Source organism: Saccharopolyspora karakumensis (genome assembly GCF_004349225.1).
Lineage (GTDB): Bacteria > Actinomycetota > Actinomycetes > Mycobacteriales > Pseudonocardiaceae > Saccharopolyspora > Saccharopolyspora endophytica.
The window spans coordinates 1-82,109 of sequence record NZ_SMLA01000025.1 but is presented as its reverse complement, the minus strand read 5'-3'; the positions used below and the strand labels follow the sequence as shown (position 1 = coordinate 82,109).

Here is an 82,109-nt window from a genome sequence, read left to right as displayed (position 1 = left end):
TCCTGGCTGCCGGGGTGGCTGTGCTGGTGGCGGATCTGTCCGGGTTGAGCAAGGCTGAGGTCGAACGGATCTGGTTGCCGTTCGGGGTGTGGTTCGCTGTGGGCGGCGCCCTGCTGCCCGCCGGTTCCCGGCGCTGGTGGCTGGGCGCGCAGGCGGTGACCGCGCTGGCGGTCAACCACGTGATCGCGACGAGCTGGTGATCGGGATGCGGGAACACTCCGGACGGGTGCTGGTCGTCGACGACGACCACGCGGTGCGCGACGTCGTCCGCCGCTACCTGGAGCGCGCCGGCTACCAGGTCGACCTCGCCGGCGACGGCGAAACCGCCCTGCGCAGCAACGCCGAACGCAGGCCGGATCTGATCGTGCTGGACCTGATGCTGCCGGGCATCGGGGGCCTGGAGGTGTGCCGCAGGGTGCGCGAGCGCGGGCCGGTCCCGGTGGTGATGCTGACCGCGCTCGGCGAGGAGTCCGACCGGGTCGCCGGTCTGGAGCTGGGCGCCGACGACTACGTGGTCAAACCCTTCAGCCCGCGGGAGCTGGTGCTGCGGGTCACGTCCGTGCTTCGCCGCGCCACCCACGCCCCGCCCGCCGCGCAGGAGTCCATCGTGGACGGCGCCCTGGTGCTCGACCCGGGTGCTCGCCGCTGCGCGCTCGACGGCGTCGAGCTGTCGCTGACCACGCGCGAGTTCGACCTGCTGGCCTACATGATGCGCAACCCGGGCCGGGCCTTCACCCGCGCCGAGTTGCTGGAATCGGTGTGGGGCTGGAACTTCGGCGATCAGTCCACCGTGACCGTCCACATGAGACGACTGCGGGAGAAGATCGAGCCGAGACCCGACCGCCCCCACCGGATCAGCACCGTGTGGGGCGTCGGCTACCGCTACGACCCCGAGGCGGGCTGATGGACCTGCTGACCGAGCTCACCCACGTCGCGCCGTACGCGATCGGCCTGTCCCTGCCGGTGGCGCTGATCGGCGCCGGGCTGCTCTCCCTGCTCCGGCACCGCTCGCTGGCGACCGCGCTCACCGTGCTCGTGCTGGTGCCGCTGCTGGCCACCATGGCCGGCGTCCTCGGCGTCACCGGGTTCATGTTCGGCCCGCTGCTGACCACCGTGGTCGTCATCTGCACCGCCGTCGGGGTCATCACCGTGCCGGCGGCGGTGGTGCTGGGACGCAACATCGCGCGCCGGAGCGTGTGGGAGCGCGAGGCCCGCGCCCGCGAACGCGCCGCCGAGGCCTCCCGCCGGGAGCTGGTGGCCTGGATCAGCCACGACCTGCGGACCCCGCTGGCGGGCATCCGCGCGATGGCCGAGGCGCTGGCCGACGGCGTGGTGGACGAGCCCGACGAGATCTGCTCCTACGCGAACCGGATCCAGGGCGAGACCGAGCGGCTGTCGCGGATGGTGGACGACCTGTTCGAGCTCTCCCGGATCACCGCGGGCGCGCTGCACCTGGAGTTCTCCGCCGTGCCGCTGCACGACGTGGTCAACGAGGCCGTCGCCGCCGAGCACCCGCGCGCGCAGCGGCGCGGCGTGCGGCTGGCCACCGAGACCGAGCAGTGGCCGGTGGTCTCCGGCAGCGACGCCGAACTGGCGCGCGTGGTGCGCAACCTGCTGTCCAACGCCATCCGGCACACCCCGCCGCGTGGTTCGGTGGTGCTCACCGCGGGCAGGGAGGGCCGTCAGGCGTGGTTGCGGGTCGACGACGGGTGCGGCGGCATCGACGCGGCGGAGCTGGAGCGGGTCTTCGAGGTGGCCTACCGGGGCGATCACGCGCGGGGGGACAACGAGCGGGAACCGGCCGGGGCGGGGCTGGGGCTGGCGATCGCGCGCGGCCTGGTGCAGGCCCACCACGGCGAGATCCACGCCCGCAACCACGGTCCCGGTTGCCGGTTCGAGGTGCGGCTACCGCTGGCCGACGGCGTCGCGTAGCGGGGCTTGGGCGAATTCCCGGACCCCGTCGGCGAATTCGACCGTCGCGCGGAATCCGAGCACCCGCCGGGCCTTGGCCGGGTCGGCGACGACGTGCCGGACGTCGTTGGGCCGCGCCCCGCCCACCACCTGCGGCTCCGGACCGCCGCAGGCCTGCGACAGGGTTTCCGCGAGTTCTCCGATGGTGTGCGGCTGCCCGGAGCAGATGTTGACCGCGTCCAGCTCCCCCGGCTGGCCGGGGGTCTCCAGCGCGGCGCGGTTGGCGGCGGCGACGTCGCGGACGTGCACGAAGTCGCGCCGCTGCCGGCCGTCCTCCAGCACCGTCGGGGCCAGGCCCCGGTGCAGCGCGGAGCGGAACAGCGAGGCCACCCCGGCGTACGGGGTGCCGCTGGGCATCCAGGGGCCGTAGACGTTGTGGTAGCGCAGAGCGCGCACCTCACCCCCAGTCTGGCGGGCCCAGGCCGCCGCCAAGTGCTCCTGCGCGAGCTTGGTGGCCGCGTAGGTGCTGCGCGGGTCGAGCGGGGCGTCCTCGGGCACCTGCTCGGGTTCCAGGGGTTCGGCGCACTGCGGGCACGGCGGCTCGAACCGACCGGCCTGGACGTCCTCGGCACGTCGCTGCCCGGGACGGACCGGACCGTGTTCGGCGCAGCGGTAGCGGCCTTCCCCGTAGACCACCATCGAGGAGGCCAGCACCAGCCGTCGCACGCCGGTCTCGTGCATCGCGGCCAGCAGCACCGCCGTGCCGAGGTCGTTGTGGGCGGCGTAATCGGGCATGTCGGAGGGGTCGACGCCGTGGCCGACCATCGCGGCCTGGTGGCAGACCGCGTCCACCCCGTTCAGCAGTTCGCGCAGCAGGTCGGCGTCGCGCACGTCCCCGCGCACCAGCGGGTGCCGGGTCTCGGGAGGGACGCCGTGGGCCTGCGGCAGCAGCGCGTCGAGCGCGACGATCTCGTGGCCGTGGGCGGTGAGGGTGCCGGCGATGGCGGAGCCGATGAACCCGGCGGCGCCGGTCAGCAGAATTCGCACGCCCGGACGCTAGGTCGGCGGCGGCCGCGACGTCCCCGCACGAGCGACGATGTCATCTTTTCACAAGAACTTTCAGCTCTCTTACGCACCAGCCCGAACTCTGGCCACGACCGGTGAACCGGGTTCGAATGGAGGCATGACTTCGCTCTCCCGTGGCCGTGCGGCCACGATCGGACTGCTCGCGGCGGGTTCCGCGCTGGCCGCCGGGCACCTGGTCGCCGGATTCGCCGATCCGCGCACCGCTCCCCCGGTGGCCGTCGGTGGCGCCTTCATCGACCTGGTGCCGCCGGGTGTGAAGGAGTTGGCGGTGGCGGTGTTCGGCACCGCCGACAAGCGAGCGCTGATCGTCGGCATGGCGCTGGTCATCGCCGCGCTCGCGGTGGTCGCGGGGCTGTCCTCGCGACGCTCGGCGCTGCCGGGCGCACTGCTGATCGGAGCGTTCGGGCTGGTCGGCGTGATGGCGGCGCTGAGCCGACCGGAGCGCGGGCCGCTGCCCTCGCTGGTCGCGGGGGCGGTGGGAGTGGCCGTGTTCGCCTGGCTGCACCGCGCAGGACGGGCTCCGGTGGCCACCGAGATCGACCGACGTCGGTTCCTGGCGACCTCCGGTCTGGTCGTGGTCGGGGCCGGGTTGGCCGGCATCGGAGGGAGTTCGCTGTCGAAGGGGGCCGGGGTGACGGCCTCGCGGGAGGCGGTGGCGGGCCGGTTGCCGAAGATCCCGCCGCCCCCGATCCCGGCGGGTGCGGACTTCGTCGCCGACGGCACGCCGACGTTCCTGACCGCCAACCGCGACTTCTACCGGATCGACACCGCTCTGGTCGTGCCGCAGCTGCGCGCCGAGAACTGGCGGTTGCGGCTGCACGGCATGGTCGACCGGGAGCTGGACCTGTCGTTCACCGACCTGATCAACCGGCGGCTGGAAGCGCGGACGATCACCCTCGCGTGCGTGTCCAACGAGGTCGGCGGGAACCTGATCTCCACGGCCCACTTCGTCGGGGTGCCGGTCCGCGACCTGCTGCTGGAGGCCGGGGTCCGGCCGGGAGCGCAGCAGCTGCTGACCACCAGCGCCGACGGCTACACCGCGGGAACCCCCGTGGACTTGCTGCTGGAACCCGACCGGGGTGCGCTGCTGGCGTTCGAGATGAACGGCGAGCCGCTGCCGGCCAAGCACGGGTTCCCGGTGCGCATGGTCGTTCCCGGCCTCTACGGCTACGTCTCGGCCACCAAGTGGCTGGTCGACGCCGAGGTCACCACCTTCGACCGGCGCGCCTACTGGCAGCAGCGCGGCTGGGCGCAGCACGGGCCGATCAAGACCCAGTCGCGCATCGACCGCCCGCAGCGGGCAGCGCAGGTCCCGGCCGGTGCGGTGACGGTCGCGGGGATCGCGTGGGCGCAGCACACCGGCATCGACGCCGTGCAGGTCCGCGTCGACGGCGGGCCGTGGCAGACCGCCGAGCTGGCCACCGAGGTCGGCCGCGACACGTGGCGCATGTGGCGGGCCAGGCTCGACCTCCCACCGGGAGAGCACGTGGTGCAGTGCCGCGCCATCGACCGCACCGGAACACCGCAGACCGAAGCGCGCCAGGGCGTCGTCCCCGACGGCGCGACGGGCTTGCACGACACCACTTTCCGCTGCACGTGACCGGCATCACTTCCGTTGGACACGAGCCCGCGCGCTGAGCAACCGTTCGGTATGGGATTCGGCGAGGGGAGCGTGCGGTGACCGACGGGCGAACGGGCATCTTCGAGTCGGTCGACGACGTCGTCGAGAAGCTGGCCGAAACCGGCTACCTGGCCTCCACCGCCGTGGCCACCACGGTGTTCCTCGCCGACAAGCTCGGCAAACCGCTTCTCGTCGAAGGCCCGGCCGGAGTCGGCAAGACCGAGCTGGCCAAGGCCGTCGCCGCCGTCGCCGAAGCGCGGCTGGTGCGGTTGCAGTGCTACGAGGGCATCGACGAGGCGCGAGCGCTCTACGAGTGGAACCACGCCAAGCAGCTGCTGCGCATCACCGCCGGCCGCGACGAGACCTGGGACGAGGCCCGCACCGACATCTTCAGCGAGGAGTTCCTGCTGTCCAGGCCGCTGCTGACGGCGATCAGCGGGGACGAGCCCACGGTGCTGCTCATCGACGAGACCGACAAGGCCGACGTCGAGGTCGAAGGACTGCTGCTGGAGGTGCTCAGCGACTTCCAGGTCACCGTTCCCGAGCTCGGCACGATCAGCGCGTCGCAGCGGCCGTTCGTGGTGCTGACCTCCAACGCCACCCGCGAGCTGTCCGAAGCGCTGCGCCGCCGCTGCCTGTTCCTGCACATCGACTTCCCCGACGCCGAGCTGGAGCAGCGGATCGTGCGGCTCAAGGTGCCGGGTCTCGACGAGGCGCTGACCGGATCGGTCGTGGAGGTGGTGGGAGCGCTGCGCGGGATGCAGCTGCGCAAGTCACCGTCGGTGGCCGAGACGATCGACTGGGCGCGCACGCTGCTCGCGCTCGGCGCGGACACCCTCGACGAGGAGGTGGTGCGCGACAGCCTCGGGGTGATCCTCAAGCACCAGGACGACGTCCGCCGCGCCACCGAGAAGCTGGTCGTGCCATGACGTTGCAGGCCCGCCTGGTCGGCTTCGCCGGCGCGCTGCGCGAGCAGGGCGTGCGCGTCGGCCCGGGCGAAACCGTCGACGCCGCAGCGGCTTTGGAAGTCCTCGGGATGGCCGACCGGGAACGCCTGCGGGAAGGACTGGCCGCGGCCCTGCTGCGCGCCGACGGGCAGCGCAAGGCCTTCGACGCCGCGTTCGACCTCTACTTCCCCGCCGGGGTGGGAGCGCCCGAGAGCGCCCGCAACGGCGACGAATCCGACCTCGAACAGCGGTTGGTGCAAGCCCTGGCAGGTGACGACTCGGGCGCGCTGGGACAGCTGGCCGGAGAGGCCGTGGACGCGCTCGGGCGGTTCGGCGGCGCGGACGGCCCGCAGGGCTGGTCGGCGCACCAGACGCTGGAACGCCTGCAGCCGCAGACGCTGCTGGCCCGAGTGCTCGCGGCGATGCGCGGTGACGCCGAGGAGGACTTCACCGATCGGCTCGACCGCGACGAGATCCGCCGCCGCATCGACACCTTCCGCGAACGCGTGCGCACCGAGGCGCGCCGCCGCTCCGCGGAACTGCGCGGCGCCGACCACGTCGCCAAGCACGCCATCGCGCCGAGCGCCGACCAGGTCGACTTCCTCAACGCCGGCCGCGAGCAGCTGGCCGACCTCCGCCGCGCCGTGCAGCCGCTGGCGCGCAAGCTCGCCACGCGCATGGCCGCCCGGCGACGTCGAGCCGCCAGGGGAACCATCGACCTGCGGCGCACGCTGCGCCGATCGCTGTCCACCGGCGGCGTCCCGCTGCGCCCGGCCTACGCCCACCACCGCCCGGCGCGCCCCGAGATCGTGCTGCTGTGCGACGTGTCGGGTTCGGTCGCCGGATTCGCCAACTTCACGATGCTGCTGGTCCAAGCCCTGCACGACCAGTTCCGCAAGATCCGGGTCTTCGCCTTCGTCAACCGCACCGACGAGGTCACCCGCATGATCGAGCCGGGCGCGGCCGATCCCGTCGAGCTCGGGCGCAACATCCTCACCGAGGCCGCGGTCACCGGCTGGCACGACAGCAGCGACTACGGCAACGCGCTGGCCGAGTTCACCGACAAGTACCTGGACGCGGTGGGGCCGCGCACGTCGGTCCTCGTCCTCGGCGATGCCAGGACGAACGGCTGGAACCCCAACCTCGACGCCCTGCACACCATCAAGCAGCGGGCCCGCCACGTCTTCTGGCTCAACCCCGAACCGGAACCGCGCTGGTCGACGGGCGATTCAGCGGCCCGCGACTACGCCCGGATCGCCGACATGCACGAGTGCCGCAACACCCGGCGCCTCACCCACCTGGTCTCCACCCTCCTGCCGGTCTGACCGGGGAGGTCCGCGGAATCGCTAGACGGTGCTGGTGGACAGGAAGCGTTCGAGGGTCGTGGCCAGGGCGATCGGGGTCTCGTCGATCGCGTAGTGGCCCGCGTTGGGGAAGACCTCGACATCGCAATGGGGGTACCACTGGGCGAAGGTGGCCTTCATGGTGTCTTCGCCGAGGGCCGGGTCGTGCTCCCCGGCGATCACCTTGACCGGCACCGGGTTCCCGTCGATCTCGGCGTGGAAGTCGGTCTTGGCCCAGGCGTGCAGGTAGTCGGCGACGGCGGCCGGGTCGGAGTGCTTCCGGGAGTGCTCGACCATCGCGTCGAGCCAGACCGCGGTGAGCCTGTTGCCGGTGGTCAGGTCGATGATGGCCCGGCGGTTGGCGAGATCGTCGGCGGCGCCGGAGAACAGCGCCCAACCCTGGTCGTCGAAGGGCACTCCCGACGCCGGGACCGGGGAGATGCCGACCAGCGCCCGGACCCGCTGCGGCGCGTCGGCCAGGACCCGTTGCGCCACCGCTCCGCCCATCGAGTGGCCGACCAGCGAGAACGTGTCCAGGCCGAGCCGGTCGGCCAGGGCGAGGACGTCCGCGGCGGCCTCGGCGAGGGTGTGCTCGCCCGCCTCGTCGATGCGCGCACCGTAACCGCGGTAGTCGGGGAAGACGTAGCGGAACCGGCTCGTGTCCAGGTGCGGGTGCAGCACCCGCCAGGAAGCTGCCGAGCCGAACCAGCCGTGCAGCGCGATGACCGGGTGCGCCCCGCCGCCGATCTCCTCGTGTCCGGTGCTCATCGGTCCCCTTTTCGTTCGATCGATCGGGCGTCGCGCGACCATCGCTGAGGTGCGCTTTCGGCGGGCGCATCGATGATCACCGGGCCGGTCGAGGGTAAGCGGCGTCACACGCGGTGGTCAATCGCCTGGTCAGGGCCTGTGTGCGGAGCGCACCCGGCTCGGCGCGTACATTTGGGCGAAGGCGTGCCTGGGCACGCGGCAACGTTGGCGGTCCCGGGCGGGGCCGAGAAAGCACCGAGAAGGTTGGTCGGGTGGTAGTCCCCACGGCTCCTGCGCAGGACGTCGCGCAGCCGGATCGCCGCACTCCCGGACGACGGGCCGCCTGGGCGCTGCGCCTGGTCGCGGTGATCGCCGCCGGATTCGCCCTCTACGCCGGTTCGCCGCCGCGCGAGGCGTGGTGGGTCGCTCCCCTGGCCTTGGCCGTGCTGGCCGCCGTGGTGCGCCACCGCAAGGCCCGCGCCGGCTTCGGCTACGGCGTGGTGTTCGGCTTCGCGTTCCTGCTGCCGCTGCTGGGTTGGCTCCAGGACTTCCTCGGCGCCGATTTCGGCCCCTGGCCCTGGTTGGGCGTGGCCGCGGTGGAGGCGCTGTTCATCGGACTCGCCGGTGCCGGGATGGCGCTGGTCAGCCGCCTGCCCGCGGCCCCGGTGTGGATGGCGGCGGTGTTCGTCGCGGCCGAGTCGGTGCGCTCCGCGTTCCCCTTCGGCGGGTTCCCCTGGGGTCGGTTGGCCTTCACCCAGGACACCGGCCCACTGCTGTCGCTGGCCGCCATCGGCGGCGCGACCCTCGTCTCCTTCGCCGTGGCTCTCGTCGGCGGTGGGCTGGCCGAGCTCGCGCGCTCCCCGCGCCGCTGGGCGGTGCCGGTGGCCGCGATCGCGGTTCCGGTCCTGGGCGGCCTGGCGTGGTGGCCGCTGGTGAGCACCGACGCCAACGCCGGGACCGCGCGGGTCGCCATCGTGCAGGGCAACGCCCCCAACCTCGGTCTGGGCCTGCTCTACGAGGACGACGTCCTGCACGACAACCACGTGCGCGCGGCGCAGAAGCTCGTCGACGACGTGCGCGCCGGACGGACCCCACGCCCCGATTTCGTGCTGTTCCCCGAGCAGGTCGGCAGCTGGGGTCCCGAACGCACCGACCCGGAGCTGTCGGCGATCGCCTCCCAGCTGGGCGTGCCGCTGATCGTCGGCGGACTCGGCCAGGACCGCGACGGCCAGTTGCACAACCAGGTCGTGCGCTGGGACCCGGGAACCGGGTTCGGCGACCGCTACGTCAAGAAGCACCTGGTCCCCTTCGCCGAGACGATCCCGATGCGGGAGGTCGCGCGGCTGGTCAGCCCGTTCGTGGACCGCTTCCAGTCGGACATGACCCCGGGCCAGGAGCCGGGCGTGATCGACGTCGCGGGCCTGAAGCTGGGCGTGGGCGTCTGCTACGACGTCGCCTACAACGACGTCTTCGGCCCGGCCGCGGCCCAGGGGGCGACGCTGCTGGCGGTGCCCACCAACAACGCCTGGTACGGGCATTCGGAGATGAGCTACCAGCAGCTGGCGATGTCGCGGCTGCGCGCGGTGGAGACCGGCCGGACGGTGCTGGTCGGGGCCACCAGCGGGGTGAGCGCGGTGGTGGCGCCGGACGGTTCGGTGACCGCGCAGACCGAGCTGTTCACCGAGCAGAACTTGACCGCCGAGGTTCCGCTGCGCGCGAACCGGACACCGGCCACCGAGCTCGGCTCGGTTCCGATGTGGACACTGGCGGTGCTGGGGGTGGGCGCGATCGCGGCCGCCGGGTGGCGGTCGAGGAAGTCCGACGCCTGAACGACGAACGAGTGCACGGCCGGTCGGCGGCGACCGGCTAGGAGGATGTGGATGGCGAGGCAAGCCCCGGCCGAGAAGGTGCTGGTGGTGATCCCCACCTATGACGAGCGGGAGAACCTGGAGCCGATCGTGCGGCGGCTGTTCAACGCGCTGCCCGCGGCGAACGTGCTGGTGGTCGACGACGGCAGCCCGGACGGCACCGGCGAGCTGGCCGACCGGCTGGCCGCTTCCGACGACCGGTTGCACGTCCTGCACCGCACCGAGAAGGCCGGTCTGGGGGCCGCGTACGTCGCCGGGTTCGAGTGGGCGCTGGCCCGCGACTACTCGGCGATCATGGAGATGGACGCCGACGGTTCGCACGCCCCGGAGGACCTGCCGCGGCTGGTGGGCATGCTCGGTGACAGCGGGACCGGCGCGGACGTGGTGCTGGGGTCGCGCTACGTGACCGGCGGCCGCACGGTGAACTGGCCCTGGTACCGGGAGTTCCTGTCGCGGGGCGCCAACGTCTACTCGAAGCTGGCGCTGGGCGTGCCGATCAACGACATCACCTCCGGCTACCGGGTGTACCGGCGGGAGGTGCTGGAGACGGTCCAGCTGCACAACATCGCTTCGCAGGGCTACTGCTTCCAGGTCGACCTGGCCTGGCGCTCGGTGGAGGCGGGCTTCACGGTCGTCGAGGTCCCGATCACCTTCGTGGAACGAGAGCTCGGCGCCTCCAAGATGGACGCGGAGGTCGTGCGAGAAGCCCTGCTCCGAGTCACCAAGTGGGGCCTGCGCCGCAGAGGCGGCCAAGCAGCAGGAGCACTCCGCTCCCTGCTGCCGTGATGCAGGAGCGACACTCGCCACTACCCGACGTCAGACAACCGGCGAAGCCGGTTTCTCACCACCCCACTGATCAACCGGCACCGCCGCGGGTTCTGACCCGTCTTCTGGGGAGGACAGCGACGTGCTGTGTATTGGCATACACAAGCCTCGGATCCCGGAGCCAGAAGGCGTGCCCGGTTCCGCCACCCGGCAGGGTGACCACGGAGTGTTCGATCAATGGAGACACACGTAAGCGCCCGAGCGCAGCAGTGCTCGGGCGCTTGCCATGCCTGTATGTGAGTTCTACCGGCCGCGACGGGCGCGCAGCAGCTCCAGTCGCTCGTTGAGCAGCTCTTCCAGCTCCGGGATCGTGCGCCGTTCGAGCAGCATGTCCCAGTGGGTGCGCGGCGGCTTGACCTTCTTCTGCTCCGGTTCGTTGCCGTCGATGATCTTGGACTCGGTGCCGTGCAGGCGGCATTCCCAAGTCGGCGGGACCTCGGCGTCGTCGGAGAAGGGCACCTCGAACTCGTGGCTCTTGGGGCAGGCGTAGCGCACCGTCCGGCGCGGTGCGAGGTCGTGGTTACGGTCGGTCTCGTAGCTGACAGCTCCGAGCCGGCTGCCACGCAGAACGCGGTCGGCCATGACGGTTCCTTTCCCTTCGGCCCGGGCTGAGAGCCCGAGCGGTTGTGCTCACCGTGTGCAACGACGGAGTACCCGTCATCTGTTCCCGGCGTCGTGTTGCTGGTCGCCGTCGGTGACATTGTTCACCCGTCAACAACGGCTGTCCTCCTAGAGACGCGGTCGAGCGGCGTTCGTGACGCGTTCTCCCGACAGCAATCTACAAGTGGGTTCGAACGGGTGATAGTGCCAGATGTCTAGTCACCATCGCCAAGCAGGACCCTGGATTGTTAGTCATTGTGGGATGCAGATCACGACCCGTACGGCCGATCCCTTCATCCACAACGTGACCGTTCGTAGTGCCATGATCCTCCTCGTGATCACAACGCAGCGTACTGGCATATTCCGTTTCTGCGGATTCCCCAGCACTCCTAGATCACCAGCATGGAGCAATGCCCGCTCGATCGCGAGACGAACACGCCTGATCACTCTGCGCACACGCGCTAGAGGAGTTCCGGGGCCCGGTTGCCCACCGCCTCGATGGCCCTGCGGACCGGCACCAGCGCGACCAGCACCAGGCCGACCGCGAAGAAGACGACCAGCGAGATGATGGCCAGCCGGAACGAACCGGTCGCCTGACCGACGCCGGCGAACACCAGCGGCCCCAGCCACGACGTCGAGCGTTCCCCCACCTCGTAGAGGGAGAAGTACTCGGCCTCGCGGCCCGGTGGAATCATCTGGCTGAACAACGAACGGGACAGCGCATTGGTGCCCCCGAGGACCATGCCGATTCCCACGGCCAGTCCGTAGAACTGCATCTCCTGCCCGGCCTGCACGAAGTAGGCGGCCACCAGCACCAGCAGCCAGGTCGCCAGGCTGATCAGGATGGTCTTCTTCGCGCCGATGCGGCGGGCCAGCACGCCGTGCAGCACGCCGCCGACGAAGGCGATGAACTGCACGATCAGCAACGTCACGATCAGCGAGTCCTGCGGCAGCTTGAGCTCCAGGCTGCCGTACTGCGCCGAGACCTGGGAGACCGTCGAGATGCCGTCGGTGTAGATCCAGTAGGAGCCCAGGAACGCCAGCGTGAGCGGGAAGTGCTTGGCCTCGCGCAGGGTGCCGATCAGCTGCTTGAAGCCCGCGGTGACCGCCGCGGTCCCCTTGTCGCCACCCTCGGCGGCCTGGTGCCGGCGCAGCGCGGTCAGCGGCAGCAGCGTGAACACCGCCCACCAGATGCCCGAGGAGAAGAAGATCAGGCGCACGGCCGCCGATTCGGACAGGCCGACGGCGTCGTGGCCGAGGTAGATGACCAGGTGCAGCGCCAGCGCGGTGCCGCCGCCGAGGTAGCCGATCGCCCAGCCGCGGGTGGAGACGTTGTCGCGCTCGTCGGCGTCGGCGATCTCCGGCAGGAACGAGTAGTAGACGACGATCGAGGCGCCGAAGCAGATGTTGCCGATGATGAACAGCACCACGCCCAGCTGCCAGTTCTGCCCGGCCACCAGCGCCAGCAGCCCCGTGGTGATCGCGCCGCCGAAGGCGAACAGCGCCAGCATCAGCCGCTTGTTCTGGGTGCGGTCGGCGATCGCGCCGGTGATCGGCAGCACCACCACCTGCACCACCGTGGCCACCGACAGCAGGTAGCCCCACAGCGAACCGGCGGGGAAAGCCAGCCCCAGGAACGAGATGTCGCAGTTGACCAGGGAGTTGTCGCCCGCGCAGGCGTTGAGCCCGTTGCGCGCGACGTCGGCCTTGGCCGCGGCGGTGGCCACCGAGGTCAGGTAGAGCGAGAGGAAGACCGTGGTCACCGATGTCGGGAAGACCGAGTTGGCCCAGTCGTACCAGCACCACCCGCGTTGTTCCCGGCGGCGCTGCGCGGCCCCCGGTGCCGCTTCGCTGTCCATCACGCTCATTCCGTTCGGTCCTCCGCGGAGTGGATCACTCGATTGGGGGCACCATACTGGCTACCGGTTCCCGCGTGAGACGCACTCGCGCACGTTCGGAGAGACTTCGTCCGCTCAGCTCCGGGCGGGGTCCGCGGCCCGCTCCCGCAGGAGCCGGTTCAGCAGGTCCGGGCGGTCGCTGACCAGCCCGTCCACGCCCAGGTCCAGCAACCGCAGCATCTCCGACGGCTCGTCGACCGTCCACACGTGCACCTCGACACCCCACCGATGAGCCAACCCGACGAACGGCTCATCGACGACCTCGAGCCCCTTGTGCCGCGCGGGAACCTGCACAGCCGCACCCCGGATCAACCCCCGCTCACCCCCCTCACCGGATTTCCACTGAAATCCGGTCGGGGAGGTGACCGCCGACGGTGGTGGGGTCCACGGCAGTCGGGACCAGGCCCAGAGGGCGGCGACGCCGCGCTGGCCGGTGGAGGTCAGCAGCCTCGGGCCGCCGACCTTGCGCAGCAGGGTCAGGCGCCGGTCGACGAAGGAGGCCAGGCACACCCGGTCCCAGGCGTTGTGCCTGCGCACGGTCCGCAGCACCGGACCAGCGGCGCTGTCGGCCTTGACGTCGATGTTCAACAGCAGGTCGGGGAACTCCTCCAGCGCCGCGTCGAGGCTCGCGACCGGTTCCCGCCCGGCGATCCTGGCCCGCGACACCTCCGAGAACGGCAGGCTCGCGATCTCGCCGTCGCGATCGGTGGTGCGATCGAGCGATGCGTCGTGGTGGATGACGGCGACACCGTCGCCGGTGGCGTGCACATCGGTCTCGATGTAGCGGTAGCCCTCGTTCGCGGCGGCGCGGAAGGCGCTCAGCGAGTTCTCCATCTCGGCCAGATCGCCGAGGTGCCAGCCGCGGTGGGCGAACGCGCGCGGCCACGGCCCGTCCAGGAAGGGATGCGTCACGCCCGCCACTCTGCCGCACGCAGGTGACCGGCCGGTGTCGGGCCGGTGGCGTCGGAGTCGGCGTGGCGACTCCACGGAGATCACCGGTGTTGACTAACGTGATCACCGTGGACAACTCCGTCGAGCCCACCCGACGAGCTCGCCAGGTGCGTCACTGCGCCTGGTGCGGCAGGCGCGTACCCGACTCCGGACGGCAGGGCCGGCCGCGTCTGTACTGCGCGCAGGCCTGCCGGCAGCGCGCCTACGAGCGCAGGACGGCGGTGCAGCGCGGCGGGCTCCCCGAGGACTCGGTGGTGCTCTCGGCCGCCGAGCTCGCCGATCTGCAGGACCGCCTGTTCCAGCTGCGCTGCGCGGCCGAGGACGTGGTGACCGCGGTCGACGACGACGCCGACCGGTCCGACCTGCGCAAGCTCGCGGCCCAGGTCGTGGACGTCGCCGCTGAGCTCGAGCGCCTGCGCTGAACTCCCGAACACCACCACGCGCTCCCGGCACGACCCACGATGCCCTGGGACGAACGGAGCATTGTGCCGGCATGCGCGGGTGGCAAGATGAACTGATCCCCGGTGGCGAGGAAACGACGGTGCCCGCACGTCCTGCGGTCCGCGGCTTGCGTCGCGTCGACCTGCTCAGTCGCGATCCGATGGCTGCTGCCCACTTCTACCGAGTCGTGCTCGACTGGTCACCGGTGCCCGTGGAGACCGGATTGGACTGCTGGGTCGGCAACCGCCGCTGCGCCTTCATCCGCAAACCTCGCGCCGACGAGGTCCCGGGCTTCCGCCTGGTGTTCGCCGGCGCTCCGATGGACTGCTCGCTGACCGGTCCGGACAACTCGCTCGCCCAGGTCACCAAGGGGCGGGCCCAGCACGGCCCGCAAGCACCGGAACCGCGCCCGGGAGAACCGTGCTGGGCCGAACTGGCCACCACCGAACCGGCCCGCGCCGACGCGTTCTGGGCCGACATCCTCGGCTGGACCGTCGAGGAGGGCACCTACGTCTCGGGAGGCCGGGCGATCGCCGGACGCAGCGAGACCACCGGTCATCCGGGCTGGCTGTGCTACTTCGCGGTCACCGATCTCGACGAGGTCGCCGGGTACGCCACCGAACGCGGCGGCGAGGTCGAACGCCTCGACCACCCCGTGCTGGGCAAGGCCATGCTGCTGACCGACGACGCCGGCGCCCGCATCGGCCTCGCCGAAACCTCCACCTGGGGCTAACCGAGCTCACCGAGAACCCGCAGGGTGCGGTTGGCCTTCACCGAGAGCCGTTGCTCGCGAGCCGTGACGTCGATGTAGGTCTGGCTGGAGTTCATCGACGAGTGACCGAGCAGCTTGGCGATCTCGGCGGCGCTGGCCCCGTCCTCGGCGAGCCGGGTGGCGAAGGTGTGCCGCAGGGCGTGCACCATCGCGCCGGGCTGCACCCGGTCGGACACCCCTGCGGCCTGCAACGACCGCCGCACCAGGTACTGCAGGCCACCGCGCTGGAGCTTCTCGCCCCGGTGGTCGACGAACAGCGGCTCGGCGCCGGGCAGGCGGTTGCCGAAGCGCTGCTTGCGGGTGCGCAGGTAGGTCTGGATGAGCCCGTCGAGGCTGTCCTCGATCGGGATCGACCGGCTCTTGCCGCCCTTGCCCTGCACGTGCAGCCGCCGATCACCGGCCCGGCCGGCCAGCGACGCCACGGTCAGCTCCAGCAGCTCGGCCGAGCGGACGCCCGTGCACAGCAGGGTCGCCAGGATCGCCAGATCGCGTTCAGGCCACGGGTTCCGGGCCTTGCGGACCCCGGCGGCCACCTGGCGCAGCAAGCGCTCCGGGGTCTCCTCCCCCTGCAGCGGCTTCGGCGTGGCGGGCGCGCTGCGCGGCTTGGGCACCACCTGCATCGGGTTGCCCGACACCGCACCTTCGATGACGCCGAAGCCGAAGAAGCCGTTCCACGTCGACCAGGCCCGCGTCACCGAGGCCGCCGAGCGCCGCGCGGCGAACCGCGCGAACGCCGAGCGCAGCATCGAGGGGTCGAGGTCGTCGACCGCGATCCGCTCGGGCGGTGTGCCGGTGAGCTCGGCGAGCTCACCGGCCACCGACTCCAGGTCGCGGCGGTAGGCGCGCAACGAGTTGGCCGCGAGCTTGCGAGCCTGCAAGTGCTCCAGGTAGCTCTCCACCAAGCGCGCCAAGTCCACGCCACACCTCCCGACACAATGATCAACTACGGGAGATGTAACCAGACGGCACCGACAGTCAGCTGTTGCGGATGAAGCGGTCCAGCACCCGCACGCCGAACTTGAGCGCGTCGACCGGCACCCGCTCGTCCACGCCGTGGAACAGCGCGGAGAAGTCCAGGTCGGCGGGCAGCTGCAACGGGGCGAAGCCGTAGCAGTTCATGCCCAGCCGGGCGAAGGACTTGGCGTCGGTGCCGCCGGACATCATGTACGGCAGCGCCTTCGCGCCGGGGTCCTCGGCCAGCAGCGAGGCCTGCATCTGCTCGACCAGCCGACCCTCGAACTTCGTCTCCACCGGCGGCAGCCCGACCCACTCGCGCTCGACGTCAGGCCCCAGCAGGTCGGCCAGCTCCCGATCGAACGCCTCTTCGCGGCCGGGGAGGATGCGGCAGTCCACGGCCGCCTCGGCGACCGAGGGGATGACGTTGTGCTTGTAACCGGCGGTGAGCATCGTCGGGTTGGCGGTGTCGCGCAGCGTCGCCCCGATGATGCGGGAGATGTTGCCGAGCTTGGCCACCGAACCTTCGAGGTCCTCCTCGGGGAAGTCCCAGCCGGTGATCTCGCTGACGCCGTCGAGGAACTCCTGGACGCTGTCGGTCATGACCAGCGGGAACCGGTGGTTGCCCAGCTTCGCCACGGCCTCGGACAGCTGCGTGACCGCGTTGTCCCGGTGCACCATCGACCCGTGGCCCGCACGCGCGCGCACGCGCAGCTTCAGCCAGCGGATGCCCTTCTCCGCGGTCTGCACCAGGTAGGCCCGCACGCCGTCCTTGAGCGTCAGGGAGTAGCCGCCGACCTCGCTGATCGCCTCGGTGCAGCCCTCGAAGAGCTCGGGCCGGTGATCCACCAGCCACTGCGCCCCCTGGAAACCGCCCGCCTCCTCGTCGGAGACGAACGCGAAGACGATGTCGCGCGGCGGCACGATGCCGTCCCGCTTGTAGCGGCGGGCGATGGCCAGGCTCATCGCCAGCATGTCCTTCATGTCCACGGCCCCGCGCCCCCACACGTAGCCGTCCTGCACCGCCCCGGAGAACGGGTGCACCGACCACTCGGCCGGATCCGCGGGCACGGCGTCGAGGTGCCCGTGCACCAGCAGACCGCCCCGCGAGGGGTCGGCCCCGGGCAGCCGCGCCACCACGTTCGCCCGGCCCACCTGGTCACCGGCCTCGACGTAGGTCACCTCGTACCCGACCTCGCCCAGCTTCTCGGCCACGTACTCGGCCGCGGCCCGCTCGGGCACGAGGGTGTCGGCGTCGCCCGTGTTCGTGCTGTCGATGCGGATCAGATCGCTGGCCAGCTGAACGACCTCGTCCTGCGCCAGCGCCAAACCCGCGTCCTGATCAGTACCGGAGATCCCGTTGTGCTCGCTCACCAGGCATTTCTATCACCCGCTGCGCCAACAGGGGGGTCCCTGCGAGGCCCAGATGACCATGAGCTAATCTATTAACACAACACAGCGGGAACGCCCCGGAAACGGCGGCAGACCCGAGATGTCCGAGTGGCGGAATGGCAGACGCGCTAGCTTGAGGTGCTAGTGCCCTACTAATGGGCGTGGGGGTTCAAGTCCCCCCTCGGACACGCACACTATTCACCCGGTTCGCCGGGTGAATTTTTATTTCGGCGGCTCTCTCACCGGGCTCGTAGCGAACTTGCAGGTCAACGGACTCGTAGAGGCTGGCCAACCGCTCGGGTTCGGCGCTCGACAGCGCCGACCGGACGTCGCCGAGAGAATCGACCATCGCGTAGATCTCGGCCTCGGAGATCGCTCCGCTCGTCGTCGGTGTGTTCTCCAGTTCGGCACGAGCGGCCGCGCGCTCTGCCTGGGCTGTGTTGATCACATCGGTCAGCGCCGCGGGGTCCACTCCGGCACCGATCGCGTCCTGGAACCGGCGCAGCCGGGCCTCGGCGTCAGCCAGTCGCGTTTTGGCCGCTTCGAGGGACACAGACGACTCTCCGGGCGACTCCTGTGACTCGACCAGCGCCGCCACCGTCTGATCGATCTGATCCGGTGCGAACAAACTACCGAGCCACCCGTTAACGGACTCCCTGAGAAGGTCCTCGCGCAGGTACACCGCTGGCGGGTGCTCGGCCAGCACCGGCGATCCCGGGGCGAGCGTCCGGGCCGGGCATCGGTAGTACATGCCGTGAGCACGAGGGCTGCCTTCCATCTTCCGACCGCACACCGCGCATCGGACCCGTCCTCGGAACAGGTACGTCCGCTTCGTCGCACGCCCGCTGCGTTCGAGCTTGCGGGCGGTCCGCAACTTGCCCGCGCCTTTCGAACGGCGGAGCAGCTGGGCTTGGGTGAAGTCCTCGACGCTGATGATCTGGGGGTGCGCGGGCTTGCGGGAGCGCACGACGGACTCGCTGCCTGCTCGGCGGAAGCGGATCACGTACCCGGCGGCCACGTCGTCCGAATCGATGAGCTGCTCCTGCCTGGTCCAGCGCCCGAAGAACGCGTAGCCGGTGTAGCGAGGGTTCTCGAGGATCGCCCGGACCGTGCTGCCCTGCCACCCGTCAGCCAGCCGGTGCCGGTTCTGCTCCGGCCGACGAGCCGAGGGACACGGGATGCCGTCGCGGTTCAGCCCGTTGGCGATCGCGCGGTCGCCCCTGCCGCTGAGGTACTCGGCAAAGATCCGGCGCACGACCTCGACGACCTCCTCGTCGATGGCGAGCACCTTCAGCCGGTACCCGTCCGCAGCCCGGGAGGGGTTCGGGTGCGGGCCGGCGTCCACGACCTTGTAGCCGTACGGTGCCCGACCGCCCTGGTGGCGACCTTCGTTGAGCACCTGAGCATCCATGGCCGCCCGCACCCGGGCCTGCACGTGCTGGCGCTCCGACTCACTCATGCCGCCGAGCACGTTCATCAACATCTTGTGCGACGGGTTGCGCTCGTCGAACTTCCCGCCGAGCTCCGGCACCCACAGCTCGACTCCGTGGGCGGCGAACTTCGGGGCGATCAGCGAGAACTGGTTGCCGAACCAGCACCGAGTCCCTTCACCCACCACAACGGCGTTCCACCCGCGGTTCGGGTCCTTCAACGCCGCCAGCAGCCGCTGCGCCTCGCGACGCCGCTCCCACGGCACCGACCGCGACTGCCCCACGTCGAAGTACTCGGCCGCGATCGTGCCGCCCAGCGGCTCGACGAACTTGCTCGCGTTGCCCAGCTGCCATCCCAGAGAGGTCTCGGGGTCTTGGTTGTCCTCGGTTGAGCAGCGTCCGTAGAACGCCACTGGCCCGATCCCTTCCTCGACCGGCTCGACCGCGTCGACACCGAGCAGCTCATCTAGCGTCGACCAGGGGTCTCCGCTGATTTCAACAGTCATGTGATCCCTCCACCCGGAGGCCCATCCGGAGCCTCGACCTCGGTCAGCTCGATCAGTATTGCTAGCAGTATGCGGCTCGTTTCCGGTGTTAGTTCAGGCAGATCGTCTGGAACCCGTACCGTGATGGCATCCGGATCTCGATCGTCGGCCGTCATTGCTGATCAGCCTCCGACTCGCGAGCCGAGCTGATTTCATCAGAGATGCGGTCCACGGCGGATCGGATGTCCGCGGTGAAGTAGCCGCGCACTCGTCGGAGCTCGCCCGTTTCGTCCGGGATCCGGTGTCTGGTCGGTCGGCACTCGAGCTGGCCCATCTGCTTGGCGAAGGTGCCGGGTTCGACTTCCAGGGCTTCGGTCAGTTCGGCGCTCGGCACGAACTCGCGCTGGTCGAGCTCGTCTCCGAGGTGGTCGACGACGGAGGCGAGTGGCTCAGGTAGCTCGACGACCGTGCGGTCGGGGCCACCTGGTCCGCTGCCCAGCGCCTTGACGACGGCCGCCCGGTCGATCGCGCGCGGTCTGTCATCGCCGGCCGCGTGGCCGCTCAGGGTGCCCGCAGCCTCTCGCAGTGCCCGGCCGCGATCGCAGATCGATCGCCACTCCGCGTTGTCCATGTAGAAGGTCCGAACCGTCACGGCGACCGTGTCGCCGCCGGACTCGGCTTCACCGTCGGGTCGGAGGATGCCGACTCCCTTGTGGCTGGGTAGCAGTGTCGAGGCGTCGAAGCCTCGGGTGTTCATCTGCTCGCCGAGGACGATGTTGGAGTCCCGCCAGTCCATGACCCGCAGCGCGAAGCGGGAGCCCAGCACAGCACGCAGCCGAGAGGGGATGGTGTTGGAGTCCGGTCGCTGCGTGGCCAGGATGACCACGATGCCGACTGCCGGTCCCTTCCGGGCGAGGTAGGTCAGCAGGTCGGCGATGTAGGCGCCGAGCGTGGTCTTCTTGCCTCCGATCTCCTCCTTGGTCGGGTTCTCCAGGTAGACCTGGACCTCGTCGATGATCACCGCGGTGATGGGCATGCCCAGTTCGCGGTCCCGCGAGATGGCCGGGGTGATCTTCGACTCCGGGCAGATCTCGTCGTCCAGCGCGGACATCCGCGAGAACCGCGCCTGCACCTCAGCGACCAGCTCGACCAGGTGATCGCGGACGGCTTCAGCTTGTTCTTGCTCGTCACCGCAGACATAGCGGTGTGCGACGGCTTCGGCTGCCTGCCAGTCCTTTCCGCCTTTGCCGTCGAAGACGTACAGCTGCGTGAACGGGTCGAGGATCAGGCCAGCGGCAGGCAGTCGGCTGGCGCAGGTCTTGCCCTGCCGAGGGATCGATCCGACGATCAGCGACGTCCAGACCAGCTGCAGATCGATCCGCCTACTGCGCGCGTCCCTCCCGAACGGGATGGCTCGCCAGGCATCCCAGTACTCCATGTCCAGCAGCGGGAACCGCAGCGCAGGCCCGGAGTACGGGTCCTCGTCAGCCACCCACAGGAACACCCGGCCGGCATGACCACCTCTCCCCCGTACTCGCTCAACGAACAGCTGCAGCTCATCCACCGCCAGAGCCGAAGCGAGGGCTTCGCGGTGCTTGATGACGTCGGCAGCTTTGCGCGTAGCGGGGAGGTCGACGGTGACGGCCCACCCGGAGCCGTCGTGGGCGGCGCGTTCGACGAGGCGAAGCGATTCGTCCTTCCCGATGAGCTTCGCGTCCCGGAACGCGTCGACCAGGATCTGCGGATCCATGGTCCAGGTCAGCGTCCGTGGCCCGGCGAGCACCGGCTTACGCCCGGGCGCCCCGTCCTTTCGCCGTCCGTACACGGCCAACGCGACCGCGCAGACTCCGGCGGCAGCCCACATCGCGTGTCCGCCGTACACCGCGTACCCGACCGCGAGCACGGCGCCGACGGCCAACGTGACCGCACCGGTCACCTTCCAGCGGAACAGGGTAAGTTCACGGATTTCCACGAACTTGTCCGCGAGCTTCTCGGACTGCTCTGCCGCCTCGCGGTAGTCGTGAACGCGGACCCACTGCCGCCAACCGCGGACCGCAGCCACCAGTCCACGGGCGACTGACCGGAGGAACCACCAAGGCGAGCGGATCAGGAACGACAGCCCGTCCATGAGCGCGTGCTTGGCGGCTTGGCGTGACTTCAGCGCCGCAGGTACGCGGGGTGAACGCAGCCACCAGTTCATGAACCGTTGCCAGCTGGTGAGCTGCGGTTCGGGCTCCGGGACGTCGTCGATCAGTTCGGCGTTGAAGATGTGGCGCTCCACCTCTCGGGACGCCGCCGGAGCAGGCGCCATCTTGTCGTTCATTGCTGCTCCACCTCCGCGGACAGCGCAGCCGCGAGCCGTGAGGACAAACCGCGGGAACAGCCTGTGACCTCGCGGATCCAGGCTGGGGTGACCGTGATGTCCGGACGCCATGCCTCGCGGGCTCGGCCGAGGTACTCGTCGAAGGAGATGCGTCGCTTGGGGTCCGGTGAACGAGGGACAACCGGCTCCGGCACCAGCTCGCTGTCGGCGTTCACGGATGCTGCGCGGACAGCCGCGGTGAGCTTGTCCCGGAGATCCGTGACCGCTTCGGCAGCGACGAAGACGACCAGTGGCGGCACGGAATGCAGGACCACCATGTCGGCTGCTCTGGCGGCGTAGGCGCCCCAGGTGTTCTGTGAGTGTGTTGGTCGGCGGTTTCGGTCTGGTCCGCCTGCAGGATCGGTGCCGGTGATCGGGAATGACCCACAAGTGTTTTGGTCGCCGCGACAGCGGGGCGTGCCTTGGTCATGACATGTCTTCTCGGTCGCTGGCGCCGTCCTGCTCCGCTGGTTGGCTTGATCAGAAGCTTGTCCGCGGACTTGTCCGCGTGACTCCTCACAGAAGTGCCGCTCGGCGGTCTCCTGCCAGGCCGGTGTCGAAACCCATGCCGATGCGGGAAGGAGCTCTGCCGCAGGATGGTCATGCTGGCCGATGTCATCGATGCCGTCGTGGGAGCCGATACCCACCGCGACACTCATACGCTGGAGATGACGACCGCGAGCGGTGTCACGCTGGCGACGATCACCGTCCCCAATACCGACGAGGGCGCAACGCGAGCACTGTCCTGGATCACCGAGCACGCACCCGGACCACGGGTCGCCGCCGCTGTCGAGGGCAGCCGCAGCTACGGCGTAGGTCTGGCCCGCGCGCTCAACACGGCCGGCGTGCGCGTGATCGAGGCCGAGCAACCCACTGCCCGGCAACGCCGGCGCGGCAAGTCGGACCCAATCGATGCGCACCTGGCCGCGCTGCAGGCACTGCGCTTGGATGCCGATCAGTTGCCCACTCCACGCGCCGATGGGGACCGCGAAGCACTCCGGATCCTGCTCGGCGCACGCCACGAGCTGACCATGACCCGCAGACGCGCCATCAACCAGCTGCGCGCACTGCTGCTGACCGGTGACGACCACGAGCGCCACCTGGCCCGCGCGAAGCAGTTCAGCAACGCGCGCCTGCACACCCTCATCCACCGTGAGGCGACCCCCAGCGAGACCCGGGAACAGGCCGTTCGCCGTGATGAAGCACGCCGCCTGGCGCTGCGAGTCCGCGACACCGCCACCGAACTGGCCACCAACCACCGGCGCATGACCGAGATCGTGCGCGAGCTCGCTCCCGACCTGCTGGCCAAACTCGGTATCGGACCGGTCTCGGCCGCCCAAGCCCTCATCTCGTGGTCGCACCACGGACGTTGCCGCAACGAAGCAGCCTTCGCCGCCCTGGCAGGAGCCAGCCCACTTCAAGCCAGCAGCGGACGCACCATCCGACACCGGCTCAACCGGGGTGGCGACCGCGCACTCAACTGCGCCCTGCACGCCATCGTGCTCACGCGATGGCGCAGCTGCCCACGCACCCACACCTACATCCACCGCCGCCGCGCCGGAGGCCGCTCCGACCGCGAAATCCGCCGCATGCTCAAGCGCTACGTCGCCCGCGAGGTCTTCCGCACCCTCAACGCCACAAACCCGCCCCGAAACACCCCGGATAGACGCGGTCGAGCGAAACCCACCGCTCCTTGACACACATAGAAGCGTCATGACGTACGTGGCCGCGAGCGTGAACCACTTCGCGCCACGAACCCAGCCACCGGTGCGGATCCCGTACCGGGCGGTGACCTGCTCGGCCCGCAGGATCGCCAGCAGCACCAGCGACACCATCGGATCGAGCAGCCACGCGGCCAACCACGGCAGCGACCAAGCCGCAGCACCATTGGCCGCGAAGCTCTGGACGTTGGTCATCGTGAACGCCAGGCCAAGCAAGATCCCGCTCCAGCACAACCGGTCGACCTGTCTGCGCACCTGTTCAACGGCTTCGGCGTCGGGGCGGGTGAGCGGCCGGCGCCGCTCACCCGCTGTCTGCGGCGCGCTCATCGACGCCGCCCCTTCTTCTGCTGCGGCATGTCGACGGCGGTCACGGTCAGCGCTCTGGTCAGCGTGTACGACGCGAACAGCGCAGGAACACCGAGCACCGCGAGCAGCAGTCCTTCGTTGCCGGGATGCTTGATCACGATCCACTGCACGCCGACGATCGCCGCAGCCGTGACCACCACGCGCCCGGTCAGGGACATGAACCGGACGCTCGTCCGAGCGGCTTCGCTAGCTCGCCGGGTGGCCTTCGCACTCGCCCGCCACACCATGACCAGCGCGAACAAGCCGCCAAGCACAGCCAGAACTTCCACGGGGGTCAGTTGGAGCATCATCGCGCAACACCCCTCTCGGCACGCTCGCCGCGGCGAAGCCAGTGCGGGTGCAGCTCCCGACGGTCGTCTGCCGACAGCCCACCCCAGACACCGACGGTGTCGGCACCGCCGGAGCGGAGCTCCGGTTCGAGGCATTCGTCGGCGACTGGGCAGCCCTGGCACATCGCTGCGGCGAGCTCGCGGTCGGTCAGCTGCTGGTCCAGCCAGGCGGGTTCGTCGGCTGGGAACTCCGTCATGCAGATACCGTGGCCGCGAACGCAGCCAGTGAGCAGCGCTGTCGGTGCCCAGCGCAGGCGGTCGAGCCGCCACGCGATACCGATGAGCCAGAGGTCGTTGTAGGAGGTCATCACTTCCGACCTCCGTCCTGCGCCACCGCGGCACCGGCCAGGAGGCGGGTCAGCTCGCTCGGTTGAGGATCCAGGCGGCTCGGCGGACCGAGTAGAAGTCGCGGCGCCCGTTTTTCGGCATGGACGTACCCATTGAAGAAAGCCCTTCGAAACATTAGGAAGCTGATTTCAACAGTCATTAGTTGATTTCAGCTCTCGATAAGCATGAGAATTCCGGGCCGCGCCCTTTCAGGCGCGGTCATGTCACGAAATGCGTCACGGAACGGCTACCCTCTGCGCGAAGGCGGAGCGCGGAGGAATAGGTGTCGGAAGACTGGGCGGCGGTCGCCAAGGCCATCAACGAGCGCGTGAACGAGCTCGGCTGGCGACAGCGAGAGCTCGCGGAGCGCTCGAACGTCTCGCAGGCGATCGTCCGCGAGATCCAGCACCACGTGGTGGAGCGCAGACGGAGCGCCCGCACGCTGGAGTCGCTGTCCATCGCGCTCGGCTGGCACCCCCAGCACCTGCTTTTCCTGCTGCAGGGCCGAAAGCCGTCCGAAGCCGACGAACCGATCTCGGACACCGCCGACACGGTCTGGTCCCGTTTGGACTCGCTCGAGCAGCGCATGGAAGAGATCACCGAGCGGCTCGACGACCTCAAGGGCGACCTCGCGACGGTCATCGAGCACGTCCGCAAGAACCGTTAGCGCCGGGTGGTTCCGCTTGCTGTTTGCTTCGTTTTCCATGCCTCCAATTCCAGGCCGAATCCGCCGGGAAACCGATGCACGAAAACCCCTCAGCCAGTGCTCAACCGATGCTCAACCAGTGCACAAACCCACCGCGAAGGGCCGAACGCGATGAATTTGGTGTCCAGCTGGACGGGGCGGACCGCCTGTGCGCTGCAAGGTGCGATGCGAATGAGCAACGACGAGTTCGCCGCCCACCTCGGAATCGGTTTGCGCACGGTTGCCGGCTGGCACGAGAAGCCGAACCGCCGGCCGCAGTCGGAGATGCAGCGCACCCTGGACACGGCTCTGGCGCAGGAAGACGACGCCATCAAGGCCCGGTTTGCGGAGCTGGTGAAGGACACCACCGATGCCCCAGCGGAGCCGGCGGTCGATGAGGCCGCAGCGGCCGACGCCGAGAAGCGGCTGAGCGCTGACCCCGACATCGGAGCGGCACTGGATTGGCTGGACGAGCACGCGGGATGGATGCCTGGGACCGCGCGCAAGGAAATTGCGTCGCGGCTCGCGCGCCTCGACGTGAGCGAACTGGGGGCCAGGGCAAGCCGTCGAGGGCGCGTTGATCAGCGCAGCGTCGCCGACGTGCTCGGCAAGTACTACGGCACGAAGGCCGGCGAGCATGGCCGGTATGCGGCCCGCTACGACGTTTCCCACGCTGAGACGAGCGTTCTGACCTGCCCTGATTGGCTCGATCTTGGGTGCCCGTTGTTCGCGAGGCACGACCGACTCAAGGTCACCAGCTCGGCGCGCGACGTGTTCGCCGAGCTGGACTCCGGCGCGGCGGGCCGCGCGGTGCAGCGATTGGCGGAAACCCTGGCCATGGGGACACGGCTGGTCGACAAGCCGCTCTACCGCCTGCTCGACATCTCGCCCTCGCCGGATGCGATCAACGGCTTGGTGGGCACGTCGCGGTTCGTCGAGTACGCGGTCACCATGGACCTGCTCGAGGGCGAGCTGGTCGACGCGATCTCAGCTGACGCCGCGACGGCCCACAAGTCCCTACCGCTGCGCGATAAGTACCTGCCCGACATCTCCTCCGTGACGGACGTGGCCAACCGACTTTGCGCCGGTGGTCCGCTCGCACTGTTCGCAATCGCCCGGCCTGCCAGTCCGTTCCGTGGCGAGGCCGACTACGTGCTCCTGGTGCAAGAGCGCTCGGGCAACGTGCTCAACGCAGCACGCCGACTGGCGGTCATCCCCAAGGGCTTCCACCAACCGATGACCGATCTGCGCGTCGACGCTCAGATCGGCGCGACCCTGCGGCGGGAGGTCGAGGAAGAGCTCTTCGGCCGAGACGAGATCGACAACACGACCAACGACCAGCGCTCCGCCGACCCGATGCACCCGAGCCGGGTGTCGGAGCCGATGCGGTGGCTCATGGAGGATCCGAGCCGACTCCGCATGGAGTGCACCGGGTTCGGCCTGAACCTCCTGAGCGGCAACTTCGAGTTCGCCAGCCTGATCGTCATCGACGACGAGGAGTTTTGGGAACGCTACGGCGGCCGGGTCGAAGCCAACTGGGAAGCGGCCGGCCTGCACCAGTACTCGAGCCGCGACGGCGACCTGATTTCCGAGCTCATCGCTGATGTAGCGTGGAGCAACGAAGGGCTCTTCGCCCTGCTGCAAGGACTTCGACGGCTCGCGCAGATCGGCGGCGACCGGGTGAGTCTGCCGTCGATCGAATGGGAGGTTCGGTAGTGAGCCGCAACTGGCACCACGGAAACGCTGCAGAAGACGGCAGCGAAACCCGCGGCTGGCTACTCGGCCACTTCATCGACCCCACCGAAGGCGGAGTCCGTTCCACTAAGGACCTCGAAGTCAAATGGGGCACCCACCCCGCCGGCGACAAGCGCCCCGAGTGGACCACCGACGACCAGCGCACCACCCTGCTCCTCCTCGTCGAAGGCCACTTCCGCCTGCACCTCACCGAAGGCACCGTCGACCTCGCCAAGCAGGGCGACTACGCGGTCTGGGGCCCTGGCATCGACCACTCCTGGGAAGCGATCACGGACGCCGTGGTCGTCACCGTGCGCTGGCCATCTGCCTCGAACTAGCCTTTGGCATAGCCACTTACCGCTCATATCTGACGGATTAACCTTCGGCCTCTTCGGAGGTTTGACAAGCTGTGTCGCTGCTCGTTATAACCAGGCTAGATCGCGAATGCAAATGGCCAATGAGGACAATTCTTCGCCGCCGTTCGACATCGCTTGGAACACGTAAAGCGCACGGATGATCCTGTCCTTGGATCCCGTTTCGCCGACCGTTGCGATGAAAAAAGCGGCGTGACGTAAGTCACACCGCGTGCACTGGCGCAGAGTCGATCAGGGAGCTACACTTCTCGGTTGACGAGTCGCAAGTGAGGTGTAGGCCAAAACCTTATGTCTTAACCGCAAGTACGACCTTAGGGTGAGCATCGCGAGATGGCAAGAGGTTGTAGTCAACTTCACTCTCCCGATTGGCCTACTACCTCTTGACGAGAGGTAGGAGCTCTGTGAGTCCGGTCCGGATCAGCGCCCCATCGTTCCTCGACTACATGCACAGCACGCCCCGCGGTTGCATCAACATCGTCAAGAGTCAGCGCAAGATGTACCTCGACCAGGAGAGCAAAGGCGACATCTTCTACGGCCCCTTCCGCACTGCTCTCCGGCAGTGCTTCAACTCGGTCACGCCTCCGCTCGTGATCGCTGAAGCGGTCAACCATGCAAACGAGGCGCAACAGCCTCACTTTGCAGAGCTCGAAGCAGGCTTCATCCGCTGGTGGCGCAGAACCAAGGCCACCGGAGTCAGGGTTGCCAACAGCACTTGGAGGAACGGCAGCCTTGAAGTGAAACTTCACCGCCTGATCGGCCTGCGGTACTCCGCTGAGAAGACCGAAGTCGTCTTCCCCTACGTCAAGGAACCTGAGCTGACGCCAGATGCCGCGAACCCCATGCTGCGTGTTCTCGAACAAGAGATGCCCAGCCTCCTGCCGGGTGCTCGGCCCATGCTCCTAGATGTACGCCGCGGCAAGCCCTTCCGATTGCGGCGCAACACCAATCGCAACGACCTCGACGCACTTCTAGCTGCTGAAGCCGCCAAATACACCACGCACTGGCAGTCCGCCGCATAACGACGCTCCACGTCGCGGACGAGAAGCCATCTCTCAGCCAGCGCGCTGCCGAGCCTTCGCCGCGCACCCGAAGGCTCGGCAGCGGCCTCGGTCACATGCAGAGGAGCAACGTGGTCTACGTCAGGCCGGTACACCAAGAAAGACGGAACTAGGGTCCGGGGACACATCAGGGGGCTTCCTTCCGCCGGCGGACAAAGCCCTTCCGGGCTTGGTCTCGCAGCACTAATCATCGGCGGGCTGTTCTTCTGGGGAGGCACACCAGATAGCACCAGCACCCCGACGGCAGCTACCTCCTGGGAAGTTGACCGGTCCACCGTCACACAGATCAATACGTCACACGATGGAGAATGCAGCAATCACGCCTACGGCCAAGTGCAACAGTTCTTCAAGCAAACCCCATGCGTCGAGCTTCATCGCACCTTGCTAAGAGCCTACGACCATCAAGGAAACACGATGCTGATCGCGGCCTCACGTACCGACATGTCCAGCTCGAACTACGCCGACGCACTCAAACGGCTCGCTGACCGCGGCGGATCAGGCAATGTCACCGACCTAGCCCGGGAAACGCCCGGCTACGACGCCACCAAGTTCACCGGTCAGAACTACGCATCACAAACGCACGGCCCCTCAGTCCACATCGCCGAAGCCGAGCCCCTCACAGGCAGCCCTAGCACCAGCACTATGCGTGACCTCGCAAGACAGGCGCTCGACCACCTCTAAGGTTCACATCCATCGCGGCCCCAGTCCACCAAACTGGGGCCGCGGCCAGCCTAATCCTTCACAAGCCGCAACCACTACTGGAAACCCGAATCCTCTGATGGCGTCTATGTCTCCCTCGATGGTGCTCGTCACTTGCGAATATGTCTCATACGCTGCAGAGGAGGGGCTTTAATCCGCACCGGCATGCCTCATCATTTCGGTCGTTCGAGCTCGGTTTTTGGCGATAAGTTGGCAGTCTGGCGGTGGCTATCGCGACGTCTCTCGATCGCCAGCAACCCTCGCTGAGGGGTCATCGCTGGCGTCAAACGTACCGGGACGATCGTAGGCTTCACTAGCGCATCGCAGCCCGTAGGCAATGGCACGCCCGAGTGGTGCGGTGTTGATCCCGCACGCCTCAGCGAACTCATACACATCGAAGTTCGGATCGGAGTGACGGAGCACCTGGGCGGCAACCCACATCACGTTCAACCGGACACACTCAGTTTCGCCCGGATCAAGGATCTTGTGGTTTGAGCGGCCGTGATCCCACCTCGCCTGGTGACCCGCCTTGTCGGCCCTGTAGGGAGCGTCGCTCCAGTCGTGGAGCGAGATTTCGGCTGCGAATTCCTGGGCGAGACGGCTGAGTGCCATGATCCCTCCGGATGTTGAGGAAGTTCCTCGTACGCGCGGTGAAGTAATGCACCCCCAATTCGGCCATACCTGGCTACCTCCAAAGGAGGGCCTTTGGTCCCTACCCCGCCGACCTGGCGAAGCCCTCATCAGGCCGCGTGGATGCCGATGGGGTGAGGACAGAGCAGCCACGACCGAACCGCAGCCGATATGCCTGTCGGTCTCACCCTGCGGCGGGGCCCGTTGCGCCGGCCTCGGACACAACAGGCAGGCGGGCCGCAGGGCCCGCCATTGACGAAGAATGAAACCCTGAGCACGAGCACAGCGCATCAATGTCATCGCGTTCCTGGCCGAAGCACCTTCGCTCTCATGGCGGTGTAAACCAGCTCGAATCTAGGTCACCGTGCTCGACGGCGGGATTTCGGTCAGTCTCGGGACGTGGCGGTCGAGGACGACGACTCGGGGCAGGACGGGCGGGTGCTCGCCCTGTCCGACGGCGTTTTCGCGATCGCGGCCACCCTGCTCGCCCTCGACATCCGCGTTCCGGAAGGGCTCAACACCAGCAGCCTGCACGACGCGCTGCGCGGGCTCGCCCCCGACCTGGCCGGTTATGCGATCGCGTTCCTGGTCATCGGCGTGCTGTGGCTCGGACACCGCGCGTTGTTCAGCGACATCCGGCGCATCGCCCCCTCCGTCGCAGCGGTGAACGTGGTGCTGCTGGGCTTCGTCGCACTGCTACCGTTCCCCTCGTCGCTGCTGGCCAACTACAGCGACGAATCGGTCGCGGTGATCAGCTACGCCGCCAACGTCGCAGCGATCTCAGCGTTGCAACTGGTCATCGTCACCATCGCGCGTCACACCGGGAGCTTCCGCGCCGGGACGCAGGCGCTCTCGGCCTACGCACCGTCCGCGGTGACGATCGTCGGCTTCGCCGCGTCCATGCCCGTGGCGCTGGTTTCTCCCACGTGGGCGCCTATGTGCTGGCTCATGCTGATTCCCGCCCACGCGACCATCGGCCGCATCGAGAACCGCAGAGCCCGCAACGCCCGGGAACCCTAACGACGGCCTACCTTTCTCCGAAAGCTCGGGTTTGGCCTCAGTCGCCTGGGTCGATCTGAATAGTGGGCAGTTTCGCTCGTTCGTCCCTGCTTTCACGTAGACGGCGGATCCCCTGCAAGAACGCGAAGATACCTTCATTGCTCCAGGACTCGTCTGTGACCAGTTCGTCGACGAGTTGAGGGTCCAGGCTGGAGTACAAGCGGAGTCCCGACGCTTCCCAGTTCGCCTCGATTTCTCCGCCGTAGCGGGTCCAGAAGTCGTCGTCCTCAATGACCAGGAGGCACGCGAACTCGTAGTTACCGCTTATGAGGTTCAGGCCGAAGCCGGTGCACTCCATGCGTACCCGGGACGGGTCCGCCATGAGCCAGCGCATCGGCTCAGACATGCGTCCTGGATGCAGTGGGGCCGCCGCGCGAGTGCCCTCCATGGTGTTATCGACGTCGGTCCGGCCGAAGAGCTCCTCTTCCATCTCCCGCAGGAGCGTCGCGGTCAAATGGGCATCCGCGTGCAGGTCCGTCATTGGCTGATGGAATCCCTTCGGGATCACCGAGAGCCTCTGCGCAGCGTTAAGTACGTAGCTTGACCGTTGTTGAACCACAATCGCGAAGTCACGCTCGCGGCGATACGGGTCTGGCGGCCGTGCGATAGCGCAGAGCGCTAGCACTCCCCCTGCGCACAGTCGCCCGGAGGGGTTGAGGACGGAGTCGAGGTTCGGCAGGTAGTAGTCCCGCAGCGGGAGTTGGTCTGGCGCGCCGGTGGCAAGAGCATCGATCAGCTCGTTCTCGAGAAGATCCATTGAGACCGCGTACTCGATGAACGGCACCGTCCCGACCTCGGCTGAGATTGCTCCTGGCCGAGCCTCCAGGTTAAGCAGCCGGTAGAGGGGCATGTTCGCCATCCGTATCCCCTGCACCGCAGCTTCGGCGAGCCGGTCAATCGCTCGGTCTGACGTGACAACATGTTGAGCGACCGATGTGTCGGTGCGGAGTGCGACGTTGTCATTCCCTCTGCTGAGCTGACATCCGAGGTCGAGCCAGGGGTCACAGGTCAGAACACTCGTGCGGATCTTCGAGTCGCCGCAGGTGGCACTGTAGAAGTGGTGCCCGGTCTCCGCTGTCCCGTAATAGTCAACTACTGCTGTGGCGATCTCGCTTCGGCTGACCTTGCGGCGCCGCGCGGGTCTCTCGAGCACTTCGTCGGCGGTCAAAGAGGCCAGGCGGGACGTCACCTTCCGGCGCGTCGTTTCAGGGCTCCACCCGCTTCGGGCGTCAAGCCACGCGAAGGACTGCGCCATGTCCACCCGCGCATCAGGGGTTTGAACTGCCGGTGTCGTTTCCCGCCGAGCACACGCCGGTGCTGCTCCGATGTTGAGGGAGGGCTGCCACGACGTGTAAGCGTCCTCCTGCTCGGTAGCAGATTCTGGCGGAGCAAACAGAACATCGACGCCCACGCCGAAGATGGCTTCGAGCAACCTCATCGTCGCCGGTCGAGGCCGTCCGACTGGCCTTCCGCTCGGCATCTGGCCAGCGACGAGGCGCTGAAGGTGACGGGCGCTCAACGTGCCTGGCTCGTCGTGTTCGCGCGCGAACGCCTCAGCCCACTCCGTGAACTCCTGCAGCGTCTGCCGCCGCTCCCAGATTTTCTGCTCAAGAACCGTGCGCGCCGTCTGCAATGCAACCCCTTTCCCACAGCCGCTCCCGCTATGTCACGGGTACGTCGCCTTCGCGTCGTTCCGCTGACCGAGAGCTGATGTCAGCATGATTTCAGTCTGACATGGGCCGCTCACAAACGGTCACGAAATCCCTCCGGCGGCGTTGCGCAACCGCTCCCCGACCGCCGCCGGATGCCGGCCGCGGCCAGACACACCTCCATGCCTGGCCGCGGCCACCCCTCGAACGGAGATCACGAGTGAACGCATCAGCAGAACAGGCCGTGTGGTTCCAGTACCGCCCCGGCGTAGTGGTCGAGTCCCTTCGCGTTGCGCACTGCGCCGCGCCGACCAGCACCAACACAGTGGTTGAGTCCTGGTGCCGGCTGAAGTTCGATCCTGCAAACCTCGAGCTCGCCGCAGGACCCGGAGAGCCCGTGACCTCCGAGAAGGCGCCCGCTTGCGCACCGTGCGCCGCGTGCCTTCTGCGGCTCACCGCGGCGATGGATACCGGCACCATCCCTACAGCGCACGACGCAGAAGCATCCGACGACAGCAAGCTCGCGGTCGTACTCCGGAAAGCCCAGTGGTTGCTCGACGACGCCGCGCGCTACCTCCCACAGGGAACCTATGACCAGCGGGAACGTGATGCCCTCGCCGCCACGCTCGACCAACTCGCCGGGTTGATCCGCGAGCAAGCTCCGGCACACACAGATGCCGCCGAGCAGCCACGAACCTGATCTCAACTGTGATCACCAAGACGAGCCGCGGCCAGTGCGGATACAAAACCGCATGGACAGGCGATCTCGCCCCGGACTTGCCAACACAACGCCTACCCCGCATAGACGCCCCAGACCACAGTGAAAACTGGGCATCAACCCAGCCTCCGCTCGGCGTCCTACGCGCCGTACTGGAAGGCCTCAAGCGGCTCTAGCCACTCCAACAGCACAACCGACGGAGCTGAAGAACATGCAGGCAACAACCTGCAAAGGCTGCGGCGAGCCACTGCCGCCGCCTTCGCCACGCGGCCGCCCCGGCTGCTACCACGGACCGGCCTGTCGGCAGAAAGCACGCCGAGCCCGACTACGCGCACAGGCCATCGACCAGGACTGGGCTGCGCTCGATGAGGTGGACGTGGCAATCGCCGACGTACGCCGACTCATGGCCACCGGCCAGGATCCGCGGCCGGCTTTGGCGCGCTTGCTCACCGCTGCACTCGGAATCGCCGACATCTACAGCGTGTTCCTGTCGATCGAACGGTCCGGGTGTTCGATCACTGATCGCTTCTAGCCGCATCGCGATCCGGTCGACATCGGCAGAACGCGCCTGTTCGCAGCAAAAACGATCGCTCGCCACCAGCAAAACTCGGCCTTGACCGAGTCCAGGTCTTCGTGCACGGCGCCGAGATGCTCGAGAGCGTCGGCTTGCCTGACGTTCCGCCCAGTTCCTCGCACAGCCCAGCCAGCTCCAAGTGCTCAACAGCCCCTTGGTACTCCGCGCTGCACCTGCGGGCACAAGCCGACTCCGCGGGGACCTCGTCGGAGCACGAAACTCATCGATCCCGGGCCAGGGGCCGTCGCACGCTAATGCACGCGGTGGCCGTACACGGCGATCATCTCTCGCCGACCGCGAAGCGCAGTTTCCGGTACAACTCCGGACGCTGCAGTTTCAATCCGGGAGGTTCTGGCGTTTCACGGGACTTAAGAACCAGCTCCCGGTCCAATTCGACGACGACTACCTCCTCTTCACTCGTATCCGCTATCGCCATCACCCCGTCATTGCGGCCGACCGCTTTGTCCACCGGTCCGGTGACGAGCGCAGAACCCGTCGTGTACAGCGGAGCGTCTTCTGGAAGACCGCTTGACCCGATCAATGGTGATATCGCCACGTACAGTTGGTTCTCGATCGCCCGTGCATGGCAGCCCGTACGCACGCGGAAAGCGCCTCGACGGTTCCATGTGAGGGACGGGCAGAGAATCAGATCGACCCCCTTGGCGACCAGGTACCGCGTCAGCTCCGGAAACTGGATGTCGGCACAGATCAAAACAGCGACTGTGAACGGCCCGACCCTCGTGATCAGCAGGTCGTCTCCCCCACGAGCGCCCATGCTGTGCTCCGGCGGTGTGAGGTGGAGCTTGTCCTGAGACTCCACTCGGCCGTCGGGATGCACGACAAAGGCCGTGTTTCGCAGCGATCCATCCGTGGCGATGCGGTTGTGGCTTCCGCCAACAACGACGATGCCGTGCTCGGACGCCATCCTCTTCATGCCCTCGGTGATCTCTCCAGTCATCGCCGAAAGCACGTTCCAGTAATCCGAGATCACGGTCTCCTTCGTGACCCGATGGTCAGTGATCGCGCCAAGCAGTCCGGTGCTGGCAAACTCAGGGAACAGCACCAGCTCCGCTCCGCGCACGGCAGAGTCGGCAACGAGACTCTCCATGTGTGCGAGGAAGGCCTCGACGCTGCGTTCGGCGCGAAGTTCCAACTGCGTGACGGCGATGGTCAGCGAGGACATCGTGGTGCGTCTCCTGTTCCCGTCAAGGCGTCGGCGACCCGGCGTCGGTCACCTGTCCGGTGGTGCGGATTTGACGAATTTGAGCGACGAATGGGTACGGGGTCGGGACCTTCTGCGATGCGCGGCTTCCGGCGCCGGATGCCTTCATTCGTGCTCTTCGACCGGAAGTGCCTAGGACACTTGTTCCACGGCGCGAAGCAGGAGTCCTCAGCCGCCAACGCGACGCTATGTCCCCCGCAGCCTGGCAGCTGCCAGGCTGCGGGGATTCCTCGACCGCCGCGCCGACCGTGATTCACGGTGCGGTGACCATCCCGGATGGCCGTGCTCACCCCGCACCGTCGGTGACGACCTGCTCCAACCGTGTGGTGAAATCCTAGGAAATCGCCACTAGTCCTCCGAATCCCAACCTGCCGCAGCGAGATCCTCCTTGAGTTCCCGCTGTGGAACGTCGTAGTGGACGGTCTCTGGTGGGATCAGCCGCTGCACCTTTCGCGAGGCGAACTCCTCAGAGATGTGCGCGATCACCCCCGGCAGAGTGCCCAGGATGGCCAGCGCTGTCGATTCCTCCGGGGTGAACCCCATCGCGACCGTGATCGCTGCCAGCACTGCCACATCGTTGATCGGGAAGTGCTCGCGTTTGGGGAGCTTGACGAACGCACGATGCACAGCCTCGTACAACTGGACCGGTTCGTCCCAAAGCCCCGCTTCGACGGCGATTTGCTTGAGGATCTGAGCTCGCGGGTCGGTGTACCGGAAGACCTGGTGACCGAAACCGGGAATCCGCTGCTTCTCTGCACTGGCCTTCGCGACAACCTTTTCCGCGAACGCATCCATGTCGGTCTCGCCCGAGTCCTTGAACTCGGCGTAGGTGTCTCGGATGAACCGCGCGGTGTTCTCCGTAGCCAACCCGTAATCACCGGCACTGAGCGCGGCGGCCGCAAGGCCGGCCTGCACATGCGGATTGCAGGAAACCACGTACCGCGCGGCGGCGGTGCCGGACTTCTCGAGACCGTAGTCCAGCACCCCCGTCAAAACCGCATCGAGCACCTTCGTCTCCTGCGGCGTCGGCAATCTGCCCTTGATCATCAGAAACGTGGTTGCGGTGAACGGCAGCCCGATAAGTTCGTCGAGCTTGTAGCCGCGGATGTACACCGTCTCCGGGGTAATGGCACTGACCTGCGTGTGCCAGTAGCGGTCGGATCCCGCAGCGGCCTCTGTCATGATCGCCTCCGTCCTTCTACGTGTTCTTCCGATCAATCCGACCAACAGTCGAACAGCTGCGAAAGCGTCGGGAACCACACGTCGTCGTGCTGCAGCACGTGCTCGATGAACCTTTCGAGCATGAGGATGTGGTGCGCCCGACCGATGGTCTGGGGGTGCAACGTGAAAGTCATGACCCCACCCGGGCAGCGCTCGTGTGCGAAGTCGAAAGTGTCGGTCCAACGTTTCAGCACGACATCATGAGATTGGATCAGCGCATTGCCCTTGAACGACTCCAATTCCGGAAAATCGTCCAGGTACCAGGTGACCGGAAATTCCAGCACCCCGCACGGCGGCCCGAATGTGTTGCCTGCTTCCAGATCAATGTCAGTCACAAGACGTGGGCGGTAGGGCTCAAAGTCCCTACCCTGCAAGGATGAGTCCCAGTCGAACCCGTACTCCTCAAGCAAGCCCAAGGTGTTGTCAGTTACGTCGATGGCCGGTGAACGATATCCCCGCGGCCGCATCCCGAGCAGCTTTTCGTGCTGGGCGAGCTGTAGTTCGAGGAGTCTGCGCTCCTCGTCAAGCTCCAACTTGGGAACATACTCGTGCCAGACACCGTGCGCGGCGACTTCGTGCCCCCTGTCGACGACCTGGTCGACCTGTGCACGGAACGTTTGGACCGTATGCGTCGGGATGCACCACGTCGTGGTGATGCCGTACCGGTCGAACAGGTCGAGCAGGCGCGGCGTACCCACCACGGCCCCGAACTCCCCGCGTGACAGATCGCTCTGAGATCTCGACCGGAACGTGCCAATCCAGACACTTTGCGCATCCAGATCGGGCCCCAGTGAGATCGCGAATCGCTTGCCCTCGGGCAGGTTGAGCGGCATCGTTCGTCCTCGTCGTCGTCACGTCGTGCCGGCGTGTCAGGAGGCAAATTCCAGCTCACGTCTCGCCATCTGCGCCGATGATGTTTACGCTCCGCTGCTTTGCCTTCTCCGCCCTGACCCCTGGTTGCCTCAAACGCCACCCTAAGGACGATGTCCGTGCCTGGTCAGTGGTGAAATGGCTGCATTTCAGGCCTGCGGCTGTGAAAATTCCGAGAGGCGGGGGCCGCCGATCAGTTCCACCATTGGCCGGACTTCGCCCAACTGCGCGATCTCTTGCTTACACCCGTTTGTCAAGCGCAAGCCGCAGCCCCGCAACCACGGCCGCTCACCAGACCTACCGAGGCTGAATCCCGGGGAGCCCTCAGTGCCCCACCGAACGGCGATGGGGTCGCTTGGAATGCCCACAACCGACACTGCCCGAACTTGGCGACGAACTGATGGCCACGCATGGTCACCGGCGCAACAGTGTTCGCAGAGCGCTCGCGGATTTGACTGTTTTGGTGAGCATCATCGGCCCTCTGAGAACGTCGATGGAATCGCACGGAGACCGGGCCGGGCCCGTCGCGCGATAGCGCGTCACCGGAGTCCGATCCCGTCTGCCAAACCAGTCAGCGAGATCGACGGGCGCAGGGAACTCGATACCCACCAGGTGTGTTCAGCCGCGGACTGAACACACCACCCCACCGAGGAGGTAGCCGATGGAGTTCGGCGTGTGCTATTTCCCCACGGACTACGGCATGGGTCCGGACGACCTGGCCGCCGCCGCAGAAGACCGCGGTTTCGATGCTCTGCTCTTCAGCGAGCACACTCACATTCCCGCCGGCAGGCAGTCGGCCTACCCCCTCGGCGGTGAGCTGCCAAGGATGTACGTGCACACCTACGACCCGTTCGTGGCTTGCACCGCGGCCGCAGCCGCTACGACCAGACTGAAGATCGGAACTGGGATTTGTCTGCTCGTCCAGCGGGACCCGATCACGACCGCCAAGGAAGTGGCCAGTGTGGACAGGCTCAGCGGCGGCCGGTTCCTGTTCGGGGTGGGAGCCGGGTGGAATCGCGAGGAGATGGTCAATCACGGCACGGATCCACGAACGCGGATGGCGCTCCTGTGCGAACGCGTCGCGGCCATGCGAGAGCTCTGGACGACCGAAGACAGCGAATACCACGGCAAGTTCGTCGATTTCGACCCGGTCTGGTCTTACCCGAAACCCCTGCAGTCACCGCTTCCAGTCCTCGTGGGTGGAATGGGACCGACCGTGGAGGACCGCGTCTTGGCCGTCGGCGACGGCTGGCTGGCCGAATGCGTCACCCCAGAAGAGGTGGACTCCTTCGCCGATCGCGTAGACAAGCTCCAGCAACGCGCGGCTGACGTAGGGCGGGCCCGTATCCCGATCAGCCTCTTCGACGCATCGACCGAGGAGGGCATGCCGGACCGATATGCCGCGGCCGGGGTTGATCGGTGCCTCTTCCAGCTGCCCGACGGGCACGCCTCGGAGGTCACCCGGGAACTCGACCGGCTAGCTCATTGGATCGAATCTGCGCGGTGAGACCACGACCGCGGAAGAGGCCAGGCTCTGAATGACGCCCTCGGCACTCCTTCTCCGGGGACCGACATGAACTTCCAAACATGCGCGTGTCTGGGCGTCGTGACCCGACGCCCAGACACGTGATGGAGCAACATCAACGACATGCGAGCCACTGCTCAACGGTCCCAGAAACCACGCTTCCAGCATTCCGCACAGTTCGTCGCTCCGGGAAACCTAGCTACTCACAGCCGAGATGCGCTGTTCTGCGGAACCGGGGATCTCACGTCCCTTGATCGACACTCCCTTGGTCTCGATCACGAAGTGCAGCGCGATCATGCCGATCAGACAGGAGCCCATCACGTAGTAGGCGGGAACCAGCTGGTTGCCGCTAACCTGGATCAGCCACTCGTTGATCAGTGGCGCGGTGCCGCCGAACCCCGACGCCGCCAGGTTGTACGCCACGGCCATACCTGCATACCTCACGTGCGCCGGGAACATCGCGGGGAACGTCGCCGAGATCGTGCCCAGCTGGAGCACGTAAATCAACCCCAGCACCGAGAATCCGACGATGGCCCAGACCAAGCCCTGAGCCATCAACAGATACATGGGGATGGCCAGCACGAAGACTCCGACCAGCGAGATCCACCAACAGGGCTTGCGCCCGATCCGGTCCGACAGTGAGCCGGCGAGTGGGATGAAGACCATCGCGACGACCTGGCCGACGATGGCGAGGGTGTTGGTGCTGGCTGAGTCCATGCCGATTGTGTTCTGCAGATAGGTCGGCATGTAGGTCATCACCGTGTAGTTGGTGACGTTGATCGGGATCGCAAGACCGAATAGCGCCAAACTTTGCTTCCAGTACTGGGTGATCACCTGCTTGAGAGCCCTGGTCGCGGCAGTCTCGGATTTCCCGGTCTGCGCGAGGTCGCGAAACACCGGGGTATCCTGGAGTTTCATCCTGATGTAGAAGCCAATCAGCGCCAGTGGCAGTGCCAGCATGAACGGAACGCGCCAGCCCCAGGCTTCCATCGCGGCTTCGCCGATCAAGGCTTCGAGACCGTAAACCGTCAGCACCGCGAACGTGATACCCGCCCACGTGCCGAACTCAAGGAAACTCCCCCAGAACCCGCGTTTGCGGTCCGGGGCGTACTCGGACATGAAGATGGCGGCGCCGCCGTACTCGCCGCCGGTAGAGAAACCCTGGACCACACGCAGAGCGATCAACAGCAGCGGGGCGAAGATTCCGATGCTGCCGAAAGCCGGCAGAACCCCGATGATAAAGGTGGCCAACCCCATCAGGACGATGGTCATCGCCAAGACCTTCTGCCTGCCGATGCGGTCACCCAGCGGGCCCCACACGATCCCGCCCAGCGGGCGCAGGACGAATGAAACCGCAAGCCCCAGCATGGTCCCGAGCGTGCCGAACTCTCCTGGGAAGAAGTTCGCCGTGATCTCAGTCGCGAGGTAGGCGTAGACTCCGTAATCGAACCATTCGGTGGCATTGCCGATCGCCGAGGCCGCGACGGCCCGACGTAGAGATGACTGCGGTACTTCCTCACCGTTACCTGCTTTTACCTGACCGACTGGGAACGATGTCATCCGACACCTCCTGTTACGGAGCGGTTTAGTTGGCCGAACAGCACGTCATTCAATGAGGCGAGTTCCGTGAATCACGGACTTTTCATCACTGAATTGCAAGCACTGTAGGCTCAATCACACAGAGGCTCACATCAGGAGATGGACAAGTGGCGGTCCTCATTTTGTGACAAATTCAGCCAGTGCGCCCACTCCGGTCTTCAGTCACAAAAATGAACCGCTGTTGCAAAACATTTCCAATCTGGTTACGAGAATGGAATCCCACAACGGTGTTGCCAAAGGCAACGTACGGCAGGCAGAAGGAGGCCGCGGATTTGGCGCGGCCGCAACCTCAGGGCCGCAGGACGATGCGACCGAGAGCGGTTCTTGCGGCGAGTCTGTGGTGCGCTGCCGCCGCCTGCCCGAGCGGCATGACGTCGTTGATCACCGGTGTGACGACGCCGCGCTCAATGAAGCGCAGGCAGTCCTCCAGCTCGAGCAGGCTGCACGCTTTCGAGCCGACGAGGCGGATCTCTCGGGTGATGAACGCGCCGGGCAGGATTTCGACCATTCCGCCATCCAGATTTCCGACGATCATCACCGCGCCGCCGCGTCGGACCGCCCGGAGGCTCTCAGGAAGGGTGTGCCGAGCGGATAGGTCGAGGACCACGTCGGGCTGGATGGTCTGATCCCGCACCTGCTGTGCGAATCGACCTTCCTCCAACACCAGTACCTCGTCGGCGTAGCCCGTGAGGAGATCGGCCTTCGCGGGCGTGGACGTGACGGCGACGACCTCGGCACCCATACCTCGAGCGAGTTGCGCGGCATGGATACCGACACCTCCGCCGGCGCCCGTGATCAACACCCGCTGACCGGCCTGGGTATTCGCGAGACGAAGCGCGTGGTAACCCGTACCGATAGCGCATGCCGCGATCGCCGCCGCATCGAATGTCACCGCGTCCGGGATTCGTGCCAGGCTCAGTTCATCGATGAGGCAGTACTCGGCGTACCCGCCGTCGAGTGCCTCGCCGTATAGGACACCGGTCTCGCAGAGAACCTCCTCGCCTCGAAGACAGGCCGGGCAGCTGCGACACGCACGGCGCTGCATGCACGCCACGCGATCCCCCGCTGCGAAACGCGTCACGTCGGCACCGACACGCACCACCGTCCCAGCGATCTCGTGCCCCATAACCGCGCCGAGCAATCGATCGACCTTGCCCGCGCGTCGCATAACGTCCTGGCCACACACGCCGCAAGCTGCGACCTGGACGAGAACTTCGTGCCGGTCGGGCGCCGGCACATCAACTGCTCTCTCAGCTAGCACGTCCGGTGCGCCGAACTTTTCGAGCGGCCACGCGCGCATCTTCTTGTCGGTCACGCCTTGCTCCTCTTCGTGAACGCCATCGTGATCAGTGCGAGCACGGCTGCCACTAAGATCAACGCGGACACACCCACGGTGCTTCCGGTTCGCTCGACGAGCGACGCCGCCAGCGACGGAACGACACCCCCACCAACGATGGCCGCCACCGTGTAACCGAATGAAACGCCGGTGTAGCGGACCTTGGTGTCGAACAGCTCCGCGAGCCACACACTCAGCGGGCCGTATACCAACCCGAGGAACACGTAGCACACCGAGAACGCGGCTCCCACCGACAGCGCGGTTCCCTGGTCGACCAACGGGTAGACCGCGAAGATCCACAGTCCGAAACCGACTGTTCCGACGGACATGGGAGCCTTGCGGCCAACCCGGTCCGAGAGGTACCCACCGATCATGATCGAGGCGAAGTAGACAACGGCGGCGATCATCATGAGCACCAGCAACAACGTCTCGTCAAGCCCCGATTCCGCCTTCGCGTAGGCCAAACCGTAGACGGCCACCACGTAGTACCCGGAGTGGCTGAAGAGCGACATGCCGACCGCGGAAAGGATGGCAGAGCGTGAGCTCTTCAGGAGTTCCAGGATGGGGAGAGTCTCTGTCCGCTCCGCGCTCTTGCCCTGAGCTTCCTTAAACAGCTCCGACTCCGACAACGACGCCCGGATGTACAGGCCGATCAGCACCATGACCGCGGTCACCAGGAAGGGAATTCGCCAGCCCCACGTGTCGAACTCCGCAGGCGGCACCAGGGCCGAAACCGAGGCCATCGTGGCGGTGACGAGGATGTAGGCGAGCGGCGAGGCACTGCTGAGCCAGGCCCCGTAGAAGCCACGCCGATCGGCGACATCGCTCCGCTCCACCACGAGCAGGACGGCGCCCCCGTACTCTCCTCCGACAGCGAACCCCTGCACCAGCCGAGCCACGACCAAGAGCACCGTGGCCAGCACACCGGCCGATTGGTACGTGGGCAACAAGCCGATCGAAAAGGTCGCGACGCCCATCAGCAACAGGCTCAGCGTGAGGGCTTTCTTCCGCCCATACCGGTCCCCGATGTGCCCGAAGACGATGCTGCCCAACGGCCGTACCAGGAAGCCGCTGCCGTAGGTCGCCAGCGCGGCTAACGTCCCCGCCGCTGGATCCTGGCTCGGGAAGAACAGGCGTCCAAATACCAGCGCGGCCATCGCTCCGAACAACACGAAGTCGAACCACTCGACAACGGTCCCCACGACTGCCGCCGTCGTCACCTTGCGAAGCGAATCCGGCGTCTTGTCGACGGCCGCCGCACCCTGGTGCTCTCCACTCTGAGGCATCCGAGTCCTTCCCGTTGGCCATGCGGACACAAGCACGTCTCATCCCACCGACCAGAGCCGGGAAGGGTCATTGCGCCGCTGGGGCCGGATTTCTGGAGCAATGCAGGTCGGAATTCAACGGCGTGCCATCGTGACCCTCACAAACCGCGGAGTCTGAAAATGGAAAAGTCCTGGCCGGTCGGAGCCCCTTGTACTGCACGGGTCGAGGGGCACACTCGTGTGGGGTCGGTTGGACCGGTGTCACCAACGATTGATGCCACCGTCGTCGATCGCCAGACCCGGCCGGTCGTAGGCGAGTTCCTTGATCGACAGCGAGGTATCTTCGCCGGAAACGAGCTCGGATACGAGTTTGCCGGTGATCGGCCCCGTGACGTTGCCGTAGGAATGACCCGTCGCCAGAATCAGGCCCGGAACCTGCGGAACGCGGTCCACGATCGGGAACGAGTCAGCAGTCCCCGGCAGAACTCCGGACCACACGCCTTCCACCGGCAAGTCCCGGTACTGCGGGAAGGCCTCGAGCAAGGCGCCAATGGTGAGGTGCAGTCCCATGGTGGAGATTCTGTGCTCGACCACGTCAACACGATCCATAGGGCACCCGACGAACAGGTTTCCGTCCTCAGTTCGGCAGATCGACTCCAGGTGCTCAATGCCGCCGTCGAGGTCTTCGTAGGAGGAGGTGAAGTACTCGTCCCGGTAGCTCGGCAACTCTCGAAAGCAAGCATAGTTCTTCGCAGTCAAAGGCCCGCTCAGGATCTTGTCGAGCCTCTCTTCGATCTTTCCGAACATCACCGCGCCGAGACGCTGCATGACAATCGGAACGTCCACGCCCTCAGCAGCCAGCATGGTCGCCCAAGATCCGGTGCACCACACGACCTGGCCCGAAGAGATGTCCCCGCCTGCGGTGCGCACGCCGACCGTCCGCGAACCGTCACGCAGCAGTCCGAATGCCGCGTTGTGCTCGTAGACGCGGAGGCCGGAACGCCTGCCGGCCTGGGCGACGGCACGGACGAACTTCGGCGTTCGGATTTGGCCATCATCAGGGCAGTAGACCGCTCCGAGAATGTTCGGCCCGAGCACGGGAGCAGCCTCGCGGGCGGCCTGCGCGTCGAGAAGTTCAACCTCCACACCGATCGCCCGACGCGCCTCCACGAACTCCGAGTACACCCGTCGCTGATCGTCGGTGACGAAGTAGGTCACCGCGCCGTTGCTCTGATACTCGAACGACGGCCCCAGCTCCGCGAAGAATTCATCGTACAGTGCACGACCTGCTCGGGAGAGTTCGAGCTGGTACCCGGCGTTGCGATTGTGCGTCAAGAGAAAACCCATGTTTCGTCCCGATGCACCGTGGGCGAGTTCGTTCTGTTCGACCAGCACGACGTCGTGGCCCTTGCTAGACAGGTAGTAGGCGGTCGTCACGCCCACGATCCCCCCGCCGACCACAACGACATCAGCCTTGTCCAGGATCATTCTTTGGCCTACCTCCGCAGAAGCGCCGGACTCGTGCCGGGTGGCGGCTCGCGCCATACCGGACCTGCCAGCGGCGACGATCATGTGCTCGGGGAAGGAGATCAATTCCGCGGCTCTCGCGACCCGGATGACGTCCTCCGGGTGATCGCCGTTCCCAACTCCGACGTTAGGCTCCCGTCACAGGCCAACGTCAGTGTGAATGTCTACAGCTCCACGACATCCCGTTGGGAACCATGCCAAGAAGGGCCCGGTCAGCAGGCCTGTCCTGCGGGCGAGCTCTGCAGCGCAGGATCAGGTTGGACGAATTCCAGCGACATGCTCAATCCACTGGCTTTTCGCGGATAGCTCGTCGATCCCGAGCACGCATACGTTCACACCATGAGTGTCGGACTCGTGGTCACCGCTGTGGAATGATCGCACGAGCATCCGAGATAGGGATGTGCACGCATGGCTGAATCGACAGTCTCCACCGTTCAGGTCAAACTGCGAGCGGCAGTGAACCTTGATGCCCGCTGCGAGCCCGAGGTGTCTGGCCTAACGCTGCAGCGGCACCGCGTCTACGTCGAGGTCGTGCCCGCAGTAGGCGACCGCGACGTTCTGAGCCCTGCATGTTCCCACAGTCGCCTCAGAAGGCCGATATTGACTTGATAACCGTTAGTGCGCGGAATCATCGCGCCACGTCTGGAGTCAACACGAACAGAAAGGTCCACATGACCGCCAACGTTGGTCAGTCCGAACGCCACCACGGACCACTCTTCCTCGACGACCTCGCCGTGGGAATGACCTGGGTGACGCGCGGGCGCACCATTACCGAAACGGACCTTGTCACTTATGGCTCGTGGTCCTGGGACATTCATCCGCTTCACTCCGATGAGGAGTACTCGAAGCAGACCCAGTTCGGTGGCCGGATATTCCAGGGGCCGGGAGCCCTGGCAGCGGCATTCGGCCTGGAGATGACGCTCGGTTGGAAGATGGGTACGGTGCTCGCATTCCTCGGAATCCGTGAGTGGGAGATGCTCGCGCCGGTACGGATCGGCGACACTATCCGTGTGCGTGAAGAGGTGGCCGAGGTGCGGCCGTCGCGGAGCAAGCCCGACCGCGGCGTCGTCACCACCCTCGTGGAGATCGTGAACCAGGACGACGTCGTGTGCCAGCGCGGTTATTGGCTGGTCCTCTCCAGCCGCTCACCAGCGGAAAGCACCCCCGGATAGGAGGCGAAGTGGGGCTCGACCGTACCGTGTCCACGACGAGCCCCACTGACGTCTGTACGGCCGCCCGTGCGCCGGGCCAAGTCGAACTTGCAGCTTCTCGCCGGTCTCGAAACCAGGTGCCTCGGCGTCGTCTGGATGGGTCATTTGGGCGCCGCGGTCACTGGATGCCTGGCGGCACCGGTCCACCACCGCGATGCTCCGGGTCTGGCCGACCGTTGGAGTCGCCCGCCACGCTCAGCTCGCGCCTTGCGAGCCGATGACCGCGCGACGCCTAGGCTCACGAGCCAGAAAGAACGCCGTCGTTGCCAACCCGGCGATGCCCGTCAGGACCCACCAGCCGACCGATTTCCCCGCGTGCTCGGCCGTGACCGCGTAGATGTACGGGAATGCGATCGCGCCGGCGTTGCCAAGAGTGAGGATCAATCCCAGTGCGGTGCCGAAGTCATTCGTCGCCACTTCATCGGGGTACTCGCCTGGCGAGACCGTGCACGGCGCGAAGTACATCATCCCCACGAGCCCGATCCCGGCCTGCACCAACCAGACCGACGTCGCCCCAGCAAAAGGGAGAAGAGCGAGCAAGACGACCACGACCGCGGCCGGAACCCACAGCGTCGGAAGGAAACGAGCGCTTCGATCGCCCAGCACTCCTCCGATGAACGCACCCGGGATCCCGAGCAGAAGCAGCACCACGGACAGCAACCCCGCCATCGAGGCGGAGAACCCGAGCTCGGCTTCCGCATAATCGGGGCCCAGCTGAGACACAGTGAACAAGATTCCGTAGGCAGCAACACTGCCGATCCCGATCGCCCAGATCGACCGGGATCGGAGGCAGGCGAACGTGCCGCGCCAGGAGAAGTGGCCACCCCCCAGCTCGGGCACGTCCGCAGGAACACGGAGCGCACTGACCGCGACGACCGTGACGACCAGTCCGATTGCTGCGGCAAGTCCGATTCCCATCCGCCAGCCGACCAGGTCGAGTAGCGCGACCCAAACGTACAGGCCGACCGCAGCCCCGGATGTGAACCCGAGCCCGTTCACTAACCCACCGACGACGAGATTGACCTGTCGCTTCTTCGCCCAGGCAGCTGCAAGCGGGATCGCACTACCTACGATGATTGACATGGACATCCCGCCAATCAGTCGCGAAAGCAAGAACAATACGTAGCCGTCCGCGACAGCTCCCATCAACGATGATCCAGCGAGCAGCGCGGACCCGGCTACCGCAACAAGCTTGTAGCCGAACGCCGCCGCTGCGAACCCGGCAGGGATGTGGGCTAGCGCGTAGCCGAGGAAGAAGGCGGACACCAGCAGGCTGATCTGCGTCAGGCCCAGACCGTACTCCTCGGCGATCGAACCGAACGCCGGCACCATCGCATACATCTGAAGTCCATAACCGAACGCCATCAGTATGACGGTGCCGATGACCAGCCGCCGCCTCACGGGACTTGAGGCTGTTGTCACGGGGCTCCGTTGGGACAGTGCCATGCGGTACCACCTTCGGTGCGTCTCATTGTCTAGAACAACCGGGCAGGTCCGTAGTCAACGCGCGCACGGGTTGTGCAGTCCCTCAGCGTTGGATGTATCTTCCCCACGGGTTGTCAGCGGCGGCACCTAGAATGTTCACCAAGCGGCCACCTGGTTTCGGTACTTGAGACTGTTGTCCTAGATGCGACGGCGGTGGCGGGCCGTCACAAACCCGGCCAACGCTCCGATGGGAAATCGTGCTGATCGCCACTCACGCCGTCTTCGGAACGCCCACAGCGCAGCCATAGTGCCCTGCATGCACCCTGTCCTCGAGGCCAACGTCCCCAGCACGCAGCTAGCGACCCGGCCCCGGAAATACCGACGTGCCGCCGGTTCCGTTCCGCTTCCGCGGAACCTGGCCGGCGGCACGGGGTTGTCAGCGAGCGAACGACGCGCCGAGGTTCTTCACGATCCGCTCCGCCTCGGCGCTCATCTCACGGACGATGTCACCGGCAGGGCGGATGTCGTGGATGTTCTGCACCGACTGACCGGCCGGCATCATTCCGCGCTCGGTATCGCCGTCGATGTACCCGCTCTCCACCAATGGTCCGGCAACCGCGTACTGCTGTGGAAATGGCGCTGCCTGATCCTGCTTATTCTCCCACTCCCGAGACCACTCGTTGCGGAATGATCGCAAGGGCTTGCCCGAATAGGCCTTCGTGATGTCAACCTCGTTGAGCGCCCCCTTCACGACCCGTTCCTTGAAACGTTGGTGACCGAACGCCTCAGGGCTAGCAACAAACCGGGTCCCAACCCAAACTCCGACTGCTCCCACCGAGAGGGCGGCGGCCAACCCGCGGCCATCCGCGATTCCACCGGCAGCGAGCACGGGCTTGTCCACGATGTCGACGACACCTGGTACCAGTGTCAGTGTGGAAGCTCGACCGGTGTGCCCTCCACCCTCGGTACCCTGTGCCACCAAGATGTCGACACCGTCCTCATCCGCTCGCCGCGCTGCACCGATGGACCCGACCAGCGCCATCGTCGTGATTCCACGCTGCCTGCATTCGTCGATGAACCACTTCGGCGTTCCGAAGGTCACGACGACCACAGCCGGCCTGGACTCGAGGATGATCTCAGCTTGGCGGGCGACAACGCCGGGGGCGAGGAACGCCTTGATGCCGTCCATCTTGGCCTGATCCTCGGGCGACATGCGGTGGAGCGCTTCACGCACCGGTTCCCAGTCCGAATCGTCCTCGGTGGTCAGCGACTCCGGCAAGAGGATGTTCACAGCCCACGGCTTGTCTGTGCGCGCCTTGATCGACTGAATCTGTCGGTACAGTTCGTCGGGCATCATCGTGGAGCCCCCGAGACAACCGAGTCCACCGGCCTCACTGACGGCGACCGCCAGATCGGCCTGAGCGACGCGTGCCATCCCCGCCGAGGCGACCGGATGGGAAATGCCTAGTTGTCGCGTGAATGTCGTGTGAATCATGGTTTTCCTCCCTGATCGTCGATCATCACAGCCCGGATGCTCGGCGGGATGGGTTGCGCCCGCGTCTCCGCGGCGTCGACGTTGACGTAGGTCAGTTCAGCGGTTGCGATCTCCCGACTGCCGCTGGTGACCGTGAATCCGAGGTCAAAACTGCTACTGCCGACGCGGCTGCACCTGGTTTCGACGTCCAAGACGTCATCGAAGCGTGCTGGCGACGCGAAACGGAGATTCGCCGACACGACCGAAGGATCCATTCCTGCCCGATTCAAGTCCGAGTAGGACCACCCGAGGCTCCGAAAGTACTCGGCCATCGCCACGTCCAGGATTTCCAGATACCGGGCGTTGAATAGATAGCCCTGCAGATCGACCTCGTGGTAGCGCACATGATGACGATGCACTCTCATCGCCCCAGTTCGACGAGGGCCATCTCGATCCGGATGCTCATGCCACCCCATGCGTTTGCAGATCAATCAGAACCTGCCGGCGGTCGACCTTCCCAGTGGCGTTCTGCGGCAGGCCGTCGACCATGACGAAGGCGCTGGGAACCTTATATCCCGCGAGCCGCGACCTGCAGAACCGGTCGAGCTCAACCGGCTGCGCCGTGACGCCGGCGGCAGGCACGACGACTGCGGTGACCGTCTGGCCGTAGACACCATGGAGTGGGCCCACGACGGCTACCTCAGCCACCGCAGGATGCTCGGTCAGCGCGTTCTCGACTTCGCTAGGTGAGACGTTGCTCCCCCCACGGATGATCATGTCTGAGATACGCCCTTCAACGTAGACATAACCATCGTCATCGACCCGGACCACGTCCTGCGTGCGGTACCAGCCATCTGGGGTCAGCGCTGCTGCGGTCGCTTTAGTGTCTCGCCAGTAACCGGCGAACATCGCTGGTGCTCGCCAGAGGGCTTCACCCCTGCTACCTGGCGGGACCTCAGACCCGTCGCTGGCCACGACGCGCATCGCCGCGCCTGAGACTACCTTGCCGGCCGATCCCGGAGGCGGTGGAGGATCTTCGACCGGATCGCTGGTGACCACGGGGAAACACTCCGACGCCGCGAGGTTGTCGTAGACGTGACAGCCGGTGTACATCCGCCACTCATCGAAGAGGCGTTCATTGCGCGGCTCGCCACCGGATACGCACAAGCGGAGGCTGGAAAAGTCCCGCTCCTCGCCGAGCTCGCGCAGGTGCGCGACCAGCTTGGCGAACATGGTCGTGACACCGGCAAGGAACGTCGCGCGGTCGTTGCTGATGGCATCGACGATCTGCTCGGGTCTTGTCCGCGCGAACGGCAACACCGTCCCTCCGGCGAGCAGCGTGGTCATCGACGTGGTGACCAGGCCGAACGCCCACGCCATCGGCAATGAGACGATGGTTCGGTCCGTTGGACTGACGTGCCAGGCTCGACCGAACTCTCGTGCGGCGGCGAGAAGTCCCCTGTGGAGCTGCATGACCGCCTTCGGGCGGTTCGTGCTGCCGGAGGTGTAGCAAATCAGGGCGAGGTCGTCGGGTACGAGCGTCGTGTCGTCCACGCGTGGGCAGGCCGGTTCACCGGTCAGCGGCTGATGGATGTCGGCCACCCGCCCCCGCCCGGCGTAGATCACCGATACGGTTTCGAGCAGTCGCGATTCGGCCAGGACGAGCGCCGGTGCGCTGCTATCGAGACAGTGAGCGAGATCGGACTCCCCGGACGACGGATAAACAGTGACGAGCACCGCCCCCGCATCCCAGATCGCGAAAGCGGTAATCAGATAGTCGGCTGAATTGTCTGCGATGATCGCAACCCGGTCGCCGTCACGAATCCCGCTTCGGCGGAGTTGCCCCGCACGGTCCTCGATCCGCTCAATCAGTTCCTGATAACTGAGATTTCCCGAGCCGTCCCGGATCGCCGGTGCCGCCGGCCTGCTCTTCGCGTGAGCGCGGAGCTCGTCGAGGAACGAAGTTTGTCGCGTCGCGGAACTCATTCGGCAACCCGCGTTGTGATCGCAACAGCGGAATCACCGGCGAGTCTCGGCAGCAGGCCGCCCTGCGGCCGAACGATGCGGAAGTCGTTGGCCGCCAGCTCGTTCGCGGTTCCAGCGAGTGCGCTCAGGATTGTCATCGACCCTCCAAATCCACGGCAACGTTCGGTAACGACTGTGCCGGGTGAGAGGGCGCCGAGCCATCGGCGCTTCACCGAAAGATGGCCAGCTCGCTCGTAATCGTGCCAGTACGTGAACCCGGCAAGAAGAGCAGCACGGCCAACCGGGACAACGCTCCAGGCATACCGTGCGACAAACACCTGTGATCGGGCACAATGCTCACGAACGCGCCACTGAAGCCCTGCGGTGACCATGTCCGCCCGCGCAGCCGTGGAGGTCAGTCGTCGTACCAGTAACTCGCGACTTCGGGCAGCGTCACGAGCTAGCACCCTGTTGGAAGGCCTCCCGGTCGATGGCTGTCCGCGGCGACTTCGTCCTGATTTACATCGTGCGACGAGACGCCGCGTTCCTCCACGCCGGTCACCGGAAGCAGGTTGGCGTCGGTCCGCCAAGCGTTCAGTGCGCGCGTGATTCCTCACCTCCGGAACGTCAGAGAATTGCCAAATTGGACGCACCGATGTTGGTGTGCGCACCAATGTTCTCGCCAGTCCAGTGCATCTACTCTGGTCGCATCGGTGATCGATTCGCGTCGTCCTGACGGGTCCGGGACGATTCTTATCTGCGCTTTAGGGAGAGCTCCAGTGAGTGTCAGCCATTCTGTGTCGGCGGGTTTTCGGGTTGTCGAGACCTCGGTTGGGCGCGTTCGGGGTTTGCTGCGCGAGGGATACGCCGAGTTCAAGGGCATCCATTATGGTGAGCCGACGGGTGGGACGAACCGGTTCCTCCCACCCAAGCCCCCCCGGCCTTGGACCGGGGTCCGCGATGCGTTGCAGATCGGTCCTCAATCTCCGCAGGTGAATCCTGACCTCCCGGCCTGGCTCGACTCGAGCGAGGAGAGCGAGGACTGTCTGGTTCTCAACGTCTGGGCACCGGATCATGCGCGTGCGGACTCCGCTCTGCCTGTAATGGTGTGGCTCCACGGCGGTGGGTTCGTGTTCGGCTCGGCTGGTGCCCCCATGTTCGACGGTGGCAACATGGCGAGGGATGGCGATGTCGTCGTGGTCGGCGTCAACCATCGTTTGAACGTGTTTGGCTATACGTATCTCGGCGACGGCGTGGACGAGAGGTTCGCTCTCTCGGGCAATGTGGGTCACCTCGACCTGGTTGCGGCACTCCAGTGGGTCCGTGACAACATCAGCGCCTTCGGTGGGGATCCGGACAACGTGACGATCTTCGGCCAGTCAGGCGGCGGTGGGAAGGTCGCTGCCCTGATGGCGATGGAGCAGGCGCAAGGGCTCTTCCACAAAGCCATCAACATGAGCGGTTCGATTCTGCGCTTTCACACGCCTGACGATGCTGCCGCGGTCACCGCTCGCCTCTACAAAGAGCTTGACGTGCGCGAGGGCGACGTCGAATCGCTTCAGAAGGTGCCGACCAAGACGCTGTCGCAGTTCATGGCAGTGCTCGGCGATCGTTTCGTGGCAGGCGAGCCCCATCCGCTGCTCAAGTACGGCCCGGTTGTCGATGGTCATGTCCTGGCCGAGCAGAGCTGGTGGGATGGTGCGCCTGCGCTCGGACGCAACATCCCCATGGTGATTGGCAGCGTGCTTGACGAGACCGGATGGGTTCCCCCGCGAGCCGACCACAGATTCGATCGACGACTTGGAGCTTGCTCGTCGCGTCTCGCCGTACTCCATGTTCAATCGCGTCCATCTCGAAGAGCTGGTCCCGTTGGTCGGCCGCTATCGCCACGTCATGCCAGATCTGTCAGATGACGAGTTGTTCGTGCGCATCACTACTGACATCGGTTACTGGGGGAACGCGGTGCGGATGACCTCGGCCAAGAGCGACCAGGGCGCAGCCCCGGTCTTCTCCTACGAGTGCCGTTGGCGGACGCCTTGCTTCGGAGGCAAGTGGGCCTTGCACGGCGTCGAGCTGCCGTTCGTGTTCAACACACCGACATATGGAGCTGCGTGGGACGGGGCGGACTCCGACGCCAGTCGGGCCGCCGCCGACCCTGAAGGGCGTCGGTTCACCTTGGGCGAAGAGATGTTCACGGCCTGGACCAACTTCGCTCGGACCGGTGATCCTTCGACCGAGACCCACCCTTGGCCGAGCTACGACACGACTTCACGACCCACGATGGTCTTCGGTGCACACACCGGTGTCGAGAACGACGTTCGAAGTGAGGTACGCCCTTACGTGACTGCGATGACCATCGAGTGACCGGGCATCAACTCACAAGCGGTCGGTGATGGACGACCAGATCACGACGATCGTCGGTCCGCCCAAGGCCGACCTGGCGGCGATCGACACGCGCCCGCTGGGCACGGACGCCTCGCCTGGAGACGTCCGTGCCCAGCGACCACTTCGACATCTGTAGAAGTCCGGGGCCCCGCTTCCGATGCCAGCCCACGGTTCCGTGGCAGCGTCTGCGCGACGTGTCTGCCATCACGCAGCGGGGAGGCGCGCCCAGTTGACCGCGACTTCCGTTCGACAGAATCAACAATGAGCGACTCCATGCGCAAACGTGTCATGCGCAAGGTCGCCCGCAGACTGATCCCGTTCCTCGGGATCGCCTTCATGCTCTACTATCTGCTTCGCCTATTCCTTCCTCGCACTGTCCTTCTTCCTGCCGACCATCGTCGCCGCATTCTCCGAGGCCTTCAGGACATCCTTATCGCTGCTCCAGACCAGCCTGATCGTCACGGTGTCCTTCGCCGCCGGGGCGATCGCGATGGTGCTCTGGTCCAAGCACTCCGACCGCACCAACGAGCGGATTTGGCACGTCGCTGCCGATTGGCGTGACCATCGCGATCGCCCTCGGCATGCGCTATGGACCGGGTCGGCGCTCGACCTCGAGCCCGAACAGTGGCGGGCTGCGATCGGTGTGAACCTGACCGGCGCCTATCTCGCCTTCCGGCAACCGCTGCCCCATGCTGGAGGCCGGGGCAATGCGTGTTCGTCTACGTGTCGTTGCTGGCCAGCATTCGCTACACGGGCTATCAGTACCCGGTGTACAACGCTGCCAGGGCTGCCCGGAACCAGCTCACGGTGTCGATCGCTCTGAGTACGCGTCCAGGGTCGGACAACGATTGGCGTCGGCGCGCGGAGCAACGTGCAGGATAAGCACAGTGCTACGCGCCGCCCCGGCTTACCTGTTGCAGGTCGGGTCCGACGCCTCGATCGGACACGGGGCGGTCTGCCACGGGTGCACGATCGAGGACGGGGTCCTCATCGGCATGGGTGCGGTCGTGATGAACGGCGCGATTTTCGACTCCCGCAGCACCGTCGCCACGGACGCCGTGGTCCCCTCCGGCATGCAGGTGCCGCCCGGGAACCTCGTAGCCGGAGTGCCCGCCAAGGTGCTGCGCAAGTTGACTTCAGATGCAGTCATCGCCAATCGCGAGAACGCGCTCATCTACATCGTGCTGGCGGCCGAACATCGTGCCGGCCGCATCCCCCGGGCCGACGTGGGCCTCGGCATCGATGCTGCGCACCGGACTTCACCACACCGAGCCGCCCGGCAACGGAAGGGAATGCTCATGTCGGGCACCGACCTCACGATGACGACCTCGGACGGGGTGCGTGCCGTCTACGACGACGAGGGCGAGGGCCGGGCGTTCCTGCAGGTCCGCGCGTACGACGGGCTCCGTGCGCACTGGGATTTCTAACGCGATGTGCTCCTGGCCGCCGGGTATCGAGAGTCGCCATCGAGCAAAAGCAACTGCGACGATCCCCAATCGACAAAGTGTGCGCTTGGCAGCTGGTCGATCAAGACTGCGAACTCTTCGACTTCGGACAGACGACGAGCTATGAACTGCTCCGGGGAGCGACTCGCAGGTCGTCACGTCGTCGCTATCGAAACGTCTTGGTTCGAGTCGTCCTCTCGGCCAGACGAGGCTGACCTGCTTGCCTTGAGCTCCGCCCGGTCCACCGCCAGTCGAGCTGCGAAGGGATCGGATTCCCCGATGACGCGGCGAGCGAGAATTTCCGACGTCGCGGGGCCATCTGCGATGCCGAAGGAATGACCGACGTTGACGAAGAGCCCGTCGATGGAGTCCACGATCGGCATCCGGTCAGCCGTTTCGCCGACGAGCCCGGCCCACAAGCCTGTCACGCCGAGTTCGGAGAACCGTTGCGTCCGCAACATGCTCGATTCAATCATCACGCGAGTCGCGTTCATGCTGATGTGCGGGTTGAGACTGCCGTGCCCGTCAAAAGTGTGCCCGATGACCAGACTGCCCTCAGTGTTCTGGGTCATGACGTCGTCATAGAGCAGCGCATCGTGGGCGTTGCCGCTCTCGAAATCAGCCGGGTCGAACTGCGCGAGATCTGTCAGAGCTCCGCAACGATCGACCCCTCGCGGACCGTGGATCACCGGGCCGCGGACGCTCGAGACTGGCTGGGTGACCAGCTGGCCGACCCGGTGAGTCTCAATCGGAAGATCAATCCCCTCGGAACGCAGTGTGACCGCCCACGCCCCGGTCGCCCACACGACAGCTCCAGCATGCACTTCCCCACGGACCGTGCGGAGGCCGGCAACGGCATCGAGCCGCCGGAGCGTCCCGAGTACCGGGGTGTTCTGGAAAATCCGGACGCCTCGCCGCATGCACGCCGCATTGACGGCACGGGAAAAAGCCGCGGCATCCACCTGCGCGTCGTCGGAGCAGAAAACCGCCCCGAGCGCATTGTCCGGAAGGATCTCGGACAGCTCTTTCGCCTCGCGCCGCGAGACCAGAGCCGCGTCCAGTCCGGCGGCCCTGCGGTCAGCGACGTAGTGCTCGAGGATCTCGCGTTGCCGTTCGGTTTCGTAGAAGAACAGACCACCTTGCTGACGAAGGTCGAAGGTGTTCCCCAGTTCCTCCTCGTAAGCGGCATAGGTCGCCAATCCGCGCCGCGTGAGCTCAAGTTCGGGTCCGGACCTGCGCGGTTGCAACCATATCGCGCCCGCACTGCGGCCGGATGCTCCAAAGGCCGTGAACCGCTGCTCAACGACGACGACATCAAACCCACGTTTGCGCAGTTCCAGCGCTGTGGTCAGCCCGACAATCCCACCGCCGACGACAGCGATGTCAGCCGTGTCAAGGGTTCCGATCTCCGGCATTTGGCTTCCTCTCGTTCCGGCTTCCTACGAGCGCCCTGAGGCTACGCAACCTGGTTCCGCCGAAGCCCCCACACCGCACGGCTCTGCCGGACTCAACGGTCGGCTCAGCCCCCGGTAATGACGATCTCTGGCGACTTCATGGGTGGCGATTTCGCCTCAGGTCACTCGGGTGGCGGTACCCGAGCGGAGCTGTTCAGGGGTGTGCGCCACCCCTCCGACAACAGTGGGGGTGAGACCAGGCCAGTTAACTCAACCGGGCAGAGCCCAGCCCGACCGAACCAGGCCCAGCCATCGTCGCGTTTTCACCAACCGGAAAGGTGGCACTTCGACTCACCGCCCCCATCATTGATCTCCAACCGCCAGTAGGTCAGCGGCGCGCTCGTCATTGCTCCCAACCCGGTTCGAGTCCGTGTACAGCGCGAACCTAGGGGCTGGCGTCCGGCTCCGGTTAGTGGTACTTCACTAATGCGCCGTGACTCGACTTGGGAGAATTACGATGGGTTCTCTGATCCCACCTTCTTAACATCGTGGCGATCCGCACCTCCGATGAGGACCGCGCGGAGCACGCCGATCTCTGTTCGTGCAGCACACAACCGGTGGTCGTCGTGCCGCCTCGGCGAGGAGACCCGCGAAGCTCGGGCCTCGAGGCATTTCCGCGGGAAGGAGTGGAGACATTGAGCGAATACGAGCACGGCTGTAGTCTGAGCGGCCTTACCGACATCGACCCAGCCGGCACTCGGCTCGTTACTGCCCTACCCAGCGTCGAGGACCGCTTGATTCGTTCCGTGCAACTCGTCACCCCAGGTGAAGCAGTCGAACACACGGACGCCTCGACCCTGCTCGTCATTCTTCCTGGCTCTCAAACCGATGATCAACTAAGCGCCATCAGTGCTCTCCTGGCTGAAGCCGATTCCGCATCCATCGCCTGCTGGTTGCCGGACTCGGTCAATGACGAGCAGATCCGGCGCCTCCTAGGTCGGCACGCGATCCTTCGATTGGGAGCAGACATCGATGCGACGACCTTCGTCTCCGATGCGGTTCGGGCACTTCGCCCCGCCGAGCAGGTGACAACGCAACGTCTGGCCTCGCTCCAGCGCTCGATGACGCAAGCGCTCAATGAGCCCGAGCCTCTCAAGGCGCTGACGCTCCGACTCGCGAAAGCGTGCAATGCGGTCGCTGCAATCATCGGGGCGCAGGGTGAACTGGAGACGTCCAGCGGCCCACTCCCTCTTAGCCTGCTACTCAAAGAGCTCAAGGGAGTGGCCGACGGATCTCGACCGTTCGCGCTTGAGGGGTGGCGCGGAATCGCAGTCCGGGTGACACCTGACGAGTTGCCGGCGGGATGGTTTCTGATCGCCAGCCGCCGCTTGTCGTTCCCCGACCCGTACGCCATCGCCGCCGCGCACATCGCTGCCTCGCTGGCCGAAACACATCTGCGCGTGGAGTTGCTCATCCGACGGCAAGAACGGGCAGTGCGCAGCTCCTTCCTGGAACAGCTTCTCAGCTTGCGCAGGCAACGCGAGAACCCGGAGCTCTCAGGCAAGCTGTCCGCGCTCGGACTCGACTTCGAAGGGCGTGAAGTCCGGGTCTTCTCGCTCGGCTTCGCCTCCAGCAGAGGATCCGACGACCACGAAGCACTTCTGGAGACCCTCTACAAACACATGGACGTCGAGCTCACCAGGCTCCGCATCCCCCATCTGCTCACCGCCAGGAACACTGGCATCGTCGCCCTCGCGCAGCTCGACGTCGAGACCGCGGCGCAGGCAGCGTTCAAGATCGGCGCCTTGCGACAAGGGATGCTGCTCGGGGTGGGTCGCATGGTGGAGTCGATCGATGAGATCGCCGACTCCCACAACGACTCAGTCCTCGCGATTAGAACGCTGCGTGGCCCCGGACGTACGACGAGCATGATGTCCTACGACGACTTCGACTTCGCCATGCGGTTGTTCTCCGACGCGGGACTGGACCGCATGGGCCGGTGGGCGACGGAAATGCTGGAACCACTCGCTGACCAGCACATCCTCCTTGAAGGACTCAAGCACTACTTCGAACACGGCTTCAACATCATCGCAGCAGCCAAGTCGTTGAAGATCCACCACAACACGTTGAGGTATCGGCTGACCCGAGTCGAAGAAGTTCTCCAGATCAGCCTGCGAGACCCAGCTGCAGTGTCCTCGCTCTTCCTCGCGTTGACGGCCCGATCGATGATCGACGGAGCAGAATGGCGCCAACCGACGGCCTGGAAGCCCGACGGCGTGCCATCGGGGAGCTCGGCCCCCTCACAGGTCGTCCGCAGCACAGGTACCGGGTCTGCAACTCACCCACCGCAGGCACTGGGAGTCGTTTACGGCCCCGAACGATGATCGGCACTCAAGGCGCACGCCCGTTCCCGGCACGCGCTCACGGCAGAGCGGTCTCCAGGAACTTGAGGCTCCTGGAGACCGTTGTGCCGCCTGCGGGTGGGCACGGAGTCAGGCGGCGGTCCAGCCGCCATCAACCGCCAGCACCTGTCCGTTGACGTAGGAAGCGCCCTCACTCGCGAGGAATTCCACCACCGAAGCGATCTCGTCTGGGCCGGCGGTTCGGCGAGCGGGAACCAGGAAGTCCTTCAGCTCCTGCGAAGCCACACCGATACCGCGGTCCTGGTCGACCGCAGCTCCGATGGTTTCCCGCGAGGTCGCCCGGAGGTTGGTCCGCGTAAGGCCAGGGGCCACGACGTTGGCCGTCACTCCGTGTTGTGCGACGTCTACTGCCAGACGACGGGTCATTCCTTCGATCCCAGCCTTGGAAGCCGCGTAAGCGAGGCCGTCTGCCGCCCCGCGCTGGCCGGCGACCGACCCGATGTTGATGATGCGGCCCGACTTCTGCGGGATCATGTGGGCTGCCGCTGCGCGAACGCCGTTGAAGTACCCGGTCAGGTTCACGCCGATGACCTTGTCCCAGAGCTCTGGGGTGGTCTCCTCGACGCTCGCGTACCCGTCGAAGATCCCGGCGTTGTTCACGAACACATCCAGGCGACCCGATGCGTGCACGGCCTCCTGCACCAGTGCAGCCATGGCCGATGCGTCGCTCGAATCTACTTCACGCGTGTGTACAGACTCGGCGTACTCCGAGAGCTCATTACTCGCCTCGAACAGCCGCTTCGCTGAAATGTCGGCGAGGAAGACAACGTCGCCAGCGCGAGCGAAACGCCCCGCGATGGCCTGTCCGATTCCGGACCCGGCTCCTGTGACCACAACACCGCGTCGTTCCACGGCGACCCTCCTGGTTCGATACTGCGGTCCGCACAGATGCGAATTCAGCTGCCCCACGAACAACCGCATCCGTTGATGGCGCCCAAGCATGTGCGGCACGCGCGCCTACTTTGGTCCTGCCATCGACGTTATAGAGCGACGTCCCCCCTGGTTAGTGTGCGAGAACCAACCAAGCCGCGGTCCCCTGTGAGATTCATGAGGGGTACCCCCAACGCGATCAGTCGTAGCCACCGCTGACCACGTCGGCCCACCGATCAGGAGACTGCTTCATGGACGTAGAACTCGACACTCTCGGGAGCCAACGGCTCCTTCCCCAGGATGAGATCCGCGGCCTTCTCGGCAATCATCATGACCGGGGCGTACAGATTCGCATTCGGAATGGTGGGCATCACCGATGCATCGACGACTCGAAGCCCGTCCACGCCGTGGACCCGCATGGTCCCCGGGTCGATCACGGACTCCGCATCCGTACCCATCTTGCAGGTACCACACGGGTGGTATGTCGTCTCCGCGTCCTGGGCCACCCAGTCGAGGATCTCCCGGTCTGTCTTCACGTCCGGGCCAGGTGAGAGCTCACCACCGTTGAACGACGCGAACGCCGGTTGGCTCAACAGATCGCGCGTGACCTCGACACCTTCGATCCATTCACGGCGGTCCTGTTCCGTTGACAGGTAGTTGAAGGTCAGCACAGGTGCTTGGAACGGGTCATTCGCGCGGAGCCTCACGTTTCCCTTCGATTGCGGTGTCTGCGGCCCAAGGTTGATCTGGTAGGAGTGCTCCGTGGGCGCCGGCGTCCCATCGTTGCGCACGCCGAGCGGCAGCATCGTCAGCATCTGGTTCGGCATCACCACATCGTCGTTGGAGCGGACGAATCCACCCGCCTCGAAATGATTCGTCGCAGCCGGACCCTTCCGCCGCAACAGCCACCGAGCGCCGATTCCCGGCCAGCTCTTCGGCCTGAGAATGCCCGCGTTGGAGACCGGTTGTGTGCAGGCGTGCATGACGAACGCTTCGAGGTGGTCTTGGAGGTTCTCACCGACACCCGGTAGGTCTTCGACCACCTCGATCCCGTGACGGCTTAGCTCAGCTCCGTTCCCTACACCAGAAAGCTGCAAGAGCTGGGGGGAGTTGAACGCACCACCGCAGAGGATGATCTCGGTCCCGCGGATGAGCGACCTGCCTTCGCGTCGCGATGCGATTTCGACGCCGACCGCGCGCTTGCCCTCGAACACCACGCGCGTGACGATCGCACCTGTCGTCACCTCCAAGTTCTCGCGGTGCTGGATGGGCTCGACGTACGTGCGTGCGGCGTCATAGCGCTCGCCGCCTTCGATGTTCGAGTCGAACGGCGCGAACCCTTCCTGCCGATAGCCGTTCACATCCTCAATCACCTCGTGGCCGGCCTCCCTCGCCGCCTCGAAGAGCGCTGCGAACAGCGGGTTCTCGAGCTCGTGTCGATGAACCGGAATGGGCCCCGACCGGCCACGGTAACGTCCGGTCGGGTCAGTGCCGACGAATCGCTCGAGCTTCTTGAAGTACGGCAACACATGCGCGTAGTCCCAGCTCGCCATACCCGGATCTTGCGCCCAGCTCTCGTACACCAGCGGGTTCGCGCGTTGGAAGAACATCCCGTTCACGCAGCTGCACCCGCCCATGCGCTTACCGCGGTAGTGCTTGATCCTGCGGTTGGCCAACATGGGCTCGGGCTCTGACTCGTACCGCCAGTCGTAAAACCTGTTGCCCATGACGAAGAGAAACGCCGCTGGCACCCGCACCGGGTAGTCGAACCGCGAATGCCGCCGACCGGCCTCGACAACGAGGACCCGGCTGCGCTCGTCAGCGGTCAGTCGACTCGCCAGAGCGCACCCCGCAGAACCGCCGCCCACGATGATGTAGTCGTAGCTGCCAAACTTCATGAGAAGCCCTTCTCCTGGTCCGTAGGCCGAACAAGACCAGTCAAGCCCGGCCGAGCGATTCGACGTGCGTCAAGGCACGACCACGTACTTGCCGACGTGGGCACGTTTGAGCATCTGCGCCTGTGCCGCGCGCAGCTCCGAGAGCGGGAAGACCTCTTGTAGCAGCGGTTTGACACGTCCCGTTTGAATGATTTCGACCAACCGGGTGAAGGTCAGTGCGGTGGGGTTCGTGATTCCGTACATCTCCAGATCTTTGTAGATCAGGTCGCGGAGATCGATCTTCGTAGTCGGGCCGCCGATAGCACCAGCGGTCGCGTAGCGGCCGCCCCTGCGGAGCAACTTCAATACCGTCCCGAACATGGCACCGCCCACGACGTCGGCCACCACGTCCACACCCCGCTCGCCGACGAGCTTCTCGACCTCTTCCCGTACAGCACCGGAATCACGTGCAACGAAGTCATGTGCTCCCAGTTCCCGCAGGCGGGCTTCCTTCGAGGCGCCGGCGATGGCAATGATATGGGCGCCCCTCGCGAGAGCGAGCTGGATGAGCGCGGTACCCACGCCGCCAGCCGCGCCCGTGATGGCAACGGTCTCGCCCTTGGCGAGCTCCGCCCGATCCAGCATCTCTTCTGCCGTGTCGTAAGAACATGGGAAGGTCGCCAGCTCCGCATCGCTGAGAGGGCTGTCGACCACGTGGGCGTTGTTCGAAGGCACCGCGACGTACTCGGCGAAACCGCCGTCCCGCTCACTTCCGAGGTATTCCGCGATCTGTGCTCGCACGGGCAGGTCTTCGTCGCGGATCGACGGGTCGACGAGAACCCGCTCACCGATCCGACCGGGGTCGGCGCCGCGACCCACCGACGCAATTCGGCCGACCACCGCAGAGCCCTGAATCCGCGGGAATTCCACGCTGGCCTTGTTCCACGACGATGCCGCACCGTCGTCTCGGCCGTGCACGCCCAGCTCTTCGGAGAGGCTCGACTCCACCATCGAGTCGTACCAGCCCGTCCGAGTGTTGATCTCGGTGTTGTTCAGCCCGCACGCCCCGACGCGCACCAGGACCTCGCCAGTCTGTGGAGTCGGTGTGGGCGCCTCATCGCTGGTGACCAAACTGTCGAGCCCACCGTGGCCGGTCAGGAGCACAGCCCTCATCGTCGGTGGGACGTTGTCGGCATCAAGTGCGTTCATTACCGTAGCTCTCCCTGTCTCGTTATCGCGGTGGGTGGCTGGTTCACCCGACCACGTCGGAATTGACCATGACGTGCTTGAACTGCGAGTACTCATCAAGACCGTGCCCGGAGAGTTCCTTGCCGTAGCCCGAGTCGCGGAAGCCGCCGAAGGGCATTTCCGACGCCATGTAGTTGTGCTGGTTGACCCAGACGGTGCCGAAGTCGAGTTCGCGCGTCAGGCGCATCGCCCGACCGAGATCGCGGGTCCACACGCTCGCGGACAGGCCGTAGGCGACGTCATTGGCCATCGTGAGCATTTCCTGCTCGTCGCGCCCTCGCTGAATCGTGACGATCGGTCCGAATGCCTCTCTCTGAATGATCTCCGAGGACTGGTCCACCTCAGTGATCACGGTCGGCGCGTAGAACCACCCTTCGCGGGGAAGCCGTTCGCCCCCCAAGCGGACCTTGGCGCCGTAGCCACGCGCCCGGTCAACGAATCCAGCAACGCGTTCCAGTTGCGTTCGCGACACGAGCGGCCCCATCGTCGTCGCAGGATCGTTCGGGTCCCCAACACCCAACTTGGCGACCTCATCGCAGAACGCCGAAACGAAATCGTCGTACCCTGATTCCTCGACGATCACCCGACATGCGGCGGTGCAGTCCTGGCCGCTGTTGGAATAGCCGAACCCGACGAGATCACGTGCGGTCTCCCGCACCGGACTGTCGGCGAATACCAGGGCAGGGGCCTTCCCACCAAGTTCGAGGCTCACGCGCTTCAGCGTGGTGGCGGCCGACGCGGCCACATCCTTCCCGGTCGCCACATCGCCCGTCAGCGCGATCATGCGCACCTTCGGGTGCGCGACCAGTGCCTTACCGGTCGAGGAGTCGCCGAGCACCAGGTTGAGCACACCCGGCGGCAAGAAGCGGTTTGCCAGGTTGACCAGCCTGATCGTTGTCTCCGGGGTCAGCTCGGACGGCTTGATGACGACAGCATTCCCAGCTGCGATGGCGGGGAAGATCTTCCACACACCCATCAACATCGGATAGTTCCACGGCGTGATGAGGCCAACCACTCCCAGCGGCTCACGGCGCAACCACGAAGTGCTGTCGTTCGCGTACTCACCCGCGGCCGGTGCATGCGACGCCCGTGCCGCACCCGCGCTGAAGCGGATGACATCCCACCACCAAGGCGTCTCCTCGTGGGTGTGCGTGATGGGTCTGCCGACGTTCTCGCTCTCGCGCTGGACGAACTCCTCGGCGTCCCCCTCAATAGCATCTGCGATCTTCAACAGAATCTCGGCGCGCTCGCCGGGTGGTGTCCGTCCCCACGCCGGCGCCGCAGCTACAGCAGCTTTCACGGCAGAATCGACATCCTCGCCCGTGGCATTGCGGTACGCGGCAATCGGTCGCTCGCTCGCCGGGTTGAGGACGACCGAAGCTCCTGGTTCGCCAGCATCGGTGATCCAGGCAGCAGCAGCGCTTGTGCGCTCGGCGGATGCAGACAACAGGATTCCTCCTTGTGTTAAACGACGTCCGCTCACGGAAGGACTCCGGGAACGGATTCGTGGTTTTGCCGAATTCGCTGAGCTACTGCCGCCCGATCTTCGCGTAGATCTCTGGTCGGGTGCGTCGGAAGATCACCGCCATGACGACCCCTGCGGCGAAGAACGCTCCGATGAGAAGTAGGAGCGCAGCAGCAAGACTCGATGACCCCCCGATCAGAATCTCGAAGTTGTCCGCGGCCATCACCACGCAGGTCAAGAGGCCGGCCGCCGCGACGAACGGACACGCGATCGTTGCCCAGAAGGTCGACAACTCTCCCCCGTGACGGTGCATGTACAGCGGGATCGCGATATCGGTCAGCAGGATCGCAACGATCACGACGAAGCTGGCAATTCCCAGCATCGCGGCGTAGAACCGCATGGGATCCAGGTTCAGCGCGATCACGGGAACGTTCGCCAACAGTGCCGCAACGCTTGTCGCAACCGACGCGACGTGTGGTGACCCATGCCTGGCATGGACTCCGCTGAGCTTGGACGGCAGGATTCGGTCCGCGCTCAGGTTGAACACGTACCTGCTCACGATGTTGTGTCCCGCGAGGAGCACTGCGAAGGTGCTGGTCATGACTAGCGCTGTGGAAAGGTCGAGAAGAAGCCTGCCGCCGAATCGCTGCATCGTCCCCTCGACGGCCTCCGTCGGGTCTGCCGTTGCCGCGGCTACCGCGTCATCGATGCCAAGAGCGTTGATGAAGAGCCAGGCAGTGGTGCCGTAGAGCACCATTCCGAAGACGAGCACCGCGTACGTTGCGCGCGGCACGGTGCGCATCGGGTCCCGCACCTCGTCGCGGTAGAGCGCAGTGACTTCGAAGCCACCGTACATCCCGAGACCGTAGAGCAGCGCAATGCCGAACGAGCCGTCGAACCAGTGGCTCGGGTCGAGCGGCTCGACAGACAATCCCACGGCACCGCCCTGGGCGAACACCGCGACGTCATAGACCACGATCACCGCTACCTCGGCCACCAGGAGGACTGCCAGCACCTTGGCCGACAAGTCAATCCGACAATAGCCAATAACCGTCACGGCTGCCCAGAAGAGGAACGCGAGCGCCCACCACGGCAAACCGGGACCACCGATGCTGTTCTCTACGAGCGAGTTGAACACAACGCCGCTGAAGGCATATGTACCGGCGTACGCGCAGAAGTACCCGAACAGCGCGAGGACCCCAGCACCGAGTCCGATCTCGCGACCGAGGCCAGCCGTGATGTAGGCGTAGAAAGCACCGGGATTGGGCAGCACTCTCGCCATCCGCGTAAACCCGACCGCGAACGCGCCTAGGACCAGTCCCGCCGTGACGAACGCGACCGGGGTGGCAATCCCGTTGCCGACCGTCAGCATCACCGGAATCACGCCGACGACGATGACCAACGGGGCGTTCCACGCCATCACGCTGAAGAAGAGGTGCAAAGCGCTGAGGTTTCCGCGTAATCCGGCCTCACCCGCCGTTGTCGAGTGGGGTGCCACCTTCGCATCGCGTGTCACGTTGTCCCCGCCCTTCCACCGGATGGATCATGCTGGCGAGCAGCTTCTTTCGCATCGCCAACCGTTCACTTCTCGAGCGCTGTGATCTGGGGCATAACTCTGCGCTCGCCTCCCGAAGGCCTCAACTGTGAATCTCACGATGCTTCGATCCCGGCTTCAGAGCCCGAACGGGATTGCACGTAGCTCCGAGGCAGACTCCGCCTGCGCCAAACCGTTGGAACTCGTTCCGCATTGTGAACCGCTCCACGGGACACCGAGCTGTAGAACTGGGATGATCCAAGGGGATAGAAGATCAATACGCCTTCGGCGCCTTACAGCCTCCTACCCCCAGGTTCCACTATATGGACCATTTTCCTGCGGCTTTGTCAAAGCACTTGGCGCCGCAGACCGCCACGGAAGACAGTCACACCGGATCGTGTCCCAGGTCACGACACCGGTCTGCTTCGAAGAGCGGCGGGACCAGAACTCACCAGCACCTCTTCCGAGCTCCTACTCAAGACAAGGGCGGGAACCGCAATGACACCGACGTCCGCGGCTGAACACCCACAACGGCTCAACATGCGAATTGCGCGACCGAAACCCCGGCATGTGCCTCGGCGGCTTCCTCCGCGCACCTTCCTGGCGATGCCCACCGCGTCCCACGAGCTGATCCGGCACTTCATCAATACGGACGATTCTCGTCGCGATCATGTGAACGACGCCAGACCAGGATCCCGCTCGACCGACTCGCGGCGCTGACCGGAGCGGAGCGGAGAACGACGCGAAAGCAACGAGGAGTTCTTTCGCGTGCCTAATTCAAGCCCTCGAGTTCGGCGATCAGGCAATCAGGAAGACATTCGTGTCCGTGAGCTTTCATCAGAAGGACAGCACATGAGCGACAACAGTGCGAGCACGACCACGTTGCACGGGTCGTCCGCCGGCAAGGCAGACAACGAGCCGAAACTCAGAGGAAATCTCGGAACGCTCGGCCTCTTCTTCAGCGTGATGGCGTTCAACGCCCCTCTAGTCGTGGTACTCGGCGTGATCCCGATCATGATCAGCTCGGGAAACGGGATCGGCACGCCGATGCTCTTCATCATCGTCGGACTGATCGTGTCCGCCTTCGCTGCAGGGTACTTGCGGATGTCAGACATCCTTAAGCGCCCAGGCGCGTTCTACTCGTTCATCACAGCAGGCCTGGGTAAGAAGGTCGGGCTCGGTTCCGGACTCGCCATGCTTCTCGCGTACTTCTGGGTATGTGCGGGATATCTGCCCTATGGTGGCGTCGTGCTCGACTCACTCGTGTCGAACACCTTTCACGGCCCTGACCTTCCCTGGTACGTCTGGGCATTCGCGTTTTGGCTGATCGTCGCGGTTCTCGGGTACCTCCGCGTCGACTTCTCGGCGAAGGCGACCGCTCTCGTCCTGTTCGGCGAGCTGATCGTCGTCCTTGCCTACGACGTGGCGGTTTTCGCGAATGGTGGCGCCGCCGGGCTGAGCACAGCACCCTTGGTCCCGACCAACTGGTTCGACGGATCGATCGCGATCGGACTGCTCCTGGCCGGCGGCATGTTCGGCGGTTACGAAGTCACCGTCCTGTTCCGGGATGAAGTGCGCAATCCGGCCAAGACGATTCCCCGGGCCACCTACGGTCTGATCGCATGCGCGGCCGTGCTCTACGCCGCGACGTCCTGGCTGTTCATCAACGCGCTCGGCGTCGACAACGCCGTGTCGGCGACAACGGCGGACCCGATTCAGGCGATGGACTCAACCATCGTCGCCTTCGGAAGCCAATTCCTCCTCGATGCTGCCACGGTACTGGTCAACACCAGCGTTCTCGCCGTCATCGTCTGCGCCCACAACGTCGGCGCGCGCTACCTCTTCAACCTCAGCGCCGACGGGGTCTTTCCTCGCGCTCTGAGCGGCGTGCACGCTCGGCATGGGTCACCGCACGTGGCATCAATCGTGTTGAGTGCGGCGGCCCTCGCCGTGAACCTGGTGGTGGTCGTCCTGCAGATCGATGCAATGGTCTTCTACGCCGCAGTACTGGGTGTCGCCGCGCTGACCGGCATCTCGGTGCAGTTCGTCACCGCAATCGCAATTCCGACCTACCTGGTACGTACGGGAAAACACAAGCAACACCCCGTCAAATCGATCGTTCTCCCCTCGATCGCAGCAGTGGGCTTCGGCGGCATCGTGACTCTGTCCATTGTCAACTTCACCCACCTCACCGGCGGTTCGCAATTCGTCTCCAACATCCTCCTCGTATTCGTCTACAGCTTCTTCGCGTTCGGCTTTTTCCTGGCCGTCGCCTTGAAGCGATGGCGCCCGGAGGTTTACCGCCGAATCGGACGCCAGTGAACCGATGGGCCAGCCGAGTGGCAGCGAGCTGGTTCGGGATCCTGAGCACCCGGTAAGACCCCGGGGTGCTCAGGATCCCGTGAGAACGGAGAAGGATTCGATGAGCATCGAACGAAGCAAGGCCGGGAATTCTGCGGCGAGCGAGGAGGAGTGGTTCGCCGACAAGCACGTATCCAGTGAGGACCGGGCGTCCTACGCCATCGCAGATGACACTCGGCCGGAGTACTCGCTCGGCCCTGACTCGACGCCGCGCGAAGGCGTACCGACAGGATCCCTCACGGTTCGGAAGCACACCAGCGACGTCGCGTACCCCGGTGTCGAGCGCGACTACCGGGTGTACGTGCCGGCGCAGTACGACGGTTCGACACCGGCGTCGTTGCTCGTCTTTCACGACGGGTTGGAGTACCTCGCGGAGGACTTTCGCGCCCACATCGTGCTCGACAACCTCATCGCCAAAGGTGAGATCCCGCTGACCGTCGCCGTGTTCGTGGAGGCCGGCGAGGAGGGGCCTGGCTACCCCATCTTCGGAGGTGCGGACAACCGCAGCGTCGAGTTCGATTCGATCGACGACGGCTGGGCGCATTTTCTCATCGAAGAGCTGCTCCCGGAAGCAGTGGGCGAACTGAACGTGTCGGCGGACCCGCATGACCGCGTCATCGTGGGATTCAGCTCCGGCGGCAACGCCTCCTTCACGGCCGCGTGGCACCGGCCGGACTTCTTCGGCAACGTGATCAGCCACTGCGGTTCCTTCGTCGACATCCGCGGCGGCCACAACCACGTGCCCGAGGTGCGGCGCAACCCGCGCAAACCGATCCGCATGTGGCTCCAGAGCGGGCGACGAGACGCGAGAGTGGTCTTTGGCGATCTCACGATCGCCAACCAGGACATGGCCGCCGCACTCGAATACCGCTACTACGACTACAAGTTCGTCTTCGGCGAGGGCGGCCACACCCTGCGTCATGGCGGATCGGTGTTTCCCCAGACGCTTCGATGGATCTGGCGCGACCACCCGTCGAGCTCCAACACGTACTGAGATCTGCACCAGCGAGTTCAAGGCTCAGCTGGGGCGACCCATCCGCCCTAGGGATGTCGGATGGGTCGCCCCAGTCTACCCAACCCCAACCCCAGGAACGGCGTGTGAGCGGCACGAATCTGAGTCTGACGACCTCGGACGACGTGACTATCCGGTACGACGACGAGGGCAAGGGACGCCCCGTTGTGCTCGCATCCGGGTTCGCGGACCAGAGCCCAACCTGGATCTTCCAGCGCGATGCACTGGTAAACGCCGGTTACCGCGTCATCAGGTTCGATTACCGGCTGCACGGCCGCTCGGACGCGCCCGCACATGGGAAAAGGATGACTCGTCTCGGGTTGGACCTCGGTGAGCTGTTGACCGCGCTAGACCTCCGCGACGCGGTGCTGGTCGGCCACTCCCTGGGCGTGTCGGTCAGCCTGGCCTACTTCTCCATCGCCACCGACGCGTGGGACAGAATCTCGGTTTTCGTGGCGATCGACCAGTCGCCCAAGATTGTCAACGAACAGGACTGGCAGTGGGGCGTCCGCGGCATCACCGACGCGAACGTCTACGACGCGGCCTACTTCCGATTTGCTTGGCTCAACTCAGAACGCGAACCCGAAGATCCCGAACACGCGCGGAAGCTCCTCGCATCGGTCACACCGACGTTCGACGAGTTCCCGATGGAGACGGTGCACCGCCTCCTCATCGACCACTTCGTGGCCGACTGGCGTGACGTGCTTCCCCGAATCCCTGTCCCCACCTGGGTCGTCACCGGGCGACACTCGGCCTTCTACGAGCTCGACGGCATGCGATGGTTCCCCGAAACCGTTCAGAACGGCAGACTCGGCATCTTCGAACGTAGCGGACACACCCCCCCATCTGAACGAGTACGAGGCGTTCAACGCGCAGCTGCTCGAGTTCATCGCGCAGCACTGACAGCTCCGAGTCGCGAAGAACACACGTCAGCGATCGTGTAGGTGGCGCCGGTTTTCACCGGCCCCACCTACACGATTCGCCCATCTGATGGAGGACGCACGCCTCAGCCGTGCTTCACATGCACCGTGCACTAAGACCACCGTCGACCGGCAGCAGTGCGCCATTGACGTACGAAGACCGGTCGCTCAGCAAGAACAGAGCCGCATTGGCGACGTCCCAAGGCGTGCCCATTCGCCCGGTCGGGCTCGCCGCGTGACGCGCGGCCAGCTCCTGTTCCAGGTCGGCATCCGCACCTCTAACCTGACGGCCGATCGGTGTGTCGATCAACCCCGGAAGCAAGGCGTTCGCCCGGATACCGCGCGAAGCATAGGTGAGCGCGAGCGAGACGGTCAGCTGGTTCACGGCCGCTTTGCCGGCGTTGTACACCGGGTACACGTACCCCGTGTCCCGGATACTGGCCGTCGACGACACATTGACAATCGCGCCTCGTCGACGGGCGAGCATGTGGGGCAGCGCATGGCGGATGGTGAGGTAACAGCTCGTGGCGTTCAAAGCCATACCCTTGTCCCACGCCGTGCGTTCGAGATCGACGATCTCCCCGGGGATGGTCACACCTACGTTGTTGTGCACAGCCAGGGGCGGCTCCCACTCTGCGGCGATCGTGGAGTAGGCGCGTTCCACATCGGCCTCCGCCGTTACATCCGCTTGGATGCCGAGCGCCGTTCCGCCCTCGTCGGTGATCTGCTGGGCCACGTGCTCGGCGGCATCAGCATCGACATCGACGCACGCGACCGCAGCACCAGAACGTGCGAACGTCAACGCCGCCGCTTGCCCGTTGCTCAGCCCTTCAGCACGGGATCCGGCACCGAACACAGCAACGACCACGCCACCGAGTTCACCGGTGTCGGAGCGGCTCGGTTCGTCGGTCCCCTGAGCAGTGGGACCGTCGAATGTGGGGTCTTGTGACATTGAGAACTCCTGTTGGTGACTTACTGGGCCGTCTCCGTGATGGGCCGGTCAACCCAGCTCATGAGGTTGCGGAGTTTCTTGCCGGTGAGCTCGATCGGGTGCTCGGCGCTCTTCTTCCGAAGTTCTTCGAGCTCCTTGTTGTCGTTCTCGACATTCGCGACCAGTCGCCTGATGAAGGTGCCGTTCTGGATGTCCTCCAGGACGTCGCGCATGCGTTGCTTGGTTCCCTCGTCGATGACCCGAGGGCCGGACAGGTAGCCGCCGAATTCGGCGGTGTCGGAGCAGGAGTAGTTCATCCGCTCGATGCCGCCCTCGTACATGAGGTCGACGATCAGCTTCAGCTCGTGCAGCACCTCGAAGTAGGCCATCTCCGGGGCATAGCCGGCCTCGACCATCACCTCGAAGCCCGTCTTCACCAGTTCCTCGGTGCCTCCGCAGAGCACGGCCTGCTCACCGAACAGGTCGGTCTCGGCCTCCTCCTTGAACGTGGTCTTGATGATGCCGACGCGACCACCTCCGATGGCACTCGCGTAGCTCAGCGCGAGCTCCTCCCCCTCGCCCTTCGGGTCCTGTTCGACGGCGATCAGGCAGGGAACGCCCTTGCCATCGAGGAACTGACGACGAACGAGGTGGCCCGGCCCCTTCGGAGCGACCATGCCGACGGTGATGTTGTCGGCCGGCTTGATGAGGCCGAAGTGGATGTTGAGCCCGTGACCGAAGAACAGGGCATCGCCCTCCTTCAGGTTCGGCTCGATGTCCTCGAGGAAGATCTTCGCCTGCGAGGTGTCGGGCGCGAGCAGCACGATGACGTCGGCCCACTCAGAGGCCTCCGCAGCGCTGAGCACCTTCAGTCCCTGATCCGCCGCCTTCTCACGGGATTTGCTGCCCTCGCGAAGACCAACAACGACCTCGACTCCGGAATCGCGCAACGATAGCGCGTGGGCATGCCCCTGGCTGCCGTAGCCGATCACCGCGACCTTGCGTCCGGCGACGATCGACAGATCAGCATCACGATCGTAGAAGATGTTCTTCGACACAAACTGTCCTTTCAGTTTCCGCTCGCGTCGGCGGGCGAGATTGGGGACACGCCTTCGGCGAGGCGCAACATTCGCCTGGGCTCAGGCGGAAAGCATCCCCGCGGCGGTGAAACCGCCGTCGACGGGAACGACGTGACCGTTGATGTAGGCCGCCGCATCAGTGGCGAGGAAACCGACAGCGGCGGCGACCTCGTCGGGCGTGCCGTAGCGGTGCGCGGGGACGTGGCTGTTGTAGGCATCTCGCGTCGCCTGGCTGTGGACTTCACGAGACAGCGGCGTTTCGATCGGCCCCGGAGCCACGGCATTGGCGGTGATGCCGTGCGGTGCCAATTCGACGGCCATCTGCTTGGTCAAGCCGATCAACGCTGCTTTGGAGGTTCCGTAGGCTGCACGACCCGTTCCTGCCCGGAGGCCACTGGTGGAGGCGATGTTGATGATGCGCCCCCACTCGTTGTCGAGCATCAGCCGGGCCGCGTGCTGGCCGCACCGGAACGCGCCGGTGAGGTTGACGTTCAGCGTGGCCAGCCAATGATCGTCGGGGTAGTCGACGAAGGGATAGGTGCGGGCGATGCCGGCATTGTTGACCAGGATGTCGCAGCGCCCGTAGGTGTCAGCGAGCCAAGCGAAGGCCTGGGCGATCGATTCGGCGTCTCCGACGTCGAGCCGGAGGGCCTCGGCATCGGCACCGCGATCAGCGAGGGTCGTCGCGAGCTGGTTCGCGGCGTCGTGGTTGAGATCGGCGAGGATCACGTGGGTGCCCTGCTCCGCAAGGCGTTCAGCGATTGCTGCGCCGATGCCCGCTCCGGCACCGGTGACGAACGAGATGCGCTTACTCATCATTCCTCTTCAAAGTTGTGCGATCCGAATTGGGCGCTCAGCTCCTAGTTGACTTGCTGGGAGCGGGTGCGGCGCGCATCGACGACCATGACGACCGCAGCGGCGAAGAGGATCCCGACGCCAACAATCCAGAACCCGGATGCGGTGTCTCCCGGGGACGCGACGAGACCGATGAGCAGGGGGCCGATGAGCCCACCGAAGTTGCCACACAGGTTGACGAATCCGACCGAGGCCCCCGACTGGTTTCGGGGCACGATCTGCATGACCCAGGTCCACCACAGCGCCAGGGCCGAGTAGATGGATCCGGCGGACAGCACGAGCATCGCGAAGCTGAAGACGGCCCCGAGATCGATGAAGTGGTGGCCCAGCATCGCTGCGCCGCTGATCGCGATGCACGGGGCGATGAAGTACCCGAGGGAGCGTCCGGTGCTGACAGCGGTCTTGGTGACGACGTACAACGCGACCGTTCCGAAGAGGAACGGGATCGCCGTCAGCAAGCCGACCATCAGCGATCCGTGACCGGTCAGTTCACCGATGACGGTGGGCAGCCAGAGGGTGAGCGCGTAGATGCCCATGGCCCAGAAGAAGTAGACCAGCGCCAGCAACCACACGGTGGGACGGGCGAACACCTGCAACAACGTCGATTCATCGGTGGTGGCGACGGTCCGGGTGGCCACGATGTAGTCGCGTTCCTCCGAGTCCAGGCGGGGGTTGTCCTCGGGGCGCTCGGTGACCGCGAAGTGCAGCCAGACAGCGACGAGGATCGCGGGGATGGCCTGGATGACGAACATCGCGCGCCAGTTGGAGATGTCGATCAACCAGCCGGACAGCGGCGCCATGACTGCTGTCGAGAGCGGCACGGTGTACATGGTCAAGGCCACCGCGAGTCCGCGTTCCCGCGAGGGGAACCAGTTGATGAACATGACCGCGAACGCGGGGAAGATCGCGCCCTCGGCCAACCCCAAGACGATGCGTGCGGCCACGAGCAGCGGGTAGTCGTGCACGGCACCGGTCAGGCCGGCCGACAGGCCGATGACGACCATGCAGACCACGATGATGGTCTTGGCCCGGCCCTTGTTCGCCCAGGCGCCCGCGGGCATGCCGCTGAGGACATACCCCCAGAAGAAGGTCGAGAACACCACGCCCATCGCAGCCGCGCTCAACTGGAGTTCGCCGGCCAGGTGCGGGGACGCGACGCTGATGTTGGTGCGGTCCATGAAGCAGATGAAGTAGGTCACGAACAGCGGCACTCCGATGCGCGACCAGCGGGCCTGCCGGAGATCGATGCGGGGTGGTCGTTCGTTCACGATGGTCGCCATGTCTCGGTCCTGCCTGTTGAGCGACGTTGCTTGGGACGGCGGGAAGCCTCCACAGAACTGCGGCTCGTGAGCTGAGTCACGATGTCGGGACACTGTCGCTCCGCATGCAAACGGGGTCAATCAATTGTGTAAACACCGAGGAAATCGGTCCACATTACAGAATGTTTGACCTGAGACTCTCGCCACTTCTATCGTGACCGACGTACGTGAACAGGCTCGTTGCAGACACGTACGATCACAACCCAGCCTTAAGGGATCCACAATGCGGAACGATGCTTCCCAGCCGACAGCGACCGACCGGCTGTCGCCGCCAGGTACGCAGAGTGTTCGTCGCGCGCTCAACCTGCTGTCGATGATCGCCGGGCGCGAACGCATGGGCGGGCTGTCGCTGGCCGAGCTGGCGTCGGAAACGGGGTTGAGCAAGCCCACCGTGCACCGGCTGCTGGCCGAGCTGGTGCACAGCGGCTACCTCGAGCAGTCCGAGAGCCGGCGGTATCGGCTCGGGCCGGAGTCCTACACCATCGGGAGTGCCGCCGAGCGCCGCCACGGGCTGCAGCAGCAGGCGCTGGCCTCGGTCGTGCGTCTCGCGCAGGTCTCCGAAGATGCCGCGTTCATCTCGGTCCGGCGCGGAACGCACTCGGTTTGCCTGCACCGCGAGGAAGGCACCTGGCCCATTCGCAGTCACGTGCTGCAAGCAGGAGACCGATATCCACTCGGTGTTGGTGCGCACGGCCTGGCGTTGCTCGCCGCGATGTCACCACAAGAAGCTTCTGCTGTCACCGCGGCCAACGCTGCGGAGCTCGCGGAGACCTATCCCAACATCACGCCCGACTGGATCCTCGAACAAGCCGACCGGATTCGTCGGCGCGGCGGTGTCGCGGTCAACGAAGGCACCGTGGTGCCCGAATCGTGGGCCATCGGAATCGCGGTCCCCGACGCCAGCGGCGAACCGGCGATGGCGTTGAGCATCGCGGCCATCAGCTCGCGGTTGGGCCCGGACCGGCAGGCCCGGCTGGCAATCCTGCTCAAGGAAGAAGCCGCTCGTCTGGGTCCGACGCTGCGCCGCAGCGAAGCGTCGGACCTGCGAGCGGACTGATGAATCAACTCTCACCTCGAATCACACCTCTCACCTCAACTGGAGGCGACATGGCCGATCGAACGTCCATCATCGGATGGGGCCACTCGAAGTTCGGCAGACTCGACGAACCCGATGTCACGGCCCTTATCGGCTCAGTGGTCCCAGAAGCGCTCAGCCATGCGCAGGTCGGCGCCGACGAGGTCGACGGTCTGTTCGTCGGTGTCTACAACAACGGCTTCTCCGATCAGGGCTTCCAGGGGTCGCTGGTCTCGCTGACCAGTCCTGAGCTGCAGTTCACGCCCGCGATGCGCGTTGAGAACGCCTGCGGCACGGGTAGTGCCGCGGTGTACGCCGCGTGCGATTTCATCGATTCCGGCCGCGGTGACGTGGCGCTGGTCATCGGCGCCGAGAAGATGACCGGCGTCGACACCTCACGCGCAGGTGAAATCCTTCTGTCCGGCTGCTACCGCCCCGAAGAGTCGGACGTCTCCGGCGGTTTCGCCGGCGTCTTCGCCAACATCGCCAGCGAATACGCCGACCGCTACGGCGACCCGAGCCCCGCGATGGCGGCCATTGCCGCGAAGAACCACCACAACGGGATGACCAATCCCTACGCCCAGCTGCACAAGGACCTCAGCTTCGAGTTCTGCAACCAGGTCTCGGACAAGAACCCCTATGTGGCGGCCCCGCTTCGCCGCACGGACTGCTCGCTGATCTCCGACGGGGCCGTGGCGCTGGTGATCACGAGCGCGGATCGCGCCAAGTCCGCGCCCAGACGAGTCTCATTCCGCGCCCGTGCGCATGCCAACGACTTCCTGCCGTTGTCGAGGCGCGATCCTATCGAGTTCGCGGGTGCGCGCCGAGCTTGGAACCAGGCACTGGAACAGGCTGCGACGAGCACGACTGACCTGGACTTCCTCGAAACCCACGACTGCTTCACCATCGCCGAACTCATCCAGTACGAGGTCTTCGGACTGGCCGAGCCTGGTCGCGGTCGCGAAGTGATCGAGCAGGGCATCGCGCTGCCCGATGGGAAGCTGCCCATCAACAGGTCCGGAGGGCTCAAGGCCAAGGGCCACCCCATCGGGGCCACCGGTGTGTCCATGCACGCCATCACCGCCATGCAGCTCACGGGCGAGGCGGGCACGTTCCAGCTCCCCGAGGCGAACCTCGGCGGACTCTTCAACATGGGTGGCACAGCGGTCACCAACTACGCATCCATTCTTGAGAGGTGGTAACCGCATGACCACACGATCGACCCACGCGCAGCGCACCACCAACCTGGCGACTTTCCTGACCCAGACCGCCACCCGGCTGCCGGATCGTCCGGCGATCATCCGGGGCGAGACCACCTGGACGTGGTCGCAGTTCAACGGACGCGTCAACGCGCTGGCCTCTGCAATGCGCGAGCAGGGAGTCCGCGCCGGCTCCAAGGTTCTCCTGCACAGCGCGAACTGCATGGACTCGCTCACGGTTCTCTACGCCACCTGGCGGTTGGGGGCGATCATCGTACCCACCAACCACAAACTGCTGCCCGACGACGTCGTCCCGCTCGCTCAGCTCGTCGCCCCGGACCTGGTCATCCTCGATGACTCGTGCGAAGCGCACGCACGAGCGCTGGCCGACTACGAAATCTGGTCGATCGGCGACGAGCAGGACGCCACCGTCGAGTTCGGCAGCGCTCGCGTGCCTCAGTTGATCGACAAGTACAGCAGCCGCGGTGAGTCCGTCGTCGACGAACCCGTCTTCGTGAACTCACCGGCGTGGTACTTCTTCACCTCCGGTACCAGCGGCCGCCCGAAGGCTGCCGTGCTCAACCACGATCAGATGGCGTTCGTGGTGACCAACCACATCTGCGATCTGATGCCGCACCTGACCGACCGCGACGCCACGCTCGTGCTGGCTCCCCTCTCCCACGGCGCCGGCGTGCACGCCCTGACCCATGTCGCTCGCGGGGCCGCGATCGTGCTCACCACCAGTGAGACCCTCGACCCGACCGAGGCGTGGGAGCTGATCAACCGCCATGCCGTGTCGACGATGTTCACCGTGCCCACCATCCTCAACAAGCTGGTGCAAGCCGCTCCACCCGGGCACAATCCCGACGAATGCAGCCTGCGCTATGTCGTCTACGCAGGCGCGCCGATGTCTTCCCGGGACCAGCGCACCGCCCTGGACACCCTCGGCAAGATTCTCGTGCAGTACTACGGCCTGTGCGAGGTCACCGGCAACATCACCGTGCTGCCGCCGCAGCTGCACGGCACCACACCTGAGCCTGATGGCATTCCCACGGCCGGGTACGTGCGCACGGGCATGACGATCAGCATCCAAGACGACGACGGCCGCGAGCTCGAACCCGGCCAACGCGGCGAGATCTGCGTCTGCGGACCCGCGGTCTTCGCCGGATACCTCGACAACCCCACCGCCAACGCCAAGGCGTTCCGCGACGGCTGGTTCCGCACCGGCGATCTGGGCTACGTCGATCAGACGGGCCTGCTCTACATCACCGGCCGCGCATCGGACATGTTCATCTCCGGCGGTTCCAACATCGACCCGCGCGAGGTCGAGGAGAAGCTGCTCAAACACCCAGATGTCGTCGCAGCGGGCGTAGTCGGCGCGCCCGATGCCACGTGGGGCGAAGTCGGATACGCCCTGTGCGTTCCCCGCCCGGAGTCGTCACTGACCATCGACGAGCTGCTGACCTGGTGCCGCGCGAACATGGTCCGCTACAAGGTTCCCAAGCGAATCGAGTTCGCCACCGCACTGCCAACTTCCGGGTACGGCAAGGTCACCACCGCCCTGCTCAAAGAAGAGTTCCTCAACCGGGGCTCCTGGCCTACCGAGGTCTGACCATGACAACCTTCCCATCCGAAGTGCTGCCCGAGGTCCGCTACCTGACCCAGCCAGGTACGCCGGTGCCCCGCCGGGTCGACGTGCATCCGACGACCCTCCACCCGGTCAGCGTCGAGTTACCGGCCGGCACTCCCCTGCTGGAAGCTCTGCAGCAGGTGGTGTTCGACCAGGGCTACACCAGTGCGTTCGGTGAACTGCGCGGCGGAGCGTTCACCACGTTCAACTACTACATCCCGGCGGTGTGCGAGGCCGGCACCAGCGTCGCAACCTTCAGCGAACCCTTCACCGGCAACAGCCCAGCGGCGTTCATGCGCGGTGGACTGACCATCGGCCTGCGCGACGGCGAGGCCTTCACCCACTGCCACGCTCAGTTCGTCGATGCTGACGGGATCATGAGAGCCGGTCACCTCATCCCGGAGTCGGTCATCGTCGGACCTGGCGTGACCGCGGACCTCTACGCCACGCGAGACGTCGCGATGACGGTGCTGCCCGACACCGAGATCAACTTCCCGGTGTTCCAACCGCAACCCGCCACACCAGCACAACCCTCAGTCGGCACGTCCGGCGGCCTGCGCTCCATCATCGCCCGGATCCACCCCAACGTCGACATCACCGAAGCGATCGAAGACCTCGCCGCTCAACACGGGTTCGACACCGCCGTGATCCGCGGCAAGATCGGCTCCTTCGTCGGTGCCACCCTGGCCCAGGGCGACCAGATCGTCACCGCTCCCGGCCCCGCCACCGAAGTCATGTACCTCGACGGCACGGTCCGCCGCGACGAAACGGGCGCGCACCGCGCTGAGCTGACCTGCGCGGCCGCAGCCGTCGACGGCAACGTCTACAGCGGCGCGGTCATCAAGGGACACAACCCCATCGCCATGACCTTCGAACTCGCCCTCTCCGAACCAGCGGAAGCCTCCCAGTGATCACCGACCCCACCGCGATTGATCAAATCGTCGATCGCCTTCCTGTCGACATCATCACCACCGACCCGGACGTCGTGGCCACGTACGCCGCCGATCAATCGCAGTTCACAGAACGCGCGCGACCGATCGCGGTGGCGATGCCTCGCACCACCGATGAAGTCGCAGCCTGTGTTCGCGCAGCTCATGAACACGGCATCGTCGTCGTGCCACGGGGCGCCGGTAGCGGGCTCAGCGGTGCGGCCAACGCGCCAGCGGGCGCGATCGTGCTGAGCCTGCACCGCATGACGGCCATTCGCGAGCTCGACACCGAGAACCGCGTCGTCGTGGTCGAACCTGGCGTCATCACCGCCGAACTCCGTGAACACGTCAGGAAGGCCGGCCTGTACTACCCGCCGGATCCCGGCAGTGTCGATTTCTGCACGATCGGCGGCAACGTCGCCACGAACGCCGGCGGAATGTGCTGCGTCAAGTACGGCGTCACCGGTGATTTCGTGCTCGGGCTCGAATGCGTGCTCGCCGACGGCCGCATCATGCGAACCGGGCGACGAACGGTGAAAGGTGTCGCCGGGTTCGACCTGACCAGCCTTCTCATCGGTTCCGAGGGGGCTCTTGCGGTCATCACCGAGATCACCTTGCGACTGCTCCCGGAACCAGCCGAACCCCACACACTGGTGGCGTCGTTTCCCACTCTCGACGGTGCGGGCCAAGCAGTCAGAGCGATTTCCGGGGCGGGGATCACTCCTTCACTTCTGGAGATCCTCGACCGCACCACGGTCAGGGCCGTCGATGACATGACGCGCATGGGCCTCGGTGATGACACAGCGGCGTTGCTGTTGATTCAGCACGACGGAGCAGATGCTCCCGACGCGCTCGTCAGCATCGAAAAACAGTGCACAGCGGTCGGTGCCAGCGAGATCGTGGTCAGTTCCGACCAGACCGAAGCCGACATGCTCCTCGAGGCGCGGCGTCAGGCGCTCCCCGCACTCGAGCGGCTCGGCGACTGGCTGCTCGACGACGTCTGCGTGCCGTGCTCACGCATCACCGATCTCATCGCCGCGATCGAGCGCATCTCGGAGCAGACTGGGCTGACGATCGGGGTGTTCGGACATGCGGGAGACGGCAATCTCCACCCCACCATCATCTACGACGACACCGACGCCTCCAGTCGCGATCTCGCCTTCGAAGCCTTCAACGCGATCACCCAGGAAGCGCTCGACCTGGGCGGCACGATCACCGGTGAACACGGTGTCGGTCGTCTCAAGGCCGGGTGGCTGCGAAGCGAGCTCGACCCCGTGAACCTCGCTGTCCATCAATCTGTGAAACACGCCTTCGATCCCACGGCCACGCTCAACCCAGGCGCCGAGTTACAAGCTCGTGCTTGAGGCGCCAGACGCCCGTTCCGCAAGGCAGCCGGACCCGCTGGAGTGCCCAATCCAGCGGGTCGTGCTGTCCCCAACCTCCACGAGGAAACCCTAATGATCATCGCTCTCGATGACGCCCGCACGCCCACGATCGCACCCGAAGCTTGGATCGCTTCCAGCGCGGTCGTGGTGGGAGCCGTTACCGTCGGGACCGAATCCGGAGTCTGGTACAACGCCGTCGTCCGGGCCGACGACGAAGCCGTCATCATCGGACCACGGACCAACGTGCAGGACGGATCGGTCATCCACGCCGACCCAGGCAGCCCCGCCACCATCGGTGGAGGTGTCTCCATCGGCCACAACGCCACCATCCACGGATGCACCATCGGAGACAACGTCCTCATCGGAATGGGCGCGACCGTCATGAACAACGCTGAGGTCGGCGAGGACAGCCTCGTAGCAGCCGGCGCGCTCGTGCCAGAACGAACGGTCATCCCACCGCGCTCCCTGGTCGCAGGAGTCCCGGCCAAAATCCGACGCACCCTCACCGACGACGAAGTCGACGGCATCCGCGCGAACGCAGCCCACTACGTGACCAAGCGCAGCGAGCACGCTGTCGCAAATCCAGAGTGAAGGACGAACTGCGGTGAACGAAGCACTGAGGCAGGTGCTGAGTCGAGATGAGACCGCGTACGGACTTTGGGTGACGTCAGAAGCGTCATCGGTGACGGAGATCGCGGGCGCCCTCGGCTTGGACTGGGTTTGTGTAGATATGGAGCATGGATACCTCGACTACCGAGACATCCAAGGGCATCTCACAGCCGCACGAGGCACCGATCTCACAGTTCTCGTGCGCCCGCCCACACAGGACCTCGAGCCTATCAAGCGCACCTTGGACATAGGCGCCCACGGCGTCATCGTCCCGCTCATCAACACGGCCGAAGAGGCGCGCGCAGCAAGCCAGCACGCCTATTACCCTCCGCGCGGCCGACGCGGCATCGGCGGCGAGCGCAGTGTCACCTGGGGCCTGGAGCTCGATGACTACGTTCGCAACGCGAACAAGGAGCTGCTGTTCGTGCCGATGATCGAGACGCAGAGCGGTTACGAGAACCTCGACGACATCATGTCCGTGGGAGGCGTAGAGGCAATCTTCCTGGGCCCCGGAGACCTGTCGGCCAGCCGCGGGGCGGTCGGCGATTGGGAGGGCCCTGGGGTCGCAGAGATCAATTTGGACATCTTGAAGCGAGCTCGCGGTCGCGGCATTCACGCTGGCCTCGTCGCTCGCGGGACCGACGAGGCGATGATGAGACGCGATCAGGGGTTCGGCATGGTTGCACTCGGTTCCGATATTGGACTGCTGATTCGCCAAATCCGTTCAATGACAAACGCTCTCGATCGCGCTACGCAGCATCACAGTTGGTTCTGATCAGGTACTGCGTGGACCTCGTTGATGATCAACGAGTCCGTCATCCAGCAGCACTACGAGGAACTGGCCAAGTTCCGGTACACCCACGCTGAAACAGAGAGGAATGCCATGCGCGGCAAAAACCTCACGATGATCACCTCTGACTCCGTTCACATCGCGTTCGACGATGAGGGCAATGGCCTGCCGATCGTGCTTCTCCACGGCTATGGCTGCCGACGCGGGCACTGGGAGTATCAGAGAGAGGCGCTCCTGGAAGCCGGCTACCGAGTCGTGGCCGTCGATCTTCGCGGCCACGGCGAATCGGACACCCCGAAGCACGGACAGACCCTGGCACGACTCGGACAGGACGTACGCGAGCTCCTCGAGCAGCTGGACCTCCACGACGTCACCCTCGTCGGCCACTCGATGGGCGTTTGTGTGGCGCTCGCGATGTTCACAGTCTCTGGGTTTGATCGCATCACACGATTCGTTTCTGTTGACCAGTCTCCGAAGATCATCAATGACGAAGAATGGTCGTGGGGCGTCAAGAATGTCACGTGGAAGAACGTTGACGACTGTGTCCACTGGCGCTTCAAGTGGAGCAACGAAGAGCTGGAACCCGCACTTCCTGCGGGGTCTGCAATGGGCGAAGAGCCGTGGGAAAAATTCGATCACCAAGCGGTAATCAAGCTCTTCGTTGACCACTTCGTCGCTGATTGGCGCGACACCCTGCCTCGTCTGCCCATGCCCACCTGGGTGGTGACTTCGCGCTTCACGAACTACTACCACCTCGAGGGCATGGAGTGGTTCGCAAACGAGGTCCCCGATGGCCGACTGTCGGTTTTCGAGCACAGCGGCCACAACCCGCACGTGAGCGAAGCAAGCGAGTTCAACCGATGCTTGCTCGAATTTCTAGGCGACAACTGACGATGTGCCCAGCCACAATGGGCTGGGCACATCGTCACACCTATGTCGTCTCGCCGAGACCCTCGGAGCTCTAGCGATCACGCCGCGGTCGCCGCCACAGCAGCTGCGCCGGTTCAGGTCCCAGAGCGAGACCTCGAAGACTCAGCCGCCGCGCTTGACGGCGTTGAGCAGCAGCTGGGCGACGTCGACGACCTCGACGGACTCGTTGGCGACCTTCTCGCTCTTCCGAGCGGTCAGACCGTCGGAGAGCATCACCTTGCAGAACGGGCAACCGGTGGCGATCTTCG

General features: G+C 65.7%; 70 protein-coding genes, 1 tRNA gene and 2 pseudogenes. 37 read left to right on the top strand and 36 right to left on the bottom strand.

Annotated elements, in window-relative coordinates:
* The 3 genes and pseudogenes from E1202_RS17490 to E1202_RS17480 all read left to right on the top strand — a co-directional run.
* A pseudogene (locus E1202_RS17490) lies at nt 1-200 on the top strand (hypothetical protein); the annotation flags it as partial.
* A 5-nt stretch (nt 201-205) separates the two neighbouring features.
* Nucleotides 206-904: a response regulator transcription factor gene (locus E1202_RS17485; protein WP_132684225.1), complete on the top strand. Its 699-nt coding sequence runs from the start codon at nt 206-208 to the stop codon at nt 902-904.
* Complete coding sequence (locus E1202_RS17480) at nt 904-1,932, top strand: sensor histidine kinase (RefSeq protein WP_132684224.1); 1,029 nt, start codon at nt 904-906, stop codon at nt 1,930-1,932. Before E1202_RS17485 ends, E1202_RS17480 begins: the two co-directional genes overlap by 1 nt.
* Here the strand turns inward: E1202_RS17480 and E1202_RS17475 are convergent.
* A complete protein-coding gene (locus E1202_RS17475; RefSeq protein WP_132684223.1) occupies nt 1,906-2,958 on the bottom strand; it encodes an NAD-dependent epimerase/dehydratase family protein in 1,053 nt (350 codons plus the stop codon). The genes E1202_RS17480 and E1202_RS17475 overlap by 27 nt on opposite strands.
* 136 nt (nt 2,959-3,094) lie before the next feature.
* Here E1202_RS17475 and E1202_RS17470 point away from each other — a divergent pair, with 136 nt between their 5' ends.
* The 3 genes from E1202_RS17470 (at nt 3,095) to E1202_RS17460 (ending at nt 6,890) form a co-directional block, all read left to right on the top strand.
* Complete coding sequence (locus tag E1202_RS17470; protein WP_132684222.1) at nt 3,095-4,597, top strand: molybdopterin-dependent oxidoreductase; 1,503 nt, start codon at nt 3,095-3,097, stop codon at nt 4,595-4,597.
* Nucleotides 4,598-4,674: 77 nt separating this feature from the next.
* A complete protein-coding gene (locus E1202_RS17465) occupies nt 4,675-5,547 on the top strand; it encodes an AAA family ATPase (RefSeq protein WP_132684221.1) in 873 nt (290 codons plus the stop codon).
* On the top strand, nt 5,544-6,890 hold the full coding sequence (locus tag E1202_RS17460; RefSeq protein WP_132684220.1) for a vWA domain-containing protein: 1,347 nt from the start codon (nt 5,544-5,546) through the stop codon (nt 6,888-6,890). Before E1202_RS17465 ends, E1202_RS17460 begins: the two co-directional genes overlap by 4 nt.
* Before the next feature lie 21 nt (nt 6,891-6,911).
* Here E1202_RS17460 and E1202_RS17455 read toward each other — a convergent pair whose 3' ends face one another.
* Complete coding sequence (locus E1202_RS17455; protein ID WP_132684219.1) at nt 6,912-7,676, bottom strand: alpha/beta fold hydrolase; 765 nt, start codon at nt 7,674-7,676, stop codon at nt 6,912-6,914.
* A 251-nt stretch (nt 7,677-7,927) separates the two neighbouring features.
* Here E1202_RS17455 and lnt point away from each other — a divergent pair, with 251 nt between their 5' ends.
* On the top strand, nt 7,928-9,484 hold the full coding sequence (gene lnt / locus E1202_RS17450) for an apolipoprotein N-acyltransferase (protein ID WP_235878566.1): 1,557 nt from the start codon (nt 7,928-7,930) through the stop codon (nt 9,482-9,484).
* 51 nt (nt 9,485-9,535) lie between these two features.
* Complete coding sequence (locus E1202_RS17445; protein ID WP_132684218.1) at nt 9,536-10,309, top strand: polyprenol monophosphomannose synthase; 774 nt, start codon at nt 9,536-9,538, stop codon at nt 10,307-10,309.
* 282 nt (nt 10,310-10,591) lie between these two features.
* Here E1202_RS17445 and E1202_RS17440 read toward each other — a convergent pair whose 3' ends face one another.
* The 3 genes from E1202_RS17440 to E1202_RS17430 all read right to left on the bottom strand — a co-directional run bounded on the left by E1202_RS17440 (nt 10,592) and on the right by E1202_RS17430 (nt 13,758).
* The gene (locus tag E1202_RS17440) at nt 10,592-10,930 is read right to left on the bottom strand and encodes an RNA polymerase-binding protein RbpA (RefSeq protein ID WP_132619748.1); all 339 of its coding nucleotides are present in this window, start codon (nt 10,928-10,930) and stop codon (nt 10,592-10,594) included.
* Between the two features lie 479 nt (nt 10,931-11,409).
* A complete protein-coding gene (locus tag E1202_RS17435; RefSeq protein ID WP_132684217.1) occupies nt 11,410-12,816 on the bottom strand; it encodes an MFS transporter in 1,407 nt (468 codons plus the stop codon).
* Nucleotides 12,817-12,921: 105 nt separating this feature from the next.
* Nucleotides 12,922-13,758, bottom strand: a complete 837-nt coding sequence (locus tag E1202_RS17430; RefSeq protein ID WP_132684216.1) for a glycerophosphodiester phosphodiesterase — start codon at nt 13,756-13,758, stop codon at nt 12,922-12,924.
* An 86-nt stretch (nt 13,759-13,844) separates the two neighbouring features.
* Between E1202_RS17430 and E1202_RS17425 the strand changes: the two genes are divergently transcribed.
* Together E1202_RS17425 and E1202_RS17420 are read left to right on the top strand one after the other, a co-directional pair.
* Nucleotides 13,845-14,219: a hypothetical protein gene (locus E1202_RS17425; protein ID WP_408006681.1), complete on the top strand. Its 375-nt coding sequence runs from the start codon at nt 13,845-13,847 to the stop codon at nt 14,217-14,219.
* A 119-nt stretch (nt 14,220-14,338) separates the two neighbouring features.
* Complete coding sequence (locus tag E1202_RS17420) at nt 14,339-14,971, top strand: VOC family protein (RefSeq protein ID WP_235878564.1); 633 nt, start codon at nt 14,339-14,341, stop codon at nt 14,969-14,971.
* On the opposite strand, the gene E1202_RS17415 is transcribed toward E1202_RS17420, so the two are convergent.
* Nucleotides 14,968-15,927, bottom strand: a complete 960-nt coding sequence (locus tag E1202_RS17415) for a tyrosine-type recombinase/integrase (protein WP_132684214.1) — start codon at nt 15,925-15,927, stop codon at nt 14,968-14,970. The genes E1202_RS17420 and E1202_RS17415 overlap by 4 nt on opposite strands.
* 58 nt (nt 15,928-15,985) lie before the next feature.
* Nucleotides 15,986-17,338: a M20/M25/M40 family metallo-hydrolase gene (locus E1202_RS17410; protein ID WP_132684213.1), complete on the bottom strand. Its 1,353-nt coding sequence runs from the start codon at nt 17,336-17,338 to the stop codon at nt 15,986-15,988.
* Between the two features lie 120 nt (nt 17,339-17,458).
* On the opposite strand from E1202_RS17410, the gene E1202_RS17405 reads away from it, so the two are divergent.
* Nucleotides 17,459-17,544: transfer RNA gene (locus tag E1202_RS17405), tRNA-Leu, on the top strand.
* On the opposite strand, the gene E1202_RS17400 is transcribed toward E1202_RS17405, so the two are convergent.
* The 3 genes from E1202_RS17400 to E1202_RS31480 form a co-directional block, all read right to left on the bottom strand.
* Nucleotides 17,526-19,292, bottom strand: a complete 1,767-nt coding sequence (locus E1202_RS17400) for a recombinase family protein (protein ID WP_132684212.1) — start codon at nt 19,290-19,292, stop codon at nt 17,526-17,528. The genes E1202_RS17405 and E1202_RS17400 overlap by 19 nt on opposite strands.
* A 151-nt stretch (nt 19,293-19,443) precedes the next feature.
* The gene (locus E1202_RS17395; protein WP_235878562.1) at nt 19,444-21,594 is read right to left on the bottom strand and encodes an FtsK/SpoIIIE domain-containing protein; all 2,151 of its coding nucleotides are present in this window, start codon (nt 21,592-21,594) and stop codon (nt 19,444-19,446) included.
* Nucleotides 21,591-21,911 (bottom strand): hypothetical protein, encoded by a 321-nt coding sequence (locus E1202_RS31480; RefSeq protein WP_165943881.1) that lies wholly within the window; start codon nt 21,909-21,911, stop codon nt 21,591-21,593. Before E1202_RS31480 ends, E1202_RS17395 begins: the two co-directional genes overlap by 4 nt.
* A 318-nt stretch (nt 21,912-22,229) precedes the next feature.
* Here E1202_RS31480 and E1202_RS17390 point away from each other — a divergent pair, with 318 nt between their 5' ends.
* Nucleotides 22,230-23,330: an IS110 family transposase gene (locus E1202_RS17390; protein ID WP_132684211.1), complete on the top strand. Its 1,101-nt coding sequence runs from the start codon at nt 22,230-22,232 to the stop codon at nt 23,328-23,330.
* 15 nt (nt 23,331-23,345) lie between these two features.
* On the opposite strand, the pseudogene E1202_RS32215 reads toward E1202_RS17390, so the two are convergent.
* From E1202_RS32215 to E1202_RS17375, 3 genes and pseudogenes are all read right to left on the bottom strand, one after another.
* Nucleotides 23,346-23,681, bottom strand: a pseudogene (locus tag E1202_RS32215) (hypothetical protein); the annotation flags it as partial.
* Entirely contained in the window at nt 23,678-23,878 is a 201-nt protein-coding gene (locus E1202_RS32835) for a hypothetical protein (RefSeq protein WP_328590993.1), read from the bottom strand. The pseudogene E1202_RS32215 and the gene E1202_RS32835, both read right to left, overlap by 4 nt.
* A 128-nt stretch (nt 23,879-24,006) precedes the next feature.
* On the bottom strand, nt 24,007-24,246 hold the full coding sequence (locus tag E1202_RS17375; RefSeq protein ID WP_328590992.1) for a WhiB family transcriptional regulator: 240 nt from the start codon (nt 24,244-24,246) through the stop codon (nt 24,007-24,009).
* A 413-nt stretch (nt 24,247-24,659) separates the two neighbouring features.
* On the opposite strand from E1202_RS17375, the gene E1202_RS17370 reads away from it, so the two are divergent.
* From E1202_RS17370 to E1202_RS17345, 6 genes are all read left to right on the top strand, one after another.
* Nucleotides 24,660-25,043: a helix-turn-helix domain-containing protein gene (locus E1202_RS17370; RefSeq protein WP_132684208.1), complete on the top strand. Its 384-nt coding sequence runs from the start codon at nt 24,660-24,662 to the stop codon at nt 25,041-25,043.
* Between the two features lie 210 nt (nt 25,044-25,253).
* Nucleotides 25,254-26,777, top strand: coding sequence for a transcriptional regulator (locus tag E1202_RS17365; protein ID WP_408006677.1), 1,524 nt, complete (start codon nt 25,254-25,256; stop codon nt 26,775-26,777).
* On the top strand, nt 26,762-27,133 hold the full coding sequence (locus E1202_RS17360; RefSeq protein WP_132684206.1) for a signal peptidase I: 372 nt from the start codon (nt 26,762-26,764) through the stop codon (nt 27,131-27,133). The genes E1202_RS17365 and E1202_RS17360 overlap by 16 nt, the downstream gene beginning before the upstream one ends.
* 437 nt (nt 27,134-27,570) lie before the next feature.
* Nucleotides 27,571-28,188 carry a hypothetical protein gene (locus E1202_RS17355; RefSeq protein ID WP_132684205.1) on the top strand — a complete coding sequence of 206 codons (618 nt, stop codon included), beginning with the start codon at nt 27,571-27,573 and terminating at the stop codon, nt 28,186-28,188.
* Nucleotides 28,189-28,641: 453 nt separating this feature from the next.
* Entirely contained in the window at nt 28,642-28,908 is a 267-nt protein-coding gene (locus E1202_RS17350) for a hypothetical protein (protein ID WP_132684204.1), read from the top strand.
* Between the two features lie 1,047 nt (nt 28,909-29,955).
* Nucleotides 29,956-30,576 (top strand): TMEM175 family protein, encoded by a 621-nt coding sequence (locus E1202_RS17345; protein WP_132684203.1) that lies wholly within the window; start codon nt 29,956-29,958, stop codon nt 30,574-30,576.
* Nucleotides 30,577-30,613: 37 nt separating this feature from the next.
* On the opposite strand, the gene E1202_RS17340 is transcribed toward E1202_RS17345, so the two are convergent.
* Nucleotides 30,614-32,248: a transcriptional regulator gene (locus tag E1202_RS17340; protein ID WP_132684202.1), complete on the bottom strand. Its 1,635-nt coding sequence runs from the start codon at nt 32,246-32,248 to the stop codon at nt 30,614-30,616.
* Nucleotides 32,249-32,484: 236 nt separating this feature from the next.
* On the opposite strand from E1202_RS17340, the gene E1202_RS17335 reads away from it, so the two are divergent.
* Together E1202_RS17335 and E1202_RS31475 are read left to right on the top strand one after the other, a co-directional pair.
* Nucleotides 32,485-32,964, top strand: coding sequence for a hypothetical protein (locus tag E1202_RS17335; RefSeq protein WP_132684201.1), 480 nt, complete (start codon nt 32,485-32,487; stop codon nt 32,962-32,964).
* A 394-nt stretch (nt 32,965-33,358) separates the two neighbouring features.
* Nucleotides 33,359-33,514, top strand: a complete 156-nt coding sequence (locus E1202_RS31475) for a hypothetical protein (RefSeq protein ID WP_165943892.1) — start codon at nt 33,359-33,361, stop codon at nt 33,512-33,514.
* Nucleotides 33,515-33,836: 322 nt separating this feature from the next.
* On the opposite strand, the gene E1202_RS17330 is transcribed toward E1202_RS31475, so the two are convergent.
* The 3 genes from E1202_RS17330 to E1202_RS17320 all read right to left on the bottom strand — a co-directional run bounded on the left by E1202_RS17330 (nt 33,837) and on the right by E1202_RS17320 (nt 36,832).
* The gene (locus E1202_RS17330) at nt 33,837-34,739 is read right to left on the bottom strand and encodes a nitrilase-related carbon-nitrogen hydrolase (RefSeq protein ID WP_132684200.1); all 903 of its coding nucleotides are present in this window, start codon (nt 34,737-34,739) and stop codon (nt 33,837-33,839) included.
* A gap of 387 nt (nt 34,740-35,126) precedes the next feature.
* Nucleotides 35,127-35,960, bottom strand: a complete 834-nt coding sequence (locus tag E1202_RS17325; protein WP_132684199.1) for a citryl-CoA lyase — start codon at nt 35,958-35,960, stop codon at nt 35,127-35,129.
* Between the two features lie 32 nt (nt 35,961-35,992).
* Nucleotides 35,993-36,832, bottom strand: coding sequence for a polysaccharide deacetylase family protein (locus tag E1202_RS17320; protein WP_132684198.1), 840 nt, complete (start codon nt 36,830-36,832; stop codon nt 35,993-35,995).
* 698 nt (nt 36,833-37,530) lie between these two features.
* On the opposite strand from E1202_RS17320, the gene E1202_RS17315 reads away from it, so the two are divergent.
* The gene (locus E1202_RS17315; protein ID WP_132684197.1) at nt 37,531-38,376 is read left to right on the top strand and encodes an LLM class F420-dependent oxidoreductase; all 846 of its coding nucleotides are present in this window, start codon (nt 37,531-37,533) and stop codon (nt 38,374-38,376) included.
* Nucleotides 38,377-38,589: 213 nt separating this feature from the next.
* On the opposite strand, the gene E1202_RS17310 is transcribed toward E1202_RS17315, so the two are convergent.
* The 4 genes from E1202_RS17310 to E1202_RS17295 form a co-directional block, all read right to left on the bottom strand.
* Nucleotides 38,590-39,954, bottom strand: a complete 1,365-nt coding sequence (locus E1202_RS17310; protein ID WP_132684196.1) for an MFS transporter — start codon at nt 39,952-39,954, stop codon at nt 38,590-38,592.
* Between the two features lie 328 nt (nt 39,955-40,282).
* Nucleotides 40,283-41,308, bottom strand: a complete 1,026-nt coding sequence (locus E1202_RS17305; protein WP_132684195.1) for an alcohol dehydrogenase catalytic domain-containing protein — start codon at nt 41,306-41,308, stop codon at nt 40,283-40,285.
* Complete coding sequence (locus tag E1202_RS17300; RefSeq protein ID WP_132684194.1) at nt 41,305-42,615, bottom strand: MFS transporter; 1,311 nt, start codon at nt 42,613-42,615, stop codon at nt 41,305-41,307. Before E1202_RS17300 ends, E1202_RS17305 begins: the two co-directional genes overlap by 4 nt.
* A gap of 240 nt (nt 42,616-42,855) precedes the next feature.
* Entirely contained in the window at nt 42,856-44,082 is a 1,227-nt protein-coding gene (locus E1202_RS17295) for an NAD(P)/FAD-dependent oxidoreductase (protein ID WP_165943891.1), read from the bottom strand.
* Between the two features lie 710 nt (nt 44,083-44,792).
* On the opposite strand from E1202_RS17295, the gene E1202_RS17290 reads away from it, so the two are divergent.
* On the top strand, nt 44,793-45,293 hold the full coding sequence (locus tag E1202_RS17290) for a MaoC/PaaZ C-terminal domain-containing protein (RefSeq protein ID WP_132684192.1): 501 nt from the start codon (nt 44,793-44,795) through the stop codon (nt 45,291-45,293).
* A 234-nt stretch (nt 45,294-45,527) separates the two neighbouring features.
* On the opposite strand, the gene E1202_RS17285 is transcribed toward E1202_RS17290, so the two are convergent.
* The 4 genes from E1202_RS17285 to E1202_RS17270 form a co-directional block, all read right to left on the bottom strand.
* On the bottom strand, nt 45,528-46,733 hold the full coding sequence (locus tag E1202_RS17285; protein ID WP_165943890.1) for an MFS transporter: 1,206 nt from the start codon (nt 46,731-46,733) through the stop codon (nt 45,528-45,530).
* 460 nt (nt 46,734-47,193) lie between these two features.
* Nucleotides 47,194-48,252, bottom strand: coding sequence for an NAD(P)H-dependent flavin oxidoreductase (locus tag E1202_RS17280; RefSeq protein ID WP_132684190.1), 1,059 nt, complete (start codon nt 48,250-48,252; stop codon nt 47,194-47,196).
* On the bottom strand, nt 48,249-48,635 hold the full coding sequence (locus tag E1202_RS17275) for an acyl-CoA thioesterase (RefSeq protein ID WP_207918717.1): 387 nt from the start codon (nt 48,633-48,635) through the stop codon (nt 48,249-48,251). Before E1202_RS17275 ends, E1202_RS17280 begins: the two co-directional genes overlap by 4 nt.
* 58 nt (nt 48,636-48,693) lie before the next feature.
* Nucleotides 48,694-50,217: a class I adenylate-forming enzyme family protein gene (locus E1202_RS17270; RefSeq protein ID WP_132684188.1), complete on the bottom strand. Its 1,524-nt coding sequence runs from the start codon at nt 50,215-50,217 to the stop codon at nt 48,694-48,696.
* 758 nt (nt 50,218-50,975) lie between these two features.
* On the opposite strand from E1202_RS17270, the gene E1202_RS17265 reads away from it, so the two are divergent.
* Together E1202_RS17265 and E1202_RS17260 are read left to right on the top strand one after the other, a co-directional pair.
* Nucleotides 50,976-52,109, top strand: coding sequence for a carboxylesterase/lipase family protein (locus E1202_RS17265; RefSeq protein ID WP_165943889.1), 1,134 nt, complete (start codon nt 50,976-50,978; stop codon nt 52,107-52,109).
* Nucleotides 52,030-52,560 carry a carboxylesterase family protein gene (locus E1202_RS17260; RefSeq protein ID WP_132684186.1) on the top strand — a complete coding sequence of 177 codons (531 nt, stop codon included), beginning with the start codon at nt 52,030-52,032 and terminating at the stop codon, nt 52,558-52,560. Before E1202_RS17265 ends, E1202_RS17260 begins: the two co-directional genes overlap by 80 nt.
* Before the next feature lie 378 nt (nt 52,561-52,938).
* On the opposite strand, the gene E1202_RS31470 is transcribed toward E1202_RS17260, so the two are convergent.
* Complete coding sequence (locus E1202_RS31470; RefSeq protein ID WP_165943888.1) at nt 52,939-53,088, bottom strand: hypothetical protein; 150 nt, start codon at nt 53,086-53,088, stop codon at nt 52,939-52,941.
* A 380-nt stretch (nt 53,089-53,468) separates the two neighbouring features.
* Here E1202_RS31470 and E1202_RS17250 point away from each other — a divergent pair, with 380 nt between their 5' ends.
* A complete protein-coding gene (locus E1202_RS17250) occupies nt 53,469-54,008 on the top strand; it encodes a gamma carbonic anhydrase family protein (protein ID WP_132684185.1) in 540 nt (179 codons plus the stop codon).
* Between the two features lie 173 nt (nt 54,009-54,181).
* On the opposite strand, the gene E1202_RS17245 is transcribed toward E1202_RS17250, so the two are convergent.
* Nucleotides 54,182-55,441 carry an NAD(P)/FAD-dependent oxidoreductase gene (locus E1202_RS17245; protein ID WP_132684184.1) on the bottom strand — a complete coding sequence of 420 codons (1,260 nt, stop codon included), beginning with the start codon at nt 55,439-55,441 and terminating at the stop codon, nt 54,182-54,184.
* A 674-nt stretch (nt 55,442-56,115) separates the two neighbouring features.
* Here E1202_RS17245 and E1202_RS17240 point away from each other — a divergent pair.
* Nucleotides 56,116-57,804 (top strand): PucR family transcriptional regulator, encoded by a 1,689-nt coding sequence (locus tag E1202_RS17240; protein ID WP_132684183.1) that lies wholly within the window; start codon nt 56,116-56,118, stop codon nt 57,802-57,804.
* A 108-nt stretch (nt 57,805-57,912) separates the two neighbouring features.
* Here E1202_RS17240 and E1202_RS17235 read toward each other — a convergent pair whose 3' ends face one another.
* The 5 genes from E1202_RS17235 to E1202_RS17215 all read right to left on the bottom strand — a co-directional run bounded on the left by E1202_RS17235 (nt 57,913) and on the right by E1202_RS17215 (nt 64,801).
* Nucleotides 57,913-58,695: an SDR family NAD(P)-dependent oxidoreductase gene (locus E1202_RS17235; RefSeq protein WP_165943887.1), complete on the bottom strand. Its 783-nt coding sequence runs from the start codon at nt 58,693-58,695 to the stop codon at nt 57,913-57,915.
* 254 nt (nt 58,696-58,949) lie between these two features.
* Complete coding sequence (locus tag E1202_RS17230; protein WP_132684181.1) at nt 58,950-60,611, bottom strand: choline dehydrogenase; 1,662 nt, start codon at nt 60,609-60,611, stop codon at nt 58,950-58,952.
* A gap of 69 nt (nt 60,612-60,680) precedes the next feature.
* Nucleotides 60,681-61,799 (bottom strand): alcohol dehydrogenase family protein, encoded by a 1,119-nt coding sequence (locus tag E1202_RS17225; RefSeq protein ID WP_132684180.1) that lies wholly within the window; start codon nt 61,797-61,799, stop codon nt 60,681-60,683.
* Between the two features lie 43 nt (nt 61,800-61,842).
* Nucleotides 61,843-63,285, bottom strand: a complete 1,443-nt coding sequence (locus E1202_RS17220; protein WP_132684179.1) for an aldehyde dehydrogenase family protein — start codon at nt 63,283-63,285, stop codon at nt 61,843-61,845.
* A gap of 82 nt (nt 63,286-63,367) precedes the next feature.
* Complete coding sequence (locus E1202_RS17215) at nt 63,368-64,801, bottom strand: APC family permease (RefSeq protein WP_268952339.1); 1,434 nt, start codon at nt 64,799-64,801, stop codon at nt 63,368-63,370.
* Between the two features lie 888 nt (nt 64,802-65,689).
* On the opposite strand from E1202_RS17215, the gene E1202_RS17210 reads away from it, so the two are divergent.
* From E1202_RS17210 to E1202_RS17200, 3 genes are all read left to right on the top strand, one after another.
* Complete coding sequence (locus E1202_RS17210; RefSeq protein WP_132684177.1) at nt 65,690-67,159, top strand: APC family permease; 1,470 nt, start codon at nt 65,690-65,692, stop codon at nt 67,157-67,159.
* A 4-nt stretch (nt 67,160-67,163) separates the two neighbouring features.
* The gene (locus E1202_RS17205) at nt 67,164-68,192 is read left to right on the top strand and encodes an alpha/beta hydrolase (protein WP_132684176.1); all 1,029 of its coding nucleotides are present in this window, start codon (nt 67,164-67,166) and stop codon (nt 68,190-68,192) included.
* A 104-nt stretch (nt 68,193-68,296) separates the two neighbouring features.
* Complete coding sequence (locus E1202_RS17200; protein ID WP_165943884.1) at nt 68,297-69,154, top strand: alpha/beta fold hydrolase; 858 nt, start codon at nt 68,297-68,299, stop codon at nt 69,152-69,154.
* Between the two features lie 73 nt (nt 69,155-69,227).
* On the opposite strand, the gene E1202_RS17195 is transcribed toward E1202_RS17200, so the two are convergent.
* The 4 genes from E1202_RS17195 to E1202_RS17180 all read right to left on the bottom strand — a co-directional run bounded on the left by E1202_RS17195 (nt 69,228) and on the right by E1202_RS17180 (nt 73,275).
* A complete protein-coding gene (locus E1202_RS17195) occupies nt 69,228-70,082 on the bottom strand; it encodes an SDR family NAD(P)-dependent oxidoreductase (protein ID WP_132684174.1) in 855 nt (284 codons plus the stop codon).
* A gap of 20 nt (nt 70,083-70,102) precedes the next feature.
* A complete protein-coding gene (gene ilvC / locus E1202_RS17190) occupies nt 70,103-71,119 on the bottom strand; it encodes a ketol-acid reductoisomerase (RefSeq protein ID WP_132684173.1) in 1,017 nt (338 codons plus the stop codon).
* 81 nt (nt 71,120-71,200) lie between these two features.
* Entirely contained in the window at nt 71,201-71,956 is a 756-nt protein-coding gene (locus tag E1202_RS17185; protein WP_207918714.1) for an SDR family NAD(P)-dependent oxidoreductase, read from the bottom strand.
* Between the two features lie 44 nt (nt 71,957-72,000).
* Nucleotides 72,001-73,275 carry an MFS transporter gene (locus tag E1202_RS17180; RefSeq protein ID WP_132684171.1) on the bottom strand — a complete coding sequence of 425 codons (1,275 nt, stop codon included), beginning with the start codon at nt 73,273-73,275 and terminating at the stop codon, nt 72,001-72,003.
* Nucleotides 73,276-73,537: 262 nt separating this feature from the next.
* Between E1202_RS17180 and E1202_RS17175 the strand changes: the two genes are divergently transcribed.
* The 8 genes from E1202_RS17175 to E1202_RS17140 all read left to right on the top strand — a co-directional run bounded on the left by E1202_RS17175 (nt 73,538) and on the right by E1202_RS17140 (nt 81,822).
* Nucleotides 73,538-74,371: an IclR family transcriptional regulator gene (locus tag E1202_RS17175; protein ID WP_132684170.1), complete on the top strand. Its 834-nt coding sequence runs from the start codon at nt 73,538-73,540 to the stop codon at nt 74,369-74,371.
* Between the two features lie 50 nt (nt 74,372-74,421).
* Nucleotides 74,422-75,591 carry an acetyl-CoA acetyltransferase gene (locus E1202_RS17170; RefSeq protein ID WP_132684169.1) on the top strand — a complete coding sequence of 390 codons (1,170 nt, stop codon included), beginning with the start codon at nt 74,422-74,424 and terminating at the stop codon, nt 75,589-75,591.
* Nucleotides 75,592-75,595: 4 nt separating this feature from the next.
* On the top strand, nt 75,596-77,200 hold the full coding sequence (locus E1202_RS17165) for an AMP-binding protein (protein ID WP_132684168.1): 1,605 nt from the start codon (nt 75,596-75,598) through the stop codon (nt 77,198-77,200).
* A gap of 2 nt (nt 77,201-77,202) precedes the next feature.
* Nucleotides 77,203-78,129, top strand: a complete 927-nt coding sequence (locus E1202_RS17160) for a PCC domain-containing protein (protein WP_132684167.1) — start codon at nt 77,203-77,205, stop codon at nt 78,127-78,129.
* Entirely contained in the window at nt 78,126-79,511 is a 1,386-nt protein-coding gene (locus E1202_RS17155) for an FAD-binding oxidoreductase (RefSeq protein ID WP_328590991.1), read from the top strand. Before E1202_RS17160 ends, E1202_RS17155 begins: the two co-directional genes overlap by 4 nt.
* Before the next feature lie 93 nt (nt 79,512-79,604).
* Nucleotides 79,605-80,123, top strand: a complete 519-nt coding sequence (locus tag E1202_RS17150) for a gamma carbonic anhydrase family protein (RefSeq protein ID WP_132684166.1) — start codon at nt 79,605-79,607, stop codon at nt 80,121-80,123.
* Nucleotides 80,124-80,136: 13 nt separating this feature from the next.
* A complete protein-coding gene (locus tag E1202_RS17145) occupies nt 80,137-80,916 on the top strand; it encodes an HpcH/HpaI aldolase family protein (RefSeq protein WP_165943883.1) in 780 nt (259 codons plus the stop codon).
* 24 nt (nt 80,917-80,940) lie between these two features.
* A complete protein-coding gene (locus E1202_RS17140) occupies nt 80,941-81,822 on the top strand; it encodes an alpha/beta fold hydrolase (RefSeq protein WP_132684164.1) in 882 nt (293 codons plus the stop codon).
* The last annotated feature ends 287 nt before the right edge of the window (nt 81,823-82,109 follow it).

Coding starts and splice junctions, on each gene's coding strand:
- E1202_RS17485 (WP_132684225.1), top strand. CDS start 206: ATGCGGGAACACTCCGGACGGGTGCTGGTCGTCGACGACGACCACGCG.
- E1202_RS17480 (WP_132684224.1), top strand. CDS start 904: ATGGACCTGCTGACCGAGCTCACCCACGTCGCGCCGTACGCGATCGGC.
- E1202_RS17470 (WP_132684222.1), top strand. CDS start 3,095: ATGACTTCGCTCTCCCGTGGCCGTGCGGCCACGATCGGACTGCTCGCG.
- E1202_RS17460 (WP_132684220.1), top strand. CDS start 5,544: ATGACGTTGCAGGCCCGCCTGGTCGGCTTCGCCGGCGCGCTGCGCGAG.
- E1202_RS17455 (WP_132684219.1), bottom strand. CDS start 7,676: ATGAGCACCGGACACGAGGAGATCGGCGGCGGGGCGCACCCGGTCATC.
- E1202_RS17445 (WP_132684218.1), top strand. CDS start 9,536: ATGGCGAGGCAAGCCCCGGCCGAGAAGGTGCTGGTGGTGATCCCCACC.
- E1202_RS17440 (WP_132619748.1), bottom strand. CDS start 10,930: ATGGCCGACCGCGTTCTGCGTGGCAGCCGGCTCGGAGCTGTCAGCTAC.
- E1202_RS17435 (WP_132684217.1), bottom strand. CDS start 12,816: ATGAGCGTGATGGACAGCGAAGCGGCACCGGGGGCCGCGCAGCGCCGC.
- E1202_RS17400 (WP_132684212.1), bottom strand. CDS start 19,292: ATGACTGTTGAAATCAGCGGAGACCCCTGGTCGACGCTAGATGAGCTG.
- E1202_RS17395 (WP_235878562.1), bottom strand. CDS start 21,594: ATGAACGACAAGATGGCGCCTGCTCCGGCGGCGTCCCGAGAGGTGGAG.
- E1202_RS31480 (WP_165943881.1), bottom strand. CDS start 21,911: ATGGTGGTCCTGCATTCCGTGCCGCCACTGGTCGTCTTCGTCGCTGCC.
- E1202_RS17390 (WP_132684211.1), top strand. CDS start 22,230: ATGGTCATGCTGGCCGATGTCATCGATGCCGTCGTGGGAGCCGATACC.
- E1202_RS32835 (WP_328590993.1), bottom strand. CDS start 23,878: ATGTCCCTGACCGGGCGCGTGGTGGTCACGGCTGCGGCGATCGTCGGC.
- E1202_RS17375 (WP_328590992.1), bottom strand. CDS start 24,246: ATGACGGAGTTCCCAGCCGACGAACCCGCCTGGCTGGACCAGCAGCTG.
- E1202_RS17365 (WP_408006677.1), top strand. CDS start 25,254: ATGAGCAACGACGAGTTCGCCGCCCACCTCGGAATCGGTTTGCGCACG.
- E1202_RS17360 (WP_132684206.1), top strand. CDS start 26,762: ATGGGAGGTTCGGTAGTGAGCCGCAACTGGCACCACGGAAACGCTGCA.
- E1202_RS17350 (WP_132684204.1), top strand. CDS start 28,642: ATGCTGATCGCGGCCTCACGTACCGACATGTCCAGCTCGAACTACGCC.
- E1202_RS17330 (WP_132684200.1), bottom strand. CDS start 34,739: ATGTCCTCGCTGACCATCGCCGTCACGCAGTTGGAACTTCGCGCCGAA.
- E1202_RS17325 (WP_132684199.1), bottom strand. CDS start 35,960: ATGACAGAGGCCGCTGCGGGATCCGACCGCTACTGGCACACGCAGGTC.
- E1202_RS17320 (WP_132684198.1), bottom strand. CDS start 36,832: ATGCCGCTCAACCTGCCCGAGGGCAAGCGATTCGCGATCTCACTGGGG.
- E1202_RS17315 (WP_132684197.1), top strand. CDS start 37,531: ATGGAGTTCGGCGTGTGCTATTTCCCCACGGACTACGGCATGGGTCCG.
- E1202_RS17310 (WP_132684196.1), bottom strand. CDS start 39,954: ATGACATCGTTCCCAGTCGGTCAGGTAAAAGCAGGTAACGGTGAGGAA.
- E1202_RS17300 (WP_132684194.1), bottom strand. CDS start 42,615: ATGCCTCAGAGTGGAGAGCACCAGGGTGCGGCGGCCGTCGACAAGACG.
- E1202_RS17295 (WP_165943891.1), bottom strand. CDS start 44,082: ATGATCCTGGACAAGGCTGATGTCGTTGTGGTCGGCGGGGGGATCGTG.
- E1202_RS17290 (WP_132684192.1), top strand. CDS start 44,793: ATGACCGCCAACGTTGGTCAGTCCGAACGCCACCACGGACCACTCTTC.
- E1202_RS17280 (WP_132684190.1), bottom strand. CDS start 48,252: ATGATTCACACGACATTCACGCGACAACTAGGCATTTCCCATCCGGTC.
- E1202_RS17270 (WP_132684188.1), bottom strand. CDS start 50,217: ATGAGTTCCGCGACGCGACAAACTTCGTTCCTCGACGAGCTCCGCGCT.
- E1202_RS17260 (WP_132684186.1), top strand. CDS start 52,030: ATGTTCAATCGCGTCCATCTCGAAGAGCTGGTCCCGTTGGTCGGCCGC.
- E1202_RS17245 (WP_132684184.1), bottom strand. CDS start 55,441: ATGCCGGAGATCGGAACCCTTGACACGGCTGACATCGCTGTCGTCGGC.
- E1202_RS17230 (WP_132684181.1), bottom strand. CDS start 60,611: ATGAAGTTTGGCAGCTACGACTACATCATCGTGGGCGGCGGTTCTGCG.
- E1202_RS17225 (WP_132684180.1), bottom strand. CDS start 61,799: ATGAACGCACTTGATGCCGACAACGTCCCACCGACGATGAGGGCTGTG.
- E1202_RS17210 (WP_132684177.1), top strand. CDS start 65,690: ATGAGCGACAACAGTGCGAGCACGACCACGTTGCACGGGTCGTCCGCC.
- E1202_RS17205 (WP_132684176.1), top strand. CDS start 67,164: ATGGGCCAGCCGAGTGGCAGCGAGCTGGTTCGGGATCCTGAGCACCCG.
- E1202_RS17195 (WP_132684174.1), bottom strand. CDS start 70,082: ATGTCACAAGACCCCACATTCGACGGTCCCACTGCTCAGGGGACCGAC.
- E1202_RS17185 (WP_207918714.1), bottom strand. CDS start 71,956: ATGAGTAAGCGCATCTCGTTCGTCACCGGTGCCGGAGCGGGCATCGGC.
- E1202_RS17180 (WP_132684171.1), bottom strand. CDS start 73,275: ATGGCGACCATCGTGAACGAACGACCACCCCGCATCGATCTCCGGCAG.
- E1202_RS17175 (WP_132684170.1), top strand. CDS start 73,538: ATGCGGAACGATGCTTCCCAGCCGACAGCGACCGACCGGCTGTCGCCG.
- E1202_RS17170 (WP_132684169.1), top strand. CDS start 74,422: ATGGCCGATCGAACGTCCATCATCGGATGGGGCCACTCGAAGTTCGGC.
- E1202_RS17165 (WP_132684168.1), top strand. CDS start 75,596: ATGACCACACGATCGACCCACGCGCAGCGCACCACCAACCTGGCGACT.
- E1202_RS17160 (WP_132684167.1), top strand. CDS start 77,203: ATGACAACCTTCCCATCCGAAGTGCTGCCCGAGGTCCGCTACCTGACC.
- E1202_RS17150 (WP_132684166.1), top strand. CDS start 79,605: ATGATCATCGCTCTCGATGACGCCCGCACGCCCACGATCGCACCCGAA.
- E1202_RS17140 (WP_132684164.1), top strand. CDS start 80,941: ATGATCAACGAGTCCGTCATCCAGCAGCACTACGAGGAACTGGCCAAG.